The sequence below is a fragment of the Telluria sp. AC161 genome, assembly GCF_979258535.1.
Genome location: NZ_OZ409861.1, coordinates 2680178 through 2793950 on the forward strand (window position 1 = coordinate 2680178; position 113773 = coordinate 2793950).

At 63.5% G+C, this 113773-nt stretch carries 101 protein-coding genes, 1 tRNA gene, 1 pseudogene and 1 riboswitch (1 of these 104 only partly in view); of the genes and pseudogenes, 29 read left to right on the forward strand and 74 right to left on the reverse strand.

Annotated features, from left to right (window positions below; all coding sequences use genetic code 11):
* Window positions 1-22: 22 nt before the first annotated feature.
* Complete coding sequence (locus ACZ0AJ_RS11985; RefSeq protein ID WP_499454696.1) at window positions 23-1345, forward strand: S41 family peptidase; 1323 nt, start codon at window positions 23-25, stop codon at window positions 1343-1345.
* On the opposite strand, the gene ACZ0AJ_RS11990 is transcribed toward ACZ0AJ_RS11985, so the two are convergent.
* Both ACZ0AJ_RS11990 and ACZ0AJ_RS11995 read right to left on the reverse strand, forming a co-directional pair.
* Entirely contained in the window at window positions 1290-1781 is a 492-nt protein-coding gene (locus ACZ0AJ_RS11990) for a hypothetical protein (protein WP_499454697.1), read from the reverse strand. The two genes, ACZ0AJ_RS11985 and ACZ0AJ_RS11990, sit on opposite strands and share 56 nt — an antisense overlap.
* A 90-nt stretch (window positions 1782-1871) precedes the next feature.
* Window positions 1872-2864, reverse strand: a complete 993-nt coding sequence (locus tag ACZ0AJ_RS11995; protein WP_499454698.1) for a 2-hydroxyacid dehydrogenase — start codon at window positions 2862-2864, stop codon at window positions 1872-1874.
* Between the two features lie 191 nt (window positions 2865-3055).
* Between ACZ0AJ_RS11995 and ACZ0AJ_RS12000 the strand changes: the two genes are divergently transcribed.
* Window positions 3056-3439 carry a DUF4124 domain-containing protein gene (locus ACZ0AJ_RS12000; RefSeq protein WP_499454700.1) on the forward strand — a complete coding sequence of 128 codons (384 nt, stop codon included), beginning with the start codon at window positions 3056-3058 and terminating at the stop codon, window positions 3437-3439.
* 155 nt (window positions 3440-3594) lie between these two features.
* Window positions 3595-4188 (forward strand): PEP-CTERM sorting domain-containing protein, encoded by a 594-nt coding sequence (locus ACZ0AJ_RS12005; RefSeq protein WP_499454701.1) that lies wholly within the window; start codon window positions 3595-3597, stop codon window positions 4186-4188.
* A gap of 106 nt (window positions 4189-4294) precedes the next feature.
* Here the strand turns inward: ACZ0AJ_RS12005 and ACZ0AJ_RS12010 are convergent, their stop codons facing one another.
* The 4 genes from ACZ0AJ_RS12010 to ACZ0AJ_RS12025 form a co-directional block, all read right to left on the reverse strand.
* Complete coding sequence (locus ACZ0AJ_RS12010; RefSeq protein WP_499454926.1) at window positions 4295-7234, reverse strand: putative bifunctional diguanylate cyclase/phosphodiesterase; 2940 nt, start codon at window positions 7232-7234, stop codon at window positions 4295-4297.
* Window positions 7235-7369: 135 nt separating this feature from the next.
* A complete protein-coding gene (locus tag ACZ0AJ_RS12015; protein WP_499454706.1) occupies window positions 7370-8128 on the reverse strand; it encodes an N-acyl amino acid synthase FeeM domain-containing protein in 759 nt (252 codons plus the stop codon).
* A gap of 179 nt (window positions 8129-8307) precedes the next feature.
* Window positions 8308-9141 carry a PhzF family phenazine biosynthesis protein gene (locus tag ACZ0AJ_RS12020; protein ID WP_499454708.1) on the reverse strand — a complete coding sequence of 278 codons (834 nt, stop codon included), beginning with the start codon at window positions 9139-9141 and terminating at the stop codon, window positions 8308-8310.
* Window positions 9142-9187: 46 nt separating this feature from the next.
* The gene (locus ACZ0AJ_RS12025) at window positions 9188-10339 is read right to left on the reverse strand and encodes an MFS transporter (RefSeq protein ID WP_499454710.1); all 1152 of its coding nucleotides are present in this window, start codon (window positions 10337-10339) and stop codon (window positions 9188-9190) included.
* Here ACZ0AJ_RS12025 and ACZ0AJ_RS12030 point away from each other — a divergent pair.
* Window positions 10338-10466, forward strand: a complete 129-nt coding sequence (locus tag ACZ0AJ_RS12030; protein ID WP_499454711.1) for a hypothetical protein — start codon at window positions 10338-10340, stop codon at window positions 10464-10466. The two genes, ACZ0AJ_RS12025 and ACZ0AJ_RS12030, sit on opposite strands and share 2 nt — an antisense overlap.
* Window positions 10467-10629: 163 nt before the next feature.
* On the opposite strand, the gene ACZ0AJ_RS12035 is transcribed toward ACZ0AJ_RS12030, so the two are convergent.
* Window positions 10630-12672 carry a glycoside hydrolase family 97 protein gene (locus ACZ0AJ_RS12035; protein ID WP_499454712.1) on the reverse strand — a complete coding sequence of 681 codons (2043 nt, stop codon included), beginning with the start codon at window positions 12670-12672 and terminating at the stop codon, window positions 10630-10632.
* A 160-nt stretch (window positions 12673-12832) separates the two neighbouring features.
* Between ACZ0AJ_RS12035 and ACZ0AJ_RS12040 the strand changes: the two genes are divergently transcribed.
* Window positions 12833-13495 carry a response regulator gene (locus tag ACZ0AJ_RS12040; protein ID WP_258834815.1) on the forward strand — a complete coding sequence of 221 codons (663 nt, stop codon included), beginning with the start codon at window positions 12833-12835 and terminating at the stop codon, window positions 13493-13495.
* Window positions 13485-14861: an ATP-binding protein gene (locus tag ACZ0AJ_RS12045; RefSeq protein WP_499454930.1), complete on the forward strand. Its 1377-nt coding sequence runs from the start codon at window positions 13485-13487 to the stop codon at window positions 14859-14861. The genes ACZ0AJ_RS12040 and ACZ0AJ_RS12045 overlap by 11 nt, the downstream gene beginning before the upstream one ends.
* Window positions 14862-14876: 15 nt before the next feature.
* On the opposite strand, the gene ACZ0AJ_RS12050 is transcribed toward ACZ0AJ_RS12045, so the two are convergent.
* From ACZ0AJ_RS12050 to ACZ0AJ_RS12060, 3 genes are all read right to left on the reverse strand, one after another.
* The gene (locus ACZ0AJ_RS12050; protein WP_499454932.1) at window positions 14877-15857 is read right to left on the reverse strand and encodes a magnesium and cobalt transport protein CorA; all 981 of its coding nucleotides are present in this window, start codon (window positions 15855-15857) and stop codon (window positions 14877-14879) included.
* Between the two features lie 149 nt (window positions 15858-16006).
* A complete protein-coding gene (locus tag ACZ0AJ_RS12055; RefSeq protein WP_499454934.1) occupies window positions 16007-17587 on the reverse strand; it encodes a RimK family ATP-grasp domain-containing protein in 1581 nt (526 codons plus the stop codon).
* Window positions 17588-17747: 160 nt separating this feature from the next.
* Window positions 17748-18299 (reverse strand): GNAT family N-acetyltransferase, encoded by a 552-nt coding sequence (locus ACZ0AJ_RS12060; protein WP_499454716.1) that lies wholly within the window; start codon window positions 18297-18299, stop codon window positions 17748-17750.
* 166 nt (window positions 18300-18465) lie between these two features.
* Here ACZ0AJ_RS12060 and ACZ0AJ_RS12065 point away from each other — a divergent pair, with 166 nt between their 5' ends.
* Window positions 18466-19161, forward strand: a complete 696-nt coding sequence (locus ACZ0AJ_RS12065; protein WP_499454718.1) for a hypothetical protein — start codon at window positions 18466-18468, stop codon at window positions 19159-19161.
* Window positions 19162-19245: 84 nt separating this feature from the next.
* Window positions 19246-19770: a GNAT family N-acetyltransferase gene (locus tag ACZ0AJ_RS12070; RefSeq protein ID WP_499454720.1), complete on the forward strand. Its 525-nt coding sequence runs from the start codon at window positions 19246-19248 to the stop codon at window positions 19768-19770.
* 14 nt (window positions 19771-19784) lie between these two features.
* Here the strand turns inward: ACZ0AJ_RS12070 and ACZ0AJ_RS12075 are convergent, their stop codons facing one another.
* The 6 genes from ACZ0AJ_RS12075 to ACZ0AJ_RS12100 all read right to left on the reverse strand — a co-directional run bounded on the left by ACZ0AJ_RS12075 (window position 19785) and on the right by ACZ0AJ_RS12100 (window position 23775).
* On the reverse strand, window positions 19785-20228 hold the full coding sequence (locus ACZ0AJ_RS12075; RefSeq protein ID WP_499454722.1) for a GTP pyrophosphokinase: 444 nt from the start codon (window positions 20226-20228) through the stop codon (window positions 19785-19787).
* Between the two features lie 234 nt (window positions 20229-20462).
* Window positions 20463-20984, reverse strand: coding sequence for a YrhB domain-containing protein (locus tag ACZ0AJ_RS12080; RefSeq protein ID WP_499454724.1), 522 nt, complete (start codon window positions 20982-20984; stop codon window positions 20463-20465).
* A 125-nt stretch (window positions 20985-21109) separates the two neighbouring features.
* Window positions 21110-21556, reverse strand: coding sequence for a hypothetical protein (locus ACZ0AJ_RS12085; protein ID WP_499454725.1), 447 nt, complete (start codon window positions 21554-21556; stop codon window positions 21110-21112).
* A gap of 127 nt (window positions 21557-21683) precedes the next feature.
* Window positions 21684-22103 carry a hypothetical protein gene (locus tag ACZ0AJ_RS12090; RefSeq protein ID WP_499454937.1) on the reverse strand — a complete coding sequence of 140 codons (420 nt, stop codon included), beginning with the start codon at window positions 22101-22103 and terminating at the stop codon, window positions 21684-21686.
* A 196-nt stretch (window positions 22104-22299) separates the two neighbouring features.
* Complete coding sequence (locus ACZ0AJ_RS12095) at window positions 22300-23193, reverse strand: alpha/beta fold hydrolase (RefSeq protein ID WP_499454727.1); 894 nt, start codon at window positions 23191-23193, stop codon at window positions 22300-22302.
* A gap of 81 nt (window positions 23194-23274) precedes the next feature.
* Window positions 23275-23775, reverse strand: coding sequence for a DUF3592 domain-containing protein (locus tag ACZ0AJ_RS12100; RefSeq protein WP_499454939.1), 501 nt, complete (start codon window positions 23773-23775; stop codon window positions 23275-23277).
* Between the two features lie 370 nt (window positions 23776-24145).
* On the opposite strand from ACZ0AJ_RS12100, the gene ACZ0AJ_RS12105 reads away from it, so the two are divergent.
* Window positions 24146-26638: a TonB-dependent receptor plug domain-containing protein gene (locus ACZ0AJ_RS12105; RefSeq protein WP_499454729.1), complete on the forward strand. Its 2493-nt coding sequence runs from the start codon at window positions 24146-24148 to the stop codon at window positions 26636-26638.
* Between the two features lies 1 nt (window position 26639).
* Here the strand turns inward: ACZ0AJ_RS12105 and ACZ0AJ_RS12110 are convergent, their stop codons facing one another.
* Window positions 26640-27536, reverse strand: coding sequence for a LysR family transcriptional regulator (locus tag ACZ0AJ_RS12110; RefSeq protein ID WP_499454730.1), 897 nt, complete (start codon window positions 27534-27536; stop codon window positions 26640-26642).
* 98 nt (window positions 27537-27634) lie between these two features.
* Between ACZ0AJ_RS12110 and ACZ0AJ_RS12115 the strand changes: the two genes are divergently transcribed.
* Window positions 27635-28840, forward strand: coding sequence for an MFS transporter (locus ACZ0AJ_RS12115; protein WP_499454731.1), 1206 nt, complete (start codon window positions 27635-27637; stop codon window positions 28838-28840).
* 5 nt (window positions 28841-28845) lie between these two features.
* Here ACZ0AJ_RS12115 and ACZ0AJ_RS12120 read toward each other — a convergent pair whose 3' ends face one another.
* On the reverse strand, window positions 28846-29559 hold the full coding sequence (locus ACZ0AJ_RS12120) for a glutathione S-transferase (protein WP_499454733.1): 714 nt from the start codon (window positions 29557-29559) through the stop codon (window positions 28846-28848).
* Between the two features lie 93 nt (window positions 29560-29652).
* Entirely contained in the window at window positions 29653-30072 is a 420-nt protein-coding gene (locus ACZ0AJ_RS12125; protein WP_499454943.1) for a hypothetical protein, read from the reverse strand.
* 195 nt (window positions 30073-30267) lie between these two features.
* On the opposite strand from ACZ0AJ_RS12125, the gene ACZ0AJ_RS12130 reads away from it, so the two are divergent.
* A complete protein-coding gene (locus ACZ0AJ_RS12130) occupies window positions 30268-31041 on the forward strand; it encodes a DUF535 family protein (protein ID WP_499454735.1) in 774 nt (257 codons plus the stop codon).
* Window positions 31042-31096: 55 nt separating this feature from the next.
* A riboswitch (TPP riboswitch) is annotated at window positions 31097-31194 on the forward strand.
* An 82-nt stretch (window positions 31195-31276) separates the two neighbouring features.
* Window positions 31277-33406 carry a TonB-dependent siderophore receptor gene (locus ACZ0AJ_RS12135; protein WP_499454736.1) on the forward strand — a complete coding sequence of 710 codons (2130 nt, stop codon included), beginning with the start codon at window positions 31277-31279 and terminating at the stop codon, window positions 33404-33406.
* A 21-nt stretch (window positions 33407-33427) separates the two neighbouring features.
* Here the strand turns inward: ACZ0AJ_RS12135 and ACZ0AJ_RS12140 are convergent, their stop codons facing one another.
* Window positions 33428-34123 (reverse strand): hypothetical protein, encoded by a 696-nt coding sequence (locus ACZ0AJ_RS12140; RefSeq protein WP_499454945.1) that lies wholly within the window; start codon window positions 34121-34123, stop codon window positions 33428-33430.
* A 703-nt stretch (window positions 34124-34826) separates the two neighbouring features.
* Here ACZ0AJ_RS12140 and ACZ0AJ_RS12145 point away from each other — a divergent pair.
* On the forward strand, window positions 34827-35873 hold the full coding sequence (locus ACZ0AJ_RS12145; RefSeq protein ID WP_499454947.1) for a hypothetical protein: 1047 nt from the start codon (window positions 34827-34829) through the stop codon (window positions 35871-35873).
* A 114-nt stretch (window positions 35874-35987) separates the two neighbouring features.
* On the opposite strand, the gene ACZ0AJ_RS12150 is transcribed toward ACZ0AJ_RS12145, so the two are convergent.
* The 5 genes from ACZ0AJ_RS12150 to ACZ0AJ_RS12170 all read right to left on the reverse strand — a co-directional run bounded on the left by ACZ0AJ_RS12150 (window position 35988) and on the right by ACZ0AJ_RS12170 (window position 40999).
* Window positions 35988-36362 carry a hypothetical protein gene (locus ACZ0AJ_RS12150; protein WP_499454741.1) on the reverse strand — a complete coding sequence of 125 codons (375 nt, stop codon included), beginning with the start codon at window positions 36360-36362 and terminating at the stop codon, window positions 35988-35990.
* A 212-nt stretch (window positions 36363-36574) separates the two neighbouring features.
* Window positions 36575-37543 carry an HDOD domain-containing protein gene (locus ACZ0AJ_RS12155; RefSeq protein ID WP_499454742.1) on the reverse strand — a complete coding sequence of 323 codons (969 nt, stop codon included), beginning with the start codon at window positions 37541-37543 and terminating at the stop codon, window positions 36575-36577.
* Window positions 37544-37715: 172 nt separating this feature from the next.
* Window positions 37716-38249 carry an AAA family ATPase gene (locus ACZ0AJ_RS12160; protein WP_499456779.1) on the reverse strand — a complete coding sequence of 178 codons (534 nt, stop codon included), beginning with the start codon at window positions 38247-38249 and terminating at the stop codon, window positions 37716-37718.
* A gap of 2 nt (window positions 38250-38251) precedes the next feature.
* Entirely contained in the window at window positions 38252-38845 is a 594-nt protein-coding gene (gene pnuC, locus ACZ0AJ_RS12165) for a nicotinamide riboside transporter PnuC (RefSeq protein WP_258834843.1), read from the reverse strand.
* A gap of 15 nt (window positions 38846-38860) precedes the next feature.
* A complete protein-coding gene (locus tag ACZ0AJ_RS12170) occupies window positions 38861-40999 on the reverse strand; it encodes a S46 family peptidase (RefSeq protein WP_499454744.1) in 2139 nt (712 codons plus the stop codon).
* A gap of 175 nt (window positions 41000-41174) precedes the next feature.
* Between ACZ0AJ_RS12170 and ACZ0AJ_RS12175 the strand changes: the two genes are divergently transcribed.
* A complete protein-coding gene (locus ACZ0AJ_RS12175; RefSeq protein WP_499454745.1) occupies window positions 41175-42482 on the forward strand; it encodes a GGDEF domain-containing protein in 1308 nt (435 codons plus the stop codon).
* A gap of 2 nt (window positions 42483-42484) precedes the next feature.
* Here ACZ0AJ_RS12175 and ACZ0AJ_RS12180 read toward each other — a convergent pair whose 3' ends face one another.
* The 9 genes from ACZ0AJ_RS12180 to ACZ0AJ_RS12220 form a co-directional block, all read right to left on the reverse strand.
* Window positions 42485-43447 carry an HDOD domain-containing protein gene (locus ACZ0AJ_RS12180; RefSeq protein ID WP_499454746.1) on the reverse strand — a complete coding sequence of 321 codons (963 nt, stop codon included), beginning with the start codon at window positions 43445-43447 and terminating at the stop codon, window positions 42485-42487.
* 46 nt (window positions 43448-43493) lie between these two features.
* Complete coding sequence (locus tag ACZ0AJ_RS12185) at window positions 43494-44948, reverse strand: efflux transporter outer membrane subunit (protein WP_499454951.1); 1455 nt, start codon at window positions 44946-44948, stop codon at window positions 43494-43496.
* Window positions 44949-44953: 5 nt separating this feature from the next.
* Complete coding sequence (locus tag ACZ0AJ_RS12190) at window positions 44954-48235, reverse strand: efflux RND transporter permease subunit (RefSeq protein WP_499454749.1); 3282 nt, start codon at window positions 48233-48235, stop codon at window positions 44954-44956.
* Window positions 48232-51327: an efflux RND transporter permease subunit gene (locus tag ACZ0AJ_RS12195; protein ID WP_499454750.1), complete on the reverse strand. Its 3096-nt coding sequence runs from the start codon at window positions 51325-51327 to the stop codon at window positions 48232-48234. Before ACZ0AJ_RS12195 ends, ACZ0AJ_RS12190 begins: the two co-directional genes overlap by 4 nt.
* 220 nt (window positions 51328-51547) lie before the next feature.
* Entirely contained in the window at window positions 51548-52873 is a 1326-nt protein-coding gene (locus tag ACZ0AJ_RS12200; RefSeq protein ID WP_499454751.1) for an efflux RND transporter periplasmic adaptor subunit, read from the reverse strand.
* 291 nt (window positions 52874-53164) lie between these two features.
* Window positions 53165-55021 (reverse strand): signal peptide peptidase SppA, encoded by a 1857-nt coding sequence (gene sppA, locus ACZ0AJ_RS12205; protein WP_499454753.1) that lies wholly within the window; start codon window positions 55019-55021, stop codon window positions 53165-53167.
* Window positions 55022-55049: 28 nt separating this feature from the next.
* On the reverse strand, window positions 55050-56519 hold the full coding sequence (locus tag ACZ0AJ_RS12210; RefSeq protein ID WP_499454755.1) for a sodium:solute symporter: 1470 nt from the start codon (window positions 56517-56519) through the stop codon (window positions 55050-55052).
* A gap of 56 nt (window positions 56520-56575) precedes the next feature.
* Complete coding sequence (locus ACZ0AJ_RS12215; RefSeq protein WP_499454757.1) at window positions 56576-57019, reverse strand: hypothetical protein; 444 nt, start codon at window positions 57017-57019, stop codon at window positions 56576-56578.
* 96 nt (window positions 57020-57115) lie between these two features.
* Window positions 57116-58729 carry an NYN domain-containing protein gene (locus tag ACZ0AJ_RS12220; protein WP_499454758.1) on the reverse strand — a complete coding sequence of 538 codons (1614 nt, stop codon included), beginning with the start codon at window positions 58727-58729 and terminating at the stop codon, window positions 57116-57118.
* 177 nt (window positions 58730-58906) lie between these two features.
* Here ACZ0AJ_RS12220 and curA point away from each other — a divergent pair, with 177 nt between their 5' ends.
* From curA to ACZ0AJ_RS12235, 3 genes are all read left to right on the forward strand, one after another.
* The gene (gene curA, locus ACZ0AJ_RS12225) at window positions 58907-59917 is read left to right on the forward strand and encodes an NADPH-dependent curcumin/dihydrocurcumin reductase (protein ID WP_499454955.1); all 1011 of its coding nucleotides are present in this window, start codon (window positions 58907-58909) and stop codon (window positions 59915-59917) included.
* 91 nt (window positions 59918-60008) lie between these two features.
* On the forward strand, window positions 60009-60977 hold the full coding sequence (locus ACZ0AJ_RS12230) for an IS1595 family transposase (RefSeq protein WP_499454761.1): 969 nt from the start codon (window positions 60009-60011) through the stop codon (window positions 60975-60977).
* Window positions 60978-61087: 110 nt separating this feature from the next.
* Complete coding sequence (locus tag ACZ0AJ_RS12235; RefSeq protein ID WP_499454957.1) at window positions 61088-62998, forward strand: PAS domain-containing hybrid sensor histidine kinase/response regulator; 1911 nt, start codon at window positions 61088-61090, stop codon at window positions 62996-62998.
* A 456-nt stretch (window positions 62999-63454) separates the two neighbouring features.
* Here ACZ0AJ_RS12235 and ACZ0AJ_RS12240 read toward each other — a convergent pair whose 3' ends face one another.
* From ACZ0AJ_RS12240 to ACZ0AJ_RS12250, 3 genes are all read right to left on the reverse strand, one after another.
* On the reverse strand, window positions 63455-63754 hold the full coding sequence (locus ACZ0AJ_RS12240) for a hypothetical protein (protein WP_499454764.1): 300 nt from the start codon (window positions 63752-63754) through the stop codon (window positions 63455-63457).
* A 951-nt stretch (window positions 63755-64705) separates the two neighbouring features.
* A complete protein-coding gene (locus ACZ0AJ_RS12245) occupies window positions 64706-65335 on the reverse strand; it encodes a hypothetical protein (protein WP_499454959.1) in 630 nt (209 codons plus the stop codon).
* A gap of 225 nt (window positions 65336-65560) precedes the next feature.
* Entirely contained in the window at window positions 65561-66085 is a 525-nt protein-coding gene (locus ACZ0AJ_RS12250; RefSeq protein WP_499454766.1) for an excalibur calcium-binding domain-containing protein, read from the reverse strand.
* 237 nt (window positions 66086-66322) lie between these two features.
* Between ACZ0AJ_RS12250 and ACZ0AJ_RS12255 the strand changes: the two genes are divergently transcribed.
* Window positions 66323-66745 (forward strand): DUF7684 family protein, encoded by a 423-nt coding sequence (locus ACZ0AJ_RS12255; protein ID WP_499454768.1) that lies wholly within the window; start codon window positions 66323-66325, stop codon window positions 66743-66745.
* A 20-nt stretch (window positions 66746-66765) separates the two neighbouring features.
* Here ACZ0AJ_RS12255 and ACZ0AJ_RS12260 read toward each other — a convergent pair whose 3' ends face one another.
* A complete protein-coding gene (locus tag ACZ0AJ_RS12260; protein ID WP_499454769.1) occupies window positions 66766-67185 on the reverse strand; it encodes a DUF1810 domain-containing protein in 420 nt (139 codons plus the stop codon).
* Between the two features lie 61 nt (window positions 67186-67246).
* On the opposite strand from ACZ0AJ_RS12260, the gene ACZ0AJ_RS12265 reads away from it, so the two are divergent.
* The 3 genes from ACZ0AJ_RS12265 (at window position 67247) to ACZ0AJ_RS12275 (ending at window position 69707) form a co-directional block, all read left to right on the forward strand.
* Entirely contained in the window at window positions 67247-67474 is a 228-nt protein-coding gene (locus ACZ0AJ_RS12265; RefSeq protein WP_499454771.1) for a DUF3820 family protein, read from the forward strand.
* Window positions 67475-67551: 77 nt separating this feature from the next.
* Entirely contained in the window at window positions 67552-67953 is a 402-nt protein-coding gene (locus tag ACZ0AJ_RS12270; RefSeq protein ID WP_499454773.1) for a response regulator transcription factor, read from the forward strand.
* Window positions 67954-68003: 50 nt separating this feature from the next.
* On the forward strand, window positions 68004-69707 hold the full coding sequence (locus ACZ0AJ_RS12275; protein ID WP_499454962.1) for a hypothetical protein: 1704 nt from the start codon (window positions 68004-68006) through the stop codon (window positions 69705-69707).
* A 7-nt stretch (window positions 69708-69714) separates the two neighbouring features.
* Here the strand turns inward: ACZ0AJ_RS12275 and ACZ0AJ_RS12280 are convergent, their stop codons facing one another.
* Window positions 69715-71997, reverse strand: coding sequence for an ATP-binding protein (locus ACZ0AJ_RS12280; RefSeq protein ID WP_499454778.1), 2283 nt, complete (start codon window positions 71995-71997; stop codon window positions 69715-69717).
* Window positions 71998-72260: 263 nt separating this feature from the next.
* On the opposite strand from ACZ0AJ_RS12280, the gene ribA reads away from it, so the two are divergent.
* The 3 genes from ribA (at window position 72261) to ACZ0AJ_RS12295 (ending at window position 75433) form a co-directional block, all read left to right on the forward strand.
* Window positions 72261-72944: a GTP cyclohydrolase II gene (gene ribA / locus ACZ0AJ_RS12285; RefSeq protein WP_499454779.1), complete on the forward strand. Its 684-nt coding sequence runs from the start codon at window positions 72261-72263 to the stop codon at window positions 72942-72944.
* 78 nt (window positions 72945-73022) lie between these two features.
* The gene (locus ACZ0AJ_RS12290; protein ID WP_499454780.1) at window positions 73023-74489 is read left to right on the forward strand and encodes a S1 family peptidase; all 1467 of its coding nucleotides are present in this window, start codon (window positions 73023-73025) and stop codon (window positions 74487-74489) included.
* Window positions 74486-75433 carry an FHA domain-containing protein gene (locus ACZ0AJ_RS12295; RefSeq protein WP_499454782.1) on the forward strand — a complete coding sequence of 316 codons (948 nt, stop codon included), beginning with the start codon at window positions 74486-74488 and terminating at the stop codon, window positions 75431-75433. The genes ACZ0AJ_RS12290 and ACZ0AJ_RS12295 overlap by 4 nt, the downstream gene beginning before the upstream one ends.
* A 9-nt stretch (window positions 75434-75442) precedes the next feature.
* Here ACZ0AJ_RS12295 and ACZ0AJ_RS12300 read toward each other — a convergent pair whose 3' ends face one another.
* The 3 genes from ACZ0AJ_RS12300 to ACZ0AJ_RS12310 form a co-directional block, all read right to left on the reverse strand.
* Entirely contained in the window at window positions 75443-77053 is a 1611-nt protein-coding gene (locus tag ACZ0AJ_RS12300) for a hybrid sensor histidine kinase/response regulator (RefSeq protein WP_499454784.1), read from the reverse strand.
* A 312-nt stretch (window positions 77054-77365) separates the two neighbouring features.
* A complete protein-coding gene (locus ACZ0AJ_RS12305; protein ID WP_499454786.1) occupies window positions 77366-77725 on the reverse strand; it encodes a hypothetical protein in 360 nt (119 codons plus the stop codon).
* Window positions 77709-78191, reverse strand: coding sequence for a hypothetical protein (locus ACZ0AJ_RS12310; protein WP_499454967.1), 483 nt, complete (start codon window positions 78189-78191; stop codon window positions 77709-77711). Before ACZ0AJ_RS12310 ends, ACZ0AJ_RS12305 begins: the two co-directional genes overlap by 17 nt.
* A 309-nt stretch (window positions 78192-78500) precedes the next feature.
* Between ACZ0AJ_RS12310 and ACZ0AJ_RS12315 the strand changes: the two genes are divergently transcribed.
* Complete coding sequence (locus ACZ0AJ_RS12315) at window positions 78501-79298, forward strand: hypothetical protein (RefSeq protein ID WP_499454969.1); 798 nt, start codon at window positions 78501-78503, stop codon at window positions 79296-79298.
* A gap of 51 nt (window positions 79299-79349) precedes the next feature.
* Here the strand turns inward: ACZ0AJ_RS12315 and ACZ0AJ_RS12320 are convergent, their stop codons facing one another.
* From ACZ0AJ_RS12320 to ACZ0AJ_RS12475, 32 genes and pseudogenes are all read right to left on the reverse strand, one after another.
* Window positions 79350-79964 carry a flavin reductase family protein gene (locus tag ACZ0AJ_RS12320; RefSeq protein WP_499454791.1) on the reverse strand — a complete coding sequence of 205 codons (615 nt, stop codon included), beginning with the start codon at window positions 79962-79964 and terminating at the stop codon, window positions 79350-79352.
* Between the two features lie 23 nt (window positions 79965-79987).
* A complete protein-coding gene (locus ACZ0AJ_RS12325; RefSeq protein ID WP_499454971.1) occupies window positions 79988-80905 on the reverse strand; it encodes an ion transporter in 918 nt (305 codons plus the stop codon).
* Window positions 80902-81456, reverse strand: a complete 555-nt coding sequence (locus ACZ0AJ_RS12330) for an NADPH-dependent FMN reductase (protein ID WP_499454794.1) — start codon at window positions 81454-81456, stop codon at window positions 80902-80904. Before ACZ0AJ_RS12330 ends, ACZ0AJ_RS12325 begins: the two co-directional genes overlap by 4 nt.
* 71 nt (window positions 81457-81527) lie before the next feature.
* The gene (locus ACZ0AJ_RS12335; RefSeq protein WP_499454795.1) at window positions 81528-81833 is read right to left on the reverse strand and encodes a hypothetical protein; all 306 of its coding nucleotides are present in this window, start codon (window positions 81831-81833) and stop codon (window positions 81528-81530) included.
* Window positions 81834-81835: 2 nt separating this feature from the next.
* Window positions 81836-83095 (reverse strand): MFS transporter, encoded by a 1260-nt coding sequence (locus ACZ0AJ_RS12340; protein WP_499454796.1) that lies wholly within the window; start codon window positions 83093-83095, stop codon window positions 81836-81838.
* 52 nt (window positions 83096-83147) lie between these two features.
* Window positions 83148-83663: a 2-C-methyl-D-erythritol 2,4-cyclodiphosphate synthase gene (gene ispF / locus ACZ0AJ_RS12345; protein WP_258834881.1), complete on the reverse strand. Its 516-nt coding sequence runs from the start codon at window positions 83661-83663 to the stop codon at window positions 83148-83150.
* Between the two features lie 21 nt (window positions 83664-83684).
* Window positions 83685-84407, reverse strand: a complete 723-nt coding sequence (gene ispD / locus ACZ0AJ_RS12350; RefSeq protein WP_499454797.1) for a 2-C-methyl-D-erythritol 4-phosphate cytidylyltransferase — start codon at window positions 84405-84407, stop codon at window positions 83685-83687.
* Between the two features lie 42 nt (window positions 84408-84449).
* Window positions 84450-85145 carry a hypothetical protein gene (locus tag ACZ0AJ_RS12355; RefSeq protein WP_499454798.1) on the reverse strand — a complete coding sequence of 232 codons (696 nt, stop codon included), beginning with the start codon at window positions 85143-85145 and terminating at the stop codon, window positions 84450-84452.
* 5 nt (window positions 85146-85150) lie between these two features.
* Window positions 85151-85708 carry an NUDIX domain-containing protein gene (locus ACZ0AJ_RS12360; protein ID WP_499456781.1) on the reverse strand — a complete coding sequence of 186 codons (558 nt, stop codon included), beginning with the start codon at window positions 85706-85708 and terminating at the stop codon, window positions 85151-85153.
* A 56-nt stretch (window positions 85709-85764) separates the two neighbouring features.
* Entirely contained in the window at window positions 85765-86091 is a 327-nt protein-coding gene (locus tag ACZ0AJ_RS12365) for a DUF2818 family protein (protein ID WP_499454800.1), read from the reverse strand.
* A gap of 3 nt (window positions 86092-86094) precedes the next feature.
* A complete protein-coding gene (gene nuoN, locus ACZ0AJ_RS12370) occupies window positions 86095-87609 on the reverse strand; it encodes an NADH-quinone oxidoreductase subunit NuoN (protein ID WP_370662804.1) in 1515 nt (504 codons plus the stop codon).
* 6 nt (window positions 87610-87615) lie between these two features.
* A complete protein-coding gene (locus ACZ0AJ_RS12375) occupies window positions 87616-89118 on the reverse strand; it encodes an NADH-quinone oxidoreductase subunit M (RefSeq protein WP_499454801.1) in 1503 nt (500 codons plus the stop codon).
* A 22-nt stretch (window positions 89119-89140) separates the two neighbouring features.
* Complete coding sequence (gene nuoL / locus ACZ0AJ_RS12380) at window positions 89141-91270, reverse strand: NADH-quinone oxidoreductase subunit L (RefSeq protein ID WP_499454802.1); 2130 nt, start codon at window positions 91268-91270, stop codon at window positions 89141-89143.
* A 39-nt stretch (window positions 91271-91309) separates the two neighbouring features.
* The gene (gene nuoK / locus ACZ0AJ_RS12385; RefSeq protein ID WP_183557698.1) at window positions 91310-91618 is read right to left on the reverse strand and encodes an NADH-quinone oxidoreductase subunit NuoK; all 309 of its coding nucleotides are present in this window, start codon (window positions 91616-91618) and stop codon (window positions 91310-91312) included.
* Window positions 91615-92298: an NADH-quinone oxidoreductase subunit J gene (locus ACZ0AJ_RS12390; RefSeq protein WP_258834888.1), complete on the reverse strand. Its 684-nt coding sequence runs from the start codon at window positions 92296-92298 to the stop codon at window positions 91615-91617. Before ACZ0AJ_RS12390 ends, nuoK begins: the two co-directional genes overlap by 4 nt.
* 31 nt (window positions 92299-92329) lie before the next feature.
* Window positions 92330-92818: an NADH-quinone oxidoreductase subunit NuoI gene (gene nuoI / locus ACZ0AJ_RS12395; protein WP_183557692.1), complete on the reverse strand. Its 489-nt coding sequence runs from the start codon at window positions 92816-92818 to the stop codon at window positions 92330-92332.
* Window positions 92819-92828: 10 nt separating this feature from the next.
* Window positions 92829-93921 (reverse strand): annotated as a pseudogene (gene nuoH, locus ACZ0AJ_RS12400) (NADH-quinone oxidoreductase subunit NuoH).
* Window positions 93921-96263 carry an NADH-quinone oxidoreductase subunit NuoG gene (gene nuoG / locus ACZ0AJ_RS12405; protein ID WP_499454805.1) on the reverse strand — a complete coding sequence of 781 codons (2343 nt, stop codon included), beginning with the start codon at window positions 96261-96263 and terminating at the stop codon, window positions 93921-93923. The pseudogene nuoH and the gene nuoG overlap by 1 nt, the downstream one beginning before the upstream one ends.
* Before the next feature lie 21 nt (window positions 96264-96284).
* Window positions 96285-97580, reverse strand: a complete 1296-nt coding sequence (nuoF, locus tag ACZ0AJ_RS12410) for an NADH-quinone oxidoreductase subunit NuoF (protein ID WP_332531043.1) — start codon at window positions 97578-97580, stop codon at window positions 96285-96287.
* Window positions 97577-98053 carry an NADH-quinone oxidoreductase subunit NuoE gene (gene nuoE / locus ACZ0AJ_RS12415; protein WP_258834891.1) on the reverse strand — a complete coding sequence of 159 codons (477 nt, stop codon included), beginning with the start codon at window positions 98051-98053 and terminating at the stop codon, window positions 97577-97579. The genes nuoF and nuoE overlap by 4 nt, the downstream gene beginning before the upstream one ends.
* A gap of 20 nt (window positions 98054-98073) precedes the next feature.
* Window positions 98074-99327: an NADH-quinone oxidoreductase subunit D gene (locus tag ACZ0AJ_RS12420; protein WP_183557677.1), complete on the reverse strand. Its 1254-nt coding sequence runs from the start codon at window positions 99325-99327 to the stop codon at window positions 98074-98076.
* The gene (locus ACZ0AJ_RS12425; protein WP_258834892.1) at window positions 99327-99920 is read right to left on the reverse strand and encodes an NADH-quinone oxidoreductase subunit C; all 594 of its coding nucleotides are present in this window, start codon (window positions 99918-99920) and stop codon (window positions 99327-99329) included. Before ACZ0AJ_RS12425 ends, ACZ0AJ_RS12420 begins: the two co-directional genes overlap by 1 nt.
* Window positions 99921-99938: 18 nt before the next feature.
* Window positions 99939-100415, reverse strand: a complete 477-nt coding sequence (locus tag ACZ0AJ_RS12430; RefSeq protein WP_147933132.1) for a NuoB/complex I 20 kDa subunit family protein — start codon at window positions 100413-100415, stop codon at window positions 99939-99941.
* A 3-nt stretch (window positions 100416-100418) separates the two neighbouring features.
* Window positions 100419-100778: an NADH-quinone oxidoreductase subunit A gene (locus tag ACZ0AJ_RS12435; RefSeq protein WP_183557670.1), complete on the reverse strand. Its 360-nt coding sequence runs from the start codon at window positions 100776-100778 to the stop codon at window positions 100419-100421.
* Between the two features lie 172 nt (window positions 100779-100950).
* Window positions 100951-101035: transfer RNA gene (locus tag ACZ0AJ_RS12440), tRNA-Leu, on the reverse strand.
* Between the two features lie 301 nt (window positions 101036-101336).
* Window positions 101337-101759: a preprotein translocase subunit SecG gene (gene secG, locus ACZ0AJ_RS12445; protein WP_499454808.1), complete on the reverse strand. Its 423-nt coding sequence runs from the start codon at window positions 101757-101759 to the stop codon at window positions 101337-101339.
* Between the two features lie 86 nt (window positions 101760-101845).
* Window positions 101846-102595, reverse strand: a complete 750-nt coding sequence (gene tpiA, locus ACZ0AJ_RS12450) for a triose-phosphate isomerase (protein ID WP_183557664.1) — start codon at window positions 102593-102595, stop codon at window positions 101846-101848.
* Window positions 102596-102742: 147 nt separating this feature from the next.
* The gene (locus ACZ0AJ_RS12455; RefSeq protein WP_499454810.1) at window positions 102743-103729 is read right to left on the reverse strand and encodes an NAD(P)H-quinone oxidoreductase; all 987 of its coding nucleotides are present in this window, start codon (window positions 103727-103729) and stop codon (window positions 102743-102745) included.
* Between the two features lie 113 nt (window positions 103730-103842).
* A complete protein-coding gene (locus ACZ0AJ_RS12460; protein ID WP_499454812.1) occupies window positions 103843-104811 on the reverse strand; it encodes an MYG1 family protein in 969 nt (322 codons plus the stop codon).
* Window positions 104812-104905: 94 nt separating this feature from the next.
* Window positions 104906-105409, reverse strand: a complete 504-nt coding sequence (locus tag ACZ0AJ_RS12465) for an Rv1443c family protein (RefSeq protein WP_499454814.1) — start codon at window positions 105407-105409, stop codon at window positions 104906-104908.
* A gap of 117 nt (window positions 105410-105526) precedes the next feature.
* Window positions 105527-106150 carry a tetratricopeptide repeat protein gene (locus ACZ0AJ_RS12470; protein WP_499454815.1) on the reverse strand — a complete coding sequence of 208 codons (624 nt, stop codon included), beginning with the start codon at window positions 106148-106150 and terminating at the stop codon, window positions 105527-105529.
* Between the two features lie 74 nt (window positions 106151-106224).
* Entirely contained in the window at window positions 106225-107001 is a 777-nt protein-coding gene (locus tag ACZ0AJ_RS12475; RefSeq protein WP_499454816.1) for a GIN domain-containing protein, read from the reverse strand.
* Window positions 107002-107307: 306 nt separating this feature from the next.
* On the opposite strand from ACZ0AJ_RS12475, the gene ACZ0AJ_RS12480 reads away from it, so the two are divergent.
* The 4 genes from ACZ0AJ_RS12480 to ACZ0AJ_RS12495 all read left to right on the forward strand — a co-directional run.
* Complete coding sequence (locus ACZ0AJ_RS12480; RefSeq protein WP_499454817.1) at window positions 107308-108717, forward strand: M16 family metallopeptidase; 1410 nt, start codon at window positions 107308-107310, stop codon at window positions 108715-108717.
* A 10-nt stretch (window positions 108718-108727) separates the two neighbouring features.
* Window positions 108728-110134: a M16 family metallopeptidase gene (locus tag ACZ0AJ_RS12485; protein ID WP_499454982.1), complete on the forward strand. Its 1407-nt coding sequence runs from the start codon at window positions 108728-108730 to the stop codon at window positions 110132-110134.
* Between the two features lie 355 nt (window positions 110135-110489).
* Window positions 110490-113501 carry a reprolysin-like metallopeptidase gene (locus tag ACZ0AJ_RS12490; protein ID WP_499454818.1) on the forward strand — a complete coding sequence of 1004 codons (3012 nt, stop codon included), beginning with the start codon at window positions 110490-110492 and terminating at the stop codon, window positions 113499-113501.
* 74 nt (window positions 113502-113575) lie between these two features.
* Window positions 113576-113773, forward strand: partial view of a cohesin domain-containing protein gene (locus tag ACZ0AJ_RS12495; protein WP_499454819.1) — the 5' portion only. It continues 387 nt past the right edge of the window; only the first 198 of its 585 coding nucleotides appear in the window; it begins with the start codon at window positions 113576-113578; its stop codon lies beyond the right edge, outside the window.

Genomic DNA, 113773 nt, shown 5'->3' on the forward strand with positions numbered 1-113773 from the left:
GTTGCACACACCGAGGAAGCATATGTATCCGTTGCATTTTGCCGTCACCAGTTTGTTCGCTTTTCTGCTGTTGGGGCAAGCTGCCCACGCCGCCCCCGTCATCACGAAACAAGCGCTGCAACAGGATATCGATCTCGTGCTCAGGACCGTGCGCGAACGACATCCGGACGTGGGGTTTTCGACAAGCGATGCGGCCGTGACGGCTGCGCTGGAAGCGATCGGGCGCGACCTGCCAGCGTCGATGACGCGCGATGAAGCGTGGCGCCAGCTGGCCCGCATCAATCCGCTGCTGGCTGACGGGCATCTTGCGATCACGCTGACCGACTGGCGCGGCGATACCGCAGCGCACCGTGCTGCCGGCGGCGCCCTGTTTCCGTTCGACGTGGCGTTCGATCCGCAGGGCCGGCTCGTCATCGATGCTGCACTGGGAGGCGCAGCGTCACCCCTGGCCGGCGCGCGCATTGTCGCCATCGACGGCGTGCCGGTCGACACGCTCGTGGCCAGCCTGGCCTCCCGCGTCCACGGCGATACCCCCGCGATGCGCATGGCCCTGCTGGCGCAGCGCTGGTGGCTGTACCACTGGAAAACGCTCGGCCCTGCGCAGCAGTACCGGCTCGTGATCGAACGCGATGGCCAGCGCAGCGAACTTGCTGTCCCCGGCAGCACGGACCAGCCGCGCATGCTACAGGACGAGGTCGACATCGCGCGCCTGTACCGGCTCGACACCGTGCCCGGCTGTTCGGCGGTCCTGACCGTCAACGCGTTCGATAGCGCTCACCTGGCAGATTTCGTCGCTTTTACCCAGGCCGCGTTCACGCGCATGCAGCAGGAACACATCAGGCACCTCGTCATCGACATCCGCGCCAACACCGGCGGCGACGACGTCATGTGGCTCGACGGCTTGATGCCGTATCTGGCAACGGCGCGTTACCGCACCGGCTCGAGCGCCGTCAAGCGCGTGTTGCGTGCCAACCCCGAGCGCGGCGAACAGGTCGGCCAGATCATCCACACGCAGATCGCCACGTGGCGCGAGCCGCAACCTGACCATCCCTCACGCTTCAACGGCAAGGTTGAGGTGGCGATCGGTCCGCTGACCTACTCGTCGAGCGTGCTGTTTGCCAATGTGATGCAGGACTTCGGCTTTGCCACCCTGGTCGGCACCGGCGGCGCGGCCAGGCGCAGCCAGTCGGGCGGCGTGTATGGTGTGCCGCTGCCGCAGTCAGGCCTGACGCTGTGGATACCGCGCTTCGTGCTCGATCCACCGGGCAGCGCACCGAAGGGCGCCCTGCTCAGCGCGCAGGCGCCGTGGAATCCGCGCGCCGCAACTGCATGTCCGACATTGTGACCGTACGCGTCTGCTCCGGCGAAACGGCCAGCAGCGCCTGCTCGATCTGGCGGTTGCGCAGGGCGCTGAAGACGACGCGGCCGACCGAACCCAGCACCATCGCAACGAACGCCGCCAGCGCTGCCCAGGGGCCACCGAACAACCAGGCCGCGGCAAGGACTGCAATACCGAGCAAGTACAGATCCAGCACCAGATCGAGGGCCAGGAACCAGGGGCTGTAGGTGAATCCGACAGTGGGCCTGGACAGGTCGCGCCAGCCCAATACCTTCTGCCAGTTACCCGGTTCGCTCAGCGCAACGGCATAGGTCGATCCTGCCGTGGGTGCGCGTTCGTGATCGAATACGACGGCGAACTCGCATTTGCCGCCCGCCTCAAAACTGAATGTCCCCGACTGGACGTCGAATACCCGCTCGAAGCGGACTGTCTCAATGTACATGTGTGTTCTCCCATGTTTGGCCTGCTCACTGCACCGTAACGCAGGCGAGGTGCGCTGTCCAGTAGGCAGGGCGATTCATGTATCTTTTCGTCAGCCGGGAATGCGGTTGACCAGCGCTTCGCCGCGCTCGAAGGCGCTGATGCTGTCGATGGTCGTGCGCATGATCTGGCCGATCGCCTCGACCGTGAAGAACGCCTGGTGGCCGGTGACGATCACGTTCGGGAACGACACCAGGCGCTGGATCACGTCGTCGAGGATGATCGTCGACGACAGGTCCTGGAAGAACAGGCTCGCCTCCTGCTCGTAGACGTCGATTGCCAGCCCGCCCAGCTGGCCGGTCTTGAGCGCCTGGACCACGGCATCGGTATCGACCAGCCCGCCGCGGCTGGTGTTGATCAGCACGCAGCCGCGCTTGACGCGCGCCAGCGCGGCCGCATCGACGATGTGGTGCGTCGCATCCAGCAGCGGGCAATGGAGCGAGACGACGTCGCTGCACGCCAGCAGCTCGTCCACGCCCAGGTAGCGCCCGCCCAGCGCCTCGAATGCCGGCGTCGGATACAGATCGTGTCCCACGAGCGTGCAGCCGAAACCGGCCATGATGCGGGCGAAGATCAGCCCGATCTTGCCGGTGCCGATCACACCGACCGTCTTGCCGTGCAAGTCAAAGCCCATCAGCCCGTCGAGGTCGAAGTTGCCTTCGCGTGTGCGCACGCTGGCGCGCGCAATCTTGCGGTTCACGGCCAGCAACAGGCCGACCGCGAACTCGGCGACCGAATTGGGTGAATAGTCGGTGACGCGCACCACCTCGATGCCGAGCCGGCGTGCGGCGGCGGCGTCGATATGGTTGTAGCCGGTCGAGCGCGTGGCCACGAGGCGCGTGCCCTGCCGCGCGAGGATCTCCAGCACGGCCGCGTCGACCGTGTCATTGACGAAGACGCAGACCGCCACGCACCCGGCCGCCTGGCTCGCCGTCTGCACGGTGAGGCGCTCTTCGATGAACAGCAACGCATGGCCGACACCGTCGTTGGCCTGCGCCAGCATGGTCTTGTCATAGCGACGTGCACTGAATACGGCTGTTTTCAAACGATTCTCCTGCTGGATGATGGTCAAGTTCTTATACGCCCTAGCGCGCGATAAGGACAGTCATACCGTCGCACGCTGTCAAAAGGACGGCGCGCAGGCCTACAAGCCTGTGTGAACTGACGCACAGAAGCAGAATGATGCAAATAAGACAATAAAATTGTTGAAATTAAAGCAAAATCGAGGAGTCGATCATGAAGCGTCATTTCTGCCAACTGTTGCTGCTGGCTGCCACCACGATGGCAGCGCCGGTCGCGTTCTCCGAGACCAGCATCGTCAAGTGCGTGGATGACGAAGGACGCGTGACATTGACCGATCGGCCCTGTGAAGCCGGCGCGACCACCGTGCGCATGGCAAGCGAGCCCGCCAATGACGGCGTGACCCGTGCCCACGCCCATCCCCTGGTGACCGAGGCCAGCGTACTGCCGCCACCGCGCGCGATGCAACGTACTTATGTTCCGGCCCCGCGTGCAGCTGCCAAACTGCTGGCCAGCGACGTCGCCACACTGAAGGCGGCGCGTGCCCAGTTCGTATTGAGCGACGTGCGCTCGACGGCGGCATTGGCGGTTCTGAACTGACCCTGAACGCAGAAAACTGTCGAAACAATTTACACTAAATCATTGATAAATCTGATCTCAATCAAAATACAGCGTTAAATCAATAACCTATTAATTATTGGAGAGTTGGCACGTTACTTGCACTACTGATAAGCACACACTTATCGGAGGTTATCTTGTCACTGCGCTCATACAAACAACTGTTCGTCGGCCTGTCACTTCTCGCCTGCGCCTCTGCCTTCGCCACGCCATTTACGTTTAACGTTGCAGGCGCGCAGAGTATCGGCGGGCTCGGTAACGCAGCAAACGACGTGTACGAAATCAATGTTGGCGCCAATGCGACCATCACCAGCATCAGCTATAACCTCAACATCACCGCCTTTGCCCCTAGCTGGTTGTCAGAAATGGGTTTCGCGTTTACCAATGGCGCGTTTACGGATGGCGTCCTTCTGAACCCGGGTCTTGGCCTTGACGAGGCAGGTACAGCGACGTTCGCGGAAGTGGTGGATCTGGTTGCCGAAGACCTGAGCTTCAGCGTCGATGCCGATGGCATCCTGCGCATCGAATTTTACGAAGACTTCAATGATGCGGGCATTTCGCCTGACGGCGTCTGGAATTTTGGCACCATCACGTTCAATACGGATGCCGTCGATGTTCCACCTGGCGGTGAAGTGCCGGAGCCGGCAAGCGGCCTGCTGATGGGCGCTGGCCTGGCGCTGATGGGCTATACGGCCCGCCGCCGCCGTAACGCCATCAAGACTGCAGCCTGAACGACCCTGCCTCGACTAGCCAGTCGCCCAGCATTGAGAGATGCCGTTCAGCGCAAACTGAACGGCATTTTTTATTGACTGAACGAGCTTCAGCAGACGTTGCCCGCTAGTGCAAGCGCGTGACGCTGGCCAGATGTGACGTCGGCGGCTTGTCCCACTCGCTCAGCAGCGCCAGCAACGCTGGATCCTGGATGAAGCTGGCGCTGGAGCGCCCTTCCAGGATGCGCTCGGGCGGCATCGAGCGCGCCACGACGAACCCTTGCACATAATCGACACCGATTTCCTGCAGCGTCTGGACCGTGGCGGCATCCTCGGCCCACTCCGCAATCGTCTTCATCCCCAGGTTCACGGCCAGGCTGACAATGGCCTCGACGATCGCCACGTTGGCCGGATGCGCATTGATATTGACGATGAAGTTGCCATCGATCTTGAGCACGTCCGCAGGCAGCTCTTTCAGGTACGAGAACGACGTGTAGCCGGCGCCGAAATCATCCAGCGCGACCTTCACGCCGAAGCCGCGCACCTGGTCGATGAAGCGGCGCGTGTTGTCCAGGTCGTGCAGGGCCACGCTCTCGGTGATTTCAAGGCACAGGCGGCTGGCCACGTGCACGTAGCGGCCGAGAATGTCGAACGTGTCCTGCACGAAGCGCTCGTCGTTGAGCGATGCGCCCGACAGGTTCATGCAGACGAAACGAGTATTGACCAGCTCGTCGTTGTGCTCGGCGATCCAGGCCAGCGTGCTCGTGAGTACCCAGCGGTCGATCATGCTCGCGCGCCCGCTTTTTTCGGCAGCGACAATCACGGCGCCGGCCGGCACGACGCGGCCATCGGGCTCGCGCATGCGCAGCAGCACCTCGAAGTTAAGGGATTCCAGCGGCGTGCGCAGCGACATGATCGGCTGCATTTCCAGCAGCAGGCCGTCGGTGGCGCCCGGGCCCGACAGGCGTTCGACCATGTCGAGTTCGGCGGCGCGCTGGCGGAATGCATCGGCATCGCGCTCGTACACGACCAGTCCGTCGCCCGTGCCGGTCTTGGCTTCGCGGCAGGCGCGGTCGGCGGTGGAGACGGCATCCTTCATCGGCATGCCCGGCACGACCTCGATCAGGCCGACCGACGCGCGCACGTGGAACGCCTTGTCCCCCACACGGTAGGGCGTGCTGCCAAGCCGGTCGACGATGCCGCGAATGATGATCGAGGCCAGCGGAATCGCTGTCTCGGGCATCACGATCACGAATTCGTCGCCGCCCACGCGGCCCAGTTGCTGGCCGCCGGCCAGCATCGCGCCCATGCGTTCGCAGACCTGCTTGAGCACTTCGTCGCCGGCGCCGTGCCCGAACAGGTCGTTAATCAGCTTGAAGCGGTCGAGGTCGACATACGCCAGCGCCATTGGCCGGCCGGCGGCCAGGCTTGCACTGGCATTGCTGAACTCGCGCTCGATGCCACGCCGGTTGAAGACCTTGGTCAATGGATCGTTGTTGGCCATGAAGCGCAGCTGCTCGGTAGCCTTGTGTTTCTCGGTGGTGTCCTGCAGCACGCCCTCGATGCGCGACCTGGCCAGCGTGGCACTGACCTGGAAGCGCTGGCCGCCTTCGCGGCTGGTCAGTTCCATCTCGGCTTCGACTTTTGCATGGACCTGCTCGTGCAGCGCGGCCCAGCTCGCTTCAGTGAAGTACTGGCGCCACGCCGTACGGCCCGCCATGAAGTCGGTCATGCCCAGCATTTTTTGCAGCGCCGGATTCACGCTCAAAAAGTGGCCGTAGATATCGAGCGTGAACAGGCCGACCGGCATCGCCTTGTACGCATGCTCGAGTTCTTCCTGCGCTTCCTGACGCTTCTCGGTTTCCATGCGCATCTGTTCAGCCACGGCCAGCGCCGCCAGCAGGCTCGATGCGAGCGCCGCGGTGACGCTGTTGATCACGCCCAGCAGCTCGCGCATGCCGAACGCGGCCGACGCGACTTCGGCCAGCGACGCCATGAAGGTGACGGCGAACGAGGCCGCGAACCAGGCCGCAACGCGCGTACGGGATTCGATGATGATCTTGAACAGGCCGATCGTCATCAACGAGAAGCAGCACGCAAGGATGCCCCACATCAGCGGCAGGTACATGCCATACGGGACGAGGATGGCGGCGGCCAGCATCGGCATGCACAGCCATTGCATGACGCGCATCGGCACCACGTAACGCATCTCGGCCAGGTGATCCTTCAGCAGCGCCTGGTATAGCGTCAGCGTCGCGATGCCGTACATCGTGAACGTGACGGCGCGGCTGCGCAGCAGCCAGTCGGACGGCACCGCCTGGCCGAGCCACTGGATGTCCCAGCCGGCCGACAGCGCCCCCACGCGCAGGTTCAGGATCAGCCAGCCAGCAAACATGACGTACACCGGCTGCCGGTTGATCAGTGCCGTGATCAGGATGAACAGCGCCAGCACGATCATGCCGCCGTCGAGCAGGCCCGACTTGCGGTGATACTGCTTAACCGACAGCACGTACTGCTCGATAGGCCACTGCACGACCGTCAGGCGCGCCGGGCCCGCGAACGTGCCGCGGCACAGCAACTGTCGCGGCAGCGGCGCGACGCTCAGCGCGAAGCCGGCCTTGTCGGCACTCAGCAGGCCGGTGCTGTCGCTGCGGCTGGCCGTGCCCAGCGGGGCCAGTGAGGCCGCATTCCAGCAGGCGATATCGAGCGCATGGCGCGACGGGAATTCAAGCACCTGTGCGCCCGGGCGCGGCATCGGCTCGACGACGAGCCAGACCGGCGCTTCGGACAGGTGGGTATCATGGGTGTTGGTCAGCGGACGCTCGCGCACCGGCCCGAGTGCGCTGGCAGGATCGAGCGTACCGGCCGGGTCGGCCAGCACGTGCATCGTCAGTGGCACGTCGCCGCTGGTGCGGTATTCGTCGTGCCAGAAAACGAGCGCAATCAGCGACACCACCGCGATCCCGATCGGGATGAGGTAGTAAGAAAATGTCTTCAGAATCAGTTCGACCGCCGCTTGCAACGCGGCTGGCAGCGAAGCACGAAACTGATGGGAAAGCTTGGGCATGAGCGGCCTTGGTAATACGCGTGACCACCGCGCAGACAACGACGGCCACTAAAGCGCAAGGATACAGCTTTAGCGTAGTGCCGTCATGCCCTTCGTAGTTGAACAATCGTCGGTTTCGCGCTGTGTAATGCGGCCTCAGGCGACCGCCAGTTGTTCCTGCGCCGGCCATTCCGCTACCGATGGAACCACAACAGGGCCGATGTCGATATCCGGGTGCACCGTGTTGAAGAAGAAGTCGAGCATCGGATGCCGCGCCTCGGTCCACCGTTGCTGGAAGGTGGCGATCTCGAAGGCCATCACGCGGTGCGGGATATTGCCGACATGGCGCAGCGGCACTAGGCCATCTTCCGGGAACACATCGACGAACAGCATCTGCTCGTATTGCCGGTCAACCGGCGGGCGGCCCGTCGCCACCGAGAAGTCGATGGCGTTGTCTTCGCAATACATGAAACACGCCTTGACCAGTGCAATTTTTACCATGCGCCCCACCCGCCCTTCATCGACGGCCAGCCGGGTAGCCTCGACCAGCCGCTTGCCCTGCAACCAGTCAGGCAGCACCACCGATTCTTCCACGCCCAGCGGCCGGTGCAGGTTGGTGCGGATGCGGGTACTGCCGATCGCCGTGCCGTCGAGCTTGGACTCGGCCAGCAGCACGATCGTGTCGGCATCGAAGTCAGCCGCTTCAGGCTGCGCCAGGGTGCGTGCGAAATCCGGCACATGGCGCGCATAGGCAGCATGCCGGATTTTCACGGCTTTGAGCAAGTCGGCCTGGGTCTGTACCCGGCGGATCGTGAACGGCAATCGTTCGGTCACGCTGCCGGCGACCGGGGGACGCACCGAACGTGGTCGCGACAGCGTGGCTGGGTGGATGACGGCGGCGGTGAACTGCTCCATGGCGGAACTCCTTGATTGATTGAGAGAAACAGAAATTAACTGGATTCAATTATCAATCCGCATACGGAGAATCTATTTACAGAGCAGGTGTACTTTTCACCTTCAGTTTGAATGAGCGAGAAACCGAGAAAAATGGCTGCGTCACGAGAACAATGTGCGTTGCATAATGGCGGCCGTTATCACAGCAGCCGTGCACTGCCCGAGACCCGGATCGGGCCGCCAATGTCATCGCCGAATTCCGCAGTAATGAGTGAGCGCATGCCCATGTCTTCGCCCTGCACGATGTCGATCCGGCCACCATGGGGCCAGCCGAGATCGCGCAGATAGCCGGCCAGCGCGGCCGTTGCAGCGCCTGTCGCCGGATCTTCCAGCACGCCACCGGAGGCAAAAGCGTTGCGCGTATGAAACAGATTATCGTGTTCGGACCACGCCAGCACGATCGTTACGAGGCCGTGGGCGTCCATCAGGGCCCGGCCCGCGTCGAGCGCGTACGCCATCGCCGCCAGCGCCGCTCGGCTGGACAGCGCCAGGAACAGGTGGTCAGCGCCGGCGTGGATGCACGCGGGCGGCAGGCGCGGATCGAGGTCGGCGTGCCCGTAGCCGAACAGCGCGAGCGCAGCGTCGAGCAGAGCAACCGGTGCGGGATGGCTGCGGGTGGGCGGCGACTGCAACGCCACCTGCATGCGCGCGCCGTCCTGCCGTCCCTCGACAGAGATGGCGGCGGCGTTGAGCGTCAGCGCAAAGCGGCCAGCGCCATGCCGGCGCGCCAGGGCGGCGCCCAGAGCAATGGTCGCATGACCACAGAACGGCACCTCGGAAGCGGGCGAAAAATAGCGCACGCGCCACCCCTCGCCTTCAGGCGCGGCAAACACGGTTTCGGAAAACCCCACGTCGCGCGCCATCGCGGCCATCTCGGCGGCCGGCGGCAAGACCGCGCCGATCCAGACCCCGGCCGGATTACCGCCCTGGCCGTGGTCGTCGAAGGCGGCGAGAAGTTCAATATCCTGGCGCATGGGTGCTTCCTCAGAGGTTGGAAACACCCATCATAGCGCCGGGCCGCTAGCGCCGGGCGTCGATGCGCGGCAGCAGCACGGCCAGGATGCCCAGCAGTGGCAGGAACGAGGCGATCTGATACACCTGTGCGATGCCATGCACGTCGGCGATGCTGCCCATCGCGGCCGCGCCCACGCCGCTGATGCCGAACATCAGGCCGAAGAAAATGCCCGAGATCAGGCCGACCTTGCCCGGCACCAGCTCCTGCGCGAACACGACGATGGCCGAAAACGCCGACGACATCACCAGCCCGATGATCACCGACAGCACGCCGGTCCAGAACAGGTCGGCGTACGGCAGCGCGATCGTGAACGGCGCCGCGCCCAGGATCGAGAACCAGATCACGCGCTTGCGTCCGATCTTGTCGCCAATCGGCCCGCCCGCGAACGTGCCCAGCGCCACCGATGCCAGGAACAGGAACAGGTACATCTGCGCGGTGCCCACCGGCAGCTTGAATTTTTCGATCAGGAAGAAGGTGTAATAGGTCTGCAGGCTCGCCATATAGATATATTTGGAGAACACCAGCAGCGCCAGGACGGCCAGCGCCTGGATCACCTTCTTGCGCGGCAGCGCCGGACCGGCATGCAGCGCCGCTTTCTTGACCATGTTCATCAGGTGGTGGCTGTACCAGCGGCTCACGCCCACCAGCACCGCCACCGCAACGAGCACCAGCAGCATGAACCAGGCAATCTCGGCTTGCCCGCGCCCGACGACGATTGCCGCCGCCAGCAATGGCCCCAGGGCCGAGCCGGCATTGCCGCCGACCTGGAACACCGACTGTGCAAACCCGAAGCGCCCGCCGGACGCCAGGCGCGCCACGCGCGAGGCTTCCGGATGGAAGGTCGATGAGCCCACGCCGATCATGCCGGCAGCAACCAGCAGCATCGGATAGCTGTTGGCCCACGCCAGCAACCCCACGCCGAGCAGCGTCACGCACATCCCGGCCGGCAGCAGGAACGGGATCGGCCGCTTGTCGGTGTAGAGGCCGATCCACGGCTGCAGCAGCGACGCGGTGCACTGAAACGTCAGCGTGATCAGGCCGACCTGGGTAAAGGTCAGGTTGAATTCATGCTTGAGCAGCGGGTAGATCGACGGCAGCACCGCCTGCACGCAATCGTTGAGCAGGTGGACGAAGGCAACCGAGAGAAGGATTTGCATGACCGCACCCGGGACGACCGGGGTGGTGGCGGAGGTGGTGCTGGACGGCGAGGAAGATGTGGACATGGACGACGCGGGTGGACAGAACAGTCCGACAGGATATGCGAAAAACCCTGATAACGTGTGACGCATTGGCATACACCACTGCCATATGCACGTCGTTCCCGCGCAGGCGGGAACCCAGTTTTGCACGAGCAGCCACCGGCTTGCGTATTGGCGGCCAGGCAAACGACTTGGGTTCCCGCCTCCGCGGGAACGACGGAGAGGGGCTTGCCGCTACAGGCGAGGTGCTACCCCGCCGGCACCAGCCGGATCGCCTGCCCGCCGCCCGGCGCCAGCACCATCTTGATGGTGTCGGTGCTCTTCACGGTGCGCTTCTCGATCACCAGGTCGAAACGGCGCTCGCTGCGGTAGTCGGCCTTGTCGCCATCGCGGTAGATTTCGGCCACATACGACTTGCCGGCATCGAGGAACGACAACGGCAGATCGAGCGTGCGCGCATTGCCATCGGTGACCGAGCCGACATACCAGGCGCTCGAGTTGCGGTCCTTGCGCGCGATGGTCGCGTATTCACCGACAGCGCCATGCAGCACGCGCGTATCGTCCCAGTCGGTCGGCACGTCGCGGATGAACTTGAACGCACCCGGATACCGGTCGTAATGCTCGATCAGATCGGCCGCCATCACCACCGGCGAGTAGATCACCACGAAGTTGGCCAGCTGCTTGGCCTGGGTCGAGTTGAACGGCTTCTTGTCCTTGCCCTCCAGGCTCAGGATGCCCGGCGTGTAATCGAGCGGGCCGCTGAGCATGCGGGTGAACACCAGATTGGCCTCGTGCTCGACGCTGTTGACCGGATTGCCCCAGGCGTTGTACTCCACGCCACGCGCGCCTTCACGCGAGATCCAGTTCGGATACGTGCGGCGCAGGCCCGTGTCCTTCACCGGCTCGTGCGTGTTGATCGCGATCTTGTAGCGCGCCGCATCCTCGACCACCTTCTGGTAGTGGCGCACGCCCTCTTGCGAATCCGTATAGCCGAAATGGACCTTGCCGTTCTTGCCCATGAACTGCGCGGCGCCGCCGTCGGTCACGTAGCCGGTCTTGATGCTGTCCACGCCGTTCTTTGCATACAGGCGCAGCGCTGCATCGAGCTGCTTCTCGTAATGCGCGATATTGCCGCCGGTCTCGTGGTGGCCGATGATGTGGACACCGCGCGCTTTGCCATACGCCGCCAGTGCTGGCAGGTCGAAGCGCGGGTTCGAGCGGGTAAAGTCCATGTCCGCGCCGTTGCCGGCCCAGTCGCTGTCCCAGCCCGGATTCCAGCCTTCGACCAGCACACCGCGGAAGCCGTGCTTGGCCGCGAAGTCGATGTAGCGCTTCGTGTAGTCAGTGGTCGCGCCGAGCCGGTCGCCCGCGGCCCAGGTTTTGGTTTCGAGGTGCATGTCCCACCAGACGCCAACATACTTCGATGGCTTGACCCACGAGACGTCGCCCAGTTTATTAGGCTCGTTCAGGTTCAGCACGAGGTCGGACATATACAGCCCCGCCGCGTCGCCCGCGATCTGCATCGTGCGCCACGGCGTCGTGAAACTCCCGGTGCGCACGACCGGCGCGCCACTGGCGGACGGCGTCAGGTGCGCGCGCAGGCGCTGGCCTTCGACCCGGCGCAGCCACATCGACGCGTAGTCGACCAGTGCCGCTTCGTGGAAGGCGATGTGCGTACCGTTTTCCATCTTGACCGTCATCGGCGTGTTGGCCATGCCCACTTCACGCAGCGGCGTTTTCTGGATCGGGTATTCGAGCGCCCAGACTTCGCCGGCCTGCTGCCACCAGGCGGTGGCCGGCTGCGCGACCACGAATTCGGTCAGCTCGTCAGCGATGTGCACGGCGCGGTTATTGGCCTGCTTCGGGAATTCGTAGCGGAAGCCCACGCCATCGTCGAACACGCGAAACACGATTGCCAGGCGCCGGCCATCCTTCTTCTGGTGCACGTCCACGCGCAGCTGGCTGTAGTGATTGCGCACCATGCGACGCTCGCCCCACGGCTGCTCCCAGGTGCTGTCATGGGCCGTGACGAGGTGACGTTCCATCGCGAAGCCGGCATCGAGCGGCTTGTCGCTGGCCAGCACGAAGCCCAGGCGCGACGGCGCGATGACCGGCTGGCCATTGCGCTCGACCTGGTACGACAGGCGCCCGTCCGGTGCGACCTGCAACGACACCTTGAGCACCTTGCCGGGCGACTCGACGGTGGCCATCAGGTCTTCGGCGGCGAACGCGCCGGTACTGATCACCATGCCCAGCGCCACGAGGCTCATCTTCAATAAACTGGTACGCATCCTTCGTCTCCTGTCTCGTCTTGTTTTCTGTTGCATTTTCAACCTGAAAGCGGTCGCCCCGGATAGTCCGGCATCGGGGATGCGCGGTCAATGTGCGGCTGAAGCGAATCTGAAGATTCGCTGCGGCGCCCGAAGCGCGGCGCACTGATACACTTCCGGCATGAAAATTCTGATGATCGAAGACGATCTGGCGATCGGCCAGGCCCTCTTGTCGGTGTTCCAGGACGAAGGCCACACGGCGGTCTGGCTGCGCCTGGCCCAGGGCGCGGCAGCGCGCATGCGCAGCGAATCGTTCGACGCCGTGGTGCTCGACCTGGGCCTGCCCGATGGCGACGGCACCGACGTGCTGCGCGCGCTGCGCGATGAGGGCGTGCGCCTGCCGGTCCTGATCATCAGCGCGCGCGACAGCCTGCAGGACCGCCTCAAGGGATTCGACCTGGGCGCCGACGACTACCTGATCAAGCCCTTCGAGATTCCCGAACTGCTGGTGCGCCTGCGCGCGATCGTGCGCCGCAGCCACGGCGCGCTCGAAGAAAACCTGTGGGTGGCGGGCGATATCGAGCTGGACGAAAACCGCATGCTGGTCACGCGCGCCGGCCAGAGCGTCACGCTCTCGAAAACCGAATTCGCGCTGCTGCTCACGCTCATGAAGCAGGCCAACCGCGTCCTCACGCGCGTCGAACTCGAACGGCGCGCCCTGCCCTCCGGCGAAGGCCAGAGCCAGACGCTCGACGTGCACATCTTCAACCTGCGCAAGAAAGTGGGCGAAGGCGTGATCCGCACCGTGCGCGGCGTCGGCTACATGGTGCAGCGTGACGTTTAGACAGTCCTCGCTGTTCCGGCGCCTGATGTTCAGCTTTGCCGGCGTGATCGTCAGTGTCGCGATCATCGGCGTGCTGTGGATGTTCTACGAAGCCAAGGTCACGCAGCGCACGCGCACCTTCAGTGAAAACAAGGCGCATACGCTCAACATCCTGTCGCATCTGGTGGACACCGGCGCCCGGCCCGAGCGCATGCTGCCGGCGCTTGCCGCGATCGAGGTGAACCGCGAGCGCATGTTCAGGGAGCTCGATTACCACTCGCGCGTGCGCGTGCGGGTCTGGCTCGATGGCCGCCTGCTCTACAACTCGATGCCGCAGCTGCCGGACGTGCTGCCCGAGGTGGCCGCGCGCGGCGCCTACGCGTGGGTGCGCTGGACGGCGCATGACGCGGCCAACCGCATCGTCGTCGAGCGCCGCCACGAAGTCGACGACGAGTGGATGCTGACTATATGGGGCGTGAGCTTTTTACTGTCGTCGACCTTTTTCAGCCTGCCGCTGCTGTTGATCCCGGCGTGGCTGATCGTCGGCATTGGCCTGCGCCCGCTGCGCTCGATCGCATCCAGCATCGCCCAGCGCACGGATGCCGACCTGACGCCGCTGCCCGACTCGAAGTACAAGGAACTCTCGCCGCTGGTGGTAGCGATCAACGGCCTGATGCACCGCCTCTCTCAGCGCATCGAACACGAACACGAGTTCCTGACCGACGCTGCGCACGAACTCAAGACGCCGCTGGCGGCCATCCAGATCAACGCCCACGTCTTGATGAGCCGCGCCGGCGCCGAGATGGCCGAGCGCTGCGCCGAGCCGGCGGCCGGCCTGCGCAGTGGTGTTGCGCGCGCGACGCACACGGTGCATCAGTTGCTGGCGCTCGAGCGGGCCCGGGCCGAACCGCAGGTGGCGCAGGCGTGCCCGCTGACGGGTGTGGCCGACTTCGTGCGCGAGCGCGTGGCGACCGCGGCGCACCTGGCGGTGCAACGCAATATCGAGATCGAATTCGACGCCGCGCCGGACGCTGGCGGCGCGCTGCCGCTGCATCTGGAAAGCATGGCGTCGGCGGTCGACAATTTAATCAGCAACGCGATCAAGTATTCGCCGCACGACGGCCGCATCACCGTGCGCCTGACACGCTCCCCTTCCGGCTACCGGCTGGCGATCTGCGACGGCGGGCCGGGGATTGCGCCGGATCTGCGCGACAAGGTGTTCGAACGGTTCTACCGGGTGCCGGGGCAGGAGCAACTGGGTTCAGGGCTGGGGCTGGCGATTGCCGAACGGGGCGCGGCAAGGAACGGCGGCACGATCTCGCTGGAAGATGGCGAGCATGGACGCGGCGTGTGCGCGACCATCACGTTCACTGGCGCCGTGGGGTAATTTTCCGGGCGGTGCCTACAGCCAGCCAACGCGCTTCAGGCGCCGGTGCAGCAGCGCGCAACCGGCGACGATCCCGAATAGTACCGCCGGATAACTCCAGCGCCAGGCCAGCTCCGGCATGTGCTGGAAGTTCATGCCATACAGGCTGAACACCATCGTCGGCACCGCCAGGATCGCGCCCCAGCCGGCGAGGCGCTTGACGACGTCATTCTGGCGGATCGTCACCTGCGCCAGCGAGACCTGCATGGCGGCATTGATCATCTCGCCGATCCGGTCTGCCGTCTGCGTCACGCGCGCGACATGGTCGAGAATGTCCCGGTAATAGATGCGGTTTCCGGCCGGGATGATGTCGCCGTGAAAACGCAGCAATTCGTTGCAGATATCGATCAACGGCGCAGCCGCTCCATGCACCGACAGCAGCTCGTTTTTCAGGTTGTAGAACTCTTCCAGGTTGTCCGACGATGGATTCGGCAGAAACAACGCCTTCTCCACCTGGCGGAAGCGGTCCTGCAGCATGTCCATGCATGGCTGGTAATGGTCGACGATGAAATCGATGATCGTGTAGAGCACGTACCCGGGGCCCGTCGCGAGTTTGGCCGGCACGCTCTCGGCGCGTTCGCGTACCGCGCGATACCCGTTGGACGTGCCATGCCGGATCGTCATCACGAAGCGCGGCCCGACAAACACGTGTGTCTCGCCGAAATGGATCGTCTGCTCGACCAGCGACACCGTATGCAGCACGACGAACAGGTTCTCGCCATACTCTTCGATCTTGGGCCGCTGGTGCGCCTTGCGCGCGTCCTCCACCGCCAGGTCGTGCAGGTCGAATTCGTCCTGCACCATGCCCATCAGTTCCTTGTCTGGCTCGAACAAGCCGAGCCAGACAAAGGTGTCGTCGTCTTCCAGCGCGACGCTGATGTCCTCGATCCGGATCTCTTCCAGCTTGACGCCCTTGCGATACACGGTGCAGTTGATGCGCGCGGCCACTTCATTCACGGACCGGCTCCTGCAGTGCGCGCAGGCCAGGGTTGCGCCCTGTGGCGATGTCTCGTCGGATAGTCATGCAGTCTCGTCGTGCAAATTGATCGTGGCCGCGATTCTACGCAGCGCCGCGTAAAAATTTTGTTAAAAATAGAGTGAAACTGTCAGCACTCCGTTCCCTGCGCCGGACGGTGCAGCAGGTCCAGCCGGCGCACGAATTCGCGCAGCACGATCCGGTACAACTCGTCCCCGAGCACGCTGTCTTCGGCGCCGGCGTCGATATTCGGGTTGTCGTTCACTTCGATCACCACCGGCCCGCGCGACGTCATCTTCATGTCCACGCCATACAGGCCGTCGCCGATCAGGTTCGCCGCGTGCAGCGCGTGGGCCAGCAAGTCGGCCGGTGCCTCGTCCAGCGGCACGGCGCTTGCCATGCCAAATTCAGCCTTGCCATTGGCATCGCGCTTGGCGACCTGCCAGTGGCCCTTGGACATCCAGTATTTGCTGGCGAAGATCACCTGGCGATTGAGCACGCCAATGCGCCAGTCGAATTCGGTGAACATGTATTCCTGCACCAGGATCAGCGCCGATTGCTGCAGCAGTTCTTCGGCCACGCGGGCGAATTCAGCCGCATCCTTTACCTTCATCACGCCGCGCGAAAACGCGCCATCGGGGATTTTCACCACCATCGGATAATCGATCTGTGCCTCGATCGCGGCCAGCGCTTGGGCGTCGGCGTGCTGCAGCGTGAAGGTGCGCGGTGTGGGCACCCCGTGCAGGCGCAGCAGGTCGGCCAGGTACACTTTGTTGGTGCAACGCAGGATCGATCCGGCGTCGTCGATGACCACCAGCCCTTCGCTCTCGGCCTTCTTGGCAAACAGGTAGGTGTGATGGTTGACAGCCGTGGTCTCGCGGATGAATAGCGCATCGAACTCGGCCAGGCGCGCAAAGTCCTGGCGCCCGATCAGTTCAACCGTCAGGCCCAGTTCGCGCCCTACTGCGCCAAGTCGGGCCAGCGCCCCGGTGTTACTCGGCGCCAGCTCTTCATCGGGATCGTGCAGCACGGCGATGCGGTAGCGGTAGCGCCGCGCGCCAGGCGCCGGCTGCGGCAAGCCGGTGAATGCACCCAAGGCCGCCTCGCAAGCCGCGCGGCCATGCTCGCCCAGTGCCTTGAGTCCCTGGGTGCGGATTGCCGCGATATGCCACGCTTCGCCGCGCTCGTCGCCGCGCGCAAATTCGACCCGCATCAGCGGCGCCGGAAAGGTCTCGAAAATGCTGCGCGCCACCGCCGACAGCGGCGTGTAGTCGGTGCGGCCGAACCGGATGTCCATTGAAAACTCGACCGGCATCGGGGCGCTGCCGTCGGCGCCCAGCACATCATTCAGGGCGCGATCGAGTTCTCCCGTATCAAGCGAATAGATCGCCTTGCGCGACAAGTCATTGATCGTCTTCACCGACGGCAGCACCTGCTGGCCGCGCGCCTGCGCCATCAGCGAGCAGTAGTAGCCGGCCGACAGGTATTTGTAGCTGCGGCACAGGTTGATGACCAGGATGTCTGCGTCCGGCACAGGGTTGGCCAGGAAGTCATCGGCTTCGATGACGGTGCAACCGGGGCGCGAGGCGCGCCAGTCGCCGGCACGGTCGACGATGATCAGGAAGGTGGGCCCATCAGGTTCGGGTTCGGGTTCGGCAGGCGCTGCCTGGGTCGCCGTGATGGCGGGGGAAATCATGCGAAGCGTAGTCATTGACGGTATCGGAGTTGATCGGGGGTGGATCGAAACGCTCGCCTGGCTCGATGGCCGGCGCTGTGCAGACTCTAGCGACTGGACCGTAAAAACCGCGTAAAGAAAGCGGCCCAACGCGACAAGCCCGCGTAAATGACGCGCTCATCACCTCGCGCAGGTTTCATGCAGGCCGGTCGGGGCGCAGCAAGGCCCACAACTGAACATCGATCGCTTTTTCATCGACACGCCAGCGCGCGCGCAGCAGCCCTTCGCAGCGAAATCCAAGACGAGCCAGGAGCGCCGTCGATGCGTCGTTGCCGGGGATGACTTCAGCTTCGATGCGGACCAGGCCGAGCGCATCGAAACCGTACGCCATCAGCGCGCGCACGGCTTCGCCGGCCAGGCCCTGCCCCCAGTACGGCCGCGCCAGCAGATAGCCGAGCGTGGCGCGACGATGCTGCGGATGGATGTCGAACAGCGCGCAACTGCCTGCCAGGCCGCCGTCGCTGCGGCTGACGATGACCATGTGTAGCCCGCCGCCCCTGGCGCGGTCAGTCTGCGCTTCGGCGATCGCCGCGTGCGCTTGCTCGGGGCATGTCCACACCGGGTGGCTCCAGTGGCGCATCACTTCGCGGTCGCCATACAGCGCCAGCAAGCCGTGGGTGTCGGCGTCCGTCGGCACGCGCAGGCAGAGGCGCGGTGTCACCAGGCTGGTGGGGTCGATCGGGGTCATGTCGTGGCTCGCTTCGCATTGGAAAAGCGCGCAGCTTAGCCCTGCCCCGCAGGCCGCGACAGGGCGCGTTTACACGGCATTGACGGAGGCGCCCGCCCCTTTTGTCCTGTTTTTACGGGCGCCCCGCTATGCTGGCGAACATCGCATCAACTTCGGAAGGGTTTCAATGATCATCGCCATCGTCAACCAGCACGGCACCCCGGAGCGCACCGTCGTGGCGCGCAACCTGGCGGTTCTGCGCGCACGCAGCGGCAGACGCGTATGCCTGATGACCACCGCCGCAGGTGCGGACAGCGACTGGTGCAATGACCGCAGCAGCGGCGGCGTGCGGCCCTGGATCGACACGCGCCACGTGGGCAGTCGCGCCGTCGAAACGCGCCTGGCCGCGCTGCGCCCGCTGTTCAACGACATCCTGATCGACGCCGGTGCGCGCGATACCGACGGTTGCCGCTGCGTGCTGGCAGCCAGCCGCCTGGTGGTGGTCCCGGTGCGAGGCGGCGCGCTCGACCTCGACCTGCAATACCGCCTGCTGGCCCGGTTGAACGGTGCGCGCGTATTGAATCCTGGCCTGCGGGTGCTGTTCGTCGCCGTCAGTGGACAAGCCGGGCCGGACGCCAACGAGCGCGCCGCCGTGCTCGCGCACGTGAGTCGGGTGCAGAACGCCACGCTGGCATCGACCATCCTGCACGCACCGGCCACCTTCGATTATGGCCTGGGGCGCTGCGTGTCGGATGCGGCGGCGTGCGACCCGGACGCCGCCGCCGAAATGCAGGCGCTGTACGACGAGGTCTATGCCACGCTGCCGACGATGACGCATTCGATGGAAGCGCAGATGGGCGCGGGTCATGCGCTCTGGCGCTGAAGGTGCTGACACCGTGTTTACGCGCGGCGCGCCACTATTTGCAGTTTATTTATACGCCATACCGCAACGCGAAGGAGATGGATCATGCGGCATGCAACGTCCAATGATCCGGCCACGCGACGCGCAGCAAACGTGACCACTCAAGCCTTCGCGGATAGTGCCATCAGGCTGGCAACACCGCACGACATCGCGGCCTTGGTGGCCATTGAAAACGCCAGCTTTCCCGGCGACCGGCTCGACCGGCGCCGCTTTCGCTACCTACTCAGACAGGCCAACAGCGTGACCTTCGTCGACGTGGACGGCGCCGCCGTGCGGGGCTATATCCTGCTGTTGCTACGGAATGACTGGCGGGGTGCGCGGGTGTATTCCATCGCCACGCATCCGGCCCATTTGGGCTGCGGCGTGGCCGCACGCCTGCTGACTGCGGCCGAGCGCTGGGCTGCGGCCCACGGCTGCGTGGAAGTGCGTCTCGAAGTCCGGTCCGACAACACCGCCTCGCTCGCGCTGTTTCACAAGCGCGGCTACGTCGCTTTCGGAAGCCATCGTGCTTACTACCACGACGGCATGGATGCGCTGCGGCTGCACAGGACGCTGGCGCTGCAACCTTGAGTTTCGCTAGACAGTCATGCAGCGCCCAGCTGGGCCATTGCGCGATGATACTTCTCCGTCCTCGCTATGTCGGCAGCTGTAGGCGCCGCGATGCGAGCCAGGTCAGCATTGTCCTGGAGGTCCGCATGTTTCACGCGCCTGCCAATCGGGTTCCTGGCTGCTCGCGCAACAAAGGCCTCGTATGTTTCATCGTCTCGCCGCGTCACAGAATCCAATGCCTCAAGAATGTAGCCGGGAAAGCCTTCAGCCGCGAGCTGGTCAAGGGTGAGATCGGTATCCTCGATCACATCGTGTAGGATTGCGACGATGCGCTCGGCGTCGTTGGACATCGCCTGCATGACACGCAGTGGGTGCTCCATGTACGGACGGCCTGCCTTGTCTACCTGACCGGCGTGCTGTTTCTCTGCAATCGCCATTGCGCGTTCAAGGAGAGCTTGGAGTAATGTATCTGTCTTCATCGGTTGTTCCTTAAATCAATGCTTACTGCTGCTCGACGTTCTGCCAGCACGTATCCATCTTGATCGTCAACTTCAAGTATTTACCAACATCGCCATGCCGCTGGCCGATGTCATCTTCAAAAATTCCACCTTTCGGGTTAATACCCATGCGAAGTTGAGACGTGCATACGGCCCACCTGGGTTCAGACCGGCCACAGGTTTATTCGAGCATGCTGTGGAGTGAGTATGCCATTCCTAGCACTGGCTACTCCATACTTGTACTGATTCAAAACCGCAATCTTTAAGCGCTGTAATTGCTTCTTCTGCACATTTTTTATTCCGAGCTATAAAAAATGAAGTTTTACCTGAGAGAACGTTATCTATCGCTGCCTTTGCTTCCGATAGACCTAGGCCAGATTTTTCTTTTACCAACCGTATTGCGCGTATCTTATCGACTGTTGGATTACAGGCCAAAATCTTTACCTTGTCGGTTGGCGCCCCATATGGATCGCCACATGCGTCGAATGCTTTTAAATAGTGATCCACCGAAAAACCTGAACCTGTCTCGAAGATTTCACCACTTTCACGGCTAATCAAAACCGGGCCGTTCCCTACGAAAATGTCTTCAAACCTGCCAGTCTCAATGAATTTTTTATTTTGGTAGAAAAATATGAAGCAGCGTGGGTACTCACGCGATGCACTTTCCATCAAGGAACAATCAGGCCTCGATGCTAACACTTTACGTTCGAATATTTCTCTCGCATCATCAAGGTTCATTATGCCTCTCCACTGGTCAGCGACATTCACTTTGGGCTCAATTGCCACCGTTTGCTCTTGGCCGATTCCTGCCTGTCGCGACCGGCTGGTTCCGACCCGAATCGGACACTTGCACGGCTACCCAACTAATGCTCGTCTACCAGTGAAATAAGTAATTCCCCAACACCTTCCTCTTCAAGATTGTCATCAAGAATGATATGAATTCGACGGTGAGGAAAGGAAGCAGCAGCGCTGGCTGTCCATGTCTTTTCAAGAAATCGGCCCAGCTCACGAATTTCGTCGCCCGACTGTTCGTCAGCATCGCAGAACATAGTCGATAGATCGATGACGTTCATAAACACTTGAGCATTACGGTCATCGGATCCTTTCCTCAATTCGTCGAGGCGCTCCTGCGTGAACAAATCCGCTAAATAGAGGCGGTCTTGGACCTCTACAAACTCTGGAAAGATGAGCCGAGCGTATGCAGTGAACTGTGTAAAAGAACCAGTGTTGATGATCCAATCTAATGAACTTATGCCACGTCCGCTGTTCCACGTGGCAAGTTCAGCAGCGAATACTTTGGAAGTTTGCATGATGCTTTCCTCGATATAATGTACCGGATGTACCGAGCACTCGACTGGGTTGGGATCGTCCGCTTTTGGCCGAAATTGGCTGGTCGCTGTCAGGCCGGTTTCGACCCGAAGCAGACATAGGCGACCGTCAGGACGCTGGCAAACTGTCCGGTTCCATCAACAGGAAAATCGAGTGTCCCTCTCTCCCTGGTCCATGTGCTAAAGACTGAAGATGGAGAAGAAAACCTGCTAAATCAATTGGGTTAGTGTCGAGTGGTTTCCATGGCAATAGCTGTGCCCAACGCGCGCCAGCATCCATCAATTCCTCAGCCGAAGCGTCTCTAACTGTAACCTGCAGACAGTCACTGAGTTCACGGAACGGTTCAAGGGATAACGGTACTGGTTCAGCGGAAAACTCAGCTGTTCCCGTGAGTGCCTCACCTAGCGAAATAAGCGCACTAGCATCGGGCATTGTAATGCCAGTACAGGCAAATCGATCACATGCTTCTTCTAAGCTGCAAATAACGATCTGCTCTCTTTTGCATCCGAAAAAATCGACTTGGATCATCTGTGCGTCTATGGTTTCATTGTCCGAAAAGCTACATGGGGATTTAGGACCGCTTTTGGCCGAAAGCAGAAGTTCGCCAGGGCATGTCCGCCTTGGCCTCTTATGTGAAACTTTAGTGTTTTTTGTCGAACTTTATTGCTCATCCGCATGAGTGCCGCGTGGCTATAAAGAACAATGATTTCACATTGTTTCCGATTCAGCCTTGCACTAAAAACGGCAACACCCGTTCAAGCAGCATATCCGGCGCTTCTTCGGCAATGTAGTGCCCGCACGGCAGCGCCCCACCCTGCATATCGGCGGCCACCCGCTGCCACTCCGCAAGCGGATTAAAACAACGCCCGACCACGCCCTGCTCGCCCCACAGCACCATCAGCGGCAGCGCCAGGTGCTTTCCGGCATCGCGGTCAAGCCGGTCGTGCTCAAGGTCGATCGTCGCCGCAGCCCGGTAATCTTCGCAGATGCCGTGCGCGGCGCCCGGCAACGCCAGGCAGCGCTGGTACTCGGCCAGCGCACGCGGATCGAACGGCGCCAGCCCAGCGCTGCGCTTGCCCATCACGTCCCGCACGTACGCAGCCGGATCGGCCTCGATCAGACGCTCGGGCATTGGTGCCGGCTGGATCAGGAAGAACCAGTGCCAGTAGGCGCGCGCAAACGTGTCCGATGTCTGCTCGTACATCGCGAGTGTCGGCGCGATGTCCAGCAGCGCCATCCGCTCGACGGCCTGCGGATGGTCCAGCGCCAGCCGGTGCGCAACGCGCGCGCCGCGATCGTGGGCCAGCACGCGGAAGGTGGCAAATCCCAGTGACTGCATCACCGCCACCATGTCGGCCGCCATCGCACGCTTGCTGTAGTTGGCGTGGTCCGGCGCACCCTGCGGTTTGGACGAATCGCCGTAGCCACGCAGGTCGCAGGCCACGACCGTGAAGTACTCGGCCAGGCGTGGCGCGACGCGGTGCCAGATGGCGTGCGTTTGCGGGTGACCGTGCAGCAGTAGAAGCGGCGGGCCGGAACCACCGACGATGGCGTTGATGGTAACGGTCGGATCGATCTCGACTTGCAGGGCGCGAAAATGGGGGAACAGGTCTGTCATGGTGTCTCGTGATTGGTCTCGTGATTCGTCTCGTTACTGGCGTGTTGCTATGCAAGCTTGATGGGTCTCGTAGCGCCACCACTATACAAGCCGGTGCCCCTGCAGTGCGGCGGCACGCTGCATTCTTGCCGCGCGTTCTGCTGCGTGCGCCAGCGCCTCGCGGCGCAGCCGGGCCGCAACGCGCAGCGTCCCGATGCCGCCTGCAATCAGCATGATCGCCAGCGCCACAAACAACCACTCCGCGGGATTGATCCCATCCGCGTAGACGACGGCGCGCCCGGGCTGGCCGGGCTGATAGCGGACCGTGATCGGATCACCCGGCTGCTGGTGGGCGAAACGCGCCTGCATGACGGCGTGCGCGCGGTCGCACTGCACACCGCTCAACCACGACGTGGCCTGGCGCCTGCCGGTAAATTCCCGGCCGCCCACAGTGTAGCGATAGCGCAGCTGTATGCACCATTGGGTCGAGCGGCCTGTGGATTTGTAGAGCGTGCTGCTGGTGATCTGCGCCCGCGCCTTTGGCCAGTCCCAAGCCGCGTACTTGTCGAACAAGGTCACGCACATGAACACGCTGATCGCCATGCCGGCGAGCAGAAATCCCCATCCGAGGAGTGAATGAAGCTGGGGGTCCGGTGGAAATGTGGGCTCGGCCCGGGGCGCTGATGTTGGCTGGCTCATTGCTTGGAGGGGCTGGATCGTGGTGCCATCGTGCCGTGAATCCGGCGCGCTGGCAATCACGCTCCATCACCTTATGCAGCAGGCATCGGCATGCGCTCGCTCGCGCGTTGCGTACCGCACTTACATGAACCTGACATCCCGCCATTGTTGTAATTACGTCATTCGCGATTAGCACGAATTGACACCATGGCAAGCGCTGAGCAGTATGGAATGGAGGTCCCGGCCTCGCCCTTCCCAGTGGAACACCCGCGTTTGAATATCAAAGGATTGCACCATGCAGAGAGCCAAGACGGAAAAGACAGCAGTTGCCCTTGCCATTGCCGCGCTGTGCGCAGGCTTTGCCCACGCCCAGGAGGCGCCGCAAGCCGAGACCACCGCAGCGTCCGCGACGGTCGTCGTCACCGGTACCCGGGTGGCCAACCGCACCGTGCTCGATACCACTGCACCGGTCGACGTGATCTCGGCCGAGACCCTGAAGAACTCGGGCAGCACCGAACTGACGCAGGCGCTGTCGATGGCCCTGCCTTCGCTGAACTTCCCGCGCCCGGCGCTGACTGACGGCACCGACACGATCCGCCCTGCCACCCTGCGCGGCATGTCGCCTGACCAGACCCTGGTGCTGGTGAACTCCAAGCGCCGCCATGCCTCGTCGCTGGTGAACGTGAACGGCTCGATTGGCCGCGGTTCGGCGGCGGTCGACCTGAACACCATCCCCACCGCGATCGTCAAAACGGTCGAGGTGCTGCGTGACGGCGCTGCGGCCCAGTATGGCTCAGACGCGATCTCGGGCGTCGTCAACATGCGCCTGCGCACTGACCGTACGGGCGGCGAAGCGACCGTCAATTACGGCGCCAACAAGACCGAATACGATCTGTACAACGCAGCGCCGCCGGCCGGCGGCACCTGGACCGCCCCGGCCTCGCGCAAGCGCACCGATGGCCAGACTGCCACGGTCAGCATCTGGAAGGGCCTGGCGCTGGGCGAGACCGGCTACCTGACGATCGCCGGCGAATTCCGCGACCAGAACCGCACCGAGCGTGCCGGCTACGACATGCGCCAGCAGTACGCGCTGGTCAACGGCGCCTTCGATCCGCGCGAGAACACGATCAACCGTTTCAATGCGTGGACCGGTGAACCCGACATGAAGCAGTCCACGCTGTTTGCCAACGCGGGCAACGACATGGGCGGCGGCGTCAAGGTGTACGGCTGGGCGAGTTACCAGGACCGCGATGCTACATCGGCCGGCTATGCCCGCATTCCGCAGGACGCGCGCAACATCCAGTCGATCTACCCGGACGGCTTCCTGCCATTGATCTCGCCGACCGTGAAAGATTTTTCGGCCACCGGCGGCGTGACCTGGGTTGCCGGCGCATGGGACATGGATGCCTCGCTCGGCTACGGCAAGAACAAGATGGAGTACACCATCGAGAACACGCTGAACCGCTCCCTTGGGCCGACCAGCAAGACCGCGTTTTATGCGGGTGGCTATTCGTACGACCAGGCGGTGCTGAACCTGACCGGCGTGCGCAGCGTCGAGATGGCGTCGTTCTCGTCGCCACTGAACGTGGCCGTGGGTATCGAAGCGCGCCGCGAAGGCTATGAGCTGTTTGCCGGCGAAGAGCAGTCGTACAGCTTTGGCGGCGCGCTGCTGCCGAACGGGACGCCGACGGCGCCGGGCGCCCAGGTGTTCCCGGGCTTCCGGCCATCGAATGAAGTCGACGCGCACCGCAACGCGATTGGCGCCTTTGTCGATCTGGAAGCGAATGTCACGCCCGAGCTGCTGGCATCGGTGGCCGTGCGCGGCGAGCGCTATTCGGACTTCGGCAACAGCCTGGCTGGCAAGCTCGCGCTGCGCTACGACTTCAACCCGAACTTCGCCGTGCGCGGCGCGATCCAGAACGGCTTCCGCGCGCCCTCGCCGCAGCAGCAGAACTTCACCGCGACCTCCACCAACTTCATCAACGGCGTGCCGTTCGAGATCACCACCTTCCGCCCGGACGATCCGGTCGCCGTCGCGCTGGGCGCCAAGCCGCTCGACGCCGAGAAATCGATCAATGCGTCGCTCGGCGCCGTGATGCGCCTGGGCGCCGTCAGTCTGACGGTGGATGCCTACCGCATCGACATCGACGACCGCATCATCCTGTCCGAAAACCTGACGCAGACGAACGTGCGCAACTACATCGCCAGCCAGGGCTTCATCGGCGTGGGCGGCGGGCGCTTCTTCATCAACGGCGTCGACACCACCACCAAGGGCGTCGACATCGTGCTGAGCATGCCGTACAACGCCGGCGATGCGGGCAAGCTGGACTTCACGCTGGCCGCCAACTTCACCGACACCAAAGTGACCAAGACGCCGACGACGACGCAGCTCTCGAGCCTGAGCCCGGCGCCCGTGCTGTTTGATCGCCTCAACGTGCTGTCGCTTGAAAAAGGCCAGCCGAAGAACAAGGTCAGCGCCAACGTGAACTGGAAGCTGGGCCAGTGGGGCGCGACGCTGCGCGCCACGCGCTACGGCGAAGTGCTCTCGCCGGGCACCACGGCGGCGTTCGACTTCGAGATGGGCGCCAAGACCACGGTCGACCTGGAAGGCCGCCTGGCAGTCACGCCGAAGCTGACCCTGGCGCTGGGCGCGGACAACGTGTTCGACCAGTATCCCGAGACGCAGCCGCCATCCATCAACACCACCGGCAATACGCCGTTCTCGACGTATGCGCCGTTCGGTCGTGCGGGCCGCTATATCTACGGCCGCGCCACCTACGCGTTCTGACCTAGCGTTCCAGCACCTCGCCCAGCCTGTGGGCGAGGAAATCCACCAGCGCCGCCACCCGCGGCGCGAGTGCACCCTGCTTGTAGAACACGGCCCACACGGGCTGTGTCCACGGCAGGGTGTGTTCTTCCAGCACCGGCACCAGCCGCCCCGCCGCGACATCCGCGCGCGTCAGAAAATCCGACAGCGATGCAATCCCAGCGCCATGCAGCGCCAGCTGCCGCAGCGTCTCGCCGCTCGACGCCACCACCTGCGGCGTGATCGTCCAGCCTTCGCCGCCCTTATGGCGCAGCGGCCAGGTATTCAATAACGCCGGCGCCGTGAAGCCCAGCGTGCGATGCCCGGCCAGCGCCGCGGTGTCAGGCGGGGCACCATGACGTTCGAGATAGGCAGGTGAGGCCAGCACGCGCAGCCGCGCCGCGCCCAGGCGGCGCGCATTGAGCGTCGAATCGGGCAGCGCGCCGATGCGGATCGCCAGGTCGGCCCGCTCTTCGATCAGGTCGACATAGGTTTCGCCGCTGACCAGTTCCAGCGCGATCAGCGGATACGCATCCAGGAATTCGGCGACCAGCGGCGCAAGCAAGTGGCCCAGCGCTGGCGTGGCGGCATTCACGCGCACCAGGCCCGCCGGCTGCGAACGGCGCGCAGCCGCTTCGGCCTCGGTGTTGGCCAGGTCGGCCAGGATCGTCCGCGCCCGGCCCAGCAGCCAGGTGCCCTCTTCCGTCAATTGCAGGCGCCGCGTCGTGCGCTGGATCAGCGTCATGCCCAGGCTGCCCTCTAGGCGCGAGATGGTGCGCGAGACGCCCGACGGCGTCTGCCCCAGGCGCTCGGCAGCGCGTGAAAACGAGCCCGCATCCATGACTGCCGAAAACACAATCAGCGCATCCACGTCGATCATTGATGACTCCGAATCAAAAGTCCATTGTAGCCGGACCTGTTTTTCCGGGCTGGCAAAGACGGCACACTGCATGCCTGCCATCTCTGAGAAAGTACACCATGCCACTCGCACTCTGGGCGCTCGCATTGAGCGCTTTTGCCATCGGGACAACCGAATTTGTCATCGTCGGCCTGATCCCCACCATCGCCGCCAGCCTGCAGGTGTCGGTGCCCTCGGCGGGCCTCCTGGTCAGCCTGTACGCATTGGGCGTGGCCATCGGCGCGCCCCTGCTCACGGCCATGACGGGCCGCGTGCCGCGCAAGCAGCTCCTGCTTGGCCTGATGGTGCTGTTTACGATCGGGAATCTGGTGGCCTGGATGGCGCCGGACTACACGGCACTGATGGCCGCGCGCGTGCTCACGGGCCTGGCGCACGGCGTGTTCTTCTCGATCGGTTCGACCATCGCCACGAGCCTCGTGCCGAAGGAAAAAGCGGCCAGTGCGATCGCGCTGATGTTCACCGGCCTGACCGTGGCGCTGGTCACCGGCGTGCCACTCGGGACCTTCATCGGCCAGCACTTTGGCTGGCAGGCGACGTTTCTCGCGGTGTCGCTGCTGGGCGTGATTGCCGTCATCGGCAGCGCTATCCTGGTGCCATCCGATATCGCCGGCAGCAAGCCAGCGCCGCTCTTGATACAACTGGCGGTGCTGAAGAAGCCGCGCCTGCTGCTGGTGTATGCGATCACGACGCTCGGCTACGGCGGCAGCTTCATCGCCTTCACCTACCTGGCGCCGATCCTGCAGCAAGTGGCCGGCTTCGCCGCGTCGACCGTCAGCCTGGTGATGCTGGTGTATGGGGTCTCCGTAGCGGCCGGGAATATCTGGGGCGGCAAGCTGGCCGACCGCCTCGGTCCGGTGCGCGCGCTGCAGATCGTGTTCGCGCTGCTGGCGCTGGTGCTGTTCGTGCTGGCCTTCACGGCGCCGAGCAAACCGCTGGTGCTGATCACGGTCCTGGCCTGGGGCGCGGTCGCCTTCGGTAACGTGCCGGGCCTGCAAGTGTATGTGGTGCGGCGCGCCGAACGCGATGCGCCGCAGGCGGTCGATGTGGCATCCGGCTTGAACATCGCCGCCTTCAATGTCGGCATCGCGCTGGGCGCCTGGGGCGGTGGTCTGATTGTCGCGCACCTCGGCCTGATGGCCACGCCGTGGATCGGCGCGCTGGTGGTCGTGGGCGCCCTGCTGCTCACGACGCTGGCCGGCTGGCTCGATCGCCGCGACGGCGTGCCTGCAAAAGGCATGACCGCCGCGACGGTCACGCTGCACTGACCTGCTTACGCGTCCAGCTCGGGATAGCGACGGAAGATGCCGTCCTGGTTGAACGGAATACGGCGCGGCGATGCCAGGTAAGCCGCGATCTTCGGCCGCGCCGCCACCCGGTCACGCAGGCCGGTGAGCTCGGGATGCTCCTGCTCGATCTTCTTCATCGCATTGGGGAATGCGTAGCGCAAGCCCTCGATCACCTGGAACAGGGACAGGTCGGCGTAACTCACGCGCTCGCCCAGCAGGTAGTCGCGCGGCTCGGGATTGGCCAGCAGCCGCGCAAAATAGGCCATGAACTTGGGGATGCGCGTCTCGACAAAATCGGCCGCGCGGCGCTTGGCTTCGGGCTTCTGGTCTTCGTAGTACAGCATCGAGGCGATCGGGTGATGCGTGTCGTGCGCCTCGGTGACCAGGTCGGCGATCGTCAATTGCAGCTGGTGGACCCAGAGCCGGCCAGGTTCGGTGCGTGGCGCCAGGCCATGCTGTTCGCCCAGATACAGCAGGATGTTGGCCACCTGGCCGATGGTCTGCTCGCCGGCTTTCAGGAACGGCGGGGCAAAGGAAGGATGGTCGCCGACTTCGAGCGCGGCCATCAGCAGATCGACACCGCCATCGCGGCGCGCCACGTCGACGTAATCGGCGCCCGCTTCTTCCAGCGCCAGTCGTACGAATTCGCCGCGGCCCTGGATCGACGGCCAGTAATACAGTTCGTAGGGTTGCACCATGATTGCTTTTCCTGTTGATGGAGAAAAGTCATGGTAGACCGAACAGCAAGGCCGGGAAGCACGGTACGCCGGTCGTGCGGACTTTGCCTGTCGTCAGGCGACTGCGCACCACCGTTTGGCGATCGTTGGCGGCAGGTTGAAATGCTTCGCCGTTTCCGCAATCGAGGCCTTGTTTTCTTTCTTCCATGCCGAAACCTGGCTGGCGTTCGGCCTTTGCGGACTGGCCGTGCTGTCCTTGTCCTTGCCCTTGGCCGTCTTGGCGGTCGCAGCACGCGATGCCTGGCCGACGACGCGACTGGACGCCGTGCGGTGCATGCTGCGGGACTGCGTGTCATTCACAGATTCTTGCTCGGTCACAGGGCCCTGCGCGAGGGGGCCTTCCGGCGGCTGGTTGTGCGTCATAAAGTTCTTCCGTGCTGATAAATAAGTGCCGCCATTATGACCTGCTCCCAATGGCAAGCGGGCATTCGCCGCGGTCAACGTGACGCGACTGGCGTAGCGCGCCACAGACATGGACCGATTGTGGCTATTGAGCAACGCCTTTCGAGGGTCCGAACCCCGTCAGCAGGGCGACTGCCCCCGATCGTGTTGGTTCCTGACGAATCATTACACTTTCTCCAAGCACACGTTGGCGATCGGGAACATAATTGCACTGAGGAACTAATTTAATAAAGTTCACCCGTCACTTTTTTGTCCAATGGAGCGCCCATGATCATCGCGCGATTGACCCAACGCTGGCACGCCCTGCGCCACTGGCGCGCGCACCAGTCCCCCGATTCCCATGCCCGCTTCGAGGAGACGACCTTCACCCGGGCGTACCGCGATGCGGTACATGGCAGCGCCGGCATGATCCTGTGGCAGCACGATGGCGAGCATGGGCGCTTTGCGCTGCAACTGCGCACGGCGCAGCGTGACGATTCGCAGAATGGGTTGACCCTGACGCTGCTCGCCAATGACGCGGTGCTGCATCGCCTGTCCTGGACCTGGGCCGACGGTGCGCAGCTCGCGCTTCCGGTGGCGAGCGTGCCGCTGGTGACCCACAACGCCGGCCTGTGGCGCAATGCGGGTCCGGCCTTCGATGCGTTCGAGCGCGCCTTTCCGAACAACTCGCCCAGCTTCTTTGCGTTTGCCGCCCTGCAGGGCGCGGCGCAGGCGCTGGGCATCGACCGCGTGCTCGCGCTGCGCGCCACCGCGCACCCGACTTACCAGGCAGACCAGCACGCGACCTTCGAGAGCAGCTACGATGGTTTCTGGCGCATTCTAGGCGGCGCCGAACACGATGCGCGCCACTACCAGATCACGCTGCCGTTCTACCTCAAGCCGCTGGCCGACATGCCATCGAAGCACCGCAAGCGCGCCGCCCAGCGCCGCGATCAGTGGCGCGCAATTGGCGAAGCTGCGCGCACCACGCTGCTGCACTATATGGCCCCCGTTGCCACGACCGCTGCCGCGGCCAGAGCGCCCACCACCGCACAAGCCTGAACCTTCTCGACGCTTGCCAGATTCACCACGGCCGTCAAGCGCCGTGCTACACTCGCGCCTTCGCTAGGGGTCCTGGAACGTTGTTCCGGGTGAGACATACCCTTCGTACCTGATCTGGATAATGCCAGCGAAGGAAAGCGCAAAGCAGCCCTCCCGTTCGTTTGCCCTTCCCCCACGTTGGCTCCGGCTTGAATTTAAGCGGCGCGTCCTCGTGGCGCGCAAACACGAGCACACCATGACCTTCACTCTGAAGCACCCTGTTCTTGCCTGCGCCATCGTGCAGGCCTTCGTTGTCACGCCTGCTGCAGTTGCGCAGGACACCATCCCCTCGGTCGTCGTCACCAGCAGCAAATGGATTGCGCTCGACCGCGCCAGCGTCGGCGGCTTCGCCGAAACGCAGCTGCTCGACGCGCCGGCATCGATCACCTCGATCGGCCAGGGCCAGATGCAGGATCTGTCGATCCGCAGCGTCAGCGATGCGAGCCGCTACGACGCGTCGATCGGCGACGCCTACAATGCCATCGGCTACGCGGAGCAGTTCTCGGTGCGAGGCTTCACGCTCGACAACGCGACCAGCTACCGCAAGGACATGATCGCGATCTCGGGCGACACGCAGATCCCGCTCGAGAACAAAGAGCGCATCGAAGTCCTGCGCGGCCTGGCCGGCCTGCAGGCGGGCGTCGCCGCACCGGGCGGCATGCTCAACTTCGTCACCAAGCGTCCGACCAATGCGCCGCTGCGCTCGGCCACGGTCGAAGTGCGCGAACGCGGCACCGTGTACGGCGCGGTCGATCTTGGCGGACGCTTTGCCGACCGCCGTTTCGGCTACCGCATCAACGCGGCTGCCGAAGACCTGAAATCTTACGTGCGCGGCGCCGACGGCAAGCGCCAGTTCATCTCGGCGGCATTCGACTGGCAGATGTCGCCCGACGCGCTGTTCCAGATCGACGTCGACCACCAGCACAAGGAGCAAGTTACCGCCCCCGGCTACCAGTTGCTGCGCAACGAGGTCCTGCCCACCGGGATCTCGGCGAAAACGCTGCTCAACGACCAGCCGTGGACGCGTCCCGTCGACACCGACAGCAGCAACCTTGGCCTGCGCTTCGAGTACCGCATCAGCGACACCTGGACCGCGACGGTCAACGCCAACAAGCACTGGTTCAAGCGCGATGACTTCACCGCCTTCCCGTACGGCTGCAGCAATGAGGGCGACGGCTACTATCCGGGCTACTGCTCGAACGGCGACTATGACGTGTATGACTTCCAGAGCACCGGCGAGCGCAAGACGCCGTGGGGCGCGCAAGCGATGCTGCAGGGCCGCTTCGACACGGGCGCGGTGCGCCACGCACTGACGATCGGCAGCGCCTACGCCGAACGCCACGACAGCTTCGGCGAATATGTCTATGACTACGTCGGCTCGAGCAATATCTGGCAGAACCAGATCGTGCCGCCGGTGGACAGCAGCCGCGTGACCGGCCCGGTGATGGAACGGCGCGCGACCGAAGAGCGCTCGCTGTTCGTGCAGGACATCCTGACCTTGTCACCGGCCTGGACGCTGCACGCCGGCGTGCGCTACGTCCAGCTCAAGCTCGATGCGCTGGAAGAGATCGACCAGGCGCGCGTGACATCGAAAGACGCGTTCGCACTGCCGAACGTGGCGCTGGTCTATGCGCCGGCGCCGGACTGGCGCGTCTACGGTTCGATCAGCCATGGCCTGCAATACGGCGGCATCGCGCCGATGGAGACGGTCAACCAGAACACCGTGCTCTCGCCCAGCCGATCGAAGCAGTTCGAGTTTGGCGTCAAGCGCAATGTGAACGAGCAGCTGGCATTGTCGGGCGCCGTGTTTGAAATCACGCAGGGCCTCGAGTACACGAACGCCGCCAACGTCTTCGTGCGCGCGGGCGAGCAGACGCACCGCGGTGTTGAACTGTCAGCACAGGGCCGCGCCCTGCCCGGCCTGAACTACAACCTGTCGCTGATGGCGCTCGACACGGACCAGAAGGACACGGGCGACGCCAGCACCGAAGGCAAGCGCGTGACCAATGTGCCGGAGCTGCGCACGGCCGCCTGGGTCGAATACGTGGTGCCGCAGGTGGCCGGGCTCAAGCTGGACGCGCAGTGGCAGTATTCGGGCAACAAGGTGTTCGATCCGGCCAACCGGGTCAAGGTGCCGGGGTATCACGTGGCGGGGTTTGGCGCATCGTACCTGCTGCGCGCGGGTGGGTTGAACACGATCATCCGGGCGCGGATGGACAATGCGTTCGACAAATTCTACTGGCGCGACGTGACGCAGTCGCTGGGTGGGTATTTGCTGCCGGGGGCGCCGAGGACGTTCAGGGTGTCGGCGCAGATTGATTTTTGATGTTCAAGAATCGATCACCGCTTATTTGACGGCCAGCGCGGTTGCTTTCTGAAGCAACTGCATGGCCTTGGCTAGCACGGGGCCCGCCATTGCATCTTGCTGCAAGATTGCTGCGGGTCCTTCGCCGAAATACAGGCCATCGGCCACGAGGAACGTGATGCGAATGTTCCCGAGGGCCGGCGCGGGCAAGCGCTGCTCCTCCCACGGTCCGATCTTGGCGACAACCGGTCGGGCAACCGCCAGCAGTTCTTTCACAAGTCCGGCAACTGGTGTGTTGCTCCCGTCGATGACCAGTATTTTGCCTGACTGGTTCAGGTAGCGGACGCCGCCCTCGCTGAACGCCGCGAGCACATCCAGACCGCCTTCGAGAGGAACCTCGACGATAACGCCAAGCAGTTCCTTAGAAGACGTCGTCTTACCGCTTGCGCGCAGCCGGTTGTAAGCAAGCGCACGAAGCCTACCCTCCTGCTTTTCGTCCCGCGCGATCTTCAACAATGCTGCGCCATCCGGCGGCTCGGCTGCGAGAACAATCCATGCACCAACATCCGGTTTATCAGTCTGATTGGCAAACAGCTCGGGATCATCGCAAAACAGCAGGTTGTACATGTAGTTGACATGCGCTTGCTCGTACGGGTGATGCAGGCCATTGCCGGCTGCAATCGCCGCGCCGTTGGTAGCGGCTACCATGCCAAATGCGGCAAAAAGTTTTTTGAACATACCGTCTCCACTGATGTCCCATGGGCCAATCCGGTGCGCGAGGTTGCGATAGCAGGAAAAATAGTACCGGCAGGTTCCCTCCCATGTCCATGCAGGTCGGATGGGGCAAAGTGGTGAGTTGGAAAAATATCAAATCCTGATGACTTTTCCAGAACACTGTGCGCCCGTGATTCGCCCGTATGGGATAGATCGGTGTTGATCAGTTCGAGTTTTTCACTATTCCAACAGCTCCAAAAATTTTCCCAGACAGCGCTGCTTAGACCCGTTCAGTCCCTGTAAAAGCGAGCAGGGTCATAAAAGTGAGCAGGGTCAAGTCTGACATTCAGACACGAACTCAACAAAAAATCTATTTATTAATTCTGTGGTGAAGGTGCTCGGGAAGAGTCCGAGTCGAAATATCAGACCTGACCCTGGCTACTTGACCTGGTGAAGGTGCTAAGGAAGAGTCCGAGTCCTAATGTCAGACCTGACCCTGCCTACTTGCACACGAAGCAGCCATTCGTTCTTCAAATATAAAAAAGCTCTGAGTAGATTTGAATGCGCTCGTATAGGGTAGAATCGTCGTGCAGGCACAACTGCAGTCCATTCTGAAACCTGATCACCATAGTCTGCTTGCTTAGCACAGCATAACTATCGACTGTCTCGTTCATGAGTTATTAAAACGCGGCAGTAGTCCAGTTTTAATTTAAATCAAGGAGTGCCAATGGAAATTGATTTTGATGGTGAGCCAATCGAGATCGAGGTTTTTGAAACAGAAAAAGAAGATTCTGTTTATTGCGTCAGCCCATATTTGGCAACTACATGTCAAGCCCAATTCAAATCCTCATTATGGCTTGATACCAATGTTATGCTCAGAGCAGCCTCAACAAATATAAAACCGAATATTCAGGAGTTATTAGCTTGGGCCAATGAGCGCGGAATGGATATCAATCTGGATTTAGCAATCTGGGAACTTTCCAGATCTATATCTATTGATGAATGCCTTGCTAAAGTCGAAGAATGCACAAAGGCTTTGAGAATGAAATTTGGCTTGAACGTTCCCCATGAAATGTGGATGAAGCAAGCCCAATATCGTTACGTGCACTCAGAGGAATTCGACAAATACATTGATGAACAAACTTGCTATTTAATTATCATAAAGTATTTTTATCACTTGGGTGGTGCGTTCGAAGAAAAATGTGAGCTTTTTGCATCTTTTATTCATGATTATCTTCCTTTTTTCAGAACAACGTATTTGGCCGGGGTGTTATATCTTTTTGCAAAGCAAAGAGGGGATTTATTCGAAAAAAAGATTAAAAGAAAATGGCATAGTGACATGGACAGAGGCCAACCATCAACCCATCTAAAAAAAGCTAAAAATGCGGCTTCTGATTTGTCGGTTATAACTTTTGCAACGTATCTTCCATTGATTCCTTTTACTTCTGTTCTTAATATTCCGTATATTGCAACCAGCGATCATGGCTTAGCAGGTTTCATGTCGGAAATTGGATATAGTGGAATCAATATTGGAGGGGCTTATTCCATCGGCAACGGTATCGTAGGTTATCGAGAAAAAAGTATTGCACGAGCTGATAATATTTCCTCAATTGCGAACGAGCTGTATGAAAAATTTTCCCTTAACAGAAACCTTAGTAACTACGATAGAAATTTAAGGTTAAGAAATCTTTCATATATTTTTGAGATCATACTAAACAGAGACTTTAAAATAGGGTTGTCGGAATTAAGAAAAATTATCGACGAAAAAAAATAACCGTTTTTTTAATATGACATTGATGAATGTCGTACTGACGGCACTAGGAAATAGTCCGTATCCAAATTTCAGAGCTGATCCTAGTTATTATGGACCCTAACCAGACGTTGCCAGCTACCTGGGATTATCGTGTATGTGCCACGCGCTGCTCTGCGGCACGTACGTCAGAAACGGTGTTTTCTCCGCATTTTCGGGCGTGATGTCTGCAGAAAGTTCTAGCGCATCCGCCAGGTTCTCAACAAATGACAACACTTCCTCATGCTCTGATGGGCCAGTAATTTCCTCGGGCGAGATGTCGAGCTCCAACTGGCCCGCAATGAAAAAGTGGCAGCGAATTTTGATTGATCTACCCAATAGCATGGTCAACAGATGCGAACCTTCACGATTTCCCAAAACTCTGAGCGATCCCGGAAATAAAGCCTCTACCCCGTTAAAGGTGTACAAGCACTCGTATTGGCAGAGCAGTCGGTCGAAGCGATCCCAATGCATGGCTCTGGTATCCTGTACGTAGAAATCCCGAAGCGATCCATCGCATTCCCATAGTCCTGCTACCTCGTGGAAGTGTGGTCTCATGCAAGTAGATGATCGACTGGTGGAAGCAGATATTGAATGGCTGGCTCTGCCTGATTGGTGACAATCGGCACAGCTCAGTGTAATCGGCTGTTGTCCGCCGAACAACCAGACGGTTTTGTCATACGCTTTTAATCCGATAACTCCAACAACTTGCCCAAACACCGCCGCTCAAACCCATTCAACCCCTGCATCACCAGCGGATCATCATCACCGATCACACCCGCGTCCAGCAGCAAGCGCAGCGTCGCGATCCGGTCACCCAGAGCCAACGCCTGCGCCGGATGCGACCCTTGCGGCTCATGCGCGTGCGCGATGGCCTTGACGACATCCGGCGGAAAATCCCAGTGGCTGGCAATCACCGATGACAGCTCGCGGCTGGCGGCAAAGAACGCGATGCCAAATTCGCCGGAACTCGGCACCTTGCCTTCACAGACGCGGTCGGCCACCTGAAACGCCACCTGCAAGCCAAGGTTCTGCATCAAGCCGGACAGGTAGGCTTCGAACACACCGGCCGACAGCCCCGGCGCCATGACGCTGGCGGCGAATGCGCAGCGTTCGGCATGCTTCCAGACGATCGGCGCGACCTGGCGCGCCACGCCCTGCACCGTCACACGCAGCAGCGGGCGGAACGCGATGCGTGCGAGCAGCATGCGCAGGCCGTTCAGGCCCAGCATCGTCACCGCGCCTTCCAGCGTTTCAATCGGCGTCACCGGGCGGTAATAGGCGCTGTTCGCTTCGCGGATGACTTCAGCGACCAGCACCAGGTCGCGTCCCACCTGGGCCGACAGCGCGCCGGTCGAGATGTTCTCGTCCGACAGCGAAGTTAGAAGCTGCGCAATGAGTTCAGGGATGCGTGGCACCAGGCCGGATGCGCAGACGGGATCAGCGGCCAGCGAGCGCACTTCGCGCAAGATCTGCGCCTCTTGTTCGGGGGACGCCGTGCAGCGGCTGGTGCCCGTCAACCAGCGGTAATACGTGGCCTGGACCTCGGTCGCCATGGCTTGACCGTCGTCGAACGTCAGCGTTGCGCTGACCGGTGCTGGCGCGGCGGTTTCCTTCTCGGCGCCGCCCAGCAAGCGACCAATCCAATTTTTCATCGCGTCCCGCCCTATGTTCAGAAAGTGGCATATTGTAATGCCACAAAGAAACAAAATGACGCCGCCATGAAACTATTTACCGTCACCCTGCCCGTCTGTGTCCTATCGGCGCAGCGCGAGACAAGCACATGATGGCGATCAAACGTCGTGGCAAGCCTGCCGACGATCTCGCTTACGGTGGCCCGAGCAGCTGCTCCACCTGCCGCAAGCGTTGCGGCAGGTCCCCTGCCAGCAAGGTATACGCGATGCCGCGCGCGTCGAGCGTCTCGAGCAGCAGCCGGTGCACCATCTGGCGCACCTCCTCCGATTCGCGCTGCAGGCCGTCCGGCTCCCACGGACCATCGGGCGCCGTCACCAGCGTGATGGCGTAGGCGTGATCCGCGGCGAGCTGCACCAGTTGCGCGTCCACACGGTCCCAGTACACGCGGCTGTACAGCGCCGTCATCAACGCGGTCGTGTCGCAGAACAGGTAGCGCTGCGCGACACGGGCTGCCGCATCTTCGCGCGCCAGTTGCGTGCGCGCGATGCCGAACTGGTCTTCCTCACGCGGCACCCGCGCATGGACGTCGACGAATTCGCGCAGGTATTCGGGCACCCACACTGTGCTGTAGCGGCGCGCCAGCGCTTCGGACAAGGTGGACTTGCCCGACGATTCCGCGCCCAGGATCGCAATCCGGGCTACTCCATCAATACCGGCAACGGGCATCTTCACGCCCGCTGCTCCACATGCGCAGCCCAGGCACGCAGCCCGGCAATGGCCAGCAGCACGAACACGCCATACAGCACGGCCGTGAGCATCAGGCCCTTGTAGACATACAGGCCGACATACAGGATGTCGACCGCGATCCAGATGTGCCAGTTCTCGAGCTTCTTGCGCGCCAGGAGCAGTTGCCCCATCAGGCTGCCGGCGGTGAGGAAGCCATCGGCGTGCGGCACGTCGGTGTCGGTGAAATGATCGAGGAAGGTCGAGAGCACCACGAAGCCGGCGAACCAGGCGACCAGCACCCAGGCGCGGGTGCCGGGATTGAGGCGCTTAACGACCAGCGGCCCATTGCCGGCGCCGCGCAGCCACATGGTCCAGCCCCAGATCGACGCGATGATGAACACGAACTGCAGCCCCATGTCGCCATACAGCCGCGCGTCGAAGAACACCACCGCGTAGGTGGCCGACGACGCGATCGAGAACAGCCAGGCCCAGTGTTTCTGGCGGATGTTGAGCACGACGGTGATGACGGCCAGCACGAACGAGATCAGTTCGAGTGGCGACGTCACCAGGCCGGCAAGGACAAGGGGTTCGTTCATGCGGACGTACCCGGATTACTTCTTCGGATACTTGATCGTCATTTCCTTGAGCAGGTTGTCGGCATGGTCGACCTCCTTCATCACCCACAGCATGTAGCGGATATCCACGTGGATCGCGCGCGTGATGGCGGTGTCGAAGTACCAGTCCTTGGTGATCGATTCATAGGTCGAGTCGAAGTTCAGGCCCACCAGCTCGCCCCGCCCGTTCATGACGGCCGAACCCGAATTGCCGCCCGTCGTGTCGGCGCTCGACAGGAAGTTGACCGGCACGGTGCCCAGTGCCTTGTCCTTGAACACGCCGTAGCGCTTGCCCTGGATGGCTTGCTTGAGCGCGGCCGGGACGATGAACGGATCCTTATCGGTTTCCTTCTCAAGAATGCCTTCGACAGTCGTGAACGGCCCTTTCAGCAGGCCATCGCGCGGTGCGTACGGCGACACCGTGCCGTAGGTCACGCGCAGCGTCGAGTTGGCGTCCGGGTAGACCGGCTTGCCCTGCGACGTCTTGAATGCGATCACGGCCGCCATGTATTGCGGGATCACGCGTTCGAGGTTGCCGTCGATCTCGTTGCGCCCGTTTTCCAGCGCCATGCCGGCGTCGTGCAGGCGCACGGCCAGCGCAATGAACGGGTCGTTCGAGGCGCGGAATGCCTGCGGGTCCTTGCCAATCCACGCCAGGCGCTTGGCGGTGTCGGCCAGCTCGCTGCTGCGGTACATTGCCGGCAGCGCCGCTTCGGTCGGCAGCAACGCATCGAGGCCCTGCGGGCGCACGGCGCCATCGATACGCGCGTAGCGGGCCAGCGCGGCCTTATAGCGCGCTTCGTCCACGCTCGGCACGAACGATTGCTCGAGCCGCGTCAGGCGCGCCTTGATGAACGACAGGTCGCGCTCCTGGTAGCCGCCTTCGCGCTCTGCATCCGGCTTCTGGCGCTCAAGGGCCAGGCGGTACAGCGTGCGCGCGCTCTTGAGCAGGTCGCTGTGGGTCGCCTCATTCCACGCGGCTTCCTGGCGTTGCAGGGCCATGTCGCGGGCGATCACGGCGTCCAGTTCGGTCAGCAGGTTCTTGTTGGCGCCGGCGTGGGCTTGCTGCCAGGTGCGGAACTCGGCGTCCTGCACATCCTTGATGGCGGCGATGTCCTTGCGCGCGAAGCCGTCCATCAGGCCCTGCGTCTTTTTCAGCACGTTGTTCAGGCTCTTGGCCACGCTCGCATAGCGCACGTCCCAGGCGGGATTGTCCTTGGTTGCAGCGGCGATGATGGCCAGGTCGGCCGTGATCGTGGCTGCCTTGGCCGGAAAATCGACGTCGCGCGCGAAGCGGATCTCGCTTGGCAGCTTGTAGCGGCTGGTGCGGCCCGGATAGCCGGCCAGCAGGATCGGATCGCCGTTCTTCAGGCCTTCGGCCGACACCACCAGGAAGTCCTTCGAGCGGTACGGCACGTTGTCCGGCGACGGGTCGGCCGGCCGTCCGTCCTTGCCGACATAGGCGCGCAGGAACGAGTAATCGCCCGTCTGGCGTGGCCACTCGTAGTTGTCGATATCACCGCCGAAGTTGCCGATGCGGTCGGACGGCGCGTGCACCAGGCGCACGTCCCGGATCATCAGCTGCTTGATGCGGTAATACTCCAGGCCGCGGTGAAACGCCGGCACCGAGCAGCGCGTCGATTTGTCGGTCTCGCATTCGGCGATCAAGGCCTTCACGCGCGCGGCCACCAGCGCATGGCGCTCGCTGCCCGACAGCGTGGGGCTCAAGCCATCCAGCACGCGCTTGGTGACGTTCTCGACCTTTTCGGTCACGTAGATCAGCGTGTTAGGGCCACCCGGCAGTTCTTCGGCGCGGGTCTTGGCCAGAAAGCCATTGACGATGTAGTTCTGTTCCGGGGTCGAATTGCGCTGGATCGCGCCGTAGGCGCAGTGGTGGTTCGTGACCACCAGGCCATCGGGCGAAACGAACGAGGCCGAGCAGCCACCGAGCGACACCATGGCGCTCATCGGATGCTTGCTCAGGTCGGCCAGCTTCGAAGCCGGCATCGTGATGCCGATGCGCTTCAGTTCGGACGAGAGCTGCGGCAGCTGGTGCGGTTGCCACTGGCCTTCGTCGGCGAAGGCGGCGGTCGCGGCGCCCAGGAGGGCGACAGGCAGGAAAATCGATTTGAACAAGACAACACCCTGGATGAAAAAAGCAATGCGGGAGTATATCGCCGTTGTATCCCAACCGTGTCGATTTATGGCGATGCGACCGCCGCACCGGTCGCGTCAACACTGCGTCATATTGGTCTGGCAGGATGTAATATTGTCGTTTTGCAAGACGGGCATCCAGGGAAGGCATGCAAACATGACAAGCGAGGCATCACTGTACCGACATACTGTTCTGTATCTCTGCCAGAGTTTCTTCATCAAGGACAACCGGGCAGAGTTGCTGCTGCACGCGCACAAATACGATTTCGACATCCGCTTCTTCAGCGAACTGGCGCAATTTGTCGCGGCCGTCGACGCCGATCGCGGCAACAGCCTGTTCGTGATCGACCTCGACACCCTGCACAATATGCAGGCCGACCTGCAGGATGCGCGCAAGACGCTGATGCTGGGTGAATTGCTGGCCCGCCTGCCGCCCGGTCACAGCTATGTGTACCTGCAATCGAGCCGTCAGGGCAGCCGCTTCCTGCTGCAGCAACGGCTGGTCGACAGCCATTGCCTGGCGTATGCCGAAAAGCCGATCGCCAACGATGTGCTGGTCGACAAGCTGTTCAACCTGTTCGTGCAAAGCAAGCGGGGCGACGCCGTCACACTGGTCACGCTTGGCCTGCCCGGCAGCCTGGATGACGCGGCGCTGCGCGACCAGCGCATCGATGTCAGTTACCACGCCGACCCATCGACATTGCACCTGCGCGTCAAGGAATTGCAGCCCGATCTGGTCTTGATCCCCGACAGTGACTACCTGCGGGTGGACGCCCTGGCGCGCGTACTGCAAAAGAATATCGAAGCCGACCCGGTGCGCGAAATCGTGCTGCTGCAACGCCGCCCGGACGACGCCCTGGCCCGGCGCGCACTGGGCGACGGCTTCGATGCGGTGTTGCCCGACACCGGCTCGGGCATGCTCGAAGCGCAACTGGCCAACCGCGCGGCCAAGATCCGCGTCAACAAGGATTTGATCGGCAAGGACCGCGCCACGGGCCTGCTCAACAAGGTCGGGCTGCGGCGTAAAACACAGGACCTGATCCGCCAGGCCACGCTGGAAGACAAGCCATTGGCGTTTGGCGTCATCGACATCGACAAGTTCAAGACCATCAACGACACCTGGGGCCACCATTTCGGCGACATCGTCATCAAGCGGCTATGCCTGTGCCTGGCGCCGCAGATGGGCGAGCGCGATCTGCTCAGCCGCTTTGGCGGCGAAGAATTCGTGGTCGTGTTCTGGGATTGCACGCTGGCGCAGGCCTGGCCCCGCCTCGATGCGCTGCGCATGGCCTTCGGCGCCATCGCGTTCCAGGTGGCGCCGGGCGACCAGCGGCGCTTTTCGTTCAGCGGCGGGCTGGCCGCGTTTCCCGCGCAGCGCAGCGAAAACGAACTGTTCGTGCAGGCCGATGCGATGCTCTACACGGCCAAGCAGGATGGGCGCAACCGGATTTGCCCGGCGCCCTGAGCTTAAGCGCGCCCGTCGGCCAGCTTGCCCAGGCAGCGCCGTTCGAAGCTGTCCAGGCCAGCGGTGACGAGGCTGTCGTCCTCGGCGACGACGTGCGCATCGATCAACAGGCGCAGCTTGGCGATCTGGTCGCCCCGCTCCAGCGCCCGGGCCAGCGCCGATGCGGCCGGGGTGCCCGACGTGGCGATGGCCTGCACGACGTCCGGCGGGAACTCCCAGTGCGCCGCGATCGCCGCCGACAGCCCCCGGCTGACCGCAAACAGCCGTGCGCCGAATTCGCTCGAACCGGGAATCTTGCCCGCTTCGGCCGCGCGCTCGGCCAGGCGGAAGGCCACCAGCAAGCCCAGGTTCTGCATCAGGCCGGCGAGGTAAGCCTCAAAGACGCCGGCAGCCATGCCCGGCGCCATCAGGCTTGATGCCAGGGCGCACTTCTCGGCCTGGTGCCACACCAGCGGCGCGGCATGGCGTGCAAAGCCGGTGTCGGCCATGCGTAGCAGTGGCCGGAACGCGATCCGCGCCAGCAGCATGCGCAGACCGTTCTGGCCGAGCATCAACAGCGCCGCATCGAGCGACTTGATGGGCTGCAGCGGGCGGTAATACGCGCTGTTGGCTTCGCGGATCACCTCGGCCACCAGCACCGTGTCGCGCTCGACCGAACGTGCGAGCGCGCCCTGCGACACGGTGTCGTCGGCCAGGTCGCGCAGCAGTTCGGGGATCAGTTCGGGGATGCGCGGCACCAGGCCACTGGCCGCGCCCGGATCGAGCGCCAGCGTGCGCACCAGGTCCAGCAGGTGCTCTTCGACCTCGGGCGTGGCTTCGTAGCCGGCCGAAGCGGTCAGCCAGCGGTAATACGCGGCATCGACCTGCACCGCGAGGTCGTGCGCCGCTTCGCCGGCCGGCGCTTCGCTGGCATCGGGGGCCGGCGCCTTGTCGGCGCCCAGCATACGGTCAATCCATTTTTTCATAAAGTCGCTCGGGCCTCGGATGCGTCATTGTAAGCCCTGGCGCGGCTTAATTGACAATCGCCGGCGCGTTGTTCATCTCTGCGTCGGTCCAGCCACCACCCAGCGCCTGGATCAGCGCCACCGCAGCCGTCTGGCGGTCGGCCTGCACCTGTACCAGCTGGCGGCGCGCATTGAGCGCCGTGACCTGGGCCTGCACCACCTCGGTATAGCTCACCTGCCCTGCCTGGTAGCGGTTCAGGATCTGCTGTTCGACCAGGCCCGCCGCTTCGGCCGCCTCGACCCGCAACTGCTGCTGCTGCTCGAGCACGCGGGTGGCGGCCAGGCCGTTCTCCACATCGGCGAATGCCGTCAGGACGACCTGGCGGTAGTTGGCCACGGTGGCCTGCTGGCGCGCCTCGGCGCCTTCGACACTGGCGCGCGTGGCGCCGGCATTGAACAGCGTCTGCGCCGCCGACAGGCCGAATGACCAGGCCGCGTTCGACAGCGAGAACAGGTCGCCCACGCGACTCGTGTTGTTGCCGTACGAAGCCGACAGCCCAAAGGTCGGGAAGTAGGCCGAGCGGGCGATGCCGATGTCGGCATTCGCCACAGCCACATCGCGTTCGGCGGCGGCGATGTCGGGTCGGCGCTGCAGCAATGTGGACGGCACGCCGACCGGCACGGTCGGCACCACGACCTGCCATGGCGTGCTTGCCAGCGCGAAGCTCGACGGACTCTGGCCAACCAGCACCGCAATCGCATGTTCGAGTTCGGCGCGCGAGCGCTGCAGGCCAAGCGCGTCGCTGCGCGCCGTGGCCAGTTGCGTCTGCGCCTGCAGCACGTCCGAGCGCGCCGAGACGCCGGCCGCGAAGCGGTTCGACGTGATCTGCAGCACCCGTTCGTAGCCCTCGATGGTGGCCGTGAGCATGCCGATCTGGGCGTCGGTCTGGCGCAGCGAGAAGTAGTTGATGGCCAGTTCGCCAAGCGCCGCGAGCCGCACACTGGCCAGGTCGGCGGCGCTGGCCTGGGCGCTGGCTTCGGCTGCATCGACCGCCGTGCGCAGGCGGCCGAACACGTCCGGCTCCCAGCTCGCGCCGATCTGCAGGCGGTAGGCGCTGGCGGCGCCGCGGTTATTGTCGCCGCTACCACCACCGGCGCGGTCGCCCCCGGCGCCAAGCGACACCACCGGGAACAGCGATGCGCGCTGCTGCGCGACGATCGAGCGCGCCTGGGCATAGTTGGCCACGGCGACAGCGATGTTCTGGTTGGCCGTTTCCACCTGGCGGCTCAGGCGATCGAGTTCCGGGTCGTTGAACAGCTGCCACCAGGGACCGCGCTCGAGCGCGTCGGCGGGCGCGGCAGGCGCCCAGCCCGGCAAGGGCGCGTTGACGCCCTTGTACGATGCCGGTACCGGGCCGGCCGGCAGCGCGGCAGGCCGTTCATAGGCCGGCCCGACGGCGCAGCCGCCAAGGCCAAGAGCCATGGCAAGGAGGGTCAGACGCAGGGAGGTAGAAATTTGCATGGGCATCATGGTTTGGCGAGCGATGGACCGGTACCCGGCGTCGGATCGACGTTGTGCGGGTGGCGGCTCAACGCGTGTTCATCGGGTTTGCGGGTGCGCAGCTTGTCGAGCAAGACATACACGACCGGCGTGGTGAGGAGCGTCAGGAGCTGGCTGGCGACCAGGCCGCCGATGATGGCAATACCCAGCGGCCGGCGCAATTCGGAGCCTTCGCCGAAGCCGATCGCCAGGGGCAACGCGCCCAGCGCGGCGGCCAGCGTCGTCATCAGGATCGGGCGGAAACGCAGCATGCAGGCCTCGCGCACCGCTTCCATTGCGGTGAGGCCGCGCGCACGCTCGGCCTCCAGCGCGAAGTCGATGATCAGGATCGCATTCTTCTTCACGATGCCGATCAACAGGAACACGCCGATCAGCGCGATGATCGAGAACTCCATCTTGAACATCAACAGCGCCAGCACCGCGCCCACGCCGGCCGACGGCAGTGTCGACAGGACGGTGATCGGGTGGATCAGGCTTTCGTACAGGATGCCAAGCACGATGTAGATGACCACGATCGCGGCCAGGATCAGCAGCGGCTGCTCCTGGCTCGACGCCTGCGCCGCGGCGGCGGTGCCCTGGAAGCTGCCGCGCACATTGATCGGCATGCCGATGTCGGCTTCGGCCTGGCGCACGGCGGCTTCGCCGTCGGTCAGCGTGAAGCCCTCGTTCAGGTTGTACGACACCGTGGTGGCCAGTTCGCCATCCTGGTGACTGACCGAGGTTGCGGTCGCGCTCTCGGCGAAGCTGGCAATCGCCGACAGCGGCACCATCGTCGCGGCGTTGTCGGCCAGCGCCTGGCCACCGGACGGATCGCGCGCCGCCGTCAGGCTCGCGGTCGCCGAGGTCGCCGCGCCGGCAGCGCCGGCAGCGGCGGCCGTGCCGGTACTGGACGACACCACGTTTTCGCTTCCGCCGGCGGCCCGCGCCGGCACGTACACGTCCTTCAGCGCTTCGGGCGACTGCGCATACTTCTGCGCCACGCCCATCACCACGTGGTACTGGTTCAGCTCATCGTAGATGTTCGCCACCTGGCGCTGGCCGAACGCGTTGTACAGCGCGTTGGTCACGTCGCGCGTGGTGATGCCCATGCGCGCCGCGCTTTCCTTGTCGATCGTGACATAGGTTTCCACGCCGTTCTCGGCCTGGTCGGTGTCGACGTCGACCAGCGCGGGCTGCCCTTTCATGGCCTCGGCCAGTTTGGCGGCCCACTGCTTGAGGTCTTCCGCGTTGTCGCTCTTGAGCGTGTACTGGTAGGTCGAGTTGCTCGAACGCCCGCCCATGCGCAAGTCCTGCACCGGATTCAGGAAGATCGAGATGCCGGTGACCTTGGCCAGCTGCGGCCGCAGGCGCGCGATCACGGCCTGCGCCGCGACATCGCGCTCGCGCACCGGTTTCAGGTTGACGAACATGAAGCCGCCACCGGCCCGCCCGCCGCCCGTGAACGCGACCACCGTTTCAACGGCCGGATCCTTGCGGATGATCTCGACCAGCTGGTAAATCTTCTTCTGCATGGCCTGCGACGAGATGCTCTGGTCGGCGCGGATGCCGCCATTCATCTGGCCGGAATCCTGCTGCGGGAAGAAGCCCTTCGGCGCATTGCTGAACAAATAGATGTTCAGGCCGACCGTAAACAGCAGGATGATCATGACCAGCAGCTTGCTGGCCAGCGCCCAGTCGAGCGCATGCTCGTAGACGCGCAGCACGCGCGCAAAGCCGCCTTCCGACCAGCGTGCGAGACGCCCCGGCTTCTTGTCCTTGTCTTCGGCGCGCAGCAGCCAGGCGCACATCATCGGCGTCGTCGTCAGCGAGATCAAGAGCGAGATCATCACCGCGGCCGACAGCGTGACGGCAAATTCGCGGAACAGGCGCCCCACCTGCCCGCCCATGAACAGCAGCGGGATGAACACGGCCACCAGCGACAGCGAAATCGACAGCACGGTGAAGCCCACTTCGCGCGCGCCAAGCAATGCGGCAGCCATGCGGTCCATGCCGTTCTCGATATGGCGCGCCGTATTTTCCAGCACCACGATGGCATCGTCGACGACAAAGCCGGCGGCCACCGTCAGCGCCATCAGCGACAGGTTGTTGAGCGAAAAGCCCAGTGCATACATGACGCCGAAAGTGCCCAGTAACGAGACGACCGTCGCCACCGCGGGAATCACGGTCGCGCGCAGGCTGCGCAGGAATACGCTGACAACGGCCACCACCAGCACGATCGACAGCACCAGCGTAAATTCGATCTCGTGCAGCGAGGCGCGGATCGAATTCGTGCGGTCCGATGCGATCGCCAGCTGGATGTCGCCCGGCAGCTGCGCCTGCAGCGACGGCAGCAGGTCGCGGATGCCGTCGACGGTTTCGATGACGTTGGCGTCGGGCTGGCGCGTGACGAGCACGATGACGGCCGGCTGGCCATTGAACAGGCCCAGCGTGTAGATGTTCTCGGGGCCATCGAACACGCTCGCCACGTCGGACAGGCGCACGGCGGCGCCATTGCGCCACGCGACCACGAGGTCCTTGTAATCGGCGGCGCTGCGGCCATCGCCCCCGGCCGGCTGCGAATAGATCTGCAGGCGGTTGCCATGGCTGTCGATCTCGCCCTTGGGGCGGTTCGGGTTGGTGGCCTGGATCGCGGCGCGCACGTCCTCGGCCGACACGCCATAGCGGTTCAGCGAATACGGTACCAGCTCGACGCGCACGGCCGGCAGCGAGCCACCGCCGATTTCGACTTCGCCCACGCCCTTGACCTGCGCCAGGCGCTGCTGCACGAGATTCGAGACGGATTCAAAAATCTCGGCCGGCGCCTTGGTCTTGGACGTCAGTGCCAGGATCAGCACCGGTGCATCCGACGGGTTGGCTTTGCGGTAGGTCGGATTGCTGCGCAGGGTGGCCGGCAGGTCGGCGCGCGAGGCGCTGATCGCCGCCTGCACTTCGCGCGCGGCGGAATCGATCTGGCGATTCAGTTCGAACTGCAGGTTGATCCGGGTCGAGCCGGTGCCGCTGCTGGACGTCATTTCGTTGACGCCGGCAATCGCACCGAGACGCCGCTCGAGCGGTGTGGCCACGCTCGATGCCATCGTGTCGGGACTCGCGCCCGGCAGGGAAGCCGATACCGAGATGGTCGGATAGTCGACCTGGGGCAGCGGCGCCACCGGCAGCACGAAGAAGGCGGCAATGCCGGCCAGCGCGATGCCGATGGTCAGCAGGACCGTGGCGATCGGCCGTTCGACGAAGGGGCGCGACAGGTTCATGCGCCCGCTCCCTCAGTCTTGTGCGGCGCTTTCCCGGTCAGGCGGCGCGCGGTGCGGTCGAACGCCAGGTAGATCACCGGCGTGGTGAACAACGTCAGGAGCTGGCTCAGGACCAGGCCACCGAACATCGCCAGGCCCAGTGGGCGGCGCAGTTCGGCGCCCTCGCCCGTGCCCAGCATCAGTGGCACCGCCGCGAACAGCGCCGCCAGCGTCGTCATCAGGATCGGGCGGAAGCGCAGCAAGGCCGCCTGGCGGATCGCGTCCAGTGGCGATTTGCCTTCTTCACGCTCGGCCTCGATCGCGAAGTCGATCATCATGATCGCGTTCTTCTTGACGATGCCGATCAACAGGATCATGCCGATGATGCCGATCACGCCCAGGCCCTGGCCGCTGACCCACAGCGCCAGCAGCGCGCCCACGCCGGCCGACGGCAGCGTCGACAGGATGGTCAGCGGGTGGATATAGCTTTCATACAGCACGCCCAGCACGATGTAGACGCAGACGACGGCCGCCATGATCAGCCACAGCTGGTTCGACAGCGACGACTCGTAGGCGCCGGATGCGCCCAGGAACGTCATGCTGACCGAGGCCGGCATGCCGATGTCCACGGCAGCAGCGCGAATTGCAGCCACCGCATCGCCCAGCGACGCGCCGGCTGCGGTATCGAAACCGACCGTGGCAGCCGGGTACTGCGCCACGTGGATCACCTGCAGCGGCGCCTGGCGTTCAGTGATCGTGGCCACCGCCGACAGGGGCGTCGACTGGCCCGAGCCGGTACGCAGTTGCAGCCGGCCCAGCGCGGCAATCGACATCGCCTCGTCCCGCTGCGCCTCCAGAATCACGCGGTACTGGTTGGTCTCGGTGAAGATCGTCGAGACGATGCGCTGGCCGAAGGCGCTGTAGAGCGCATCGTCAATGGACGCCGCCGTGATCGACAGGCGCGACGCCGTGTCGCGGTCGATGTCGATGAAGGCGGCGGCGCCGGTCGCGCCGGCATCGGTCACCGCCGTGCGCAGCTCGGGCAAGGTGCCGATCTTGGTCGTGAGCTTGCGCGCCCATGCGTTGACCAGTTCCGTATCGGCGCCTTCGACCGAGAAGCGGTACTGGGTCGGGCCGCTTTCGGCATCGATCGTCAAGTCCTGGGTCGGCTGCAGGAACAGCTGCAGGCCCGCCACGCCCGCCACGCGTTCGCGCAGGCGCACCATCGTTTCAGACTGGTCGCCACGATCGGCCTTCAGGTTGATCAGCATGGTGCCGGTATGGAGCATCGTGTTGTTGGCGGCGTCGACGCCCACGTACGACGCGACCGACTCGACCGCCTCGTCCTGCATGATGCGGCGCGCCGCTTCCTGCTGCAGCTTGGCCATGTCCGTGTACGAAATCGACTGGCGTGCCTGCACGCGCGCCTGGAGCTGGCCGGTGTCCTGGGTCGGGAACAAGCCTTTCGGGATGATCGTCCACATGACGGCGGTCAGCACCACGGTGGCCAGGGCCACCAGCAGGGTCAGGCCCTGGCGCTTGAGCACCCAGCCCAGCATCACGTCGTAGCGCGCGATCACGCGGTCGAAGAAGGCCTGGAACTTGACGGCAAAGCGGCTCGGCTTTTCATTTTCGTGACTGCGCAGCCAGCGCCCGGCCATCATCGGCACGAGCGTGAGCGACACCACGCCCGAGATCAGGATCGTGATGGCCAGCGTGACGGCAAATTCGCGGAACAGGCGGCCGACCACGTCGCCCATGAACAGCAGCGGAATCAGCACGGCAATCAGCGAGACGGTCAGCGAAATGATCGTGAAGCCGATCTGCGTGGCGCCCTTGATCGCGGCGGCCATCGGGGCCTCGCCTTTTTCGATGTAGCGTGCGATGTTCTCGATCATGACGATCGCATCGTCGACGACAAAGCCGGTGGCGATCGTCAGCGCCATCAGCGACAGGTTGTTCAGGCTGTAGCCGAGCAGGTACATCACGCCGAAGCTACCGATCAGCGAGATCGGCACGGCCAGGCTGGCAATCACGGTCGCGCGCAGGTCGTGCAGGAACGCGAAGATCACCAGCACCACCATGATCACGGCCAGCACCAGCTCGATCTGCACGTGCTTGACCGAGGCGCGAATGCCCGTGGTGCGGTCGCTCAGCACGTCCATGCGCAGCGCGCTCGGCAGGCCCGCCTGCAGTTCGGGCAGACGCGCTTTGATCGCGTCAACCGTGGCGATCACGTTCGCGCCCGGCTGGCGCTGCACGTTCAGGATGATGGCCGGCTTCATATTGGCCCAGGCGCCCAGGCGCACGTTCTCGGCGCTGTCGACGACCTTCGCCACCTCGAGCAGCTTGACCGGCGCGCCGTTGCGGTAGGCGACGATCAGGTTCTGGTAGTCGGGCACCGTGACCAGCTGGTCGTTGGCATTGATGGCGTACGAGCGCGTCGGGCCGTCGAAGCTGCCCTTGGCGCTGTTGGCATTGGCGGCGGTGATCGCGGTGCGCAGCGTGTCGAGGCCCAGGCCATACGATGCGAGAGCGTCGGTATCGGCCTGGATGCGCACGGCCGGCCGCTGGCCGCCCGACAGCGACACCTGGCCCACGCCGGACACCTGGCTGATCTTCAGGGCCAGGCGCGTGTTGACGAGGTTCTGGACTTCGGTCAGCGGCAGTGTGTCGGACGTGATCGCGAGCGTGAGCACCGGCGCGTCGGCCGGGTTGACCTTGGCGTACACCGGCGGCGCCGGCAGGTCGGTCGGCAGCAGCGAGCCGCCGGCATTGATCGCGGCCTGGACTTCCTGCTCGGCCACGTCGAGCGTCTCGCCCAGCGCAAACTGCAGCGTGACCATCGACACGCCGGCGGCGCTCGTGGAACTCATGCGGGTCAGGCCGGACATCTGGCCGAACTGGCGTTCAAGCGGCGCGGTGACGGTGCGCGCCATGACTTCGGGACTGGCGCCCGGATACAGCGTCTGCACCTGGATGGTCGGGAAGTCGACCTGCGGCAGCGCGGCCAGCGGCAGGAAGCGGTAGCCCACCAGGCCGGACAGCACGATCGCCAGCATCAGGAGGGCCGTGGCGACCGGCCGCTGGATAAAGGGGGTCGAGGGACTCACGCGTTGCTCCCGCTACTGTCGTGGGCGCGGGCCAAGCGCAGGCCGGCTGCTGGCATACCAACGTCGTTCCCGCGAAGGCGGGAACCCAAGTTCGTGGCGCCGTCGACGCGGCATGCGCTTCTGGCGACGCTGGCACCCTTGGGTTCCCGCCTGCGCGGGAACGACGTGCCTTGGGCACGGGCCATGCGCATGCTGGCGCTATGCACGAAATTCCCAACCATCATTGCGGTGCTCCCCGCGCTGGCCGGCCTGCGCCCTCGCGCCCGCCCTGCCCCGCGCCACGCGCGCCGCCCGGCTTGTCGCCCGGCAGCACGACGCTGGCGCCATCGCGCAGGCGGTCGGCGCCTTCGGTAATCACCTGCTCGCCCGCTTTCAGGCCGCTGGCGATCTGCACCTTGTCCACGGTCGCCTGCCCGCGCTTGACGGTGCGCAGCGACACGGTGCGCTTGGCGGCGTCGAGGACATAGACGAAGTCGCCGTCGGTACCGTGGCGCAGCGCCGTGACGGGCACCTGCACCGCGTTCTGGATCGTGTTGACGGTCAGGCGCAGGTTGACGAACTGGCTCGGGAACAGCTTGCCATCGGTATTGGTAAAGCGCGCCTTGGCGCGCACGGTGCCGGTCGACGTATCGACCTGGTTGTCCAGCGCGATGAAGCTGCCCGTGGCCAGTGCGTCGGTGCGGGTGCGGTCCAGCGCGGTGGCCGGCAGCTTCGCGCCCTGCGTGATGCGCTGCTGCAGCACCGGCAAGCCATCCTGCGGCACCGCGAATTCGACGTCGATCGGGGCCAGTTGCGTGATCACGGCGATGCCGGCGGTGTCGCCGCTGCCCACCAGGTTACCCACGTCGACCGTGCGCAGGCCAACGCGCCCGCCGATCGGTGCGCGCACCGTGGCGTAATCCAGATTGAGCTGGGCCGTGCCTTCGGCCGCGCGGTCGATCGTCGCCGTGCCTTCGAGCTGCTTGACCAGCGCCGCTTGCGTGTCGACTTCCTGGCGCGCGATCGAATCCTGTTCGAGCAGGGTCTGGAAGCGCTTGAGCGTGACGCGCGCGCTGTCGAGCTGCGCTTCGTCACGCTGGCGCTGGCCGCGCGCCTGCAGCAGCGCCATCTGGAACGGGCGCGGATCGATCGTCGCGAGCACCTGGCCCGGCTTGACCAGCTCGCCCTCGGTAAAGTGGATCTTCTGGACCACGCCTGAGACCTGCGGGCGCACCGTCACGATGGCGGCCGGCACCACGGTGCCCAGCGCTTCGAGCGTAACCGGGATGTTGGCCACCGTCGCGGTCGCGACACCGACCGTCGTCGCCGGGCCGCCCCGGCCGCCGCCCGGGCCGCCAGGGCCACGACCACCACCACCGCCGCCGGGGCCACCTGCCGACATCCCCGGTCCGCCCGGGCCGCTGGCAGGTGCCGGGTTGATCAGCGTCCAGGCCAGGTAGCCCAGGGCCGCCATCGACAGCACGGCGATGGTGCCGCCGATGACACGGGTGCGCTTTTTACGCGGCGGGCGGCTGGTGGCGGGAGGGATCGGAGAATGCTGGTCCATGCTTGTCCTTGTCGATTTTTTTGTCAATGCGCGCTACGCACTACTACTCACGACGACTGTAGCATGCGAGTTTCACATGGAATGTTTCGTAACGTACATAGAATACCGGTCGAACCGGCCTTGAAACGCCGCTCTGCTACCCCACTTAACGCCGATTTACACGGTTAGCCCCGGAATGACGGCAGTAAACGGCAAACGGGCCCAACACCAGGGTGTTGCGCCCGTCCCGTCTTTGTATAAATCAGTTACAAAGTCCTTACATCTGCAGCGGGCGCCCGTGCGCCGCCCGATTTACCAGTTGCCGCAGAAGCAATGCGTGACGGCAGCAAACGGCTTGCGCTCGGTCGTCAGTTCCGACAGGAACGCCATGTCGGCCGCGACCTGGTTCACCGGGCCTGCCGGAATCGCGTTCTCGATCAGGCCCAGCTTGACCTGGATCGTCATGGCCTGGACCGCCGAAGCGCCCGCCATCTGCAGGAAACGCTCGACGCGCGTCACCGGCCGCTCGACATACACGACGCGGTAATCCTTGCCCAGCTTGGCGCGACCGGCAGCCGATGCCAGCGCATCGTTGTAGCCGCCCAGGCGATCGACCAGGCCGCGTTCCTTGGCCTGGACACCGGTCCAGACGCGACCCTGCCCCACTTCATCGATCCTGGCCGGCGTGGTCTTGCGCGCTGCCGCCGCCTTGGTGGTGAAGTCGCTGTAGACGTTGTTGATGCTCGACTGGACCAGTTGCTGGAAGCGCGGATCGAGCGGACGCAGCGGATTGTAGGCGTCGGCCAGCCAGGTGGTGGTCACGCCATCGGTGTGGATGCCCAGCTTGGCGGCGACCTTGTCGGCCGTCGGCAGCAGCGCAAACACGCCGATCGAACCGGTGATGGTGGCCGGGTCGGCAATCACTTCATCGGACGCCATCGAGATCCAGTAGCCGCCGGATGCCGCCACGCTGCCCATCGACACGACCACCGGCTTGCCGGCAGCGCGCGTCAGTTCCAGCTCGCGCCGGATCAGTTCCGAACCGTAGGCACTGCCGCCTGGCGAATCGACGCGCAGCACCAGTGCCTTGATATTGTCGTCCTCGCGCGCCTGGCGGATCAGGTTGGCCATGCTGCGCCCGCCGATCACACCGGGGCCGCCGTCGCCATCGGTGATGGAGCCGGCGGCAACCACGACGCCAACCGCATCGCCAAACTGCTTCTGGGGATGGCGCGACAGGTAGTCATAGAAGCCGATCTGGCGGAACGACTTGTTGTCGTCGTCCGGCGCGCCGCGCTTGATCATCAAGTCGCGCAGTTCGTCGCGGGTTTTCAGGCCATCGACCAGTTTGGCCTGCAGCGCCACCTTCGCAGCGCTGCCGCCGGCATTCTCCATGCGCTCGGGGAGCGATTCGATCATGCCCGCGATCGCGCCATCGGGCAGCTTGCGGTTTTTCTCGACCAAGCCCGTGTAGCCGGACCACAGCGCGTTGTACAGATAGGCGTCGGCTTCGCGCGCAGCGTCGGACGGGCCATTGGCGATGTACGGCTCGGCGGCGCTCTTGTAGGTGCCGACCTTGATCAGGTTGACCGTAACGCCGACCTTGTCGAGCGCGTCGCGGTAGTAGTTGCGGCGCCCGCCGAAGCCTTCGATCATGACCATGCCCATCGGATGGACATAGACCTCGCTGGCGTGCGAGGCGACCAGGTAACGCTTCTGGTCGTAGCTGCCGCTCCAGGCGACGACCGTCTTGCCGCTCTTCTTGACGCGGTCGACCGCAGCGCCGATTTCGCGCAGCATGGCCATGCCGCCGCCCTGCATCTCGTCGAGCAGCAGCACGACGCTCGAGATGTTCGGATCGCGCGCCGCCGCATCGAGTACGACGATCACGTCGCGCAGGCGCACGGTGCGCTTGGAATCGCCGCCGACGTTGTCGAGCACCGCGTCGCGCAGCGTGGTTTCATACTGCTCGACCAGGTCGCCCCGGATCTCGAGCACCAGCGCCGTCTTGTTCGAGAGCGGCTTGACGCCGCCGCTGAAGAACAGCGAGACGACGATGATCACGATCAGCAGGAACAGCAGGTTGACGAAGGTGCGGCGGGTCACGTCGAGCGCGGTCCACAGCATGACGAACCCGCGCCGCAGGGCGCTCAGGGGCTTGAAGGCCATCGATACTCCATAAAAGATTGTTGCAAAGTTAAGCAGACTGCATGGAATGACGGCCCTGGTGGCGCAGCGAAATCGCGTACAGCCCCGCAAACACCAGCATGCCGTTGATCATCAAGAGTTCCAGCCCGAGCCGGTACGAGCCGAGCAGATACGCCTGATTGTACTCAAGGATCGCGCACAGGACCGGCGCACCGATCGTGACCAGCGGTACAAGGCGATTGCGCGGCACGCGCGCCGTGAACATGCCGAACGCGAACAGGCCGAGCAGCGGGCCGTAGGTGTAGGCCGCCAGCTTGAGGATCACGCCGATCATGCTGGGATTGTCGGCCGCCTTGAAGCCCATCACCAGCAGCAGGAACAGGAACGCGTAGCCCAGGTGCACGCGACGGCGCAGCCCCTCGGCCTGCGCCTGGGTCAGATCCGTCCGGCGCTTGATGCCCAGCAGGTCGATGCAGGTCGACGACGTCAGCGCCGTGATCGCGCCGTCGGCACTGGGAAACAGCGCCGAGATCAGCGCGATCAAGAAGATGATCTGCAGCGCCGGCGGCAGGTGGCCCATGACGACGGCCGGGAAGATCTTGTCGCCGGTGGCGGTCACGCCCACGGTCGGCGCGTACAGGTACAGCAGGCCGCCCAGGAACAGGAACGACAGCAACACGACCACCAGCACCCCCGTCAGCGCCAGCAGGTTCTTTTGCGAATCGGCCAGCGTCTTGACCGAGATGGTCTTTTGCATCATCTCCTGGTCCATCCCCGTCATGGTGATGGTGATCAGCGCGCCGGCCACGATCTGTTTGAGCCAGAAATTCGGGCTGTTCAGGTCTGTCGTGAACACGCTGGCCAGGCCGCTCGAGCGCATCTGCTCCAGGCTGTCCGGCACCGACAGGTTGAGTTCGCCCAGCAGGAACCAGGCGCACGCGAACAGACCGAACAGCATGCCGGTCGTTTGCAGCGTGTCGGTCCAGACGATCGTCTTGACGCCGCCCTGGTAGGTGTAGAGCAGAATCATCCCCAGCACAACAAGAGTACTGAGCCAGAACGGCACGCCCAGGCTGTCGAGGATGACCGCCTGCAGGATGTTGACCACCAGGTACAGGCGCGCGGTGGCGCCCAGCAGGCGCGAGATGATGAAGAAGCCGGCCCCGCTCTGGTAGGCACGCCGGCCAAGGCGCACGTCGAGGTAATGGTAGATGGAGGTCAGCTGCAGGCGGTAGTACAGCGGCAGCAGCAGCCAGGTGACGGCAAGGTAGCCGATTACATAGCCGATCAGGATCTGCGCATAGCCAAAGCCATCGGCGCCAACCGCGCCCGGCACGCTGACGAAGGTCACGCCCGAGAGCGTGGTGCCGACCATGCCGAAGGCGACCAGCACCCAGTTGCTGCTCTTGTTACCGATGAAGAAACTGTCGTTGTTGGCGCCGCGCGAGGTGGCCCAGGCCACGGCCAGCAGCAAGGCGAAGTAGCCGATGAGGATGCAAAACAGGAGTAACGGGGACATGAAAAGCCGGGGATGATCGTTTTGCCCAGCAATATACACTGCCGGGCAACCGGCGCTCAAACCTCTTCGCTGCGCACCCGACGGAATGGCCCGATACAGGTTTGCATGGTCTGGTCGGCGCACATCAGGAAGATTGTGCGTGACGGGTGAAACTGGATGAAGTTGATGACCTGCGCGCCCGGCTTCATCACGTTGCCCGAACAATCGGGCTTGCCGTTGTCTTTGACGATGCGGTCTTGCAGGCGGTAGAAGCCTTGCTTGTCGGGCTGGGCGGAAACGGTATAGACGCTTTCGGAAACCTCGGCGGCGCTGGTGACGAACGTGGTGCCGTCGGCGCGAAAGCGGTAGGTTTCAGCGCACTCGGTGCCCGGCACCGTCAGCCGCCAGATGCCGAGGAGCGGATGTCCGGCGGCAATGCCCGCCGATGCAACCGCCGGCGCAGCGGCCAGCGCCGGCGCGCCCAGGCAGGACAGCAGGAACAGAACGGCACGTGCGCGCATGCGAGGCTCCATCAAACGACAACGCCTGCCCGAAAACCGGACAGGCGTCGTGATTATGGCATCGCGCAGGGACGCGCGGCGCGCGGCAGTCCGTGATCAGCCGTTGTCGGAACCGGCCTTCGGCTTGGCCGGGCGACGGCTGCGTGGCGCGGCCTTGCGCGCCGGACGGGCGCCCTTGGTGCGTGCAGGCGTGGCGGCTTCCGCATCCGCGTCTGCTTCTGGCTCAGGCGCGACGTCTTCCTGCGCTGCGGCAGCAGCCGCCTGCGCTTCGGCTTCGGCTGCCGCAGCAGCTTCGGCTTGGGCAGCTGCAGCTTGCTCCGCCAGCTTCTTGGCCGATGGCTTGCGTGGCGCGCGGCGACGTTCTTTCTCGACCGGCGCCGGCGCTGCGTCAGCTTCGACCGGCTCGGCGTCGCTCACGACCAGCGTCGGTTGCGATGCCGGTTCGTCGAAGGTCTCGTCCTGGGCTTCGGGCTCGAAAGCGACCGGCTCCAGCAGCGCCGGCACGTTCGATGCCTCGTTGCGGTTGCCGCCCTTGCGTCCACCTTGGCCACGGCCACGACGGCCGTCGGTCCTGGCCGGTTGCGCTTCCGGTTGCACTTCTGGCTGCGCTGCCGGTTCCTCGAACAGTTCTTCCTGTGGTTCCGGCTCGACTGCCACCGGCTCCATCAGCGCCGGCACGTTCGACGCTTCATTGCGGTTACCGCCCTTGCGGCCACCGCGGCCACGGCCACGACGGCCATCGTTCTTGACCGGTTCGTCATTGCCCTCGACCGGAGCTGCCGCGTCGAGCATGTCCTGCACCACGGCGTCCGGCGCCTGCGTGCCGTCCTGCTGGGCTTCCTGGCCCGCTGCTGCATTGCCCGCATGCGCGCTGCGGAACACATAGGTGCCGGATTTTTCGTCGCGGCCGAATTCGAACAGGCCGCGCGTCTGCGCTTCTTCGAGCAGGTTTCCGAAGGTGCGGAAGCCGTAATAGGTTTCCGAGAAATCGGGACGGCGGCGCTTGAGCGTGTCTTTCAGCAACGAGGCCCAGATTTTGCCGGTGTCGCCACGCTCGGACGTGAGCGCATCGAACGTCTCGACCACCATGTCGAGCGCCTGTACCTTGCGTGCTTCGAGTTCTTCCTTGCGCTTGTCGTCGCCGACATTCGTGTTGGTGTTGTTGCTGGCGTTCGAGCGGCGCGTTTGCGGCGCGGCCTTGCGCTCGTCGCGCTTGGCGGCGGTGCGGCGCTGTTCGCGCACCAGGTCATCGTAAAAGATGAATTCGTCGCAGTTTGCCACCAGCAGGTCGGAGGTGGACTGCTTGACGCCGACGCCGATCACCTGCTTGTTATTTTCACGCAGCTTCGACACCAGCGGCGAAAAGTCGGAGTCGCCGCTGATGATGACGAAGGTGTTGACGTGCGACTTCGTGTAGCACAGATCGAGTGCATCGACGACGAGGCGGATGTCGGCCGAATTCTTGCCCGACTGACGCACGTGCGGGATCTCGATCAGCTCGAAGTTCGCTTCATGCATCGCCGCCTTGAAGCCCTTGTAGCGGTCCCAGTCGCAGTACGACTTCTTGACCACGATGCTGCCCTTGAGCAGCAAGCGTTCCAGCACTGGCTTGATGTCGAATTTTTCGTAATTGGCGTCGCGAACGCCCAGTGCGACGTTTTCAAAGTCGCAGAACACCGCCATGCTGATGTTGTCGGAAGAAGAGGCCATGAGTTGTTTTTTCTGTAGTGATAGGGCAAACGTATGGCGATTATACGCACGCCCTTCCGTTTCGCGCCGTATGACATTGCCTGGCGGCCAGTTTCAGCGATTGGGTGTGGCGCGTGGGCAGCATCGGCCAAGGTTCTTTATGCTATGCCATCTGATCCACTCGAAGGAGCTCAACACATGACCGCAACAACCAACCGCCGCATCGTCCTCGTCTCGCACCCGAAGGGCAAGCCAACCGCAGAGAACTTCCGCATCGAGGATGCACCGATCCCGACGCCGGGCGACGGCGAACTGCTGCTTGAAACGCTGTTCCTGTCGCTCGATCCGTACATGCGCACGCGCATGAACGGCACCGCTACTTACGCCGCCGCACTGGAGCTGGGTGACGTGATGGTCGGCGGCACCGTCGCCCGCGTCAAGCAGTCGAACCACCCGGACTGGAAAGAAGGCGACGTCGTCGTGGCCTACTCCGGCTGGCAGTCGTTCGCCATCTCGGACGGCAGCAACCTGCGCCGCGTCGATCCGGACAGCGCGCCCGTCTCCACCGCCGTCGGCGTGCTCGGCATGCCAGGCTTCACGGCGTATGCCGGCCTGCTCGAAATCGGCCAGCCGAAGGCCGGTGAAACCGTCGTCGTGGCCGCTGCCAGCGGCGCCGTCGGCTCGGTCGTTGGCCAGATCGCCCGTATCAAGGGCGCGCGCGCCGTGGGCATCGCCGGCGGGCCCGAGAAGTGCGCGTTCATCAAGGACGAGCTGAAATTCGACGCCGTGGTCGACCACCGCGCACCGGACTTCGCCGAGCAGCTGGCCAAGGCCTGCCCGGATGGCATCGACGTGTATTTCGAGAACGTCGGCGGCCAGGTGCTCGAAGCCGTCAAGCCACTGCTGAACAACTTCGCGCGCATTCCCGTGTGCGGCCTGGTGTCGCATTACAACGATGCCGGCGCGGGCGCGTCGATCGACCTGAGCCTCACGCTGTTCAAGAGCCTGACCGTACGCGGCTTCCTGCAGAACGAATTTGTCGAGCGGCTCGAGCCGACCTTCCTGAAAGAAGCCGCAGGCTGGATCAAGGATGGATCGCTGCGCTACCGTGAAGACATCGTCGAAGGGCTGGACAAGGCGCCTGAGGCATTCATTGGCCTGTTAGACGGCAAGAATTTCGGCAAGCTGGTGGTGCGCGTCGCAGAATGATCAAGGCGCAGTCAACGTTAAATAGAGGGAAGCTTTGAACTGATGAGCAGCCCGGTGGTCCAACTCCTGTCCCCAACGCCAGGAGTCGATCATGAAAGCGCCACGCTTCAAGAGCTGGTTTGCCAGGCTGCCATCGTTGAATCAGCCGCAGCGCCGGCAAGTGCTCGATGCCTTGCATCCTGCGGCCGGCCTCGATCAGGTGGTGGCGCTGATCGCGCAGGCGAGAGCACCTGGCCGTTGCTGTCCCCGCTGTGGCAACGCGCGCTGCCACCGGCATGGCTTCGCCAACGATCTGCAGCGCTTTCGCTGCTGCGCTTGCGGGCGCACATTCAACGACCTGAGCGGCACACCGCTGGCACGGCTCAGGCTCAAGGCCAAGTGGCTCGCGTATTCCCAGGTGCTGCTCGACTCACTGTCGGTGCGGAAGGGTGCAGACCGGGTTGGCGTGCACCGCAATACCGCCTTCCGGTGGCGTCACCGCTTTCTTGATTGGGTCAAGTTCGACCGGCCTGCGTCCCTGAATGGCATCGTCGAGGCTGACGAAACGTTCCTGCTCGAATCACAAAAAGGATCGCGCATGCTCGATCGCCCGCCACGCCGGCGCGGCGGGCGCGCCGCAAAACGGGGCATTTCAACGGAGCTCGACTGCATCCTGGTCGCGCGCGACCGCAACGGTCGCACGGTCGATGCCGTCACAGGCCGCGGTGCACTGACCGCCGCCCAACTCGAGCGCGATTTGCTCCCCAGGCTCGATCCGCAGGCGCTGCTGGTCAGCGACGGCCACCGCGCCTACCGCGCCTTTGCACGCAAGCACCGGATTGCGCATGAAGCCGTCAACCTGCGCGCCGGCGTCAGGGTCCGGCATTTGGGCAGCCGCGCCATCCACGTCCAGAACGTGAATGCCTATCACCAGCGCTTCAAGGACTGGCTATCAGGTTTTCGTGGTGTTGCGTCACGCTATCTGCCCAATTATCTGGGTTGGCGCTGGGCACTGGACGGCGGGCGAGTTAGTTCCCCAGAACAATTGTTAACCATTGCAATCGGTGTCATCAACAGATAACGAAAAAAGCGCCATGATCAACGGCCACAATTGACATTTGGGATTGGTGCAGCATCCGTCAAATGTGGCCTATAATTATTTAACCTTTTGCAACCATTTGTCGAACATCGATGCTGCCCACCAACCTGTTCGAGTCGGTGTTCAACCGATCGCCCTTCGGGCATTACCTGCTGTCTCCTACGCCCGAAGCGACGATCCTGGCCGTGAACGACGCGTTCCTGAAGGCCTCGGCGCGTACGCGCACCGAACTCGTGGGCCTCAGCCTGTTCACGGCATTCCCCAACAATCCGGCCGACCCGGCCGACTTCGGCGAGGCGCTGCTGCGCGACTCGCTGGCGCGCGTGCGCGCCAGCAGACATCCCGACACCCTGCCCGCCCTGCGCTATCCGATTCCGGTTGTGCTACCGAATGGCGAAACGGGGTTCGAAGAACGCTTCTGGACCGCCACCAGCACGCCGATCTTCGGCGCCGATGGTGAACTGGTCTGCATTTCACACAGCAATATCGACGTCACCGACCAGGTCAATTCCGAAGCGGCCGTGCGCGAAAGCGAGAAACGCTTCCGCGCGCTGACCAATGCGACGGCCGACGTCATCTACCGCATGAGCGCCGACTGGTCCGAGATGCGCCGCCTCGAAGGACGCGGCTTCATGAAGGACACGGACTCCCCCACGGGCAACTGGCTCGACGACTACATTCCGCCTGGCGACCATGCCCTGGTCCGGGCCGGGATCGCACGGGCGATGGAGAGCGGCGCGGTCCTGGAACTGGAACACCGGGTCTGGCGCAACGACGGCAGTTGCGGCTGGACGCTGTCGCGCGCCGTGCCGATGTTCGATGCGGCTGGCGAACTCTATGAATGGATCGGCGCGGCCAGCGACATCAGCGAGCGCAAGGCCTGGGAAGACAAGCTGCGCGAAACCGACCGCCGCAAGGACGAATTTCTCGCGATGCTGTCGCACGAGCTGCGCAACCCGCTGGCGCCGATCGGCGCGGCGGCAGAACTGCTGCAGCGTACGAAACTCGACGATGGCATGCTCAAGCGTACCAGCCAGATCATCGGGCGCCAAGTGAAACACATGACGGCGCTGATCGACGACCTGCTCGACGTCTCGCGCGTCACGCGCGGGCTGGTGGAACTCGACCAGACCGTGCTGGACGTGGGCGCCGTGCTGCACGAAGCGGTGGAACAGGTCACGCCGCTGATCGATTCGCGCGGCCACACACTGGCGCTAAACCTGCCCCCGCCCGGCACGCAGGTGCTGGGCGACCGCAAGCGCCTGGTGCAGGTGGTCGCCAACCTTCTGGGCAACGCCGCCAAGTACACGCCCGAGGGCGGGCGCCTGGCCGTGACCGCCTTCGCGCGTGGCGACCGGCTGCACATCGATGTCCTCGACAACGGGATCGGCATGGCGCCCGAGCTGGCGGCGCGCGCGTTCGATCTGTTCACGCAGGCCGAACGCAGTTCGGACCGCTCATCGGGCGGGCTGGGACTGGGCCTGGCGCTGGTGAAAAGCCTGATCGAGCTGCATGGCGGCGAGGTCGCCTGCGAGAGCGCGGGCGCGGGCCAGGGCAGCCGGTTCTCCGTGTACCTGCCACTGCTGCATGCACCTGCCGCGGCTGCGCCAGTGCCCGATACGCAGCCGGGCGCGGACACGGCGCTGCTGCGCGTGCTGGTTGTCGATGACAATGTCGACGCGGCCGTCATGCTGGCGATGCTGCTGGAAGCGAGCGGCCACCAGGTGCAGGTTGAGCACGATCCTCTCGAGGCGCTGGCCGCCACGCTGGCCAACCCGCCACAGGTATGCCTGCTCGATATCGGCCTGCCCGGCATCGACGGCCTGGAACTGGCGCGCCGCCTGCGCGCCCGCCCCGGCACCGCCCACGCGCTGCTGATCGCCATCACCGGCTATGGCCAGGACAGCGACCGGCAGCAGATCCTGCAGGCCGGGTTCGACCATCATCTGGTCAAGCCGATCGATATCGCGCAGCTGTATACGCTGCTGGACGGCACCGGCTAGCGCACTGCCGCGATCGGCTGTCTAGTAACAATAAAGTCAGCCGCAATCGCATACCGGAGCTTCAAGGTTCATAGCTTGCAGCAATGAAGTGAGACACACTATCCACCATCTACCCCTACGGCCGTCCGGTTTCGACCCGAAGGGGAAGTTCCTGCCAGCTTTAATCGTGAATGGCGCCGAGAAATGCACCACAGTCGGCAATCAGCACTTCCTGAGGCAAAGTGCCCGCCGCAAGATACAGCTTTTCATGCATGGACGCGCGATAGGAGGCTAGAACGATGTCTTCCCTACCACGCATTCTTGCTTGTGGCCCTTGATAATTTTACGAAGACGTGAAACTGCTGACGTCCGCTTTGACCCAATCCGGCCGTTCGTTTCAGCATAGCATGTTGCAGATGTGAAAATCCCTTACCAGGCCGTGACAGGCCGCAACCGCCCCATTGCAGAACTTGGCCATTACGGATACCAGACGAGCGAGCTTCCTTCGATGAATGCACTTTCATAGTGCCGTCGAAAAGCTGCCATGCTTGGATCATTCAGGCTTTCGACATCGATTTGCCGCCCTTCGCCCAAGTCAATTTCAGAAAACCCGAATGACTCGACTTCACATTTAGCGGCGTCGTGATCTGGGGCGCTATCGCTCTGCGCGAGGAACAGGATGAAACGATGGGTGCTACCTACTGTTGGGCTAGCCCAGTCGAAACTCGCTGCTCCTGCAAAACGCGCTAAGCCGGGGTACAAAATGACTGTCTTCAAACGTTACTCCTTCTTCGGTTGCCGGACTACGTTTAGCGAGTAAGTGGCTCCTGTTTCGTCCGCTTTTGGCCGAAACCATCCGACCAACCCAGCTTAGTAGGTTGCCAGGTTAAAAATACGGTGACTTCCGCGACAGGCAGAATCGACCCGACGTAGACGGCCTTACACAGGCCCAATCTGGTCGCGTAAGACGGTAAAGGTCATCTCACCAGCTTTTGATTCGAAATCCCATGGCGTAATATTGCCAACGCGTATCAGCTGCCGCCCTCGATCATCAGTCCATTCGCTTTCAACCACGCAGGCGATGTAACCGGATCGAGGAAACGTGCTGTCGGACGACAGGTCCATAGTGCTTACGACAGGAGCTTTCGCAATGAAACGATGTGTGTAACCTTTTGAATCAACAAGCGCACATTCCACTAGACCCGGGAAGTCCTCGTCTACGAATCGTTCAATCGTCACTTTCGTCACCGACTCCCGTCCAGGCGGCCATGGCCGAATTGTGTACATTAGTTGGTCTTCAAGCGACCAGTTCAGAGGGCGAAATTCGGGATAACGCCACGGACACCCATCTGCGACCCACCGCTGATAGTTAGCCATATTGTCACTGTAACCGTACTCGCAGCCACAGCAATCGCAGATCTCGAATGAGCATCGCAGGTCTTCAGTCGAGGCAAATCCAAGAGCAGGGCCTCCAAGAGCAGGTCCGTAGCCGCAAACTGGACAATAATCAATCACCATGGCGATCCAATTCAGTACCTACAGATTTTCCAGCTTGCTAGCTGAAGTGTATGCGTCCACTGAGCAGTGAAAAACATCGCTAACAACCGCTTTTGGCGACTGCCGCCCGGCTATTCGCGTCAGCTTAGCAGGTTGCTGGACTGAAAAAGTCGCCGACTGCATCCACAGGCAGGTGCCGACCTGACCCGGACGAACAACGCCCGCATGACCTCATTGCTTTTTCGGGCGACAGACTTCCTTGTATGCTTCTGCATAGGTCTTGTCGAAGCAATTCTCGAGTCCTTCGACAGCATCGATATTTATGGGCCAACGAATTCTCTTTTTTGAACCACCGTCAAAGTCTGCCTCCATGTAGCCGTCGATGACAGGCGGCACGCCCACTCCTGCTGGCGGTGGGACTGCAGTGAGCCTTTCCCGTGCCCGCTTTAGTGCAGGCCTGTCCCTGCGGAGGAAGGCAATCGTTGCATCGACATACGGATTCCAACCAGCCTTATCGTCTTCAGTGGGCTTGTAAGCATGTTCCATCAAAGCGATCGCTTCGGGATACTGCCCGGCATCAGCCCTCACCTGCGCCTCATGCCAGAACAACAGGCCAGATTCTTTATGATGAGCGTTCCGGTAATCGCGAAGCAGGTCGGCTGCAATCAAGAGGCACCCAGGTGTCGATGCCAGTGCTCGCCATCCTCCCGAAATATCCTGATCAAATTCGTTTTCGTCCAAGGCAAGTAGACGAGCACGGTCAAATCGACACTTATCTGATGAAACTTCTTCCGCGTCGACTACACCACAAAAGGAATTGAGGACACAAAGAAATAGTGCAGCTAAAGTTCGGTTTGGCATAGCTAATCTGTTGATATCGGATGATGCATTAAGTTACCAGGTGCACAATGAGCAAGAGGCGCCAATCGTGAGGTTAACGACGGCTTTTGGCAGAACTCGGCCTTTGGCTTCAGCTTGGTAACTTACGGGGCTGAAAAGTCACCGACTGGCTTGAGGTGCCAATGTCGCCCCCGGAGCTGGCTTACGGGCAGATAAGTGGTCGATATGAACGTTGCCGTTTGAAGCTCAGTTGCACCATTGCTGCTCGCACGGAATGCCATCGCGGTCACCGTCCATATCAGGAACATTGCATTGTTCTTGGTGAAATAGCGCTTCTGCACAAGATGCCATCTTTGAACACGCGTTCTTCTCCGGCGTGCACTGAAACTCTGGTTGTGGCTTAAGCGCATCCCTGGCAGAAACGATCTTGTATGCGCTTGCAGAAATCGTACTATTCGGATTGGAGAAGCGAACATGGCCCACATAACCAAGCACTAGCAGAAGCGCCAAGCCAACTATCGCAGATAAGAATGCTCCTGCAGAACTTTTCCTGGCTGTTTTAGTGCCGACGAACTCAGCAGTTGCGGCCCGGGGATGACCTTTCTCATCACGCCGAACTTCATAGGTTATCAAGCTCCCCAAAAGTGGTCGCTCTGCCCTCTTGCGAAATGCGGATACGTGCAGGAACGTCCGCGCGCTTGCCCCGTTTTGAACGACGAAACCAAATCCGCGCTCATCATTCCACTCGATGATTCTTCCTTGAAGTCGCATGTTTATGAGCCAAATTGAATAACGCCATCAGATCCAAACGATGACTCGTGGCGAAAGCACAAGTTCACGGGAGCATGTCCGTCTCGGCCTCTTCTGTCAAACATGATCATTTGGTGTCGCACTTTATTATTTCTGTCCGACTTTATTGTTCGTCCGCATCAGCTGCAGGCTGCCGCATGTTGCGACCTTGAGCCTGCGATAATGATGTCTTTGAATCACCGACCCGACAACGACACCATGCAAGCCAAAGCCCATTACCTGCAACTACGGCCCCACGACGCCCTGCCCGACCTGACCCACCTGGCGCCGTTCATGGCCATCGTCGTCATCGATGACGACAGCGACGAAATGTGGCGCTGGGATGTGGCGCGCTGGCTGGTCGCATCGGGCTGCCGCAGCATGCTGGCCTGGGGCAAGGAGTGCGAAAGCTGGCACGACGCCGTCGAGGATGCCGCGCTCGAAGCCTTCGACTACGACGACATCCCACCCGAGCAGGTCGTGACGGTGTCGCAGCACGCCGACGAAGACCTCGACGAGGTGTTCTGGTTCGCGCGCCACCGCGCCAGCCACCCGGCGCTGCGCCTGAACACGGCCGTCATCTTGCACGTGGCCATGCGCGGACGCCCGGACGAACTGCTGGCGCAACTGGCCGAGGCCTGAGCGCCCCGGCAGCTTCCCCTTTACAGTCGGGCCAGCGTCGCCGGGTCGGCCTGGCCATCGAAGTATTTGTCGATGCAAGCCTGGAACACGGCTTCATCTGGCGCCACGTCCGCGAACAGCGTCATCGACGAGTGGAATTTCAGCTCATCCGGATGGCTGAAGATGGCGCCGGCCGATTCGGCGTCCAGCGCGGCGACGATGCCGGCGCACTCGCGCAGGCGCTTTCCCAGCACTAGATGCGCGAGATACGCGGCCGCTTCGTCGGCAGACGCAATCGCGTAACGCTGCGCCATGGCGCTCGTGCCCAGGCCGGCGATCTGCGGAAACACGAACCACATCCAGTGCGTGCGCTTGTGGCCGGCGCGCAGCTCCGTCAACACCGCGGCATATACCGGATCCTGCGCCTGCACAAAACGGTCGAGATCAAAGTGATTGTTCATGGTGGCCTCCCTTGTCATCGAAATGCTACAACGTCGCCGTTGTTTGCTAAAGTGCCGCACAATGAATGCTGACCATTTAGCCCTCCTGTTGGTTCGGGAAATGCCTTACGGTAAATACAAAGGCCGCAAGATTGCCGATATCCCCGGCCATTATCTCGGCTGGCTCGCACGCGAGGGTTTCCCGCGGGGCGAACTGGGCCAGTTGCTGGCCCTGATGTACGAACTCGATCACAACGATTTGCGCGGCCTGCTCGATCCGCTGCGCGGCCCGTCAAACCGGCGCGGATAATTGATACTTTCTGGCAATTAATATGACATACCGCCGATGCGCATCGGTATAATCGTACATTCACTGACGAGTTCATCATGCCGAACGAACAAGCATCATCGCCACTGGTTCTGGTTGTCGAAGACGATGACCACATCGCACAGGTACTGCGCTTCATGCTCGAGCGCCAGGGCTATCGCGTCACCCACCTGGCCGATGGCCGTGTCGCGAGCGCGCACATCGCCTCCGCGGCCGAGGCGCCGGCCCTGATCCTGCTCGACGTGATGCTGCCCTATCTGGACGGCTTCGAGCTGGTCGCGCTGGTGCGCGCACGGCCCGACTGGAACGCGGTGCCGATCCTGATGCTCACGGCAAAAAATACCGAGCGCGATACGGTGCGCGCGCTCGACGCCGGCGCCAACGATTTTGTCAGCAAGCCGTTCGAACCCAATGCCCTGCTGGCGCGCGTGCGGCGCCTGACCCAGGTCCAGAGCGCCTGACGGGGCTGAACCGTACGCGCCGATTCGGGCTCTTGACTTAAAATCAAGTCATGTCCCGTTCGCTCCCACTCCTGTTTGTTGTCTCGATGTCGATCACACCCGCGTTTGCTGCCAGCCTGCAGCTGTGCCCGGGTCCGCTGGTCGTCTCTCCCGGCGCCGTCACCGCGCAGACCACCGCGCCCGACGGCACCATCCTGCATGCCATCGTGACCGAAGAACCGGGCAAGCAGCAGGCGAACTGCCGCGTGCTGCCATTGCCGACGGCTGTCATGGGTGTGCAGGCGCTGCACTTCCTGCCCCCCGACGCCAGCCCCGGCAAGACCATCCTGCTGCGCGGGATCGAGGCCGACAAGGGCAAGTCGTTCAGCGTCAGCGAACACACGCTGGTCAGCGATCAGCCCGCCCCGCGCCCCCAGACGCCGATGCCGTTCGGCGCCAGCCTGCTGGGCGCGATGCAGACCCGCACCCACGGCGATACGGCGCGCATGGGCGCCGACGTCAAGGACGGCCGGCTGTACCTGACCTGCCGCGCCGGCGCCAAGCCCGCCAGCGTCACGCTGCTGGGCCCGTGGTTCATGCCCCGCGCACGCGCCGTCATGCAGGCCGCGTTTTCCGGCGAAGGCCGCTTTGCGCTGCAGCTCGCCAGCGGCGCGCCGGGCAAGCCGGACCAGACTTTTGACCTGGGCAGCCTGGACGCCGGTCAAGCGGTGCAGACAGCGCGCTTCGACCTACCCGAAAAACTGGACCGTGCCAATTGGCGCTCGCTGTCGCTGGCCTGTCCGCAAGGCGCCGCCAAACTCACGCTCGCCGCGCTGACGCTCCAGCCTGTCGGTGACGCCGATGCGGCTGCGGCATCACGTGCGACCTGGACCTGGAGCCCGAACGAATGGCGCGAACGCGGCGCAGCGCTGCTCGACTGGGCAGCCGAGCAAAAGATGGGCGCGGTCTTCATCACGGTGCCGCTGCGGGACGGCAGTGTCGACGACGCAGCCCAGCTGGGCGCCTTCGTGCGTCAGGCCGGCAGCCGCGGCATCGCCGTCAGTGCGATGGAAGGCGCGCCCGAGATGGTGCTGCCTGCGTCTCAGGATGCTGCCATCGCCCGCATGCGTGCCTACGCCGCCTACAACGCGTCTGCTGCCGAGGGCGCGCGCCTGAAAGGTGTCCAGTACCACATCGAACCGTATCTGGTCCCGGCCCACGTGCTGCCGCAGTCGCAGCGCGACCGGCGTTATCTTGAACTGGCGGCAAAGCTGCGCCAGGCGGCCGGCCCGCTGACGCTGGACTTCGTCGTGCCCCACTGGTGGGCAGACAAAAGCGCGCTGCTGACCGGGCTGGCAAAGCACGCCGACATCCTGACGGTCAAGAGCCCGCGCACCGATCCAGGGCAGATCTATCGCCTGGCCGTGCCGTTCCTCGACTGGGGCATCGAGCATGGCAAGACCGTGCGCGTGGCGCTCGACGCAGGGCCGATCGGCGCCGGTGTCCAGCGCCGTTATGAACGTCGTCCACCCGGGGCGCGCGGCGACCTGCTCGTGTTCACACTGGGTGGCCAGAAGATCCTGCTGCTGCAGCAGGTGCCGGCGGCGCACGACAAGGCGCAGGCCTACGCGCTGGCCGCCAGCCAGGAGATCGACGCGGCCGACGCCAGCTTCCATTCGGACAAGGGCGCGCTAATGCGGCTGTTGCCGCAGCTCGAACGCACGTTCGGGGCCTGGGAAAGCTTTGGCGGCATGGCCTTGCACGACCTGCGCTAGGCCACCGTTACGCCAGTGGCAACTCCACCGTAAACCGCGTCCCTGCGCCGGCGCGGGTTTCGAACCCGATCGAGCCGCCGTGTTCTTCGACGATCGCCTTGCTGATACTGAGGCCCAGGCCCGAGCCGCTGCGCTGGCGCGAGTCGGCGGCGTCGGCTTGCGCGAAGCGTTCGAACACGCGGCTCTGGAAGGCTGGCGGAATGCCGGGCCCTTCGTCGGTCACACTCAAGCGTGCCCAGCCCGGCCGCTGCGCCAGACCCAGAATGACATCCTTGCCGCCAGGTGTGAACTTGATCGCGTTCGAGACCAGATTGGTCAGCACCTGCACCATGCGGTCGTGATCGATCTCGGCCTGGACCCATTCGGCGCCCGGCGGCATGTCGAGGCGCAGCGTCACGCCCGCCTGGCGCGCCTGGCCTTCCATCGCATCGGCCACGTGGTGCATCAGCGGCGCCAGTAACTGGGCGGTGCGCTGGTATTCCATATGGCCTGCTTCGATCTTCTGGATGTCGAGCAGGTCGTTCACCATCCGCATCAGGCGATCGCAGCTCTGGCTGGCAATTGCGACCAGCCGCGCCGCATCGGGCGGCAGGTTGCCGGCCATGCCGCCATCGAGCATCGACAACGACGCGTGGATCGACGTGAGCGGCGTGCGCAGCTCGTGCGAGACGGTCGAGACGAATTCGTTCTTCATGCGCTCGACCTTCTTGCGCTCGGAGATATCGTGCAGGAAGATCGAGAAGAACGCATCCTCGCCCTCGCCGGCCAGCGTGACCGTGCTCTCGATCGTGAACTCGAAGCCCTGGCGGTTGATCACGGTGCGCTCCATGCGGCGCGCGAGCATGAACTGGCCGTTGTGGCGGAACGACTGCAAGGCCTTGCCGATGCTGTCGCGGTAGCGTTCGGGCAGGATCATTTCTGCCAGCGGCCAGCCCACGGCCTCGTGCCGGGTCCAGCCGAACATGCGCTCGGCGGCTGGATTCCAGTCCACGATCATGCCGCGCAGGTCGACCGCAATGAATGCATCCTGCGCTGCCTCGACGATGGCGATGATGCGGCCCTCGCTGGCGCGCACCGCGACCAGCGCACGTTCCAGTTCGCGGGTGCGGCGGTCGACCCGCTGTTCCAGCGTATCGTTGAGGGTCTGCAGATCGGCGCGGCGCTGCACCAGCGCCGTCACCAGCGCATTGAGCGCACCCGACAATTGATGGACTTCGGTATAGCTGCTCCCGGCCGGCACCAGCTCGTGCGTGTCGCCGCGGCGCAGGCCGTCGGCCGAATGGGCCAGCGCCACGAGCGGGCGTGTGATGCGGCGCGCCAGCAGCCAGCCGCCCAGCGAGAACAGCAGCGCCAGCACGCCGCCGCTCCACAGGGCGCGTGAACGCAATTGCCGTACCGGCGCGTAGGCGTCCTCCAGATCCTGGCGCACCAGCACGTGCCAGCCCAGGCCAGGGTAGTCGCCCACGGCCTTGGTCGACGCGTAGCCGACCAGATAATCGTGCCCGTCCGGCCAGTGCTCGACTGCATACCCGGTACGCCCTTCGCGCGCCGAGCTCAAGCTGCCCAGTTTGATGGTCGTGTCGAGCAGGTCTTGCGGCCCGAGCAGCACCACGCCTTCGGCGCTGACGATCAGCGCCTGCACCTTGTTGCGGGTCTGGACCGGCGCGATGATCGAGCGCTCGACCTCGCGCGCCCATTCCCACGACAGGTGCGTGCCCATCACGCCGGCCGGCTGCCCATTGGCATCCAGATAGGGAAAGGCAACATCGACAAACCGGCGCGGCTCGCCTTTTTGCACCGGCAGCAGCTTGGCCAGCAGCACCGCCTCGTGCACGTCGCCCACATGCTTACCTGCCAGGGCATTGCTGAACCAGGGCCGCTTGGCGACGTTCTTGCCTTCGAGCAGCCCGCGCGCCTCCACCAGCACCGTGCCGTCCATGGCGGCCAGGCCGATCCATTCGTAATAACCGTAGGTAGATTGCATGTCGGCCAGGATGCGGCGCCGTTCGGCCTGGCTCGTCGCGGGGGAAATCAGGTCGTTGCGGCGCGCCATCAGGCGCACTTCGCGATACCGTTCATACATGCCGCGATCGAGCTTGTCGGCGGTCTGCATCGCCATCTCGCCCAGCCCCCCGCCGATACTGGTCTTGACCTGCGCCGTCGCGGAGCGTTCGACCACTTCGACCAGCAGCAGCGTGAGAATGCCGCTCATCAGCGTAAACGCGAGAGCAAGCCGTGCGCCCAGTCCGCGCGGGGTCAGGCGATGCCAGAAGGATTGGGAAATCTGCATGGAAGACGTGAGTGTGTCGATTCTCCGAGCGTAGCACGCAGATGATGGCCTAGGGCAATACTACACTTGGTAATCTACCGATAGTTACAGGAAAACCTCGAGTAATTACCCATTCTGCCTAAATGTGTTGCGAGAGCGCCTTGTACGAACATGCCTGCAACCTTGGTGTTGCAGCGGCGGCCGGGGTGATTCCGCACGGCCACGCCCGATTTCCGATAAACTTGCGCCTTACAAGTCTATCGTCATCGATTGGAAACACCGTCATGCAAGCCGCCGCCATTCCCGCCAACGTCCCGCCTGCCCTGCTCGACTACGCCACTTCGTGCGCGCTGCCGACGCCGTGGGCCGAGTTCACGCTGCACGCCTGGGTCGAGGCTTCCACCGGCAAGGAACACCTCGCGATGGCACTGGGCGACCTGGGCAACGGCGAGCCGGTGCTGGCACGCGTCCATTCCGAATGCCTCACCGGTGACGTGATGTTCTCACAGCGCTGCGATTGCGGCGCACAACTGGAAGGCGCGCTGCGCCGCATCGCCGAAGAAGGCCGCGGCATCGTGCTCTACCTGCGCCAGGAAGGCCGCGGCATTGGCCTTCTCAACAAGATCCGCGCCTACCGCCTGCAGGAAGCCGGCGCCGACACGGTGGAAGCCAATCTGCAACTCGGTTTTCACGCCGACGCCCGCAACTATGAATTGTGCCGGCCAATGCTGGCGCAGTTCGGCATCAAGGCGGTGCGCCTGATGACCAACAACCCGCGCAAGATCGACGCCCTGACCCGCCTGGGCATCACGGTCACCGAACGCGTTCCGCTGCTGGTGAACCGCAACGCCCACAACAACAGCTATCTCAATACCAAGCAGGCCAAGCTGGGTCACATGATGGCGCCCCTGACCTCGCTTGAGCAGGGCGAGCCGGTCGCCCCGGTCACGCCTGCGTCGGTTGCCTGAGCGTCGGCGCGCTAACGCGCGCAGCGCTGGCCGCTCTGATGGCAAGATAGCGGTTTCCCTCTGCTTCCTGGTAACCGCATGAACCGGACCGTCGTGGCACGCCTGGCCGCACTCCTGACCATCTGCCTGGCGCTTGGCGCGGGGCTCGATCTCGTCACGCGGCCAGCGAGCGCGCAAACGGGGGCTGGCGCCGTCGCGCGCGCCGGGCTGGCGGCACCGGCGGGCGCCCCGGTCGCCGCGCCCGTGCCGCAGATCGCCGTCGATACGCCGCCGGCCGCCACGCCGACCGAGCTGATTGCGGGCGAGGCCGACACCCAGGACGCCCTGCCCCAGCCGTCGTCCGCCGCGCAGGACCTGTACGAATCGGCGCGCAGCGACCTGCTGCAGATCCGCATGCTGCTCAAGAACGGCCGCACCCAGTCCACGGTCGGCTCGGGCTTTTTGGTCGGCACCAGCAATCTCGCGCTGACCAATTACCACGTGGTCTCGCAAATGGCGCTCGATCCGGCCATCTACACGGCCGAATACATCGACACCGACGGCAATACCGGCCCGGTCGAACTGCTGGCAGTCGACGTGCTGCACGATCTTGCGGTCGTGCGCATCAACCGCAATGGCAGCGGCTTCTTCAAGGTGCCCGAACAGAAAGTGAAACTGCGCCAGGGCCAGCCCCTGTACTCGCTGGGCAATCCGCTCGACCTGGGCTTCGCGATTTCCGAAGGCGCCTACAACGGCGTGCTCACGCGCAGCTTCTACGATCGCCTGATCTTCAGTGGCCCGATCAACTCGGGCATGAGCGGTGGCCCAAGCGTGACCGCCAGCGGCACCGTGGCCGGCATCAACGTCTCGCGCCGGCGCGATGGCGAATCGGTCAGTTTTCTGGTGCCCGTGATGTACGCGCAGGAGCTGCTGCGCAAGGTGGCGCAGCAAGCCGCGCCGCCGCCCGACTTCAATCCGCTGATCGGCAAGCAGCTACTGGCGCACCAGGCCGGCATGGTCGACCGGCTGCTCGAAGAACCGCTGACGCTCAAGGGCATGGGGCCGTACCTGGTGCCGGTGCGCGAGTCGGGCCAGGTGCGCTGCTGGGGGCGCTCCAATGCGCGCGGCGCTGCGTATGCGGTCGACGCCATGAGCTGCGTGATGCAGTCAGCGGTGTTCGTCTCGGACGTCCAGCAGACCGGTAATGTCTCGATGACCCACCGCTACATCCGCTCGGGGACGATGGACCCGATGCGCTTTGCCGCGCTGGCCACCGACATCTTCCAGGTCGATAACCTGGGCAGCACGGGCGATCCGCGCCTGACCAAGCCATTTTGCACCGAGCGCTTCGTGCACACGCGCACGCTGCCGCTGCGCGCCGTGACCTGCGTGCGCGCCTACCGCAAGTTCGAAGGGCTGTACAACTTCACGCTGCTCACGGCCAGCACCGACGCCTCGCAGGCCAGCCTGCAAAGCCGGCTCGATGTGTCGGGCGTGTCGTACGAAAACGGCATGCGCGTCACGCGCGCCTATCTTGGCGCCTTCGGGCGCCCGGTGCGCAAATGAGCGGGCCCTGGACCATCGAGACGCTGGCGCGCAATGGCGAGGTGCTGCACCGGCATCGCGTGACCACGCTGCCGATCCGCCTTGGCCGCGCCTACGACAACGACTTCATTGTCGACGACGAGTACGCCGCCGCGCACCATGCGCTGGTCGAGCTTGGCGCCGATGGCGCCCTGCTGCTGCGCGACCTCGATACGCGTAACGGCATCAACCACAAGGGCCGGCGCGTCAAGGAACTGACGCTGGGTGGCGACACCGTCGTGCGCATGGGGCACACGTCGCTGCGTATCCGCCCGGCCGCGCACCCGGTGCCGCCCGAACTGGTCGACCGCACGATGCACGGCTGGGAAGGCATGCTGCCGGGCGGCGCCGGCATCGTCCTGTGCCTGTTGACCGCGCTGTTCGTGGCATGGCTGCTCGACGCCGGGGGCGACCCCGAACGCTACGGGGTGTACCCGGCGGTGGCCGTGGGCGCCGGCCTGGCCTGGAGCGGCATGTGGGCGTTTTCCAACCGCCTGTTCGGGCGCCGTGCGCGCCTCGGGCGGCACCTGTTCATTGTCGGCTTTGGGCTGGCGGCGCTGGTCGGCGTGCGCCTGCTGGCCAGCGTGGTGGCCTATGCGTGGTCGCTCGAATGGCTGACCGGCTATGGCTCGCATGCGGTCGTCGTGACGGTGTCGATGATGATCTACTTCCACCTGGCCACCGTGACGCCGCAGTTCCGGCGCCGCCTGCGCCTGTCCTGCGCCGGGATCGCGGTGCTGGTCTCGCTCCTGATCCTGGCCGGGAACATGCAGCGCAATGGCCGCACCGCCGATGAGCTGTACATGCCGGTGCTGCTGCCGCCCGAGCTGCGTGCCAGTCCCGCTGTGCCGGTGGCCGAGTACATGGGCAGCGTGGGCGCGATGAAGCGCGAGATCGACGCCGAGCGCCGTGGCAATGCCGAGTAAGGTAACGACCTAGTCCAGCGCCGCCAGCAGGCGGCTCACCGTTTCGGCCGCGATCGGCTTGGTAAAGTGCTGGTCGAACCCGGCCTCGCGCGAGCGTGCCTGGTCTTCTTCCGAACCCCAGCCGGTCACGGCGACGATGGTCATCCGCGCCAGCGCCGGCATCGCGCGCAGGCGCGTGGCCAGCTCGAAGCCCGTCATGCCGGGCATGCCGATATCGAGAAACGCGACGTCCGGCACGAACGCCTCGGCCAGGGCCAGGGCATCGCGGCCATTGGTGGCGGTGCGGATCTCGTGCGAATTCAGTTGCAGCAGCAGCGACAGGCTTTCGGCGGCGTCGGTGTTGTCGTCGACCACCAGGATGCGGAACGTGCGGCGCTGCGCCGTGCGGCGGTCCTGGCGCGCTGTGTCGTCGCCCGCCACTGCCATCCGCGCGCCCAGTGGCAGGCGCACAGTGAACGTGCTGCCAAGGCCGGCGCCGGGACTCTCGGCGCTGACGCTGCCGCCATGCAGCGCCACCAGCTGGCGCACCAGCGACAGGCCGATGCCCAGCCCGCCCTGCGCCAGGCCCCTATTGCGGCCGACCTGGTTGAACATCTCGAAGATCGTGTCGTGGTGCTCGGGCGGGATGCCCACGCCGCTGTCGGTCACTGCCACCACGGCCTGTCCGCCATCGCTCCGGTCCTTGTGCACCGTGAGGCGGATGCTGCCGCCGGGCGGCGTGTACTTGGCTGCATTGGTCAGCAGGTTGTTGATCACCTGCGCGACGCGGGTCGGATCGATATCGAGCAGCAGCGGCTCGCCCCACATGGCCACATCGAGCACGTGGCGCGCGCCCTGGATCATCGGCGTGCTGGTCTCGACCGCGCTCGCCACCACGCGATTGAGGTCGACCAGCTGCTTGCGGATATCGATCTTGCCGCTGGTGACGCGGGCGACGTCGAGCAGGTCGTCGATCAGGTGCGTCATCTGGCGCGTCTGGCGTTCGAGCATTTCACGTACACGCTCGATCGTCTCGGGACTGTCGGCGCGCAGGCGCATGATTTCCAGACCAGTGCGGATCGGGGCCATCGGGTTGCGCAGTTCATGCGCCAGCACCGCCAGGAATTCGCTGCGGTGGCGGCTGGCCTCGGCCGATTCGTGGGCCTGGCGTTGCAACGCTGCTTCAACGCGACCGGGCTCGCCGGCGTCGATTTCGAAGGCCGTATGGAAGAAGCCATGCACCGTGCCGGCGGCATCGCGCAGCGGCGAAAAAGCAGTATTGAAGTGGCGCGCGCCAGGCCCGAGCAGCACGTCGTCGAGCCAGGCCGGCGCACCGGCAAGCGCGCTGTCGACCAGCGGCGCGAGGCGCGGCCAGGCGGCGGGCAGAATGTCGGCCAACGGCTGGCCCAGCGCTTGCGCGGGTTGTTCGCCCAGCAGGCTGGCGTAGGCATCGTTGAACAGCACCGGCATGGCGTCCGATGCAGGCGTACGCCAGCCAACCAGCGCCGGATGCCGCGCGTCGAGCATCAGATCGACGGCCACCCGCAGTTCGGGCGGCCAGCCTGCGGCATCGCCCAGTGGGGTTGCTGCCCAATCGTGGTTGCGCACCCGCGCGCGCATGCCTCGATTGTCGGAAGACATGGAAGAAGGTCGGCCCGGATCGCTCATGGTTTGATTGTCGCATGAACTCTAATTGACGGTAGGCAATTGACCCCTGGATGATGCAATTTTTCCGCAGTTGCCGAGGTCCATGGAACGGCACCACGAGAAGGCGCATCGAGGTTTTGAGACGATTACCCTGCAGGCGGCTTCGTAGAACGACGTTCCGCTCTATCGTCTTCCAAGTTGCCGGTATGCTGGCCCGAGTCGTCGATCTGATAATGCTTGCTGATGGCGCGATTCCGGGAATCGGCGAATGGCTCGGAAAGCAACTGAATGGCAGTAAAGCGCCCGTTAGGCTTCTTTTGAAGATTTTCCCAGTAAGTACCCCGCGACAGTACCTAACAATCCCATTACAGGCGCAATTTGCTTGTCACTGTACCCAGCGACGACCAGAAAGACTGCCATGATAAGGATCACGATCGTCCCTATGACACGCAGCGTCGATTCAGGGGAAGATCCCCACTTGATCATCAGCACCGTCACGATCAGCACAAGCACGCCGAAAGCGAGGACAACGGCGCTGACAGTCATTGCGCTCTCAGCTGTCCACCACTGCGCTGGGATGCCCGTCTGATGTGAGGTTTCACGTTTGATCGCAGCGATCTGTGCATCTAGTGATTCAAGGGACGGGAGCTTATTCTGACCTTGCATTCTCTATCTCCTGTCCCTGTTTGCACTGCAACCCAGCTAACTGTTTTTCAAGCGTATATATCTGAAGACGTTGGGCATTATGCGCTTGACGCAGCGTCTGAAATTCCCAGAGCGTTCGCGGCGGGTAGGCCATGGAAATTTCAAGCAACACTGCTTTTTGTTCCAGCAGCGACACAAGTCGAGCCAGACTCTCATATTTTGCTTGAGGCAATTGGCCGGAGACGGCCTGTGAATCCAATAAATCTGCTGGATAAAAAAAACTCTCGAGCCGCGGCCCGGGCACGACATTGCACTTGATGGAAAGGCCTTGCTGAATGCAAAGCTGTGGTGTTCTCCCGCTCTGCGCCAGCCTTGCAAGGTTCGCTTTCTCCTGGCTGATTGCGTCGTCTATGGAAATCGGGACTTGGGCACATGCACCGCCCCAAGTACCTGCCCATGCAGTCAACAATATCAGTAGACTTCGCATATCACCCCCAAGGTTCGTGAGCACCCATGACGCGACGTTTGTCAGCCCCTTCTGGCACCACGTTACCTTAATCGATTGGCTGGATTACATAGCCTGCCAAACATTGCGACCACTCGATAAACGAAAACATGCATGCCTCTCGCTACGTGGTTGATCGACCGTGTCGGACACGAATTAACGAGACTACGTCGCGCGCGGACTGCTCGTTTGCGGTGCACCAAACGTGTTCGCCTTCATGAGCGTTGCCTGATGAAGTGGCTGGCCCGATCCTTGCATGTAGAAAAGCACACTGAACTGCGGGAGAAGTCGATGTTTACCCAAAACGATGTGCTCGAATACACGGGCATGCAAGGCCATATGATCCGCGTGCTGTGGATCGACCGTTCACAGGCGCTGGCCTGGACGTACCGCCTGGGCAGCCCCTCGGCCCTTCCCGAGCCGGTGCTGTTGCACGAACTCGAGAAAGCACTGCGCGCCGGTGGGGTGCGCCGGTTGCTGGTCGATCCGTTCGCGGCCGCGCCGCCGCAGGAGCCGGTACCGCAAGGCTACCTGGCCCTGCAGGCCAAGGCCTGGTCGGCCGTGCGCGCCCTGCACGCCGACCGCCAGGCCTTGTACCAGCCGCGCGAACGCGCCATCCTGATGGCCGGTTACGCTGCGGCGCATGGCATCTCGAAGTCCAGCATCCTGCGCTACCTGCGCCGCTACTGGGAACGGGGCCAGACGCCGGACGCACTGCTGCCGGACTATGGCAACTCGGGCGCACCGGGCCGCACGCGCGCCGTCACCGCCGGCATCAAGCGCGGCCGGCCACGCAAGGGCGAGGCCACCGGCACCAATGCGGACGAGCGGATGCGCGCGATCTTTCGCGCCGCTGCGGCGCGCTACGCCGCCAGCCATGACGATTTTTCGCGCCGCGCAGCGTATCGCCAGATGCTGGGCGACTTCTTCGAGGGCCAGGATGCGGGTGGTTTGCCGAGCTTTGGCCAATTCAATTACTGGCTCGAACGCGACGCCGCCGCCCCGCCAGCGGTCACGCTGACGCGCCCTTGTGCACCATTGCCGGGCCGCGCTGCACCACGCGTTGCCCACCACGCGGCCATGCCGTGAGCCACCAATCCGGTGCGCCGCACGCCAGCGTGGTGCGCACCGGATAATCGTCTAGCGTGGCCGGTGCATCTGGAACAGCTGTTCCGGCCCGACCGAGAAGTAATCGGCCGGTCCGCCACCACGCAAAATATGGCCGGCAGCAGCCGTGTCGTAAATGCCGTCCTTCAGCGACGCCGCAGCGATGTGCACGCCCACCACTTCGCCCAGTACCAGCCAGGTCGGCACAGTCTCGCCGCTGGCCTGCTGCAGCTGGATGATCTGCGTGACCTTGCATTCGAACGCGACCGGGCTTTCGGCCACGCGCGGCGCCGCCACCAGGCGCGACGGCGTGGGCGTCAGCCCGGCCAGCGCGAATTCATCGACTTCCGGGCCGACGGCAGCGCACGACGCGTTCATTGCCTCGGCCAGCGGCCGGGTTGCGAGATTCCACACGAATTCGCCCGTTTCCTGCACATTGCGCAGCGTGTCCTTGGCGCCGATGCTGGCAAACCCGACGATCGGCGGCACGTAGTTGAAGGCGTTGAAGAAGCTGTAGGGTGCCAGGTTGCGCACGCCCGCCCCGCTCAGCGACGAGATCCAGCCGATCGGGCGTGGCCCGACGATGGCGTTGAAGGGGTCGTGGGGCAGCCCGTGGCCTTGACGGGGTTCATAGAAATGGATCGACATGAGATGGTTTTTTCTTGAAGGGTTCAGGATGGGTTGCTTGTGCGGGAGGCTTCTACTGCCAGACCGGCGCCGCAATCCTTGCAGAACTGCGCGCGCGGATCGTGGTCCGGGCTGCCGCAGGCGCTGCAGCTGCGTGGTTCGCCGCGCGGCGCATGGCGCGACAGTTTTTGCGACGTCATCTCGGCGCTGACGATCCCAGTCGGCACCGCCAGGATGCCCCAGCCGAGCAGCATCATGAACGATGCAATCGCCTTGCCCAGATGCGTGTGCGGCGTGATGTCGCCATAGCCGACCGTCGTGATCGTTACAGTGGCCCAGTACATCGCCATCGGGATGCTGGTGAAGCCGCTCTCCGGCCCTTCGACCACGTACATGACGGTGCCGAGAATCAGGATCAGCATCAGCACGACCGACAGGAACACCATGATCTTGCGCTTGCTGGCGACCAGCGCCTCACCGAGGCGCGTGTACTCGTCGACGTAGCGCGTGAGCTTGAGGATGCGGAAGATGCGCAGCAGGCGCAGAATGCGCACGTCGAGAAATACCTGGCTGCCCGGAACCAGCAGTGAAATCCAGGTCGGCAGCACCGAGACCAGATCGATCACGCCATAGAAGCTGCGCGCATAGCGCATCGGACGCTGCACGCAGACCAGGCGCGCGATGTACTCGAGCGTGAAGAAAATCGTAAACGTCCATTCGAGCACCGACATCTGCGCTGCGTAGCGCCGGCCGATGGCCGGCACGCTGTCGAGCACCACGGTCAGAATGCTGAGCAGGATGATTGCGACGAGCGCAAGGTCGAAGCGGCGCCCGGCCGGCGTGTCGGTGCCGAAGATGACGTCGAACATGCGCGCGCGCCAGCCGCCTGGCGGGCGGCCCAGCAGGGTTGGCATATCGCGCGGCGCGGTTGGGACGGTGTGGTTGTCGGTCGCCCGGCTCATCGGGCGTGCTGCGTGACCCAGGCGCCAAATGCGGCCATGAATTTTTCAAAGAAGGCGCGCGCGCTGTCGTCGATCAGCCGGTCGCCTTCGTACTTGCTCGCGACGCCGCCAATATAGGCCTCTGGCGCCGGCATCGTCGGCATGTTCAGGAACGGCAGCATCTGGCGCAGATGGTGGTTGGCGCCGAAGCCGCCCAGGGCACCGGGCGAAACGCTGACCACGGCGCACGGCTTGTCGGCGAACGCTGCCTTGCCATACGGGCGCGAGCCGACATCGATGGCGTTCTTGAGCGAACCCGGCACCGAACGGTTGTATTCGGGCGTGCAGAACAGGATGCCGTCCGCGCTCTGGATCGCCTCGCGGAACACCGTGAACGCCGGCGGCGGCGTGTCGGTCTCATCGTCCTCGTTGTACAGCGGCAGGTCGCGCAATTCGACGATCGTCAGTTCAAACCCGTCCGGGGCCACGGCGATGAGGCTGTTGGCAACGCGGCGGGTGAACGATTCCTTGCGCAGGCTGCCGACGAGGACGGCGATTTTCTTGGTGGTCATGGGATCCTTTGAGTATGCATGATGTGTTATCGATCTCTCATGATACCCATTTTCACGGCGACGCTGGGCCGTTACAGCCGCAGGCGCCGGTACATCTGCAGGAAGCGCTTGCGCCGTGCCTTGGTCAAGACCACCACCGGATCGCCATGCCACGCGTACAGGAACGGCGCGCCACCCTGGCGGTCGCTGATGCGCACCGACAGCAGGAACGCCGTGCCAAGCGGGTACTGCGCCAGGTCGAGCAGGCGGCGCGAGCATTGCACCCGCATGCCCGTCGAAAACGCCTGCCCCGAGACGGGCGAAATGCACGGCCGGCCACGCCAGTCCAGCCTTGATTCCACCGCCACCTCGCGGTATGCCCATGCATCGCGCGCCATCCTTACGCCTTTGCCAGCACGGGCGCGCGGACCACGTGCGCCTCGCGGATCGGCAGATTGATCAGCGCGGCAGCCGCCGCCAGGGCCATGTCGGCGTACCACATCCAGCTGTAGTCACCCGTGTGGACGACGGCCAGCCCACCCAGCCAGGCGCCGAAGAACCCGCCGATCTGGTGCGACAGCAAGGTCATGCCGAACAGCGTGGCAAGGTAGCGCACGCCGAACAATTTGCCGACCAACCCCGCCGTGGGCGGCACCGTGGCCAGCCAGGTAAAGCCCAGCGCGCCAGCAAAAATATAAAAGGTCCATGCGGTCTTGGGCGCCAGCAGATACAGCCCGACGATGACGACGCGGCTCGCGTAGATCCAGAACAGCAGCGACTTCATCCGGTAACGCGAGGCCAGCATGCCGGCCGACAGGCTGCCTGCAATGTTGAACAGGCCAATCAGCGCGAGCGCCGTGGCCGACACCGTTGTCGGCAAGCCGCACATGGCAACCTCGCCCGGCAAGTGGGTGACGAGAAAGGCGATGTGAAAGCCGCAGGTGAAAAAGCCCGCATGCAGGCACAGGTAGCTGCGGTCGCGCAGTGCCTGGCGCAGTTGCTGGCCGAGGGCGATGGGTGGTACCGCTGGAGCTACCGGTGCGGATGACGTCACTGGCGCGGTGGCGGCGGCAGCGCGCTTTCGCCGCAGCGGCCACGCCAGCGGAATGGTGAGCAATGCAGTCCCCGCCAGCGTCAGCATCGCCACGATCCAGCCCGCGCCGGCGATGATCGCGCCCATCAGCGGCGCGAGTGCGAACTGGCCGAACGAACCGCCGGCATTGATGAAGCCGGACGCGAACGCGCGGCGCTCCGGCGGCAGGCGCTGCGCCGTGGCGCCGATCAGGATCGAGAAGCTGCCCGCCCCTGCCCCGGCCGCCGACAGGAAGCCCATGGTCAGCAGCAGCGCCCATTCGGACCCGACGAACGGCGTGGCGGCCGTGCCGACCGCCAGCATCACGCCGCCCAGCGCAATCACGCGGCCCGGGCCATATTTGTCGGCCACGGCGCCAAACACCGGCTGCGCCACGCCCCACATCAGCTGCGCCACCGCCATCACGAAGCTGATGGTGGCCACGCCCAGGCCGGTGGCCGTGTTCAGCGGCGACAAAAACAGGCCGCTCGTCAGGCGCGTCCCCGTCGTGATCATCATGACAGCGCTGGCGACCAGGATCAGTGTCCAGGCCGCGCGTGGCGACAGGGTGGCAGAGGTGTTTGTCATTTGGCAATTATAGAGCCAGCGCCCCTGCCGTGGGCGACGATCAGCCGGCCGATCAGTCGGCTGGCGCGCGGATCAGCAATGCGGTCGATTGCGCGGCCATGCCTTCTTCGCGCCCAAGATAACCGAGCTTCTCGTTGGTCTTGGCCTTGATGTTGACTTGCTGGGGTGACACGCCCAGGTCTTCGGCAATGCGCGAGACCATCAGCGGGATGTGCGGCGCCATCTTCGGTTGCTGCGCGATGATGGTCGCGTCGATATTGCCGATCGTGTAGCCCGATTGCAGCACGCGGTGCCCTACTTCGCGCAGCAGCGTGCGCGAATCGGCGCCGGCGAACATCGGGTCGGTGTCCGGGAAGTGCTTGCCGATGTCGCCCAGCGCGGCCGCGCCCAGCAGCGAATCGATGATCGCGTGCAGCAGCACGTCGGCATCCGAATGGCCTTGCAGGCCCAGGCGGTGCGGGATGGTCACGCCACCGACGATGAGCTTGCGCCCTTCGACGAGCGCGTGGTTGTCATAGCCGGTGCCGATGCGAAACGGTGGAGTGGGATTGTAGGATGCGAGTGCCATGATGGTCGTTTCTTGTCTTGGTCAAATGGAGGCGTCGGCGGCCAGGTACATCTCGGCGATGCGGATGTCCGATGGCAGCGTGACTTTCAGGTTGCGCGGGTGCCCTTCGACCAGCCTGGGGGCCAGGCCGAGGGCTTCCACCGCGCTGGCGTCGTCGGTGATCGCGGCCGGGTCGGTCGCCGCGTCGAGCGCGCGGCACAGCAGCGCGTAGGAAAACATCTGCGGCGTCTGGGCCAGCCACAGGTTGGCGCGGGAGACGGTGGCGATGCCGTCGTCGCCCCTGCGCTTGACGGTGTCGACCACCGGCAGGGCCAGCAGGCCGCCAGCCGGATGGTCGCCTGTCTCGGTGATCAGGCGTTCGATCAGCGCGGCGTTCAGGCCGGGACGCGCGGCGTCGTGCACGAGAACGTGGTCGGTATCGGCCAGCGCGGCGCGCACGGCGTGCAAGCCATTGCGGATCGATTCCATGCGTGTCGCGCCGCCGCAGCGCAGGACGGTCACGCGGCTCGCGCGCTCGCTGGCGTCCGGCAGCACGGCGTCGATGAACGGGTCGTCCGCGCTGACCACCACATAGGTGTGCGCAATCAGCGGGCTGGACAGAAAAGCGTCGACCGTGTGGCGCAGCATGGGCTTGGCGCCGATCGGCAGGTATTGCTTGGGACTGCCGGCAGCCATGCGGGCGCCGACACCGGCGGCCGGAATCAGGGCCACGTGGCGGCGGGTCAGGTCGGATTGTTCGTTCATGTTCTCAACTGCCTATCAACTACATTTTTTAACTGCGTTTTTTCATCCATTACGACGTGCAGGTCTCAGCAACGACTGTACCTCACCTGCACAAACCTTGCCCAGGCGGGCGTACTCCTGCGGCGTGTCGATCGCGGCCTGCAGCACTTCAACTTTGGCCATCTCGCCTTTAATGTAGGGCATCCAGCTGCGGTCGATTTCGCGCTGCAGCAGCGCCCGCGCCTGGCCGATGGGCGCATACAGCGGCTTGCCGCCAAAGCGCGCAGCCAGCCGGGCGCGCACGGTGGCTTCGGCTTTCGGCATGAAGGTCTGGTACGTCGTCAGGTGGCGCATTTCATGGGCCAGCACTTCGCGGTAGGCGCACGACGCGGGCGGGAATTCGCGGCTGACATACACGACGATGGGCGCGTAATCGAGACTGACGTCAATGCGCGGCGCCACGCATTCGTAACCCGTTGCCGGGTCGGCCAGCATGCGCCCGTCGACCTTGATGCGCACGCGCGCTTCGGTGTGCGTCAGGCCCAGCACCCACGACCCGCGCCGCACGCTGGGCATCAGGCGCGTGAGGTCGTAGAACGAGCGCGTGTTGTCGATCCGATAGCCCTGCTCGCGCGTCGACAGCACCGAGATGCTCTCGCCGATCGTGTCTTCGCAGCGCGCCTGCAGCGGCGTGCGCGTCTGCGCCGATGCCGCCGACGCCAACAGGGATAGCGCTGCTGCAAACAACCAGGGCTGCATCGTGCTCAGGCGGGCGTCCAGTCGCCGGCCAGGATTTTCTCGAGCCAGAACGTGCCGATGATCGTCTTGACGTCGGTGATCTCGCCACGGCGCACGAGCTCCAGCAGTTCGGGCAGCGTGACACTGAACAGTTCGAGGAATTCGCCGGCGTCGAGCTGTTGCTCGCCGTGCGTCAGGTCTTCGGCCAGGAAAATCTCGAGATGCTCGTCCGAGTAGGCAATGGCATTGTGGATGGTGCAGACGAAGCGCCACCTAGCGGCCGTATAGCCGGTCTCCTCGACCAGTTCGCGTTTGGCGCAGTCGAGGTGGTCTTCGCCCGGATCGATCTTACCGGCCGGGAATTCGATGAAGACCTTGCCATTCGGGTAGCGGAACTGGCGTTCCAGCAGGATGCGCCCATCGGGCAATAGCGGGAGGATGACGACGGCGCCGGGGTGGCGGATGAATTCGCGGTGGCTTTCCTTGCCATCCGGCAGGCGAATGCGGTCGCGTTCGACCTTCAGGAAGGGACCATCGTAGACGACGCTGCCGTCGAGGCGGGTTTCTTTCAGTTCCGGCACTATGTGCTCCTTATCGTTGAGGCTGCGATACGAAGCATCATAAGCGAACCGCTCGATCTCTACCTGCGTGGCTTGTGCAGATACCGCATCACGAAGCCGGGAAACGCCAGCACCAGGAACAGGCACCCGGTCACGGCATGAAACTCCCAGGTCTGCACGGCCACCGACCCGATGCGCGATTCGAGCAGGCGGGCGATGAAGCCCACCACGAAGTACAGCACGATCAGCTCGAGCAGCCGCACCGGGAACGGCTTGGTGCGGCGCTCCCCGGCCGGCTTGCGGCTGGGGAGCGTCATGAGCCCGAACAGGCGCTCGTTGATGAACGGCAGGTTGGCGGCGGCCAGTGCGAGCAGCACCACCAACCAGGCGGCCAGGTTCAGATCCACGCCTTACTTGGCCAGCGTGGCTTGCATGGCGGTGTAGCACACGGCCAGCAGGCTGCCTGGAATCACGCCCATCACCACGATCGCCACGCCGTTGAGCGACATGATGATGCGCATGTCCAGCGGGGTCGAGATGGCCGAGGTGTCGACGGCTTCGTCGAACCAGATGGTCTTGACGATGCGCAGGTAGTAGAACGCACCGATCAGCGAGAACATCACCGCGACGACGGCCAGCCACACCATGCCGGCATTGGCCACGGCCTGCAGCACTGCGTACTTGGCGATGAAGCCCACCATCGGCGGCACGCCAGCCAGCGAGAACATCAGGATGGTCATGACGATCGCGAACCATGGGCTGCGCTTGCCGAGTCCCTTGAAGTCGCTGATCAGCTCGGCTTCATGGCCGGCACGGGCCAGCATCATGATCAGGCCGAAGGTACCGACCGTCGTGAGCACGTAGATGATCGTGTAGTACATACCGGCGCTGTAGGCAGCGGCGGCATCGGTCGTATCGCCACCGATATTGCCCACCACCAGGGCCAGCACGACAAAGCCCATCTGGGCAATGGTCGAGTAGGCCAGCATGCGCTTGAGATTGGTCTGCGCGATCGCGGTGATGTTACCGAAGGCCAGCGACAGCACGGCCACGACCATCAGCATCTGCTGCCAGTCAAAGGCCATCGATGGCAGCGCTTCGACCAGCAGGCGGATGATGATGGCGAACGTCGCCAGCTTCGGCGCGCCGCCCAGCAGGATCGTGACGGCCGTCGGGGCGCCCTGCACCACGTCCGGCACCCACATGTGGAATGGCACGACGCCGAGCTTGAACGCCAGGCCAGCCACCAGGAACACCAGGCCAAAGACCAGGATCATCGGATCCGCCTGATTGGCGGTCGTAACCTGCCCGATCGTGGTGATGTCCAGCGAACCGGTGGCACCGTAGATCATCGACATGCCGTACAGCAGGAAGCCCGAGGCCAGTGCGCCGAGGACGAAGTACTTCATCGCCGCTTCGGTCGAGATCGCGTGATCGCGGCGCAGGGCCACCAGGGCGTAGGTCGACAACGACATCAGTTCCAGGCCCAGGTAGATCGACAGCATGCTGTTGCCGGAGATCATGATCATCTGGCCCAGCATCGCGAACAGCGCGAGCACGTAGAACTCACCGCCCAGGTTGCCCGACATCATGTCGCGCTCGCCAATGTACTGGCGCGAATAGACCAGGGTCATGGCCGTGGCTGCATAGGTGAACAGCTTGAGCAGGTTCGACATCGGGTCGGACACGTACATCCCGTTGAAGGTGAAGACGGTCGTGCCGGCATTGAAATCGACGAAGGAGAACACGGCGCAACCGGCGATTGCCAGCAGCGACAGCGCATACGTCAGGTTGCGCTTGCCGGCCTTCAGATACATGTCGATCAGCAGGATCGCCGAGGTGGCGATCAGGAGGAAGATCTCGGCGTAGACCGGCACCAGATTGGTGTCGACCGCCGATAACAGGGTTGTGTTCATCTCGTTCATGGCGTTTTATTGAGGCACTTTGCTGACTGCGACATGTTGCAGGAGATCGGTGACCGACACCTGCAGGGTGTCGGCGATCGGCGCCGGGTACAGGCCCATGGCCAGGGTGGCGATGGCCAGCACCGACAGGATGGCGAACTCGCGGCCGTTCAGGTCGACCAGCTCGGCGACATGCTTGTTGGCGACCGGGCCGAAGATGACGCGCTTGACCATCCACAGCGAGTAGGCGGCGCCCAGGATCAGCGCGGTGCCCGAAGCAAGACCGGTCCAGAAGTTGAACTCGACCGCGCCCAGGATGACCATGAATTCGCCGATAAAGCCCGACGTCGCCGGCAGGCCGGCATTGGCCATCGAGAACAGCACGGCGAAGGCAGCGAACTTCGGCATCGTGTTGACGACACCGCCGTAGGCAGCGATTTCACGCGAGTGCACACGGTCGTACAGCACGCCGATACACAGGAACATCGCGCCCGACACGAAGCCGTGCGAGATTGCCTGCATCAGGCCGCCCTGCACGCCCAGGTCGTTGAACATGAAGAAGCCCAGCGTGACGAAGCCCATGTGAGCAATCGACGAGTACGCCACCAGTTTCTTCATGTCCTTCTGGACCAGTGCAACCAGACCGATATAGATCACGGCGATCAGCGACAGCACGATGACGACCGGCGCCAGATACTGGCTTGCGTCCGGGGTGATCGGCAGCGAGAAGCGCAGGAAACCATAGGCGCCCAGCTTCAGCATGATCGCGGCCAGCACGACGGAGCCGCCGGTTGGCGCTTCGACGTGGGCATCCGGCAGCCACGTGTGCACCGGCCACATTGGCACCTTGACGGCAAATGCCATGAAGAAGGCGCAGAAGATCAGGATCTGCTCTTTCATCGTCAGTGGCAGCAGGTGCCAGTCGAGGATGTTGAACGTCCCCGACGCGTTGTACAGGTAGATGATCGCAACCAGCGTCAGCAGCGAACCGAAGAACGTGTACAGGAAGAACTTGAACGCTGCATACACGCGGTTCGGGCCGCCGAACACGCCGATGATGATGAACATCGGGATCAGCGTTGCTTCGAAGAAGAAGTAGAACAGCAGGCCGTCCAGCGCGCAGAACACGCCGATCATCAGACCCGACAGGATCAGGAACGAACCCATGTACTGGGCGACACGTTCCTGGATCACTTCCCAGGCCGCCAGCACGACGATGATCGTGATGAAGGCGGTCAGCGGCACGAACCACAGCGACAGGCCATCGACACCCAGGCGGTAGAAGATGTTGAAGCGCTCGATCCAGGCCGCTTCTTCAAAGAACTGCATGCCGTGGGCGGCGTTGTCGAAGTTCGTGATCAGGGGAATCGTCGGCAACAGGCTGACGATGGCGCCCACGAGCGAGAGCATGCGTACCATGCCGGCGTTCTTGTCGCGGCCGACGGCCAGGACCAGCACGCCGAACAGGATCGGGAGCCAGATGGCCAGGCTCAGGTACGGTGGAAATGTTGAAATTGTAGACTGCATCATTTTTCGTTATCTCTGCCTGTGATTAACCGCGCCAGAACGGGAAGAAGTACAGCATGGCCGCCAGCACGCCAACGATCATCACGAACGCATAGTGGTAGATGTAACCGGTCTGTGCTTTACGGGTGATGGTCGAGAACCAGCCGACTGCCTTGGCGCTGCCGTTGACGACCAGGCCGTCGATCAGGCCGCGGTCGCCCACTTTCCACAGGCCGCCGCCCAGCAGCAGCGAGCCGCCGGCGAAGACTTTCTGGTTGAACGCATCCATGTAGTACTTGTTGTCCAGCAGGGTGTGCAGCGGCTTGAACTTCGCATAGAACCAGGCCGGCACGCGTGGGTTGATCATGTAGCAGTAGTAGGCGGCAACGACGCCAGCCAGTGCCAGCCAGAACGGTGCGGTCTGCAGACCGTGCAGGGCCATCGCGGCAGCGCCGTGGAACATTTCGCCCAGTTCGGCCATGGCCGGGTGGTTCGGGTTCACGGTGATGACGCCATCGAAGAACGTGCCATGCAGCATCGGCTGGATCGTGAAGAAACCGATCAGCATCGATGGAATCGCCAGCAGGACCAGCGGCACCGTCACGACCCATGGGGACTCGTGTGGCTTCTGGCCCGGGGCCAGGCCGTGGTGGCCATGGTCGTCGTGCGCGTCTTCCTCGTGGTGCGAACCGGAATCGTGCAGTGCATGCGGATCGTCATGCTCGTGGCCAGCGGTCGCCTTGTGGTGCGTGTCATGAGCAGCGTGCGCATCATGATGATCATGTGCATGGGCTTTGCCGAAACGCTCTTCGCCGTGGAACACGAGGAAGTACATGCGGAACGAGTAGAACGCCGTAACGAACACGCCGGCCAGCACCGCGAAGTTCGCAAAGCCCGTACCTGGCAGATTACTTGCGTGCACTGCCTCGATGATCGAATCCTTCGAGTAGAAGCCCGAGAAGAACGGCGTACCGATCAGGGCCAGCGAACCGATCAGCGAGGTGATCCAGGTGATCGGCATGTACTTGCGCAGGCCGCCCATGTTGCGCATGTCCTGGTCGTGGTGCATGCCCATGATGACCGAGCCGGCGCCAAGGAACAGCAGCGCCTTGAAGAACGCGTGCGTCATCAGGTGGAATGCGGCGACCGAGTAGGCCGACACGCCCAGTGCCACCGTCATGTAGCCCAGCTGCGACAGCGTCGAGTAAGCGACCACCCGCTTGATGTCGTTCTGGATGATGCCCAGGAAACCCATGAACAGCGCGGTGATCGAACCGATAACGATGATGAACGACAGCGCGCCGTCGGACAGCTCGAACAGCGGCGACATGCGCGACACCATGAAGATGCCCGCGGTAACCATCGTTGCAGCGTGGATCAGTGCCGAAATCGGGGTCGGGCCTTCCATCGAGTCAGGCAGCCAGACGTGCAGCGGGAACTGCGCCGACTTGCCCATCGCGCCGATGAACAGGCAGATACAGGCGGCGGTCAGCAGTGGCCAGTCGGTGCCCGGCACGGTCATCAGGGCCAGCTGGTCGGCCTGCGCGAAGACTTCGGCGTAGTTCATCGTGCCGGCGGCGGCCAGGATCAGGCCGATACCGAGGATGAAGCCAAAGTCGCCGACGCGGTTGACCAGGAACGCCTTCATGTTGGCGAAGATCGCCGTTGGACGCGTGTACCAGAAGCCGATCAGCAGGTACGAGACCAGGCCCACTGCTTCCCAGCCAAAGAACAGCTGCAGGAAATTGTTGGACATGACCAGCATCAGCATGGCGAACGTGAACAGCGAGATGTACGAGAAGAAGCGGTTGTAGCCGTCATCCTCGGCCATGTAGCCGATCGTGTAGATGTGCACCATCAGCGACACCGACGTGACGACGCACATCATCATCGCGGTCAGGGTGTCGATCTGGAAGCCGACAGCCAGCTTGAGCGTGCCGACGGTCATCCAGGTGTACAGGTCCTGGTTGAGCGTGAAGCCATCGAGCGCGGCCATCAGGGTCATGACCGAGATGACCAGCGCGATCGCCACGCCGAGGATGGTCGCGGTATGCGACACCTTGCGGCCGACGACATTGCCCAGGAACTTGGTACCCAGCAGACCGGCAATTGCCGAGCCTGCGAGCGGTGCCAGTGGCACTGCCAGTAAGAGTGAGGTTGAAATTTGCCCCGCCATGTTGAACCTTATTCGTTATAAGTTATCGAGCGAGACCGATCAGCCCTTGAGGCTGTCGAGGTCTTCCACGTTGATCGTGTCCAGATTGCGGAACAGGACCACCAGGATCGCCAGGCCGATTGCACTTTCGGCGGCCGCGACGGTCAAAATGAAGAACACGAAGATCTGCCCCGCCGCGTCGCCCAGGTAGTGGGAAAACGCGATGAAGTTCAGGTTCACCGCCAGCAGCATCAATTCGATGGCCATCAGCAAGATGATGATGTTCTTCCGGTTCAGGAAGATACCGACCACCGAGATCGCGAACAGGATCGCGCCCAGGATCAGATAGTGTGCGAGGGAGACGGTCATTTGCTTTCCTTCGGTTCGGCAGCAGCTGGCGCGGCAGCAGCAGCGGCTGCAGCGGCCTTGGCCACGTTCGCGGCATCGATGGCCGGCTGGTTCACGGTCGCGACCTTGATGATCTTCAGACGGTCGTTGCGTTTCACACGCACGGCGTCGGCTGGATCGATGGCCTTGCTGTCCTTGCGGCGGCGCAGCGTCAGGGCCACAGCGGCGATGATCGCCACCAGCAGCACCACGGCGGCAATTTCAAAGCCGTAGATATAGCGGGTGTAAATCTGCAGGCCCAGTTCCTTGGTGCCGCCGATGTTCAGGGCAGCCGCTTCCGGCGTTTGCTGGAAGTTGCTGTAGCCGTGCCACAGCACCGCGCCCATTTCGAGCACGATCAGAGCGCCGACGCCGGCTGCCAGTGGCAGGAAGCCCCAGAAACCTTCGCGCATACGGTCGATATTAATATCGAGCATCATGACGACGAACAGGAACAGCACCATGACGGCGCCGACATAGACCAGCACCAGCACGATGGCGAGGAATTCGGCCTTCAGCAGCAGCCAGATACCGGCGGCGTTGAAAAAGGCCAGCACCAGGAACAGCGCGGCGTGAACCGGGTTCTTGGCGGTGATGACGCGCAGGCCTGCCAGCACCATCACGGCCGCGAACACGTAGAACAAAATATCAGTAAATGTCATGACTAACCCAGGAGCCTCTTGTAATTAACACTTAGCGGAACTTGGCGTCCGCCTCGCGGGCAGCGGCAATCTCGGTTTCGTAGCGGTCACCCACGGCCAGCAGCATCTCTTTGGTGTAATAGAGGTCGCCGCGTTTTTCGCCGTGGTATTCCAGCACGTGCGTTTCGACGATCGAATCAACCGGGCACGATTCTTCGCAGAAGCCGCAGAAGATGCACTTGGTCAGGTCGATGTCGTAACGCGAGGTGCGGCGGGTGCCGTCTTCGCGCTGGGTCGACTCGATCGTGATCGCCATGGCCGGGCAGACTGCTTCGCACAGTTTGCAGGCGATGCAGCGCTCTTCCCCGTTGGGGTAGCGACGCAGCGCATGCAGACCGCGGAAGCGGTTCGACATCGGGGTCTTTTCTTCCGGGTACTGGACCGTGATCGAGCGCGACAGAGCGTAGCGGCCGGTCAGGGCCAGGCCCTTGATCAACTCGGTCAGCATCAGGCTGCCGAGGATTTCTTTCATACGTGACATGTGCGTCCCCTTACTTCCAAATATTCCACGACGTCTGCATCCAGGCGGCGATGAACACCAGCCAGACCAGCGTGATCGGAATGAACACTTTCCAGCCCAGACGCATGATCTGGTCGTAACGGTAACGTGGGAACGTACCGCGCACCCAGATGAAGAACGTAACCAGGCAGAACGTTTTCAGGAACAGCCAGAAGAAGCCGATGAAGCCGCCCAGGGTGCCGCCCACTTCGAGGAAGCTGAATGGTGCCGACCAGCCGCCGAGGAAGAACAGCGATGCCAGGCAGGCGATCAGGATCATGTTGCCGTATTCGGCCAGCATGAACATCGCGTACGACATGCCCGAGTATTCGACCATGTGACCGGCAACGATCTCGGATTCACCTTCGATCACGTCGAACGGGTGACGGCCGCACTCGGCCAGGCCCGAAATCAGGTAGATGATGAACAGCGGGAACAGCGGCAGCCAGTTCCACGACAGGAAGTTCACGCCCCAGCCGGCGAACGTGCCCATCTGCTGACCGGCGACAATGTCCGACAGGTTCAGGCTGCCCGTAACCATCAGCACGACCACCAGCACGAAGCCCATCGGGATTTCGTACGAGATCATCTGGGCCGATGCGCGCATGGCGCCCATGAACGAGTACTTCGAGTTCGACGCCCAGCCGGCGATGATGATGCCATACACCTCGACCGAGGTGATGGCCATCAAGAGCAGCACGCCGGCGTTCACGTTGGCCAGCGCAAACTGCGGACCGAACGGAATGACCGACCAGGCAGCCAGTGCCGGCATGATCGTCATGACCGGACCGATCACGAACAGGCTCTTGCTGGCCTTGGCCGGGATCACGATCTCTTTGATCAGGAGCTTCAGGCCGTCGGCCATCGGTTGCAGTAGGCCGCCAGGACCGACGCGGTTCGGACCGACGCGGTATCTGGATCCAGCCGATGAACTTGCGTTCCCACAGCGTGGCGTAGGCAATCGCGATCATCAACGGTGCCAGCACCGCGATGATCTTGATCAGGGTCCAGGCGATCGGCCAGACCGGGCCGAGCAGGTCTGCACCGCCGGCGTTGAATGAATCAATGTAACCGGGCGCGGCCATTACTTGCTCTCCCCTGCTTTTGCAACTTGGATGGAACCGAACATGGCGCCCAGGCCTGCCACGGCCGGATGGCCGGCGGCGACACGCACTGCGTTCGATGGCAGCGTGGCGTCGACATCGGCCACCAGCACGGCCGAACCGCTGCCCTGCGTGACGGTGACGCTGTCGCCGGCCTTGACGCCGATCGATTCAGCCACCGCTTTCGACAGCGTGACCAGCGGCGCGTTCGCGTCGGCGGTGCGCTGCAGCGGCTCGGCGCGGCGTGCCAGCGCATCGGTGAAGTACACCGGCACGTCGGTCACGCGCTCGAGCTGGCCCGCTGGCGCATAGGCGCCAACGGTCGGTGCCAGCGTGGCTTTGTTGTTCAGCTTGCCCGACAGGTCGGTGACACCCTTGCCGAACAGCTCGTCGCGGATCGATTCGGACGTGTCGTAGTCGAAGCCTTGCAGGCCCAAGAGGTTACCCAGCACGCGCAGCACTTTCCAGGCTGGACGGGTGTCGCCCAGCGGACGCACGGTGCCGTTGAAGCTCTGTGCGCGGCCTTCGCAGTTGACGAACGTGCCCGAGGTTTCCGAGAACGGCGCGATTGGCAGCAGCACGTCGGCGTAGTCCAGGCCATGCTTGAAGGCCGACATGACGACGACCATCTCGGCGCCGGCCAGTGCCGCGCTGGCTTGCTGCGGATTCGCGGCGTCCAGTTGCGGCTCGGCGTTCAGCAGCACGTAGGCTTTTTTCGGCGTGGCGAACGGTGCTTCGTTCTTGCCCGACGTGGCGCCCACCAGGTGGCCGCCGATCGTGTTGGCCGATTCGACCAGGTAACCGAACGAGCAACCGGTCTGCTCGGCGATCCACTGCGCGGCGGCGTGGATTTTCGATGCTTGTGGATGTTGTGCAGCAGCGTTACCCAGCAGGATCGCGCCTGGCAGTTCAACGTCGCCGACGACGACCAGCGATGCGGCAATCGCTTTGGCGATATCCGACGCTTCGATCTGTTCGAAACCGGCTGGCGCCGCGATGCCCTTGTCGGCAGCGATGGCAACGACGATTTCCGACAGCGCGACGAGCCAGTCGCTCGGTGCGGCGATCAGCTTGTGCGCGACTTTCATCAGCAGTTCGTCATCCGCGCCGGCAACCAGCGACAGGCGCAGGCCCGACTTGGTGGCAGCGCGCAGACGGGTCGAGGCCAAAGGGTGATCCTTGCGCAGGAACGAGCCGATGACCAGCGCGCGCTTGAGCGTGCTGAGCTGGGCGATCGGCATGCCGAGCCATGGCGTGACCTGGCCGTCGAGCGAAAAATCGCTCTGGCGCAGGCGGAACTCGACGTTGTCGGAGCCCATGCCGCGCACGGCCTTGTTCAGCAGATGCAGTTCTTCGACGGTCGAATGGGCAGTCGCGACGGCAGCGATCGCATCGGCGCCGTGTTCATGACGGATATTGCGCAGGCCGTGAGCGACGTATTCGAGGGCGGTCTGCCACTCGGCTTCCTGCCACATGCCGCCCTGCTTGATCATTGGCTTGGTCAGGCGGTCGGTGTTGTTCAGCGCTTCGTACGAGAAACGCTCTTTGTCCGACAGCCAGCACTCGTTGACCGCTTCGTTCTCGAGCGGCAGTACGCGCATGACACGGCCACCCTTGACCTGGACGATCAGGTTCGCGCCCAGCGAATCGTGCGGCGAGACCGACTTGCGGCGCTGCAGTTCCCATGGACGGGCCGAATAACGGAATGGCTTGCTGGTGAGCGCGCCGACCGGGCACAGGTCGATCATGTTGCCCGAGACTTCCGAGTCGACGGTCTTGCCGACGAACGTCGTGATTTCGGAATGCTCGCCGCGACCCAGCATGCCGAATTCCATGACGCCGGCCACTTCCTGGCCGAAACGCACGCAACGGGTGCACTGGATGCAACGCGACATCTCTTCCATCGAGATCAGCGGACCCGCTTCTTTCGGGGCCACCACGCGCTTTTCTTCTTCGTAGCGCGAACCGCTCTTGCCGTAGCCCACAGCCAGATCCTGCAGCTGGCATTCGCCGCCCTGATCGCAGATCGGGCAGTCGAGCGGGTGGTTGATGAGCAAAAATTCCATCACCGACTTCTGGGCCTGCACGGCCTTGTCGCTGTGGCTGCGCACGATCATGCCCGGCGAGACCGGGGTCGCGCACGCTGGCAAAGGCTTCGGCGCCTTTTCCACTTCGACGAGGCACATGCGGCAGTTCGCAGCGATCGACAATTTCTTGTGATAGCAGAAGTGCGGAATGTACGTTCCGAGCTTGTTTGCGGCGTCCATCACCATCGAACCCGGTGGGACTTCAACTTTCTTGCCGTCTAATTCAATTTCAACCATGGGATCGTTACCTGACCTGGTTTAAAGGTATGAGGGCACGAGGCAGTGCTTGTGCTCAATGTGATATTCAAATTCTTCGCGGAAGTGCTTGATCATGGCCTGCACTGGCATCGCAGCCGCATCGCCGAGCGCGCAAATCGTGCGGCCCTTGATGTTGTCAGCGATGTTGTTCAGCAGATCCATGTCGTCCGGTCGGCCCTGGCCATGCTCGATGCGGTGAACCATGCGGTACATCCAGCCCGTGCCTTCACGGCATGGCGTGCACTGGCCGCACGATTCTTCGTAATAGAAGTACGACAGGCGCAGCAGCGACTTGACCATGCAGCGCGTCTCGTCCATCACGATCACGGCGCCCGAACCCAGCATCGAGCCGGCCTTGGCGATCGAATCGTAGTCGAGATCGGTTTGCATCATCTGCTCGCCCGGCACCACTGGCGCCGACGATCCGCCTGGAATCACGGCCTTGATCTTCTTGCCACCGCGCATGCCACCGGCCAGTTCCATCAGGGTCGCAAATGGCGTACCCAGCGGAACTTCGTAGTTGCCTGGCCGCTCGACGTCGCCCGAGATCGAGAAGATCTTGGTGCCGCCGTTGTTCGGCTTGCCCAGCGCCATGTAGTTCTCGGCGCCGATGTTCAGGATGAACGGGACCGCAGCGAAGGTCTCGGTGTTGTTGATCGTCGTCGGCTTGCCATACAGGCCGAACGAGGCCGGGAACGGCGGCTTGAAGCGCGGCTGGCCCTTCTTGCCTTCGAGCGACTCGAGCAGCGCGGTTTCTTCGCCGCAGATGTAGGCGCCGTAACCGTGGTGCGCGTGCAGCTGGAACGAGAACGTGCTGCCCAGGATGTTGTCACCCAAGAAGCCCGCGGCGCGTGCTTCTTCCAGCGCTTCTTCAAAGCGCAGGTAGTCTTCGAAGATCTCGCCGTGGATGTAGTTGTAGCCCACGGTGATGCCCATCGCGTAGGCGCCGATGGCCATGCCTTCGATCAGCGCATGCGGATTGTAGCGAATGATGTCGCGGTCCTTGAACGTGCCCGGCTCGCCTTCGTCGGTATTGCAGACGAGGTATTTCTGGCCCGGGAACTGGCGTGGCATGAAGCTCCACTTCAGGCCGGTCGGGAAACCGGCGCCGCCGCGGCCGCGCAGGCCCGACGCCTTCATGTCGGCAATGATCTGCTCGGGCGTGATCTTTTCTTCGATGATGCGGCGCAGCGCCGAGTAACCACCACGGTTGACGTAGTCGGTCAGGTGCCAGTTGGTGCCGTTCAGATCCTTCAGGATCAGCGGCTTGATGTGACGATCGTGCAGGCTGGTCATTTGTTCAGTTCCTCAAGCAGGGCGTCGATCTTGGCGTCGCTCATGAACGAACACATGCGGTGGTTGTTCACCAGCATGACGGGTGCGTCGCCGCAGGCGCCCATGCACTCGCCTTCCATCAGCGTGAACTTGCCGTCCGCCGTGGTGTCACGGAAGTCGATGTTCAGGGCGTCCTTGATGCGCTGGGCCGCGCGTTCGCCGCCCGACAATGCGCAAGGCAGGTTGGTGCACACGGTGATCTTGTGCTGGCCAACCGGCTTGACGTTGAACATATTGTAGAAAGTCGCCACCTCTTGCACGGCAATCGCCGGCATCTCGATGTAGTCGGCGATTTCCTGCATCGTCTCTGGCGACAGCCAGCCCAGTTCGACCTGGGCGTGGGCGAGCGAGGCCATCACGGCCGACTGGCGTTGATCGGCTGGGTACTTGGCCAGCTCCCGATCGATTTTTTGATAGCACTGCGGGGATAACATATTCTTCTCTGCCTTTCGGACTAGCGGTCAATACTGCCGAACACGATGTCTTGCGTACCGATGATGGCGACGGCATCAGCGATCATGTGTCCGCGTGCCATTTCGTCGAGGCTCTGCAGGTGGACATAGTCCGGCGTGCGGATTTTCAGGCGGTATGGCTTGTTGGCGCCGTCGGAGACGATATAGATGCCGAATTCGCCTTTCGGATGCTCGACCGCAGCGTACGCCTCGCCCTCTGGGACGTGGAAGCCTTCGGTGAACAGCTTGAAGTGGTGAATCAGCGATTCCATATTGGACTTCATGTCCATCCGGTTCGGCGGCGCAATCTTGTTATTGTCGATCATGACCGGGCCCGGGTTCGCGCGCAGCCAGGTGATGCATTGCTTGATGATGCGGTTCGACTGGCGCATCTCTTCCACGCGCACCAGGTAGCGGTCATACGAGTCGCCGTTGGTACCGACCGGAATATCGAACTCGACCTTGTCATACGCTGCATACGGCTGCGTCTTGCGCAGGTCCCAGGCGATGCCCGAGCCGCGCAGCATGGCGCCCGTGAAGCCCATCGCTTTCGCATCTTCGGGCGTCACGACACCGATGCCGACCGTACGCTGCTTCCAGATACGGTTGTCGGTCAGCAGGGTTTCGTATTCGTCGACATAGCCATCGAAGCGCTTCGTGAACGCGTCGAGGAAGTCGAGTACGGAGCCCTGGCGGTGTTCGTTCAGTGCGTCGATCGCCTTGGCGCTGCGGATTGGCGAAGCCTTGTGCTGTGGCATCGTGTCCGGCAGGTCGCGGTACACGCCGCCCGGGCGGTAGTAGGCCGCGTGCATGCGCGCGCCCGACACCGCTTCATAGACGTCGAACAGGTCTTCGCGGTCGCGGAAGCAATACAGGAACGGGCCCATGGCGCCGATGTCCAGCGCGTGTGCGCCCAGCCACATCAGGTGGTTCAGGATGCGGGTGACTTCGTCGAACATCGTGCGGATGTACTGGGCGCGGATCGGCGCCTGGATGCCGAGCAGCTTTTCGATGGCCAGCACGTAGCCGTGTTCGTTGCACATCATCGACACGTAGTCGAGACGGTCCATGTACGGCACCGATTGCAGGTAGGTGCGGGTTTCGGCCAGCTTCTCGGTACCGCGGTGCAGCAGGCCGATGTGCGGGTCGGCGCGCTGGATCACCTCGCCGTCGAGCTCGAGCACGAGGCGCAGCACGCCGTGCGCTGCCGGGTGCTGCGGACCAAAGTTCAGGGTGTAGTTCTTAAGCTCAGCCATTATTTCGTCCCGTAAGTCTCTTCGCGAATCACGCGGGGAATGTTCTCGCGCGGTTCGATTGTGACGGGTTGATAGATCACGCGTTTCTGCTCGGGGTCGTAGCGCATTTCGACGTAACCCGAGATCGGGAAGTCCTTGCGGAACGGGTGGCCGATGAAACCGTAGTCGGTCAGGATGCGGCGCAGGTCGCCGTGGCCATCGAACAGGATGCCGAACAGGTCGAACGCTTCGCGCTCGAACCAGTTGGCGGCGCGCCAGATCGGGGTGATCGATTCGACCAGCGGCATGTCGTCGTCCGGGCAGAACACCCGCACGCGCACGCGCCAGTTGTGGGTCAGCGACAGCAGGTGCACGACGACCGCAAAGCGCGGTCCTTCGTAGGTGCCTTCGCCATATTCCGAATAGTCGACGCCGCACAGGTCGATCATCTGCTCGAACGCCAGCGCAGGGGTATCGCGCAGGGCCGTCATCGAGCGGATGTAGTCGGCGGCCTTGACCACCACCGTGACTTCACCCAGCGCCGCCGAGATCGCGGCGCCCTCGCCCAATGCAGTCTGCAGGGCGAGTTGAAGGGTTTCGAGTTTTGTCGTCATGGAGTACGCCGTCCGTTTTTAGCGCGCGATGGTGTTGGTGCGCTTGATCTTGTTCTGGAGCTGCATGATGCCGTACAGCAGAGCTTCGGCGGTCGGTGGACAGCCTGGCACGTAGACATCGACCGGGACGATGCGATCGCAGCCACGGACGACCGAATACGAGTAGTGGTAGTAGCCGCCACCGTTGGCACAGGAGCCCATCGAGATGACCCAGCGCGGCTCGGCCATCTGGTCGTAGACCTTGCGCAGCGCCGGCGCCATCTTGTTGCACAGCGTGCCGGCAACGATCATGACGTCGGACTGGCGTGGCGACGGGCGGAACACGATACCGAAGCGGTCCATGTCGTAGCGGGCCGCGCCCACGTGCATCATCTCGACCGCGCAGCAGGCCAGACCGAACGTCATCGGGAACATCGACCCGGTACGTGCCCAGTTGACCAGCTTGTCGGCTGTGGTGGTGATGAAACCTTCGTTTAGTACGCCTTCAATAGCCATGGCTTATTCCCAATCAAGGGCACCTTTCTTCCAGATGTACCAGAAGCCCACGACGAATTCGGCGATGAACACCATCATCGTGATGAAACCGGTGAACCCCAGTTCGCGCATCGAGACGCCCCATGGGAAGAAGAATGCCGTTTCAAGATCAAACAAAATAAACAGGATCGCGACCAGGTAGTACCGGACGTCGAACTTCATGCGCGCGTCTTCGAAGGCTTCGAAGCCGCATTCATACGGAGACAGTTTGGCATCGTCGGGTTTGTGCGGCCCGAGCAGGCGACCAAGCACCTGAGGGGCGACACCGACACCGATGCCAACCAGGATAAAGAGAAGAACGGGGAGATAACTTTCGAGGTTCACGATGAAGCCTTCTGAACGATCGGTTAATGGAACGCTGCAGAGATGCAGCACCGAATCGTGCGAACCTGGCTTCGAGCCTGCCGCCAGGACCGTACGACAGATCCTCGTAAAAAAGCCAGCTCAGGCATGAGGTAAAAACTCGTGCGCCCTTGCTGGCTTTCTTTCTAAATTTTGGTGCCGACGGCGAGACTCGAACTCGCACAGCTTGCGCCACTACCCCCTCAAGATAGCGTGTCTACCAATTTCACCACGTCGGCTGGAGAACAGTATTTTAACCTGCTTTAGCACTATCTTTCAATGCTCAAATTGCGCAATCACAAAGATATTTGCCATTTAATTGAATCATATCGCCGAACAATCTATTGGACGCTCATTTACTGACATGAGCATGACAAAGTTCGTTGCGACAACAGCGTCAATATTGCAAGGCTGCACAGACCGGCTGTCCAACCCTGTCACGCGCCGCAGTATTCTACGCCTAAAAACGACAATGCGCCCGATAAAAAGGCGCATTGTTTTGGAACAGCATTGGCGCACATGGCGCCGGGACTGCGTAACTTACCTGGTCGCTGGCGCCGGGGTCGCCGGAGCGGCCGGGACACCCGCTGCCGGAGCTGCCGGGACGGCACTGCCCGCTGGCAGCGTCGGCACATCGGCTGGCGCGGTCTGCACTGGCGCCGTGACCGGGATGCCGGCTGCCGGCGCCTGGGCGCGGCCCATCACGCCGGCGTTGTCGCTGCCGGTGCGGTTGTTGCCGATGTAGGCCAGCGTCAGCGTGGTGCCGAAGAACACGGCGGCGGCCACTGCCGTTGCCTTGGACAGGAAGTTCGACGAACCGGATGCACCGAACAGGCTGCCCGACGCGCCGGAACCGAAGGCCGCACCCATATCAGCGCCCTTGCCGTGCTGCATCAGGACCAGGCCAATAATGGACAGGGCCGAGATAACCTGCACGACGATAATAAGATTAGACCAGATCATTGCAATTCCATTCCAAGGTTTAACAGCGTTTCAAATTTTTTGTAATTCCAAAATCTTCGCAAAACTAAATGCGCGAGATTAAGTCTTTAAGCAGCACGCAGAATGGCGAGGAAGTCGTCGGCTTTCAGTGCCGCCCCGCCGATCAGGCCGCCATCGATATCCGGTTGCGCCAGCAGCTCGCGTGCATTCTCCGGCTTCATGCTGCCGCCGTAAAGGATTTGTACGGTTTCCGCGGCATCAACGTTGCACTTGCGCACTAACGCGCGCATGTCGGCGTGGACTTGCTGCGCCATCTCGGGCGTGGCCGTCTTGCCGGTACCGATTGCCCATACCGGCTCGTAGGCCAGCACCAGGCGCGACACATCTTCAAAGCCCACCAGTTCCAGCACCGCGTGCAGCTGGCCACCGACAACGTCGTTGGTCTCGCCCGCTTCGCGCTGCTCGAGTGTTTCGCCAATGCACACGATCGGGGTCAGGCCGGCGTCCAGCGCCGCTTTCGCCTTGCGCGCGACCAGCTCGTTCGACTCGCCGTGGTAGCCGCGGCGCTCGGAGTGGCCGACGATCACGTAACGGCAACCGAAATCGTGCAGCATCGAGACGCACACTTCGCCGGTGAAGGCGCCGCACGGCTCGGTCGCGACATCCTGCGCGCCCCAGGCCACGCTGCTACCGGCCAACAATTGCTCGCACTGGAACAGGTACGGCGCAGGGACGCACACCGCGCACGACGCCTGAATGTCCGGGCTCAGGCCCGCGAGAATGCCTTGCAGCAGCTCGGCATTGACTGCCCGGCTGCCGTTCATCTTCCAGTTACCTACTACGAGTGTGGGACGCATACTACCCCATGTCAAATAACCCGCTATTCTAGCGGTCGATATTGTGGCGGTCAAACAATGGCTGACAGCGTCAACCGGCCTGAAACCGCCCGTGGATGCGCCGCGCAGGGCTTGTGGGCCCCGCCGGCGCGCCTGTTGTTTTTATGGTCAGTCGGCCAGCACTTGCAGGACGATCTTGCCCACATGGGCGCTCGATTCCATCATCGTGTGCGCTGCCGCGGCTTCTGCCAGCGGGAACACGTGGTGGATCACCGGCTTGATCTTTTTCTGCGCAAACAGTGGCCAGACCTGCTCGCGCAACTGGCGCGCAATGGCGGCCTTGAACGCGACCGGACGTGGACGCAGCGTCGACCCGGTGATCGTCAGGCGGCGGCGCAGCACGTGGTTCATGTCCAGGTTGGCCTGCGGCCCGCCCAGCAGCGCGATGACGACCAGGCGGCCATCGTCGGCCAAGCACTCGATCTCGCGTGCCACGTAGTCACCGGCGACCATATCCAGAATCACATCGACACCACGACCGTCCGTGAGTTCCTTGACCACGGCGACAAAATCTTCATCGCGGTAATTGATGCCGCGCTCGGCGCCCAGTGCTTCGACAGCGCGGCATTTGTCTTCGCTACCGGCCGTGATGAACACGCGGTGGCCCAGTGCGCTGGCGACCTGGGTGGCGGTCACGCCGATACCCGAGCTGCCGCCCTGCACCAGCAGGCTCTCGCCTTCGCTGAGGCGGGCACGGTCAAACACATTGCTCCAGACCGTGAAATAGGTTTCCGGCAAGGTGGCCGCTTCCAGCGGGGTCAACCCTTCTGGTACCGGCAGGCATTGCTCGAGTGGCGCGGCGCAGTATTCGGCGTAACCGCCGCCCTGCACCAGAGCGCAGACGAGGTCGCCTTTGGCAAAACCGCTGTCGCCAAGGTCGCCGTCGACGATCTCGCCGGCCACTTCGAGGCCTGGCAGGTCGGAGGCGCCCGGTGGCACAGGGTATTTGCCCAGACGCTGGAACACATCGGGGCGGTTGATCCCGGCAGCATGGACCTTGATCAGGACTTCGCCGGTTTTCAGGACCGGCAATGGCCGTTCACACAGTTGCAAGACGTCGGGTTCCCCCGGCTTGGTAATCTCGATGGCGCGCATGGAAAGCTCCCGCATTAGCAAAACCGCAATTGTACGGGAGTCGGCGGCGGCTTGCCGACGACCCGGCGATCGTGCGCGCCGCCCGTGACGGTGCCAGTGAACGTGCTTGTTGCCTACGAATACGTCGTGACCGTCACGCCCTGCTCGACCGCATCGAGTGCCTGGCGCGCCATCGTGCGGATACCGTCGTAGCTGCGCGCAGCGGCGATGAAGCGGCCCGTGTGGCAGAACACGGCGTCCGGCACGCCCGTCACGGCCGCCAGATCCGCTTCGCGCAGGCCAGCCCAGGTTTCAGGCAGGTCGGCGCGCGCATCGAAGCTTTCCGTGTCGACCGACACCGTGTGCAGGATGTAGCGGTTCTCGGTCAGGCTATGGCTGATGACGAACAGGATCTTCGGCATTTCCTTGCGCACGATGCTGCTCCACGGCAGCGCGGCGTTCTTCAGGAACAGCAGCTTGCCGCCCTCGAGCACCTCGGCCTGGCGCACTTGCGTGACGGCCAGCATGGCGCCCACGCGGTAACGCACGGCATTGCCCATGATGTCGGTAAGGAATTCCACGGCGCGCATGAACTGGCCCATGCGATACACATCGACCGCTTCGCCGTAACCCAGGCGCTGCTCGTCGAGCCAGCCCGGATTGAAGCCCGAGACCACGGCCGACAGGCCATAGCTGCCCGGCGCGTTCTTGGCCACGCCGACGTCCGACAAATCGAGGTATTGCACGATATCGACGTCGATCGCGTACGCGATCTGCTGGGCGGTATCGTCGGATAACGCCTCGCCCGTGTGGCGCAGCGCCAGCGCCGCAACGCAGCGTGCGCCGTGGTCACGCCAGACGAGGCCGGCGCTGGCGTACGGCACGCCGGACGGCCGGGTGGCATTGAATTCTTTCTGGTGGTGGTCGAACCGGCCGGTAGCCGGGTCCCAGACCCCGCCAACGTCGATCGCGAAGTCGGCGGCATCGATTTTGGCCTGCTCGCGCGTACGGATGACGTCAGCGTCGGGGAACAGCACCTTCAGGACGGCGACGGCCCACGCATCATCTGCGTGAAATTTGCCGCCGTGAGTGGCAATCAACATACAAGCTCCAAATTGCCGCAACGCCGCGAATGCATCGGGCGCGCGAATGAGTCAAAGCCGAAGCCTACCATGCGGGGACGCATCTCAGCCTGTCTCAGCGTGCTCTGCCGGCTGCGCCGCGGCCCGCAACGGTAGCCCCACGAACACCCAGCGCCTGCGCCAGCTTCTTGTGGCGGTGCGCGAAGAACAGCTTGACGAGGTAGCGCACGACGGGTGTGGCCAGGCGTGGCGTGAACGCCAGATGATCGGTGATCTGGGCGCCCCGGCCATCGGCGGATGGTGTGATCACACGTTCATGGCGCCACGAGCGCATCGACAGCAGGTCGGATTCCTCGACAAAGCGGTGCCCCGGCACCATCTCGGTAAAGCGCAGCTTGGACATATCGATCGGAAACAGACCGAACAGCAAGAACTGGCAACGGCCCAGGACCGTGTTGAGCGCCGTATCGGGACCGATATGCGTCATTGCCTTGGGAAAGACGACCTTGAGCAGCGGGCGCATTTCAGTGCGCACGCCTTCGAGCGACGTCGACCAGGCCCAGGCTTCGCCGGTCGAGACCGGCACGTGCGTCGTCATCGTCAGTGTTACCTTGGCCATCGGGGGACTCCTTGACAGTGTGTTCGCACCATCATGGCCCGCCCTGCCCCCGGGCTCGGTTCGCCAACCCGCATAACGGGACGATTGCCAGGCGATTGCGCCGGGCACAGTGGCGCGTTACGCGTCGCCGCCCGTCTTCGACGTCGCCGGCAGCGGCGTGCCCGGCTTCCAGGTGCGCGACAGCGCCTGCGCTTCTTCGATCTGCTCCTGTGTCATGCGTTTGGCAATCGCGGCGCGCTGGTCGACGGCGTTGCGATTGCCGCCGGCGGCGGCCAGGTTATACAGCATGTAGGCCAGCACGACATCCTGCGGCACGCCGGCCACGTGGTAGCGGTACATCAGCCCGAGGGCATTCTGCGCCTCGGCATGCCCCTGCTCGGCCGCCTTGCGGAACCAGGTCACGGCGTGCTTCTGGTCCTGCGGCACCGAGTTGCCCGTGTAATACATGGCCCCGACGACGTACTGCGCGTCGGCCTTGCCCTGGAGCGCGGCCTTCTGGTGCCAGGCAAATGCCTGCTTGTAGTCGCGCGGCACGCCCCGCCCCATGTAATACATGAGCCCCAGCAGATGCTGCGCTTCGGCGTGGCCGGCCTTGGCCAGCGGCGTGACTTCTTTCAAGGCGAGCGCATAGTTTCGGGCATTGTAGGCACTGGCGCCTTCGGGGAAACCGGCCTGGGCGCTGCCGTGCAGACCGAACTGCAGGCACAGCGCCACGAGAACTGCAAAGAATGGTGTCTTCATGGTTCGCACACAGAATCCAGGTCGTTGCCGATGCCGCCGGGGTGTCCCCGGCCAGCGTGGTTGTCGCGTGTCCGTCATTTCCAGTTGACCTTGCCCAGCCCGTCGAGCGCCACCTTGCGATTGACCGGCTTGCCCAGTACCGTCACCGATCCCATGCCCGACAGCGACACGTTGATGCTCTGGCGCACATTGACGGTGGCATTGCCCAGCCCCGACAGATCGAGCGCGACCGAGTCGACGCTGCAACCCTGCGCATCGAGCCCGCCCAGGCCGCCCAGCTCCGCCTTCAGGCGCTTGCTGCGGCCGGTCAGTGTCACGAAGCCGGCGCCGCCCAGGTTCAGGTCGATGCCCTCGCTGTCGATGCCATTGATCTTGAGATTGCCCACGCCGCCCAGGTTGGCGGTAATGAAACGATAATTCGATGATGATACCGACATTGACCCGGCGCCATCGAGATTGATGTCCAGCGACTGGCCGGCAAAGCCGCTGACCGTGGTGGCGCCGATACTTTCGGACGATACGGCGCGCAGGTTCGGCAGCACGAGTTCGGCCTGGATGCCCGACGACCGGCCGAAGTTGAAGCCCCCGCGCCGGCCTTCGGTCTCGATATTGAGCGTGTCGCCGCGCTGCGTGGTGGTCGTGCGCGACAGCAGGCGCGCGTCGCCCGTCAGCACCAGCGTGGCCGTCGCGCCCTGGCGGATCACCAGATCCCCGACCCCTTCGAGCGTCACGCGCACGACTTGCGCATCGACGGGCCGCGTCTCGCTGGCGGTGTCCGGCGCGGCGCGCACGAGGCCGGCCGTGGCGCCCAACAACGCCGCCACGGCGCCCAGCTTGAAAAGGTGATTCATCGAGGTTCTCCAGTGTGTTGCGGCCCGCGCCAATGCCGGGACTTGTCATGATGAAACTATAGCCGGAAAGTCAAGCGCCGCCGCACCCCATGCGATGAACTGCAAAAAACGGCGTCCCAGCTGCGCTGCGGTGGCGGATTGGGGCAGAACGGCCAGGGATCGATGCGGCACGCATCACCCCCCATCGTCCTGCGCCAGCGCAACAAAAACATTCTTTTTAAGCATGCCATTGCGCTAAGATGTTTCGCCGGTGGCGCACCGCGTCCCGGTCATACCCATTTCATTGCGATCCATTTCGAGGTCCCCATGCGCATGCGCCACTACCCCGCCCTGCTGGCCGGGTTCACCCTGTCGATGTCGGCATTTGCCGCACCGGCTGACGGGTGGACCCTGCCGGTCACCATGAAAAAACTCGACAACGGCCTGACCGTGATCGTGTCGGAAGACCGTACTTCGCCGACCGTCGGCGTCTCGGTCGTCTACCACGTCGGCATGCGCCTCGAGCCGAAGAACCGCACGGGCTTTGCGCACCTGTTCGAGCACCTGATGTTCCAGGGCACGCCGAATGCGCCGAAGGGCGTCTTCGATACGACGATCACGGGCGGCGGCGGCTGGAACAACGGCTCGACCCGCCCCGACTTCACCAACTACATCGAGACCGTGCCAAGCTCGGCGCTCGAGCCGATCCTGTGGCTGGAAGCGGACCGCATGAAGACGCTCGACTTCAGCGCCACCACGCTGAAGAACCAGCAGGATGTCGTCAAGGAAGAAATCCGCGTCAACGTGAAGAACCAGCCGTATGGCGGCTTCATGTGGATCGACATCAGCCAGCACGCATTCCAGAAATGGGAAAACAACCACGACGGCTACGGCAGCTTCGAAGACCTGGAAAACGCCAGCCTGGACGACGTGCGCGCGTTCCACCGCGACTACTATGGCCCGAACAACGCGGTGCTGGCCATCGCCGGCGACATCACGCCGCAGCAAGGCTTTACGCTGGCCCAGAAATACTTCGGCGCCATTCCTGCCCGGCCGGTACCGAAGGGCACGGATTTCAGCGAGCCGCTCAACACGGCCGAAAAACGCCTGCAGCAAAGCGACGCACTGGCCCAGGTGCCGGCAATTGCCGCGGCCTGGAAGGTGCCCGAGCGCGGCAGCCGCGATCAGGCGCCGGTCGCCGTGCTGGCCGAACTGCTGGGCGGCGGCGATGCGTCGCTGTTCTACCAGGGCCTGGTCAAGGGCCGCGAGATTGCACTGAATGTCGACATCCTGTTTGGCCTGACCAGCCCGTGGGAATACAACGGCCCTACCCTGATGACCGTGCACGCGCTGTACAAGCCCGACAGCAGCGCGGACGCGATCCTCAAGGCCATGGATGAAGAGATCGCCAAGGTGGCCAGGGACGGTGTCGACGACGCCACCCTCAAGCGCGTCAAGACGCGCATGCTGGCCGACTGGAACAACAAGCTGGAAAGCTTCGTCAACCGCGCCGACACGATGGCCAAGCTGCAGGTGCTGTGGGGCGACGCCAATGTCGTCAACAAAATTCCGGGCTGGATCGACGGCGTGACCTCGAGCGACATCCAGCGCGTCGTCAAGACCTACCTCGTGCCGACCAACCGTACCGTCATCGACCGCAAGCCGGCCGCGATGATCGAGGCCGCCAAGACGGCTGCGGCCCCCGCCAACAATGCGCCTGCCGGCGTCACCAAATAAGGAGCGCATCATGAACAAATTGATGCTCGCGCTTGCCGTCTCGCTGGCGTTCGCGCCGACGCTGCATGCACAAACCAGGGCGCCGAACGGCATGCCTGCGTATGGCCAAGAAAAATCGATTCCCGCACCGAAGATCGCCAAGCAGACGCTGGCCAACGGCCTGACCGTCTGGGTCGTGCCGCGCCAGGGCTTGCCGCGCGTGGACTTCGTGCTGGCGCTGCGCGGCGCCGGCTTTGCGGCCGATGCCCCGGCCCAGGGCGGCTTTGCGGCGATGCTCGCCGGGATGCTCAACGAAGGCACGGCCAAGCGCGATTCGCGCGCCATCGCCGAAGCAGCGCAAGGCATGGGCGGTGAAGTGGCCGCCAGCCCGGCCGCCGACGGCATCATCCTGTCGGCTAACGCCGTCGCCTCGCAGGCAGGCGGCATGCTGGAGCTGATGGCCGAAATCGCGCGTCAGCCGTCGTTCCCCGAGAACGAAGTGGCGCTGGCGAAAGCCAATGCGCTGCAGGCGCTGCGCGTGGCCGAAACCCAGCCGGGTTTCCGCGCCGAGCGCGCGATCAAGAAAGCGGTCTACCTCGACCATCCGTACAGCCGCACGGATCCGACGGCCGAGTCGATCAATGCCGTGAGCGCCGCGCTGCTGCGCACCGAGCACGCAAAGCGCTTCCGTCCGGACCGCGCGCTCTTGGTCATCACCGGCCGCATCACCGAAGCCGAAGCGCTGAAGCTGGCGCAAGCCGCGTTTGGCGACTGGAAGGCCAGCGGCGCCGCCTTGCCGGAGACTCCCGCAGTCGCCACGAACGTGAAGCCGGCCCGCATCCTGCTCAAGCGCGACGGCAGCGTGCAGTCGACGCTGCGCGTGGGTAGCCCCGGCATCGCCGCCAGCGCCGCCGACCAGATCCCACTGCGCCTGACCAGCACCATCATCGGCGGTGGCTTCTCGAGCCGGATCAACACCAATCTGCGCGAAGAAAAAGGCTACACCTACGGCGCCTCGGCCGGGGCGCGCATGAGCCGCGCGGGCGGCATGATGGTCGGCGGCGCCGATGTGCGCAATGAGGTGACGGGCGCGGCGCTGGCCGAGTACTTCAAGGAGTACAAGCGCCTGGGAAGCGAGCTGGTCACGACGGCCGAGATGGACATGAACAAGCGCTATGTCGCCGGCGGCTACCTGCTGAATAACCAGTTGCAGCGTTCGGTGGCCAACACGCTGGCCGCCAACTGGCTGGTGGGCTTGCCGCCCGAGTTCCTGGGCGACTATGTGCCGCTGATGCGCAAGGTCACGCCGCAGCAGGTGCGCACGGTGGCGCAGAAATATTTTGCGCCCGAGAACCAGTCGATCGTGATCGTCGGCGACCCTTCCAAGCTCGATGCGCAGCTGGCGCCGTATGGTGAATTTACGGTCCAGGACAAGTAACCCGACCAGCGTCGTACCCATGCATGCCCCGTGTCACTCACGGGGCATTTTTTTCGTCTCGATCTTTATTTGTCGACAAGTATGCAGAGGGAATGGCGGTGCATATTTAGCACGATAAAAGACCATAAGCCAGCGCCACAATTGGCCAAACCAATTATTTCAACAAGATTACAACAAGAAAGTATTTACTTGCGTCGGATATCAATGCAGCAATAATATCAATGCGCTCGCATTGCATTATTTGCATCGTGAATTTCGATGTGCAACGCATCGCTGGCACCACGAGGAAGCCCCCGGAAGACGCATCACCGCTTACCACAACGACCCACGCCCACCAGTCGCGAAAGGACTACGCATGAGAACGAAGCCTTCGAGCTCGCCGTACCACGGCAAGCAAAGCCAGCTGCATACCGCCCCCCTGAAAAAAGGTTCGCTCGCGCTCTGCGTCGCGCTGGCCCTGGTTGTGGGCACCCCATCCGTGCTGGCGGCGCAGGTCGGCCCGGTACAGGTGCAGAACCAGCGCGCGGCCGCATTCTGGCAGGACGTGACGGTGCCGGCGGCATCGACCACGGCACGCAGCAGCGGCGCCAAAACACCGGCGCTGCAACTGCGCCGTGTGCGCGCTGCCAGCCTCGACCTGGCCGGCATCCGGGGCGTTGCCCGCGAAGCGCCGATGGCGCGCAGCGGCGACCTGTCGGCGAGCAGCCTGACCATCTCGCTGCCACATCCGGACGGCGGCTACCAGCGCTTCACGCTCGAAGAGTCGCCGATCATGGAGCCGGGCCTGGCTGCCAAGCACCCCGACATCAAGACCTACCGCGGCAAGGGCGTCGACGATCCGCGCGCCACGCTGCGCATGGACATCACGCAGCTTGGCCTGCACGCGTCGGTGCGTTCGCCGGATGGCGGCTGGTATGTCGATCCGTACTACCGCAATGACACCAGCGTCTACGCCAGCTACACGCGCGCCGACCTGATCAACCCGCGTGGCCCGCTGATCGAAGGTGCCATCGAACCACAACTGAGCCTGTCGCGCTCGTTCTACCAGGAAGGCGACAGCGTCGTGGTGACCGGTGCCGGCTTTGCTCCGGGCGCCAGCGTCAGCCTGAACATCGCTGCCGATGGCGATGGCGTGGCGCTGCACAATGCCACAGCCACCGCCGACAAGAACGGCGCGATCAGCGTGACGCTGCCGGCTGGCGCAGCACGTCAGGGCGCGTTCGACATCACCGCCACCGACGGCCGCAACAGCACCAGCGCGCCCTACCGCGTGGTCGATGCCAGCATGGCGGCCAATGCCGTCGTCGGCAGCGCACTGCGCACCTACCGCCTGGCACTGGTGACCGACCCGAGCTACGCGACCTACTTCGGCCCTGCCAACGTTACCGCCGCCAAGGTCACGCTGATCAACCGCGTGACCCAGGTCTACGAAGACGAGACCTCGATCAGCCTGGTGCTGATCGACGCCACCGATGCGCTCAACCTGAATACGCCCGAGCAGATGACCGGCACCAACGGTCCGTGCGGCGGCGCGGCCTGCTACACGCCGGCCCAGGCATCCGGCTGCACGAGCGGCACCCTGACCCGCAACCGGATCGTCACCGGCCTGCTGGCGGGCGCCAGCAACTTCGACGTCGGCCACATCGCCTTTGGTCTGAACGGCGGCGGCGTCGCCAGCCTGGGCGTCGTGGGCGGCAGTGCCAAGGCCCAGGGTTGCACCGGCATCCCGACCCCGACCGGTGACTTCTTCGCCGTCGACTACGTCGCGCACGAACTGGGTCACCAGTTCTCGGGCAACCATACCTTCAATGGCACGGTAGGCAGCTGCAGCGGCGGCAACCGCAGCGCCACCACCTCGGTCGAACCGGGCAGCGGCTCGTCGATCATGGCCTATGCCGGCATCTGCGGCACCGACAACCTGCAGCCGCACAGCGATCCGTACTGGTCGCAGCGCAGCTTCGACGAGATCGTGGCCTACACGTCGGGCGCCGATATCGCGATCAACGAAGTACAGGTCGCCGCCCTGGCCGGCTTTACCGCTGCTGACCAGCAGTTCCAGCTGAGCTTTAACGGCAACCTGTCGGCCCCGATCGTGCGCGGCGTCAACTACACCACGGCGGGCGTCAAGGCGGCCATCGAAGGTATCGCTGGCTGGCCTGCAGGTGCCACGGTCACGGTCAGCGCGCTGACCGATACCGGCTTCACCGTCACCTTCGGCGGCACGCTCGCCGGCACCAACGTGCCCTCACTGGCGGTCAGCAACGTCAGTGGCACCGGAACCGGCTTCATCGGTGAAGTCGCACGCGGCGGCCTGACCAATCGCGGCGGCAGCGTCGCGGGCACGACCAATTCGCCGCCGAGCGTCACCGTGCCACCGAGTTTCACGATCCCGGTACGCACGCCATTTGCCCTGACCGGCAGCGCCGTCGATGGCGACGATGACACCGTGACGTATATGTGGGAGCAGAACGACCGGGGCGGCAGCACCGGTACCTCGCTGATCAATAACGTCAAGCTCAACGGCCCGCTGTTCCGCCAGTTCGGCACGCGTGCCATCGTGACCAGCGCCGGCACGCTCGAGTACTCGTCGCCAGGCCAGAACCAGGTGACCACCGATCCGACCCGTGTCTTCCCGGACATGGCGCAGATCCTGGCCAACAACACCAATGCCGTCACCGGCGCCTGCCCGACTGCCAGCACCACGCCAACGGCAACCGAGATCGACTGTTTCTCGGAGTTCCTGCCGACGGCTGCCTACGTGGGCTTCGGCACCAACGCCGCGCCGGCGTCGCTGAATTTCAAGCTGACGGCGCGTGACGGCCGTGGCGGCGTCAACAGCGCCACCACGACGCTGGTGCTGGCGCCGGCTGCCGGTCCGTTCCTGGTCACGTCGCCCAACACGGCGGCCACCATCAACGCCGGTCCGCAGACCGTGACCTGGAGCGTGGCCAATACCGACGCGGCGCCAGTGAGCACCGCGAACGTGAAGATCACGCTGTCGACCGACGGCGGCGCGACCTGGCCACACCTGCTGGCGGCCAACGTGCCGAACACGGGCAGCGCCAACGTCACGTTCCCGGCAGTGGCGACAACGCAGGGCCGCATCAAGATCGAGGCGGTAGGCAATGTGTTCTTCGACGTCTCGGACGCCAACTTCACGCTGGCAAATGCGCCGGTCGTGGGTGACGTGACCGGCGACGGCGTGGTCGATTGCGCCGACGTGGCAGTGGTGCGTGCATCGCTGAACAAGCGCACCGGCCAGGCCGGATTCGATCCGCGCGCCGACGTGAATAGCGACGGCATCGTCAATATCCGCGACCTGAACGTCGTTACCCAGCGCGTGCCGGCCGGCACGGTCTGTAACTGATTCAAGCGGCGGGCCGGATCTTCTGTTCGGCCCGCCAGAACCATTGATTGCCTACTCAACTTTAGGATTACACCATGAGCAAATGGAAGCACTTCATCGCCGCCCTCCTGCTGGGCGCCAGCACCCAGGCCTGGGCCGCGCCCATCCTGTCGTTCTCCACCGGCCCGGCCGCGCAAGTCGGCTCGACCGTCACCTATAACATTGCGATCGACGATATCGCCGACCTGTATTCGTACCAGTTCTCGATCAACTACGATGCGCGCTACCTGCGC

Excerpts from the sequence above, each read along its gene's own strand:
- ACZ0AJ_RS12295 (WP_499454782.1), top strand. The coding sequence starts at position 74,486 with ATGAGCGGGCCCTGGACCATCGAGACGCTGGCGCGCAATGGCGAGGTG.
- ACZ0AJ_RS12040 (WP_258834815.1), top strand. The coding sequence starts at position 12,833 with ATGAAAATTCTGATGATCGAAGACGATCTGGCGATCGGCCAGGCCCTC.
- ispF (WP_258834881.1), bottom strand. The coding sequence starts at position 83,663 with ATGGCACTCGCATCCTACAATCCCACTCCACCGTTTCGCATCGGCACC.
- ACZ0AJ_RS12015 (WP_499454706.1), bottom strand. The coding sequence starts at position 8,128 with ATGGAGCAGTTCACCGCCGCCGTCATCCACCCAGCCACGCTGTCGCGA.
- tpiA (WP_183557664.1), bottom strand. The coding sequence starts at position 102,595 with ATGCGTCCCACACTCGTAGTAGGTAACTGGAAGATGAACGGCAGCCGG.
- ACZ0AJ_RS12150 (WP_499454741.1), bottom strand. The coding sequence starts at position 36,362 with ATGCATTGGGATCGCTTCGACCGACTGCTCTGCCAATACGAGTGCTTG.
- ACZ0AJ_RS12140 (WP_499454945.1), bottom strand. The coding sequence starts at position 34,123 with ATGTTCAAAAAACTTTTTGCCGCATTTGGCATGGTAGCCGCTACCAAC.
- ACZ0AJ_RS12320 (WP_499454791.1), bottom strand. The coding sequence starts at position 79,964 with ATGTCGATCCATTTCTATGAACCCCGTCAAGGCCACGGGCTGCCCCAC.
- ACZ0AJ_RS12420 (WP_183557677.1), bottom strand. The coding sequence starts at position 99,327 with ATGGCTGAGCTTAAGAACTACACCCTGAACTTTGGTCCGCAGCACCCG.
- ACZ0AJ_RS12335 (WP_499454795.1), bottom strand. The coding sequence starts at position 81,833 with ATGGCGCGCGATGCATGGGCATACCGCGAGGTGGCGGTGGAATCAAGG.
- ACZ0AJ_RS12245 (WP_499454959.1), bottom strand. The coding sequence starts at position 65,335 with ATGCCAAACCGAACTTTAGCTGCACTATTTCTTTGTGTCCTCAATTCC.
- nuoN (WP_370662804.1), bottom strand. The coding sequence starts at position 87,609 with ATGAACGAGATGAACACAACCCTGTTATCGGCGGTCGACACCAATCTG.
- secG (WP_499454808.1), bottom strand. The coding sequence starts at position 101,759 with ATGATCTGGTCTAATCTTATTATCGTCGTGCAGGTTATCTCGGCCCTG.
- ACZ0AJ_RS12210 (WP_499454755.1), bottom strand. The coding sequence starts at position 56,519 with ATGTCCCCGTTACTCCTGTTTTGCATCCTCATCGGCTACTTCGCCTTG.
- ACZ0AJ_RS12175 (WP_499454745.1), top strand. The coding sequence starts at position 41,175 with ATGACAAGCGAGGCATCACTGTACCGACATACTGTTCTGTATCTCTGC.
- curA (WP_499454955.1), top strand. The coding sequence starts at position 58,907 with ATGACCGCAACAACCAACCGCCGCATCGTCCTCGTCTCGCACCCGAAG.
- ACZ0AJ_RS12115 (WP_499454731.1), top strand. The coding sequence starts at position 27,635 with ATGCCACTCGCACTCTGGGCGCTCGCATTGAGCGCTTTTGCCATCGGG.
- ACZ0AJ_RS12310 (WP_499454967.1), bottom strand. The coding sequence starts at position 78,191 with ATGCGAAGTCTACTGATATTGTTGACTGCATGGGCAGGTACTTGGGGC.
- ACZ0AJ_RS12185 (WP_499454951.1), bottom strand. The coding sequence starts at position 44,948 with ATGCAAATTTCTACCTCCCTGCGTCTGACCCTCCTTGCCATGGCTCTT.
- ACZ0AJ_RS12315 (WP_499454969.1), top strand. The coding sequence starts at position 78,501 with ATGTTTACCCAAAACGATGTGCTCGAATACACGGGCATGCAAGGCCAT.
- ACZ0AJ_RS12355 (WP_499454798.1), bottom strand. The coding sequence starts at position 85,145 with ATGCAGCCCTGGTTGTTTGCAGCAGCGCTATCCCTGTTGGCGTCGGCG.
- ACZ0AJ_RS12290 (WP_499454780.1), top strand. The coding sequence starts at position 73,023 with ATGAACCGGACCGTCGTGGCACGCCTGGCCGCACTCCTGACCATCTGC.
- ACZ0AJ_RS12020 (WP_499454708.1), bottom strand. The coding sequence starts at position 9,141 with ATGCGCCAGGATATTGAACTTCTCGCCGCCTTCGACGACCACGGCCAG.
- ACZ0AJ_RS12155 (WP_499454742.1), bottom strand. The coding sequence starts at position 37,543 with ATGAAAAATTGGATTGGTCGCTTGCTGGGCGGCGCCGAGAAGGAAACC.
- ACZ0AJ_RS12250 (WP_499454766.1), bottom strand. The coding sequence starts at position 66,085 with ATGCGACTTCAAGGAAGAATCATCGAGTGGAATGATGAGCGCGGATTT.
- ACZ0AJ_RS12190 (WP_499454749.1), bottom strand. The coding sequence starts at position 48,235 with ATGAACCTGTCGCGCCCCTTCGTCGAACGGCCGATCGCCACGGTCCTG.
- ACZ0AJ_RS12070 (WP_499454720.1), top strand. The coding sequence starts at position 19,246 with ATGCGGCATGCAACGTCCAATGATCCGGCCACGCGACGCGCAGCAAAC.
- ACZ0AJ_RS12000 (WP_499454700.1), top strand. The coding sequence starts at position 3,056 with ATGAAGCGTCATTTCTGCCAACTGTTGCTGCTGGCTGCCACCACGATG.
- ACZ0AJ_RS12260 (WP_499454769.1), bottom strand. The coding sequence starts at position 67,185 with ATGAACAATCACTTTGATCTCGACCGTTTTGTGCAGGCGCAGGATCCG.
- ACZ0AJ_RS12280 (WP_499454778.1), bottom strand. The coding sequence starts at position 71,997 with ATGCAGATTTCCCAATCCTTCTGGCATCGCCTGACCCCGCGCGGACTG.
- nuoG (WP_499454805.1), bottom strand. The coding sequence starts at position 96,263 with ATGGTTGAAATTGAATTAGACGGCAAGAAAGTTGAAGTCCCACCGGGT.
- ACZ0AJ_RS12010 (WP_499454926.1), bottom strand. The coding sequence starts at position 7,234 with ATGCCCAAGCTTTCCCATCAGTTTCGTGCTTCGCTGCCAGCCGCGTTG.
- ACZ0AJ_RS12265 (WP_499454771.1), top strand. The coding sequence starts at position 67,247 with ATGAATGCTGACCATTTAGCCCTCCTGTTGGTTCGGGAAATGCCTTAC.
- ACZ0AJ_RS12105 (WP_499454729.1), top strand. The coding sequence starts at position 24,146 with ATGCAGAGAGCCAAGACGGAAAAGACAGCAGTTGCCCTTGCCATTGCC.
- ACZ0AJ_RS12145 (WP_499454947.1), top strand. The coding sequence starts at position 34,827 with ATGGAAATTGATTTTGATGGTGAGCCAATCGAGATCGAGGTTTTTGAA.
- ACZ0AJ_RS12220 (WP_499454758.1), bottom strand. The coding sequence starts at position 58,729 with ATGGCCTCTTCTTCCGACAACATCAGCATGGCGGTGTTCTGCGACTTT.
- ACZ0AJ_RS12130 (WP_499454735.1), top strand. The coding sequence starts at position 30,268 with ATGATCATCGCGCGATTGACCCAACGCTGGCACGCCCTGCGCCACTGG.
- ACZ0AJ_RS12455 (WP_499454810.1), bottom strand. The coding sequence starts at position 103,729 with ATGCGCGCCATCGAGATTACCAAGCCGGGGGAACCCGACGTCTTGCAA.
- nuoF (WP_332531043.1), bottom strand. The coding sequence starts at position 97,580 with ATGACCAGCCTGCACGATCGTCACATCAAGCCGCTGATCCTGAAGGAT.
- ACZ0AJ_RS12325 (WP_499454971.1), bottom strand. The coding sequence starts at position 80,905 with ATGAGCCGGGCGACCGACAACCACACCGTCCCAACCGCGCCGCGCGAT.
- nuoL (WP_499454802.1), bottom strand. The coding sequence starts at position 91,270 with ATGGCGGGGCAAATTTCAACCTCACTCTTACTGGCAGTGCCACTGGCA.
- ACZ0AJ_RS12065 (WP_499454718.1), top strand. The coding sequence starts at position 18,466 with ATGATCATCGCCATCGTCAACCAGCACGGCACCCCGGAGCGCACCGTC.
- ACZ0AJ_RS12100 (WP_499454939.1), bottom strand. The coding sequence starts at position 23,775 with ATGGCGATCAGCGTGTTCATGTGCGTGACCTTGTTCGACAAGTACGCG.
- ACZ0AJ_RS12180 (WP_499454746.1), bottom strand. The coding sequence starts at position 43,447 with ATGAAAAAATGGATTGACCGTATGCTGGGCGCCGACAAGGCGCCGGCC.
- ACZ0AJ_RS12275 (WP_499454962.1), top strand. The coding sequence starts at position 68,004 with ATGTCCCGTTCGCTCCCACTCCTGTTTGTTGTCTCGATGTCGATCACA.
- ACZ0AJ_RS12475 (WP_499454816.1), bottom strand. The coding sequence starts at position 107,001 with ATGAATCACCTTTTCAAGCTGGGCGCCGTGGCGGCGTTGTTGGGCGCC.
- ACZ0AJ_RS12480 (WP_499454817.1), top strand. The coding sequence starts at position 107,308 with ATGCGCATGCGCCACTACCCCGCCCTGCTGGCCGGGTTCACCCTGTCG.
- ACZ0AJ_RS12340 (WP_499454796.1), bottom strand. The coding sequence starts at position 83,095 with ATGACAAACACCTCTGCCACCCTGTCGCCACGCGCGGCCTGGACACTG.
- ACZ0AJ_RS12330 (WP_499454794.1), bottom strand. The coding sequence starts at position 81,456 with ATGACCACCAAGAAAATCGCCGTCCTCGTCGGCAGCCTGCGCAAGGAA.
- ACZ0AJ_RS12465 (WP_499454814.1), bottom strand. The coding sequence starts at position 105,409 with ATGGCCAAGGTAACACTGACGATGACGACGCACGTGCCGGTCTCGACC.
- ACZ0AJ_RS12375 (WP_499454801.1), bottom strand. The coding sequence starts at position 89,118 with ATGATGCAGTCTACAATTTCAACATTTCCACCGTACCTGAGCCTGGCC.
- ACZ0AJ_RS12430 (WP_147933132.1), bottom strand. The coding sequence starts at position 100,415 with ATGGCTATTGAAGGCGTACTAAACGAAGGTTTCATCACCACCACAGCC.
- ACZ0AJ_RS11985 (WP_499454696.1), top strand. The coding sequence starts at position 23 with ATGTATCCGTTGCATTTTGCCGTCACCAGTTTGTTCGCTTTTCTGCTG.
- ispD (WP_499454797.1), bottom strand. The coding sequence starts at position 84,407 with ATGAACGAACAATCCGACCTGACCCGCCGCCACGTGGCCCTGATTCCG.
- ACZ0AJ_RS12200 (WP_499454751.1), bottom strand. The coding sequence starts at position 52,873 with ATGGACCAGCATTCTCCGATCCCTCCCGCCACCAGCCGCCCGCCGCGT.
- ACZ0AJ_RS12470 (WP_499454815.1), bottom strand. The coding sequence starts at position 106,150 with ATGAAGACACCATTCTTTGCAGTTCTCGTGGCGCTGTGCCTGCAGTTC.
- ACZ0AJ_RS12095 (WP_499454727.1), bottom strand. The coding sequence starts at position 23,193 with ATGACAGACCTGTTCCCCCATTTTCGCGCCCTGCAAGTCGAGATCGAT.
- ACZ0AJ_RS12230 (WP_499454761.1), top strand. The coding sequence starts at position 60,009 with ATGAAAGCGCCACGCTTCAAGAGCTGGTTTGCCAGGCTGCCATCGTTG.
- ACZ0AJ_RS12055 (WP_499454934.1), bottom strand. The coding sequence starts at position 17,587 with ATGACTACGCTTCGCATGATTTCCCCCGCCATCACGGCGACCCAGGCA.
- ACZ0AJ_RS12080 (WP_499454724.1), bottom strand. The coding sequence starts at position 20,984 with ATGAACCTTGATGATGCGAGAGAAATATTCGAACGTAAAGTGTTAGCA.
- ACZ0AJ_RS12215 (WP_499454757.1), bottom strand. The coding sequence starts at position 57,019 with ATGCGCGCACGTGCCGTTCTGTTCCTGCTGTCCTGCCTGGGCGCGCCG.
- nuoE (WP_258834891.1), bottom strand. The coding sequence starts at position 98,053 with ATGTTATCCCCGCAGTGCTATCAAAAAATCGATCGGGAGCTGGCCAAG.
- ACZ0AJ_RS12160 (WP_499456779.1), bottom strand. The coding sequence starts at position 38,249 with ATGCCCGTTGCCGGTATTGATGGAGTAGCCCGGATTGCGATCCTGGGC.
- ACZ0AJ_RS12305 (WP_499454786.1), bottom strand. The coding sequence starts at position 77,725 with ATGCAAGGTCAGAATAAGCTCCCGTCCCTTGAATCACTAGATGCACAG.
- pnuC (WP_258834843.1), bottom strand. The coding sequence starts at position 38,845 with ATGAACGAACCCCTTGTCCTTGCCGGCCTGGTGACGTCGCCACTCGAA.
- ACZ0AJ_RS12485 (WP_499454982.1), top strand. The coding sequence starts at position 108,728 with ATGAACAAATTGATGCTCGCGCTTGCCGTCTCGCTGGCGTTCGCGCCG.
- ACZ0AJ_RS12255 (WP_499454768.1), top strand. The coding sequence starts at position 66,323 with ATGCAAGCCAAAGCCCATTACCTGCAACTACGGCCCCACGACGCCCTG.
- ACZ0AJ_RS12235 (WP_499454957.1), top strand. The coding sequence starts at position 61,088 with ATGCTGCCCACCAACCTGTTCGAGTCGGTGTTCAACCGATCGCCCTTC.
- ACZ0AJ_RS12120 (WP_499454733.1), bottom strand. The coding sequence starts at position 29,559 with ATGGTGCAACCCTACGAACTGTATTACTGGCCGTCGATCCAGGGCCGC.
- nuoI (WP_183557692.1), bottom strand. The coding sequence starts at position 92,818 with ATGTCACGTATGAAAGAAATCCTCGGCAGCCTGATGCTGACCGAGTTG.
- ribA (WP_499454779.1), top strand. The coding sequence starts at position 72,261 with ATGCAAGCCGCCGCCATTCCCGCCAACGTCCCGCCTGCCCTGCTCGAC.
- ACZ0AJ_RS12110 (WP_499454730.1), bottom strand. The coding sequence starts at position 27,536 with ATGATCGACGTGGATGCGCTGATTGTGTTTTCGGCAGTCATGGATGCG.
- ACZ0AJ_RS12300 (WP_499454784.1), bottom strand. The coding sequence starts at position 77,053 with ATGTCTTCCGACAATCGAGGCATGCGCGCGCGGGTGCGCAACCACGAT.
- ACZ0AJ_RS12490 (WP_499454818.1), top strand. The coding sequence starts at position 110,490 with ATGAGAACGAAGCCTTCGAGCTCGCCGTACCACGGCAAGCAAAGCCAG.
- ACZ0AJ_RS12460 (WP_499454812.1), bottom strand. The coding sequence starts at position 104,811 with ATGTTGATTGCCACTCACGGCGGCAAATTTCACGCAGATGATGCGTGG.
- ACZ0AJ_RS12030 (WP_499454711.1), top strand. The coding sequence starts at position 10,338 with ATGACCGCACCCGGGACGACCGGGGTGGTGGCGGAGGTGGTGCTGGAC.
- ACZ0AJ_RS12270 (WP_499454773.1), top strand. The coding sequence starts at position 67,552 with ATGCCGAACGAACAAGCATCATCGCCACTGGTTCTGGTTGTCGAAGAC.
- ACZ0AJ_RS12025 (WP_499454710.1), bottom strand. The coding sequence starts at position 10,339 with ATGCAAATCCTTCTCTCGGTTGCCTTCGTCCACCTGCTCAACGATTGC.
- ACZ0AJ_RS12135 (WP_499454736.1), top strand. The coding sequence starts at position 31,277 with ATGACCTTCACTCTGAAGCACCCTGTTCTTGCCTGCGCCATCGTGCAG.
- ACZ0AJ_RS12125 (WP_499454943.1), bottom strand. The coding sequence starts at position 30,072 with ATGTCTGTGGCGCGCTACGCCAGTCGCGTCACGTTGACCGCGGCGAAT.
- ACZ0AJ_RS11990 (WP_499454697.1), bottom strand. The coding sequence starts at position 1,781 with ATGTACATTGAGACAGTCCGCTTCGAGCGGGTATTCGACGTCCAGTCG.
- ACZ0AJ_RS12085 (WP_499454725.1), bottom strand. The coding sequence starts at position 21,556 with ATGCAAACTTCCAAAGTATTCGCTGCTGAACTTGCCACGTGGAACAGC.
- ACZ0AJ_RS12075 (WP_499454722.1), bottom strand. The coding sequence starts at position 20,228 with ATGAAGACAGATACATTACTCCAAGCTCTCCTTGAACGCGCAATGGCG.
- ACZ0AJ_RS12390 (WP_258834888.1), bottom strand. The coding sequence starts at position 92,298 with ATGACATTTACTGATATTTTGTTCTACGTGTTCGCGGCCGTGATGGTG.
- nuoK (WP_183557698.1), bottom strand. The coding sequence starts at position 91,618 with ATGACCGTCTCCCTCGCACACTATCTGATCCTGGGCGCGATCCTGTTC.
- ACZ0AJ_RS12090 (WP_499454937.1), bottom strand. The coding sequence starts at position 22,103 with ATGATCCAAGTCGATTTTTTCGGATGCAAAAGAGAGCAGATCGTTATT.
- ACZ0AJ_RS12060 (WP_499454716.1), bottom strand. The coding sequence starts at position 18,299 with ATGACCCCGATCGACCCCACCAGCCTGGTGACACCGCGCCTCTGCCTG.
- sppA (WP_499454753.1), bottom strand. The coding sequence starts at position 55,021 with ATGGCCTTCAAGCCCCTGAGCGCCCTGCGGCGCGGGTTCGTCATGCTG.
- ACZ0AJ_RS12425 (WP_258834892.1), bottom strand. The coding sequence starts at position 99,920 with ATGACGACAAAACTCGAAACCCTTCAACTCGCCCTGCAGACTGCATTG.
- ACZ0AJ_RS12035 (WP_499454712.1), bottom strand. The coding sequence starts at position 12,672 with ATGCGTACCAGTTTATTGAAGATGAGCCTCGTGGCGCTGGGCATGGTG.